Annotated in this window: 89 protein-coding genes and 1 riboswitch (1 of these 90 running past the window's edge); of the genes, 50 read left to right on the top strand and 39 right to left on the bottom strand. The window is 67.5% G+C overall.

The window, feature by feature from the left end; all coding sequences use genetic code 11:
• From KOR34_RS21775 to KOR34_RS21730, 10 genes are all read left to right on the top strand, one after another.
• Nucleotides 1-70 carry the 3' end of a CvpA family protein gene (locus KOR34_RS21775; RefSeq protein ID WP_146568231.1) on the top strand. 563 nt of this gene lie to the left of the window's left edge, so the window shows 70 of its 633 coding nt (coding positions 564-633); the start codon falls outside the window, past its left edge; the stop codon is at nucleotides 68-70.
• Nucleotides 71-93: 23 nt separating this feature from the next.
• The gene (locus KOR34_RS21770; protein ID WP_146568229.1) at nucleotides 94-843 is read left to right on the top strand and encodes a hypothetical protein; all 750 of its coding nucleotides are present in this window, start codon (nucleotides 94-96) and stop codon (nucleotides 841-843) included.
• Nucleotides 844-1,161: 318 nt separating this feature from the next.
• Nucleotides 1,162-2,550, top strand: a complete 1,389-nt coding sequence (locus KOR34_RS21765; RefSeq protein ID WP_228714738.1) for an outer membrane beta-barrel protein — start codon at nucleotides 1,162-1,164, stop codon at nucleotides 2,548-2,550.
• Nucleotides 2,551-4,231: 1,681 nt separating this feature from the next.
• Nucleotides 4,232-5,002 carry a PEP-CTERM sorting domain-containing protein gene (locus KOR34_RS21760; RefSeq protein WP_197531660.1) on the top strand — a complete coding sequence of 257 codons (771 nt, stop codon included), beginning with the start codon at nucleotides 4,232-4,234 and terminating at the stop codon, nucleotides 5,000-5,002.
• A 180-nt stretch (nucleotides 5,003-5,182) separates the two neighbouring features.
• A complete protein-coding gene (locus tag KOR34_RS21755; protein WP_197531659.1) occupies nucleotides 5,183-5,692 on the top strand; it encodes a PEP-CTERM sorting domain-containing protein in 510 nt (169 codons plus the stop codon).
• 245 nt (nucleotides 5,693-5,937) lie between these two features.
• Nucleotides 5,938-6,423 carry a PEP-CTERM sorting domain-containing protein gene (locus KOR34_RS21750; protein WP_146568223.1) on the top strand — a complete coding sequence of 162 codons (486 nt, stop codon included), beginning with the start codon at nucleotides 5,938-5,940 and terminating at the stop codon, nucleotides 6,421-6,423.
• Between the two features lie 361 nt (nucleotides 6,424-6,784).
• Nucleotides 6,785-9,766, top strand: coding sequence for a multiheme c-type cytochrome (locus KOR34_RS21745; protein WP_146568221.1), 2,982 nt, complete (start codon nucleotides 6,785-6,787; stop codon nucleotides 9,764-9,766).
• Between the two features lie 122 nt (nucleotides 9,767-9,888).
• Entirely contained in the window at nucleotides 9,889-11,502 is a 1,614-nt protein-coding gene (locus tag KOR34_RS21740; protein WP_146568219.1) for a hypothetical protein, read from the top strand.
• A 215-nt stretch (nucleotides 11,503-11,717) separates the two neighbouring features.
• Nucleotides 11,718-13,505: a hypothetical protein gene (locus tag KOR34_RS21735; RefSeq protein WP_146568218.1), complete on the top strand. Its 1,788-nt coding sequence runs from the start codon at nucleotides 11,718-11,720 to the stop codon at nucleotides 13,503-13,505.
• The gene (locus KOR34_RS21730) at nucleotides 13,502-15,292 is read left to right on the top strand and encodes a hypothetical protein (RefSeq protein ID WP_146568216.1); all 1,791 of its coding nucleotides are present in this window, start codon (nucleotides 13,502-13,504) and stop codon (nucleotides 15,290-15,292) included. The genes KOR34_RS21735 and KOR34_RS21730 overlap by 4 nt, the downstream gene beginning before the upstream one ends.
• A gap of 138 nt (nucleotides 15,293-15,430) precedes the next feature.
• Here KOR34_RS21730 and KOR34_RS21725 read toward each other — a convergent pair whose 3' ends face one another.
• From KOR34_RS21725 to KOR34_RS21705, 5 genes are all read right to left on the bottom strand, one after another.
• Nucleotides 15,431-17,443 carry a hypothetical protein gene (locus KOR34_RS21725; RefSeq protein WP_146568214.1) on the bottom strand — a complete coding sequence of 671 codons (2,013 nt, stop codon included), beginning with the start codon at nucleotides 17,441-17,443 and terminating at the stop codon, nucleotides 15,431-15,433.
• Complete coding sequence (locus KOR34_RS21720) at nucleotides 17,440-18,264, bottom strand: hypothetical protein (protein WP_146568212.1); 825 nt, start codon at nucleotides 18,262-18,264, stop codon at nucleotides 17,440-17,442. The genes KOR34_RS21725 and KOR34_RS21720 overlap by 4 nt, the downstream gene beginning before the upstream one ends.
• Nucleotides 18,265-18,269: 5 nt before the next feature.
• Nucleotides 18,270-20,003: a cyclic nucleotide-binding domain-containing protein gene (locus KOR34_RS21715; RefSeq protein ID WP_197531658.1), complete on the bottom strand. Its 1,734-nt coding sequence runs from the start codon at nucleotides 20,001-20,003 to the stop codon at nucleotides 18,270-18,272.
• A 118-nt stretch (nucleotides 20,004-20,121) separates the two neighbouring features.
• Nucleotides 20,122-21,096, bottom strand: a complete 975-nt coding sequence (locus KOR34_RS21710) for a multiheme c-type cytochrome (RefSeq protein WP_197531657.1) — start codon at nucleotides 21,094-21,096, stop codon at nucleotides 20,122-20,124.
• A gap of 206 nt (nucleotides 21,097-21,302) precedes the next feature.
• Nucleotides 21,303-22,571 carry a 2Fe-2S iron-sulfur cluster-binding protein gene (locus KOR34_RS21705; protein WP_146568206.1) on the bottom strand — a complete coding sequence of 423 codons (1,269 nt, stop codon included), beginning with the start codon at nucleotides 22,569-22,571 and terminating at the stop codon, nucleotides 21,303-21,305.
• A gap of 199 nt (nucleotides 22,572-22,770) precedes the next feature.
• On the opposite strand from KOR34_RS21705, the gene KOR34_RS21700 reads away from it, so the two are divergent.
• The 3 genes from KOR34_RS21700 to KOR34_RS21690 all read left to right on the top strand — a co-directional run bounded on the left by KOR34_RS21700 (nucleotide 22,771) and on the right by KOR34_RS21690 (nucleotide 26,586).
• Nucleotides 22,771-23,436: an endonuclease III domain-containing protein gene (locus KOR34_RS21700; protein ID WP_146568204.1), complete on the top strand. Its 666-nt coding sequence runs from the start codon at nucleotides 22,771-22,773 to the stop codon at nucleotides 23,434-23,436.
• Between the two features lie 101 nt (nucleotides 23,437-23,537).
• A complete protein-coding gene (locus KOR34_RS21695) occupies nucleotides 23,538-25,031 on the top strand; it encodes an alpha-L-fucosidase (protein ID WP_146568202.1) in 1,494 nt (497 codons plus the stop codon).
• Between the two features lie 196 nt (nucleotides 25,032-25,227).
• Entirely contained in the window at nucleotides 25,228-26,586 is a 1,359-nt protein-coding gene (locus KOR34_RS21690) for an SBBP repeat-containing protein (RefSeq protein WP_146568201.1), read from the top strand.
• Between the two features lie 54 nt (nucleotides 26,587-26,640).
• On the opposite strand, the gene KOR34_RS27215 is transcribed toward KOR34_RS21690, so the two are convergent.
• The 4 genes from KOR34_RS27215 to KOR34_RS21675 form a co-directional block, all read right to left on the bottom strand.
• Nucleotides 26,641-26,784: a hypothetical protein gene (locus KOR34_RS27215; RefSeq protein ID WP_228714737.1), complete on the bottom strand. Its 144-nt coding sequence runs from the start codon at nucleotides 26,782-26,784 to the stop codon at nucleotides 26,641-26,643.
• A 54-nt stretch (nucleotides 26,785-26,838) separates the two neighbouring features.
• On the bottom strand, nucleotides 26,839-27,096 hold the full coding sequence (locus tag KOR34_RS21685; RefSeq protein WP_146568199.1) for a hypothetical protein: 258 nt from the start codon (nucleotides 27,094-27,096) through the stop codon (nucleotides 26,839-26,841).
• Between the two features lie 199 nt (nucleotides 27,097-27,295).
• A complete protein-coding gene (recQ, locus tag KOR34_RS21680; protein ID WP_146568198.1) occupies nucleotides 27,296-29,479 on the bottom strand; it encodes a DNA helicase RecQ in 2,184 nt (727 codons plus the stop codon).
• Nucleotides 29,480-29,724: 245 nt separating this feature from the next.
• Nucleotides 29,725-31,149: a PhoPQ-activated pathogenicity-related family protein gene (locus KOR34_RS21675; protein ID WP_146568196.1), complete on the bottom strand. Its 1,425-nt coding sequence runs from the start codon at nucleotides 31,147-31,149 to the stop codon at nucleotides 29,725-29,727.
• Between the two features lie 202 nt (nucleotides 31,150-31,351).
• Between KOR34_RS21675 and alaS the strand changes: the two genes are divergently transcribed.
• Together alaS and KOR34_RS21665 are read left to right on the top strand one after the other, a co-directional pair.
• A complete protein-coding gene (gene alaS, locus KOR34_RS21670; protein ID WP_146568194.1) occupies nucleotides 31,352-34,177 on the top strand; it encodes an alanine--tRNA ligase in 2,826 nt (941 codons plus the stop codon).
• A 181-nt stretch (nucleotides 34,178-34,358) separates the two neighbouring features.
• Nucleotides 34,359-34,724, top strand: a complete 366-nt coding sequence (locus KOR34_RS21665) for a hypothetical protein (RefSeq protein WP_146568192.1) — start codon at nucleotides 34,359-34,361, stop codon at nucleotides 34,722-34,724.
• 281 nt (nucleotides 34,725-35,005) lie between these two features.
• Here KOR34_RS21665 and nadD read toward each other — a convergent pair whose 3' ends face one another.
• On the bottom strand, nucleotides 35,006-35,557 hold the full coding sequence (gene nadD, locus KOR34_RS21660; protein WP_228714747.1) for a nicotinate-nucleotide adenylyltransferase: 552 nt from the start codon (nucleotides 35,555-35,557) through the stop codon (nucleotides 35,006-35,008).
• A 231-nt stretch (nucleotides 35,558-35,788) separates the two neighbouring features.
• On the opposite strand from nadD, the gene priA reads away from it, so the two are divergent.
• The 7 genes from priA to KOR34_RS21625 all read left to right on the top strand — a co-directional run bounded on the left by priA (nucleotide 35,789) and on the right by KOR34_RS21625 (nucleotide 44,564).
• On the top strand, nucleotides 35,789-38,098 hold the full coding sequence (gene priA / locus KOR34_RS21655) for a replication restart helicase PriA (protein WP_228714736.1): 2,310 nt from the start codon (nucleotides 35,789-35,791) through the stop codon (nucleotides 38,096-38,098).
• A gap of 159 nt (nucleotides 38,099-38,257) precedes the next feature.
• A complete protein-coding gene (locus KOR34_RS21650) occupies nucleotides 38,258-40,102 on the top strand; it encodes a sensor histidine kinase (protein ID WP_146568189.1) in 1,845 nt (614 codons plus the stop codon).
• A gap of 245 nt (nucleotides 40,103-40,347) precedes the next feature.
• Entirely contained in the window at nucleotides 40,348-40,578 is a 231-nt protein-coding gene (locus KOR34_RS21645; protein WP_146568187.1) for a DUF3311 domain-containing protein, read from the top strand.
• A complete protein-coding gene (locus tag KOR34_RS21640) occupies nucleotides 40,575-42,149 on the top strand; it encodes a sodium:solute symporter family protein (protein ID WP_146568176.1) in 1,575 nt (524 codons plus the stop codon). The genes KOR34_RS21645 and KOR34_RS21640 overlap by 4 nt, the downstream gene beginning before the upstream one ends.
• A gap of 84 nt (nucleotides 42,150-42,233) precedes the next feature.
• On the top strand, nucleotides 42,234-42,623 hold the full coding sequence (locus KOR34_RS21635; protein WP_146568174.1) for a hypothetical protein: 390 nt from the start codon (nucleotides 42,234-42,236) through the stop codon (nucleotides 42,621-42,623).
• Complete coding sequence (locus tag KOR34_RS21630) at nucleotides 42,620-43,918, top strand: glycosyltransferase family 4 protein (protein WP_146568172.1); 1,299 nt, start codon at nucleotides 42,620-42,622, stop codon at nucleotides 43,916-43,918. The genes KOR34_RS21635 and KOR34_RS21630 overlap by 4 nt, the downstream gene beginning before the upstream one ends.
• Before the next feature lie 250 nt (nucleotides 43,919-44,168).
• The gene (locus KOR34_RS21625; protein ID WP_146568170.1) at nucleotides 44,169-44,564 is read left to right on the top strand and encodes a hypothetical protein; all 396 of its coding nucleotides are present in this window, start codon (nucleotides 44,169-44,171) and stop codon (nucleotides 44,562-44,564) included.
• Between the two features lie 627 nt (nucleotides 44,565-45,191).
• Here the strand turns inward: KOR34_RS21625 and rlmN are convergent.
• Nucleotides 45,192-46,268 carry a 23S rRNA (adenine(2503)-C(2))-methyltransferase RlmN gene (gene rlmN, locus KOR34_RS21620; RefSeq protein WP_146568168.1) on the bottom strand — a complete coding sequence of 359 codons (1,077 nt, stop codon included), beginning with the start codon at nucleotides 46,266-46,268 and terminating at the stop codon, nucleotides 45,192-45,194.
• Nucleotides 46,261-47,817 (bottom strand): YcjF family protein, encoded by a 1,557-nt coding sequence (locus KOR34_RS21615; protein ID WP_197531655.1) that lies wholly within the window; start codon nucleotides 47,815-47,817, stop codon nucleotides 46,261-46,263. Before KOR34_RS21615 ends, rlmN begins: the two co-directional genes overlap by 8 nt.
• A gap of 157 nt (nucleotides 47,818-47,974) precedes the next feature.
• On the opposite strand from KOR34_RS21615, the gene KOR34_RS21610 reads away from it, so the two are divergent.
• The 6 genes from KOR34_RS21610 to KOR34_RS21585 all read left to right on the top strand — a co-directional run bounded on the left by KOR34_RS21610 (nucleotide 47,975) and on the right by KOR34_RS21585 (nucleotide 53,653).
• A complete protein-coding gene (locus KOR34_RS21610; protein WP_146568164.1) occupies nucleotides 47,975-48,967 on the top strand; it encodes an NADPH:quinone reductase in 993 nt (330 codons plus the stop codon).
• A gap of 475 nt (nucleotides 48,968-49,442) precedes the next feature.
• Nucleotides 49,443-50,135, top strand: a complete 693-nt coding sequence (locus KOR34_RS21605) for a hypothetical protein (RefSeq protein WP_146568163.1) — start codon at nucleotides 49,443-49,445, stop codon at nucleotides 50,133-50,135.
• A gap of 98 nt (nucleotides 50,136-50,233) precedes the next feature.
• Nucleotides 50,234-51,502, top strand: a complete 1,269-nt coding sequence (locus tag KOR34_RS21600) for an outer membrane protein assembly factor BamB family protein (RefSeq protein ID WP_146568161.1) — start codon at nucleotides 50,234-50,236, stop codon at nucleotides 51,500-51,502.
• 75 nt (nucleotides 51,503-51,577) lie between these two features.
• Entirely contained in the window at nucleotides 51,578-52,096 is a 519-nt protein-coding gene (locus tag KOR34_RS21595; protein WP_146568159.1) for a hypothetical protein, read from the top strand.
• Nucleotides 52,097-52,257: 161 nt separating this feature from the next.
• Nucleotides 52,258-53,049: a DUF4261 domain-containing protein gene (locus KOR34_RS21590; protein ID WP_146568157.1), complete on the top strand. Its 792-nt coding sequence runs from the start codon at nucleotides 52,258-52,260 to the stop codon at nucleotides 53,047-53,049.
• A 7-nt stretch (nucleotides 53,050-53,056) separates the two neighbouring features.
• Nucleotides 53,057-53,653 carry a signal peptide-containing protein gene (locus KOR34_RS21585; RefSeq protein ID WP_146568154.1) on the top strand — a complete coding sequence of 199 codons (597 nt, stop codon included), beginning with the start codon at nucleotides 53,057-53,059 and terminating at the stop codon, nucleotides 53,651-53,653.
• Here KOR34_RS21585 and KOR34_RS21580 read toward each other — a convergent pair.
• The 4 genes from KOR34_RS21580 to KOR34_RS21565 form a co-directional block, all read right to left on the bottom strand.
• A complete protein-coding gene (locus KOR34_RS21580; RefSeq protein ID WP_197531654.1) occupies nucleotides 53,650-54,267 on the bottom strand; it encodes a DUF4240 domain-containing protein in 618 nt (205 codons plus the stop codon). The two genes, KOR34_RS21585 and KOR34_RS21580, sit on opposite strands and share 4 nt — an antisense overlap.
• Nucleotides 54,268-54,905: 638 nt before the next feature.
• On the bottom strand, nucleotides 54,906-55,304 hold the full coding sequence (locus tag KOR34_RS26900; protein WP_197531653.1) for a hypothetical protein: 399 nt from the start codon (nucleotides 55,302-55,304) through the stop codon (nucleotides 54,906-54,908).
• Nucleotides 55,305-55,703: 399 nt separating this feature from the next.
• On the bottom strand, nucleotides 55,704-56,993 hold the full coding sequence (locus tag KOR34_RS21570; protein WP_146568149.1) for a hypothetical protein: 1,290 nt from the start codon (nucleotides 56,991-56,993) through the stop codon (nucleotides 55,704-55,706).
• Nucleotides 56,994-57,066: 73 nt separating this feature from the next.
• The gene (locus KOR34_RS21565; RefSeq protein WP_146568147.1) at nucleotides 57,067-58,803 is read right to left on the bottom strand and encodes an efflux RND transporter periplasmic adaptor subunit; all 1,737 of its coding nucleotides are present in this window, start codon (nucleotides 58,801-58,803) and stop codon (nucleotides 57,067-57,069) included.
• A 219-nt stretch (nucleotides 58,804-59,022) separates the two neighbouring features.
• Here KOR34_RS21565 and KOR34_RS21560 point away from each other — a divergent pair, with 219 nt between their 5' ends.
• The 3 genes from KOR34_RS21560 to KOR34_RS21550 all read left to right on the top strand — a co-directional run bounded on the left by KOR34_RS21560 (nucleotide 59,023) and on the right by KOR34_RS21550 (nucleotide 61,742).
• On the top strand, nucleotides 59,023-59,697 hold the full coding sequence (locus tag KOR34_RS21560; RefSeq protein WP_146568146.1) for an NAD(P)H-hydrate epimerase: 675 nt from the start codon (nucleotides 59,023-59,025) through the stop codon (nucleotides 59,695-59,697).
• Nucleotides 59,688-60,542 (top strand): hypothetical protein, encoded by an 855-nt coding sequence (locus tag KOR34_RS21555; protein ID WP_146568144.1) that lies wholly within the window; start codon nucleotides 59,688-59,690, stop codon nucleotides 60,540-60,542. Before KOR34_RS21560 ends, KOR34_RS21555 begins: the two co-directional genes overlap by 10 nt.
• Before the next feature lie 114 nt (nucleotides 60,543-60,656).
• Nucleotides 60,657-61,742 carry a DUF1559 family PulG-like putative transporter gene (locus KOR34_RS21550; protein WP_146568142.1) on the top strand — a complete coding sequence of 362 codons (1,086 nt, stop codon included), beginning with the start codon at nucleotides 60,657-60,659 and terminating at the stop codon, nucleotides 61,740-61,742.
• A gap of 192 nt (nucleotides 61,743-61,934) precedes the next feature.
• Here KOR34_RS21550 and KOR34_RS21545 read toward each other — a convergent pair whose 3' ends face one another.
• The 7 genes from KOR34_RS21545 to KOR34_RS21515 form a co-directional block, all read right to left on the bottom strand.
• The gene (locus tag KOR34_RS21545) at nucleotides 61,935-62,468 is read right to left on the bottom strand and encodes a hypothetical protein (RefSeq protein WP_146568140.1); all 534 of its coding nucleotides are present in this window, start codon (nucleotides 62,466-62,468) and stop codon (nucleotides 61,935-61,937) included.
• 370 nt (nucleotides 62,469-62,838) lie between these two features.
• Nucleotides 62,839-63,186, bottom strand: coding sequence for a hypothetical protein (locus tag KOR34_RS21540; RefSeq protein WP_146568138.1), 348 nt, complete (start codon nucleotides 63,184-63,186; stop codon nucleotides 62,839-62,841).
• 106 nt (nucleotides 63,187-63,292) lie between these two features.
• Nucleotides 63,293-64,090, bottom strand: coding sequence for a class I SAM-dependent methyltransferase (locus tag KOR34_RS21535; RefSeq protein ID WP_228714735.1), 798 nt, complete (start codon nucleotides 64,088-64,090; stop codon nucleotides 63,293-63,295).
• On the bottom strand, nucleotides 64,068-64,877 hold the full coding sequence (locus KOR34_RS21530) for a PEP-CTERM sorting domain-containing protein (RefSeq protein WP_146568136.1): 810 nt from the start codon (nucleotides 64,875-64,877) through the stop codon (nucleotides 64,068-64,070). Before KOR34_RS21530 ends, KOR34_RS21535 begins: the two co-directional genes overlap by 23 nt.
• Nucleotides 64,874-65,764: a hypothetical protein gene (locus KOR34_RS21525; RefSeq protein WP_146568134.1), complete on the bottom strand. Its 891-nt coding sequence runs from the start codon at nucleotides 65,762-65,764 to the stop codon at nucleotides 64,874-64,876. Before KOR34_RS21525 ends, KOR34_RS21530 begins: the two co-directional genes overlap by 4 nt.
• A gap of 137 nt (nucleotides 65,765-65,901) precedes the next feature.
• On the bottom strand, nucleotides 65,902-66,777 hold the full coding sequence (locus KOR34_RS21520) for a DUF1559 domain-containing protein (RefSeq protein ID WP_197531651.1): 876 nt from the start codon (nucleotides 66,775-66,777) through the stop codon (nucleotides 65,902-65,904).
• 115 nt (nucleotides 66,778-66,892) lie between these two features.
• Nucleotides 66,893-67,170, bottom strand: a riboswitch (cobalamin riboswitch).
• Between the two features lie 77 nt (nucleotides 67,171-67,247).
• Nucleotides 67,248-69,569: a DUF4159 domain-containing protein gene (locus tag KOR34_RS21515; RefSeq protein WP_146568130.1), complete on the bottom strand. Its 2,322-nt coding sequence runs from the start codon at nucleotides 69,567-69,569 to the stop codon at nucleotides 67,248-67,250.
• A 164-nt stretch (nucleotides 69,570-69,733) separates the two neighbouring features.
• On the opposite strand from KOR34_RS21515, the gene KOR34_RS21510 reads away from it, so the two are divergent.
• The 7 genes from KOR34_RS21510 to KOR34_RS21480 all read left to right on the top strand — a co-directional run bounded on the left by KOR34_RS21510 (nucleotide 69,734) and on the right by KOR34_RS21480 (nucleotide 77,706).
• Nucleotides 69,734-70,102, top strand: a complete 369-nt coding sequence (locus KOR34_RS21510; protein WP_146568128.1) for a four helix bundle protein — start codon at nucleotides 69,734-69,736, stop codon at nucleotides 70,100-70,102.
• Nucleotides 70,103-70,168: 66 nt separating this feature from the next.
• A complete protein-coding gene (locus KOR34_RS21505) occupies nucleotides 70,169-71,182 on the top strand; it encodes an AAA family ATPase (RefSeq protein ID WP_146568126.1) in 1,014 nt (337 codons plus the stop codon).
• 89 nt (nucleotides 71,183-71,271) lie between these two features.
• Complete coding sequence (locus tag KOR34_RS21500) at nucleotides 71,272-71,529, top strand: hypothetical protein (protein WP_146568124.1); 258 nt, start codon at nucleotides 71,272-71,274, stop codon at nucleotides 71,527-71,529.
• A gap of 453 nt (nucleotides 71,530-71,982) precedes the next feature.
• Nucleotides 71,983-72,876 carry a DUF58 domain-containing protein gene (locus KOR34_RS21495; protein WP_228714734.1) on the top strand — a complete coding sequence of 298 codons (894 nt, stop codon included), beginning with the start codon at nucleotides 71,983-71,985 and terminating at the stop codon, nucleotides 72,874-72,876.
• A 73-nt stretch (nucleotides 72,877-72,949) separates the two neighbouring features.
• Nucleotides 72,950-73,288, top strand: a complete 339-nt coding sequence (locus KOR34_RS21490; protein ID WP_261342665.1) for a four helix bundle protein — start codon at nucleotides 72,950-72,952, stop codon at nucleotides 73,286-73,288.
• 28 nt (nucleotides 73,289-73,316) lie between these two features.
• Entirely contained in the window at nucleotides 73,317-75,437 is a 2,121-nt protein-coding gene (locus KOR34_RS21485) for a vWA domain-containing protein (RefSeq protein ID WP_146568120.1), read from the top strand.
• Between the two features lie 10 nt (nucleotides 75,438-75,447).
• On the top strand, nucleotides 75,448-77,706 hold the full coding sequence (locus tag KOR34_RS21480) for a glutamine amidotransferase (RefSeq protein WP_146568119.1): 2,259 nt from the start codon (nucleotides 75,448-75,450) through the stop codon (nucleotides 77,704-77,706).
• Nucleotides 77,707-77,713: 7 nt separating this feature from the next.
• Here KOR34_RS21480 and KOR34_RS21475 read toward each other — a convergent pair whose 3' ends face one another.
• On the bottom strand, nucleotides 77,714-80,296 hold the full coding sequence (locus tag KOR34_RS21475) for a hypothetical protein (RefSeq protein ID WP_146568117.1): 2,583 nt from the start codon (nucleotides 80,294-80,296) through the stop codon (nucleotides 77,714-77,716).
• 520 nt (nucleotides 80,297-80,816) lie between these two features.
• On the opposite strand from KOR34_RS21475, the gene KOR34_RS21470 reads away from it, so the two are divergent.
• The gene (locus tag KOR34_RS21470; RefSeq protein WP_228714733.1) at nucleotides 80,817-84,266 is read left to right on the top strand and encodes a mechanosensitive ion channel domain-containing protein; all 3,450 of its coding nucleotides are present in this window, start codon (nucleotides 80,817-80,819) and stop codon (nucleotides 84,264-84,266) included.
• Between the two features lie 27 nt (nucleotides 84,267-84,293).
• On the opposite strand, the gene KOR34_RS21465 is transcribed toward KOR34_RS21470, so the two are convergent.
• Both KOR34_RS21465 and KOR34_RS21460 read right to left on the bottom strand, forming a co-directional pair.
• Nucleotides 84,294-84,962 (bottom strand): MotA/TolQ/ExbB proton channel family protein, encoded by a 669-nt coding sequence (locus tag KOR34_RS21465; RefSeq protein WP_228714732.1) that lies wholly within the window; start codon nucleotides 84,960-84,962, stop codon nucleotides 84,294-84,296.
• Nucleotides 84,963-85,043: 81 nt separating this feature from the next.
• Entirely contained in the window at nucleotides 85,044-85,355 is a 312-nt protein-coding gene (locus KOR34_RS21460; RefSeq protein ID WP_146568113.1) for a P-II family nitrogen regulator, read from the bottom strand.
• Nucleotides 85,356-85,599: 244 nt separating this feature from the next.
• Between KOR34_RS21460 and KOR34_RS21455 the strand changes: the two genes are divergently transcribed.
• The 4 genes from KOR34_RS21455 to KOR34_RS21440 all read left to right on the top strand — a co-directional run bounded on the left by KOR34_RS21455 (nucleotide 85,600) and on the right by KOR34_RS21440 (nucleotide 88,748).
• On the top strand, nucleotides 85,600-85,863 hold the full coding sequence (locus KOR34_RS21455) for a hypothetical protein (RefSeq protein ID WP_146568111.1): 264 nt from the start codon (nucleotides 85,600-85,602) through the stop codon (nucleotides 85,861-85,863).
• Nucleotides 85,864-85,950: 87 nt separating this feature from the next.
• A complete protein-coding gene (locus KOR34_RS21450) occupies nucleotides 85,951-86,745 on the top strand; it encodes a thymidylate synthase (RefSeq protein ID WP_146568109.1) in 795 nt (264 codons plus the stop codon).
• A 663-nt stretch (nucleotides 86,746-87,408) separates the two neighbouring features.
• Nucleotides 87,409-87,933 (top strand): dihydrofolate reductase, encoded by a 525-nt coding sequence (locus KOR34_RS21445; RefSeq protein WP_146568107.1) that lies wholly within the window; start codon nucleotides 87,409-87,411, stop codon nucleotides 87,931-87,933.
• Entirely contained in the window at nucleotides 87,933-88,748 is an 816-nt protein-coding gene (locus tag KOR34_RS21440) for a hypothetical protein (RefSeq protein ID WP_146568105.1), read from the top strand. The genes KOR34_RS21445 and KOR34_RS21440 overlap by 1 nt, the downstream gene beginning before the upstream one ends.
• Here KOR34_RS21440 and epmA read toward each other — a convergent pair.
• Nucleotides 88,745-89,635: an EF-P lysine aminoacylase EpmA gene (gene epmA / locus KOR34_RS21435; RefSeq protein WP_146568103.1), complete on the bottom strand. Its 891-nt coding sequence runs from the start codon at nucleotides 89,633-89,635 to the stop codon at nucleotides 88,745-88,747. The genes KOR34_RS21440 and epmA overlap by 4 nt on opposite strands.
• Before the next feature lie 415 nt (nucleotides 89,636-90,050).
• Here epmA and KOR34_RS21430 point away from each other — a divergent pair, with 415 nt between their 5' ends.
• Entirely contained in the window at nucleotides 90,051-90,986 is a 936-nt protein-coding gene (locus KOR34_RS21430) for a hypothetical protein (protein ID WP_146568102.1), read from the top strand.
• A gap of 709 nt (nucleotides 90,987-91,695) precedes the next feature.
• The gene (locus tag KOR34_RS21425) at nucleotides 91,696-92,472 is read left to right on the top strand and encodes a hypothetical protein (RefSeq protein ID WP_146568100.1); all 777 of its coding nucleotides are present in this window, start codon (nucleotides 91,696-91,698) and stop codon (nucleotides 92,470-92,472) included.
• A 108-nt stretch (nucleotides 92,473-92,580) separates the two neighbouring features.
• Here the strand turns inward: KOR34_RS21425 and KOR34_RS21420 are convergent, their stop codons facing one another.
• Both KOR34_RS21420 and KOR34_RS21415 read right to left on the bottom strand, forming a co-directional pair.
• Nucleotides 92,581-94,563: a M48 family metallopeptidase gene (locus KOR34_RS21420; RefSeq protein WP_146568098.1), complete on the bottom strand. Its 1,983-nt coding sequence runs from the start codon at nucleotides 94,561-94,563 to the stop codon at nucleotides 92,581-92,583.
• A 90-nt stretch (nucleotides 94,564-94,653) separates the two neighbouring features.
• Complete coding sequence (locus tag KOR34_RS21415) at nucleotides 94,654-95,256, bottom strand: LemA family protein (RefSeq protein WP_146568096.1); 603 nt, start codon at nucleotides 95,254-95,256, stop codon at nucleotides 94,654-94,656.
• 248 nt (nucleotides 95,257-95,504) lie between these two features.
• Here KOR34_RS21415 and KOR34_RS21410 point away from each other — a divergent pair, with 248 nt between their 5' ends.
• Nucleotides 95,505-96,461, top strand: coding sequence for a hypothetical protein (locus KOR34_RS21410; RefSeq protein WP_146568094.1), 957 nt, complete (start codon nucleotides 95,505-95,507; stop codon nucleotides 96,459-96,461).
• Nucleotides 96,462-96,629: 168 nt separating this feature from the next.
• Here KOR34_RS21410 and KOR34_RS21405 read toward each other — a convergent pair whose 3' ends face one another.
• Nucleotides 96,630-96,842 carry a LuxR C-terminal-related transcriptional regulator gene (locus KOR34_RS21405; RefSeq protein ID WP_146568092.1) on the bottom strand — a complete coding sequence of 71 codons (213 nt, stop codon included), beginning with the start codon at nucleotides 96,840-96,842 and terminating at the stop codon, nucleotides 96,630-96,632.
• 261 nt (nucleotides 96,843-97,103) lie between these two features.
• A complete protein-coding gene (gene glnE / locus KOR34_RS21400) occupies nucleotides 97,104-100,238 on the bottom strand; it encodes a bifunctional [glutamate--ammonia ligase]-adenylyl-L-tyrosine phosphorylase/[glutamate--ammonia-ligase] adenylyltransferase (protein ID WP_146568090.1) in 3,135 nt (1,044 codons plus the stop codon).
• A gap of 268 nt (nucleotides 100,239-100,506) precedes the next feature.
• On the opposite strand from glnE, the gene KOR34_RS21395 reads away from it, so the two are divergent.
• Nucleotides 100,507-101,907 (top strand): DUF3466 family protein, encoded by a 1,401-nt coding sequence (locus tag KOR34_RS21395; protein WP_146568088.1) that lies wholly within the window; start codon nucleotides 100,507-100,509, stop codon nucleotides 101,905-101,907.
• Here the strand turns inward: KOR34_RS21395 and KOR34_RS21390 are convergent.
• The 6 genes from KOR34_RS21390 to efp all read right to left on the bottom strand — a co-directional run bounded on the left by KOR34_RS21390 (nucleotide 101,904) and on the right by efp (nucleotide 108,983).
• Nucleotides 101,904-103,370 (bottom strand): TIGR04222 domain-containing membrane protein, encoded by a 1,467-nt coding sequence (locus KOR34_RS21390; protein WP_197531650.1) that lies wholly within the window; start codon nucleotides 103,368-103,370, stop codon nucleotides 101,904-101,906. The genes KOR34_RS21395 and KOR34_RS21390 overlap by 4 nt on opposite strands.
• A gap of 1,179 nt (nucleotides 103,371-104,549) precedes the next feature.
• The gene (gene miaB / locus KOR34_RS21385) at nucleotides 104,550-105,989 is read right to left on the bottom strand and encodes a tRNA (N6-isopentenyl adenosine(37)-C2)-methylthiotransferase MiaB (protein ID WP_197531688.1); all 1,440 of its coding nucleotides are present in this window, start codon (nucleotides 105,987-105,989) and stop codon (nucleotides 104,550-104,552) included.
• A 99-nt stretch (nucleotides 105,990-106,088) separates the two neighbouring features.
• Entirely contained in the window at nucleotides 106,089-106,277 is a 189-nt protein-coding gene (locus tag KOR34_RS21380; RefSeq protein WP_146568082.1) for a hypothetical protein, read from the bottom strand.
• Between the two features lie 452 nt (nucleotides 106,278-106,729).
• Nucleotides 106,730-107,668 (bottom strand): methionyl-tRNA formyltransferase, encoded by a 939-nt coding sequence (gene fmt, locus KOR34_RS21375; RefSeq protein WP_146568080.1) that lies wholly within the window; start codon nucleotides 107,666-107,668, stop codon nucleotides 106,730-106,732.
• A gap of 82 nt (nucleotides 107,669-107,750) precedes the next feature.
• The gene (gene def / locus KOR34_RS21370; protein WP_146568078.1) at nucleotides 107,751-108,338 is read right to left on the bottom strand and encodes a peptide deformylase; all 588 of its coding nucleotides are present in this window, start codon (nucleotides 108,336-108,338) and stop codon (nucleotides 107,751-107,753) included.
• Between the two features lie 69 nt (nucleotides 108,339-108,407).
• Nucleotides 108,408-108,983: an elongation factor P gene (gene efp / locus KOR34_RS21365; protein ID WP_146568076.1), complete on the bottom strand. Its 576-nt coding sequence runs from the start codon at nucleotides 108,981-108,983 to the stop codon at nucleotides 108,408-108,410.
• A 192-nt stretch (nucleotides 108,984-109,175) separates the two neighbouring features.
• Here efp and epmB point away from each other — a divergent pair, with 192 nt between their 5' ends.
• Nucleotides 109,176-110,225 (top strand): EF-P beta-lysylation protein EpmB, encoded by a 1,050-nt coding sequence (epmB, locus tag KOR34_RS21360; protein WP_146568074.1) that lies wholly within the window; start codon nucleotides 109,176-109,178, stop codon nucleotides 110,223-110,225.
• 91 nt (nucleotides 110,226-110,316) lie between these two features.
• Nucleotides 110,317-111,687, top strand: coding sequence for a GTP-binding protein (locus KOR34_RS21355; RefSeq protein WP_228714731.1), 1,371 nt, complete (start codon nucleotides 110,317-110,319; stop codon nucleotides 111,685-111,687).
• Nucleotides 111,688-111,696: 9 nt separating this feature from the next.
• Here the strand turns inward: KOR34_RS21355 and KOR34_RS21350 are convergent, their stop codons facing one another.
• Together KOR34_RS21350 and KOR34_RS21345 are read right to left on the bottom strand one after the other, a co-directional pair.
• Nucleotides 111,697-111,957, bottom strand: coding sequence for a DUF3253 domain-containing protein (locus KOR34_RS21350; RefSeq protein ID WP_197531649.1), 261 nt, complete (start codon nucleotides 111,955-111,957; stop codon nucleotides 111,697-111,699).
• Nucleotides 111,958-112,148: 191 nt separating this feature from the next.
• Entirely contained in the window at nucleotides 112,149-113,483 is a 1,335-nt protein-coding gene (locus KOR34_RS21345; RefSeq protein ID WP_228714730.1) for a hypothetical protein, read from the bottom strand.
• A gap of 510 nt (nucleotides 113,484-113,993) precedes the next feature.
• On the opposite strand from KOR34_RS21345, the gene KOR34_RS21340 reads away from it, so the two are divergent.
• A complete protein-coding gene (locus KOR34_RS21340) occupies nucleotides 113,994-114,986 on the top strand; it encodes a DUF2608 domain-containing protein (protein ID WP_197531648.1) in 993 nt (330 codons plus the stop codon).
• The last annotated feature ends 357 nt before the right edge of the window (nucleotides 114,987-115,343 follow it).

Genomic DNA, 115,343 nt, shown 5'->3' with positions numbered 1-115,343 from the left:
GTTTGAGGGCGTGATGGCCGCCGCCAAGGCGGCCTGGGAACTCAAGGCCAGCCGCTCGGAATCCCGCTAGCCGCCGCCAACAGGCACGAAGCCATGAGCAGCACCCAGCACGACGACTTCCCCGCCGACGACGAGTACCGGTCCCTCAGCGTAGCGGCCGTGCTCGCGCTGGTTTTAGGATTGCTCTCGCCGGCCGTCCTGGTCTGGCAGCTGCTGGTCGTGCTCCCTTGCCTGGCGGTGGTGCTGGCCGTGGTCGCGCTCCGCGGGATCGCCCGGTCCGGCGCCGCAGGCCGGGGCCTGGCGCTGATTGGGATGGCGGTCGCGCTGCTCTCGCTTGGCGCCTGGGGGGGCTACCGAACCGCCTACCGGCAACGGGTGCACGCCCAAGCCGCTCCCACGGCGGACCTCATGCTAGAGCTCCTCAGCGAGGGCAATACCCAGGACGCCTTCCTCCTGACCCTGGGGGATAAGGAACGCGGCGTCCTGGCCGCCCACTTTGCAGGCGACCACTCCGCCGAGCAGACCGACGACGGCCAGTTCCACGACGGGCACTCGCACGACGGCCCCAACTCGCCGGAGCAGCAGCTCGAGCAGTTCCTCGACATGGCCGGGGTTGAAGCGCTCGTGGCCTCGGCCCCGTTCGAAGGCTGGACAATTGTTTCGCGAGGCCCGGTGGTGCCGCGGCCGGGCGGCCGCCTGGCCATCGCCCAAACCTACGAGGTCCGGCCCGCCGCCGGCCCCGCCCGGCGTTATTCGGTCGGCCTGGAAGGCCCCAGCAACGCCGCGGCGCCACCCGTCTGGCGGGTGATCGGCGTCACGCAGGCGGACGCCAGCGCCCTGTAGCACGCGCCCCGGGGGCGGCCCTCGGCGTCCCGCAGCGTGCTCCGTTCTCCCAACCGGCAAACTCGCCCAGGCGTCTCGCCGGGCAACTCTCTGCAGGCCGCAAGGTTTACCAAAACTAGGCCTCTAGCCCGGTTTTTTCTGCCGCATGCTGGCTCTGGGAATGCATCGCGGCCAAAGGGGGCGTCGATAGTTCCTGCGAGGCGGTCAGAAATGGGCGACGCGTCCTGAGGGCATTCCCCGCTGACGCGTCGTGAGTATCCCCCTAGTTGCTGGCAGGACGACCCTGCCGCGAGATAGTTCCGAAGAAGGAGTCTGAAGGTGAACACTGCGAAATGGACGATCGGCGTTGCCTTGATCGCCCTGAGCGCATCCCCCGCGATGGCGCAAACGGCGATTCAAACGGCATTCAACTACAGCGGATGTTGCGAGGAGCCCAGCTGCGGCTGCGACGAGCCCAGCTGCTGCTGTGAAGACCCCAGCTGCTGCTGCGAAGAGCCCAGCTGTGGATGCGACGACGGCTGCTGCGGCGACGGCTGCTGCGACGGCTGCGGCTGCGGGGACACCTGCGGCGGATTCGACTGCTGCCTGCTGGGCGACTGCTGCCTGGGCGACCCCTGCACCCTGAGCTCCCACGTGCTGGGCCCCTGCGCCTGCTGGAGCTTCGGCGGCTGGACCGAGCTGGGTTACAACTCGGACAACGTGCGTCTGTCGCAGAACCGCGGCGACGTGCTCGCCTTCGGCGACACCCCCGACCAGCTGAACCTCAACCAGCAGTGGATGTGGTTCGAGAAGGTCGCTGACGGCTCGAACGGCCTCGACTGGGGTTTCCGCTTCGACGTCATGTACGGCACCGACGCGTCGAAGACCATCGCCTTCGGCAACGACGACGCCACCTGGGACGCCTCGACCGGCTTCGCCCACGGCGTTTACGGCTGGGCCATGCCCCAGGCCTACATCGAGCTGGCCGCCGGCGACTTCTCGGTCATCGCTGGTCACTTCTACACCCTGGTGGGCTACGAAGTGGTTACCGCTCCGGATAACTTCTTCTTCACCCACTCGCTGACGATGTTCAACAGCGAGCCGTTCACCCACACCGGTGTGCTCGGCACCTACAGCGGCATCGACGGCATGACCCTGTACGGCGGCTGGACCGCGGGCTGGGATACCGGTTTCGACCAGTACAACCAGAACGGATCGGCCGGCTCGAACTTCCTGGGCGGCTTCAGCGCCGACCTGATGGACGACATCTCGTTCACCTACATCACCACCATCGGCAACTTCGGCGCCCGCAGCGACGCCACCCTGTACGGTGGCCCGGCTGGTGTGGTTGACGACGACGCCTACAGCCACTCGCTGGTCTTCGACGTCACCCTGAGCGACAACCTCAACTACGTCTGCCAGAGCGACATGGTCAGCGTCCGCAGCGGCGTCGGCCACGACCAGATCGGCCTCAACCAGTACCTGTTCTACACCCTCAACGACTGCGTCGCCCTGGGCGGCCGGGCCGAGTGGTGGAAGAACGAGGGCGAGAGCTACTACGAGATCACCGCGGGCATCAACTACAAGGCCCACGCCAACGTGATCATTCGCCCCGAGGTTCGCTGGGACTGGGCCGCGTCGGACACCGGCGCCCAGGCTGTTGGCTTCGCCACCGAGGGTGACTACAACAACACCACCTTCAACGTGGATGCGATCCTGACCTTCTAATCATAGCCCCCGGGCTAGCTTTAGACCCCTTCACCCCCCGATCGCCCCAGCGGCGATCGGGGGTTTTTTTGTTGGGCAAGCGTCAACGGCAGCACGCGAGGCGCTGGCAACAACCAGCGCCCAGCAGCCTGCAACCAGCGCCCCCAACCGCCAACAGAAAAAGCCCGCCCCATCGCGTGATGGAGCGGGCTTTGATTCGTGGTCTTCTTAATTGTCAGGGGCTCGAAACTTGGTCCTGCACGCCGGAGCGAGAAGGCGCCAGTCAAGCGTCGGTCGGCTCAATGCCATCCGCCCTGTCGGGCCTGACCGCGGCGGTTGCTGCCTGTAGGTATCAGGCTAACCGCCGCACGGTCTTCTGTGGGGAGTCACGACAAACGCCCGCGTGGCGCCGACCGCCCCGTGCGTGCCCGTTAGGCGTATCGCACGAGTCATCGGAACCAGTCGTCGCTGTAATCGTGGCCTCCTTTCGTGATGCGTTGTGAAGAAGTCGCCGGGCGGGCGACCCAGCCCACCCCACCGCTCTGCCGGCCGTCGGACGTCTCCGCGGCCCGCGTTGTCGACAGGAGTGGTTTATCAAAATCGCACGCGGCGATGCAAAGCAATTTGGAGCAATCTGGCTCGGACAAGGTTCTTTATCAGCCGTTGCGTTCGCAACACATCGGTTGTAGCGGTGCTGCGGCGTCCGCCATCGGTGGACGCAACGTTTCGCGCTGCACAGGAGTCGCCCGGCGCACTCTTCACGCCTATCGACCGCACGCTTAGAGCAGCCTGATTCCCCTGCAACGGCGGCGCTCGCAGCACCGATGCGTGTTGACCTGACGCAATGCCTATCGAACGTTCGCGTCCTTCGACAAGCGTGCACATAAACCGCTGGACGCAACGCACGAGTCGTAACGCATCGCAACAACGCTGTGATCTACTCGCCCCTCGCGCGTCGAATCCTGCGACCACCGTGAATGAATTAGCGTTCGCTCGCCAGTGGCGCCGCGCGGCGCCTCCGACCCGTCACACGTCAAGGCCCCAAACGAACAGAATCAGGAAGAAGCAGAGCGTGACACAGAGGAGAGAAACCGGCCCGCCCGCTCTGAATAGGCGCCGCGGACCAAGAGGTCGCATCCGTCGGCCTTCCCTAACAGCAAACCGACGAGAAGCAGCCCCGCTGCCCCAAATCACCAAACCCAGACAGCGCAAACGGGGCGCCACCCGGCCTCGAATCCAGACAGGTCAAGCGACGCCGCTGACCGCCTGAACCGCGGGAACGGCCAAAAACCCCGCTATTCTAAGGCCCTTCAGCGCTTCGCGCAATCGCGCAAAAACCACCCAACTGCTTGAAAACTGCTTGACACCCCACATTGACCCCAACATAATGCGGTCCGTTGAGCCGGTTTCTGCGTATTGCAGGGGTTTTTGGGGCTTCCTGCAGACCACGCCGAAACTCTTTTCGAAACAGATCGGTATCGGGCGACCACCAGCGGGGCAAATCAGTGGAATTTCGGTTCCATTTCCTCGACAAGAGGATGGCTGGTTAGTCATACTGAGTGGGCGTTAGTGCCGGTTGGTTTTGGAGCTCACCAAGCCAATGTTAGGGGCGCCGAAAGACGCGTTGAGCACTTATCGCACAGTTCGGCAACTCTGTGGAATTAAACTCGTTTCTCTAGATAAGTGGGTGGAGAAAACTCAGATGTCCTTGAAGAACATCCTCTGTGTCGCGGCCATGGCCGCTCTGACGGCCTCGCCTGTGCTGGCCCAGCCGATTGTTACCGCCACCAACACCGGCCTTGACGCCAACGGCGACTGGGTTTGGGAAGTCAACGTTGTGACTGACGCCGAAGGGTCGGTTGCGACTGAGTTGGACGCGACCTTCTCCGACGCGGACCTGCTGGCCGGCGTCATCGGCAACACGACTGTGTTTGACTTTGAGAACCCGAGCGGCACCACCTTGGGGTGGGTTACCCGCGATGGCGACGGCGTTGTTGGCTTCCAGGCCAGCCCCGCCAACAACGAAGCCACCGCCGCGCTTGGTAGCGACGATGTCGCCGCCGGCACCTACCTGCTCGGCACCTTCACCACTGCTGGTCCCTCGACCACCGGCTCGCTTACCACCTCGGTTGGTGTGAGTGGCATCATTGCTCAGCTGGGAACCAACAACTCGGTTTCGGCCAGCGAGTCCCGCACCGCCTACGGTGGCGACGCCAACCTCGACGGCAACGTCAACTTCGACGACGTGCTGATCGTTTCGCCGAACTTCGGCGGAGCCGTCACCAACGGCTGGGCCGGCGCTGACTTCACTGGCGATGGTCTGGTGAACTTCGACGACATCCTGGTCCTGTCGCCTAACTTCGGCACCTCGGCGCCCGCCGCCACTGCTGGTGGCGCTTCGGCTCCGGAGCCCGCCTCGCTGGCCCTGGCTGGCCTGCTTGCCTGCTCGGCTGCAGTCCGCCGTCGCCGCTAAGTTAGCACAGACCGCCTTCGTATAGCATTTGCACATTTAGCGTTTGTGGACTTTGAGAGGGCTAATGCTGAAGCACCACGACAGCAAATGGAACGACAGCTCCTGCTGAACACATCTCGATCGCTGTCACCCGAGTTGATGTATCAACACTACAAAGTCCGAATCAAGGATAAATTCGCAATGAAGAATACTGCACTAGCTTTCGCCGCGTTGTTCGCTCTTACGTCTTTCGCCAATGCCGCCACCATGGTTGTGGTCGACAACCCCCCGGGTTCGGCCGACGAGGCGAATGACGGCCTCCCGTCGTACTACTACGATGCCATCACCGGCGAGTTCTGGCTGGATGGTGAGGGGACTGGGATCGGCTTGGTGGACGCTCAGTCCGCTAGCGGCCTGTTCTCCGACCGCAGCGTTCCTGGCGGCCTGTTCCCGGTTGACACCGAGTCCCGTATGTCGGTCGTGATCAACGCCGGCACCGGCAGCACCCTCCCGGACGTTCGCCTGGCCAACATCGGCATGGGGCTAACCCCGGATTTCTTGGCTCAGGACCTGACCCTCCTGTGGAGTGCTGGTTTCGGCAACCCCAATGTTGAGACCGGCTTGGTCTGGCAGGGTGTTCCCGAGCCGGCCACCGCTGGCTTGGCCGGCCTGGCCATCGCCGGCGTCCTCGGCTTCCGCCGTCGTCGCTAAGCGATACGTTTGACCGTCAGGTCAAACAGCTTGATACCCACAAAGAGCCCCTGGTTTACCAGGGGCTCTTTTTTTTTCGCAGTCCCCTAGTTCGAGGCCTGGAAGCCGAACTTGTTGGAACCGACGCATCGATGGCTGATACTCTTAGGTGCGTTGATCCTGAGCAGGTCCCTGGGCAGTCTGCCCTCCTATAAGTCCGGTCCTCGATCCGATGGCGGCAACCAGCCTAGCTAAGGAGCAGAACGATGTGGAAACTCCTCTACGCAATCGTCGCTGCACTGATACTGCTCTCGCAGGCGGATGCGGCGGTGATGGTTCACTATGAGAATGCCACGCCCGGCGTCCCATCCTATTACTACAACATGTATAGCGGCGAGTTCTGGGCCGATGGCGAAGGGATTGGTATTGGACTCATTGACGCGCAGTCGGCGAGCGGCATCTTCTCGGACCGGACTGTGCCCGGCGGGCTGTTTCCCGTCGACACCGATACCCGTATGTCGGTAGTGATCAACGCGGGCACCGGCAGCACCCTTCCCGATGTTCGCTTGGCTAACATCGGCGTGGGATTAACCCAGGAGTTCTTGTCGCAGGATCTGACCTTGCTGTGGAGTGCCGGTTTCGGCAACCCCACTCAGGTTGCGGACTTAATAGTCACCTTCCCCGAGCCGGCCACCGCTGGCCTGGCCGGCCTGGCCATCGCCGGCGTCCTCGGCTTCCGCCGTCGTCGCTGAGCGAAACGTTTGGCCTCCGGATCAAACAGCTTGATACCCACAACGAGCCCCTGGTTTTCCAGGGGCTCTTTTTCTTTTGGTTACCCGCTGACACTGGTCGCCATCAGCCATCAGCCATCAGCCATCAGCCATCAGCCATCAGCCAACAGCCAACAGCCAACAGCCAACAGCCAACCGGAACCCCGGCAAACCTTGCCGGTCCTGCCTGCTGTGCGGCGGTGAGGGGAAATGCCGGGCTTGGGGCTGGCCGCCACTCGATCTGTTCTTCTGGATGCGCTGCTCACGGTGAGTGATAGCATTGCAAGGAATGCAGGCCCCCGCAGCGTGGGGGCCGTGTCCAGGACCCAGGCAAGGAAGCCCGTTGGCGCCACCGCGTCGCAACTCGTCGCCGCCCGTGCTGGTCGGCCTGATCGTGGCCGCCGCTGTGCTGGTGGGCGTTCGGGCGGTGCAGCTGGCCACGCGTGATCTGGCGCAGCCGGCCGCGCAGGACTCCGTGGCCGTCACGCCCCCGCCGCCGACGAGCAACGATGTTCGTCCCGCAGCAGAGCTCGCCGCCCAGCTGGCCGCTCCGGCGGCCGCAGAGGACCCGCAGGTCCGGCGGCTGCCGCCAGACCCGGAACTGCGGGCGATGATCGGCGCCGCCTGCCCGCACGCGCTGGAGCTGTTCGACCGCGAAGGCCTGACGGAGCCGCCGCCCACGCGGCCGACGCCCGCCCCGCCGAAGCCCCAACCAACCCCCGCGCCGATCCGCGTGGCGATGCGCCCGACGCCGGCGCCCGGTCCGCCCCTGCGGGTGGCGCAACGCACAGGCGAATGGCTGGTGGACCCCGACTCTTGGTTTGTGCCCGAGGACACGTCGAGCGATCGCGAACCGGCGCCCGCGGCCCCGGCCAGGGAACCCGCGGAAGAGCCGCCCGCCGCGCCGGCGCCGCCTGAGCAGTCAACCGAGCCGACCGCCCCCGCGCCGGTCCGCCCGCTGCCGATACCGGCCCCTGCGCCCGCCGTCGAGCCCGATCCTGTCGACGCCGGCCCCTCGTTCGACGGGCCCGACCCGATCGACGTGCCCGCCGAACCCGCGGCTGCCCCGGAAGTGATGAGCCCAGCCCCGATCATCAAGCACGCGGAACCGGCCCACGAAGATCGGGTCGAGGAACCCAACGACGCGCCCAACCTGACGGCGCCCGAGCTTCGCCAACCGCAGGCGCCGGCGGCGAACAGCGCTGACGAGCAGCAGCCGTGGACCCCCAACGTGGTGGAAGGACCGTCGCTCGGGTTAGAGAGCGAGCCCGGCTCGCCATCCGATGCGGCGCCGGTGGTTGTGCCGCTGCCGGCCGACAATCCGGCGCCCTCAACTCCTGCAACACCGACCGCGCCGTTGTTCTCGGCGCCAGGCGTGGCGCCAACGCCAGAAGAGCCAGAGCCGCGGTACGAGCAGCCGCCGACGCCGCCAGCTCAGCCAGAGGTCGAGCGCGCGGCCGAGCCGCCGCACGTGAACGCCGGTCCAGAATCGATTGCGGCGCCCACGCCGGTTGAGACCCGCCGCCCGATCACGCCGGAGCCGATCTTTGGCGCCCCGGCCGCCCAGCCGAACCGTTCAATGCCAGCAGCCGATGCGCACACCCACGGCGCGCCGCACTCGGTCCCCTCACAGCAGGGGAAGCCATCGACCGACAGCCAGCTCAGCTCCATCGAGGCGCACCGCGACTTATTCGCCAAGAACTGCTACCCCTCGGCCCAGCAGTGCGGCGAGTGCCACAAGAAGCTGTACGACGAGTGGCGGGTGTCGAGCCACGCGTACGCGTTCGTGTCGCCGATGTTCCAGAAGTTCGAGCAGAAGATCACCAACCTCAGCCAGGGCACGGTGGGCTACTTCTGCTACCGCTGCCACTCGCCGGTCGCGACCAGCCTGGGCGAGAACCGCGCGACGCCGCTGTGGGAGATGCCGGAGGTCGCCCGCGAGGGGGTGACCTGCATCGCCTGCCACCGCATCAACGAGCGGTACACCAAGGCCAACGGCGAGCGGCGGATCGTGCCGGGCGACATCTACTCGCCCATCTACGGCGGCATCGGCGGCGGCGGGGTCGCCGAGGCGTTGTCTCGGCCGGAGCACTTCAAGGTCAAGACCTCGCCCGACCAGAAGGGCGCTGGCCAGCCGATCCATCTTGAAGGCCGGTACTTCGACCAGCTCAGCAAGGCCGAGTTCTGCACCAGCTGCCACCAGGTGGCGGTGCACCCGGGCATCAAGCTCGAGGTGGTGTGGGAGCAGTACCGCCAGTCGCCCGCGTGCAAGAAGGGCGTCACGTGCCAGGACTGCCACATGGGCCTCAAGCCGGGCGAGGCGTCCGGCTACGAGATCTGCAGCATCGCCGAGGTGGGCGGCAAGAGCGTCAACAAGCAGCGCAAGCACGCCAACCACATGTTCTACGGGCCCAACTACTCGATCAGCCACCCGGGCGTGTTCCCCCACAACAAGGACGCCAAGCGGTGGAGCATGCAGGAGTGGCTGCGGTTCAACTGGCGGGCGGGCTGGGGCACTGACGAGTTTGAGGAGGCGCTCGACGACGGCAAGCTGGTCGCCCAGTTCCCGCAGGAGTGGCAGGAGGCCGACGACCGCTACGACGCCCGCGAGGTCATCGACGACAACCTCGAGGCGCTCGAGAAGAAGAACGAGAAACGCCGCGCGATCATGTCCGACCACATGCACGTGGCCGGCCCGTTCTTCCAGCACAAGCCCCGCCGCGGGGCGCCGGTGCGGCTGTTCTACGACGTCACGAACCTGAACGAGGGGCACAACGTGCTGACCGCGTCGCTCGGCGCCCAGCCGCAGCTGTGGGCCAACGTGGTGCTGATCGGCCCCAACGGCTGCCGGCTGTGGGAGTCGGGCTACACCGACTCCGACGGCGACCTCTGCGATATCCACTCGCGGGACGTGCAGCTCGGCAGGGCGCCGTTCGACCACCAGCTGTTCAACCTGCAGACCATGTTCCTGATCACCGGCGCCACGGGGACCGACCGCGAGATGCCGCTGCCGGTCAACGTCGACATCGACCAGCTGCCGTTCCTCCGCCCGGGCGCCATCCCGATCACCACCACCAACCACCCGCCGTTCATCCGGATGGAGAGCCGCTCGATTGCGCCGCTGGGCACGAAGCGGGTGCACTACAAGATCCCCAAAGAGCTGATCCAGGCGCCCGGCAAGTACCGCCTATCGTTCCGGCTGCGGAACCGCATCGAGCCGATCTGGTTCATGCGATTCTGCGACGCCACCGACGAGATGGTCCGCATGATGAACGAGGGGATCCTCAACATGCACGAACGGTCGGTGGAGTTTTGGGTGGAGTAGTTGGCGGTTGGAAGTTGGAAGAATCCAGAGTCTAGAGCAAGAAGCCACCGATAGAAGCACACGCCAACTAACAGAACACTTCCCCCTCCCCCTTGAGCGGAGGGGAACCCGCGCGACTCAGTTTGAACCCCAGCCCCGCCACCCGCCGAATCGTCTGCTCGCTCGCGATCCTTGCGGTCGCGGCCCAACCGGCGTGCGCCGTGGCGCCGGGGGCGAACTTCCAGTGCGCGCCGACCTGCCCGACAACCGAGGCGCAGTCGTACTTCAAGCCGAGCGTCGGCCGATACGGTTTTCTGCCGCCCCCGCCCGCGTCGGTCCGCTGCCTGCCCCCGGTGGAGGAGCGCGCCGTTGACCGCCGCTCCTGCCCCACGCTGCCGGGCGGGTGCGACTTCAGCCCGGACCCCGCCTACTGGTGCGACGAGTACGACCCGTGCGCCGCCCTCGACGTGTACGCCGGGCGGTACAACGTGCCGGTGCAGCGGCCGCTGGTGGAGTGGGGGCTGCCTTTCTATGACCTTGGGCCGATCCCCAAGACGGAAACCTGGTGCGGGCCCACCAACCCGGTTCAGCAGAAGTTCTACGTGTACGGCGACTACCGCATCGGCGCCGCCGTGAACCAGGACGTCAACCGGCAGGCGGACGTGCTCGCCGCGCGGCTCAACCTGGAGCTCGACTACTGGATCACGTCGACCGAGCGGTTCCACGCGTTCAGCGGCCCCCTGCAGGACGGCAACAACTTCACCCGCATCGAGAACGGCGACTTCAAGAATGAGATCGACTTCTGGAGCGCCGACACCGACACGCTGTTCTTCGAGGGCGACCTCGGCCAGATGCTGGGCGGCTGGGAACACACCTACGCGCCGTTTGATATGCCGGTAACGGTCGGGCTGATCCCGATGCTGTTCCAGAACGGCACCTGGATGCTCGACGCGTTCTGGGGCGCCGCGGTCACGCTGCCGGCCCGCAACAACCCGTGGCTCGACTGGTCGAACTACGACATCACCTTCTTCGCCGCGTTCGACCAGGTGTCGACCGACGCGTTCGCCAACTCGCTGCACACCGGCTCGCTGTTCGGCGCCACCACATTCATCGAGGCCCGCGGCGGGTACTTCGAGGTCGGCTACGCGTACGCGGCGGACGACGAGGACGTCGGACGCGACTACCACAACCTCGGGCTCTCCTACACCCGGCGGTACCTCGGGCGGGTTTCCAACTCCGTGCGGGCCATCATCAACACGGGCCAGAGCGGCCCCCGCGACCAGCGCACCGCCGACGGCGTACTGCTGCTGATGGAGAACTCGCTGATCACCGAGAACCCGTACTACGTTATCCCCTACGTCAACCTGTTCGCCGGCATCGGCAGTCCCCAGCCGGCCGCCCGCGCGGCCGCGGCCGGCGGCGTGCTGTTCAACACGGGCATCCTGTTCCAGAGCGACGCGCTCACCGGCTACCCCACGCTCGACGCGACCGGCAACAACACGGTGGGCGGGTCGATCGGCCTGGACCTGCTGGGCGCGCCCAACTTCGACCAGCAGCTGATCGTCGAGGCCGCCGCGCTGCACACCTTCGGCGACAAAGCAACACGCAACGCACCCGGCCCGCAGTACGGCCTGGGCCTCCGCTGGCAGCTGCCGATCACCAACGCGTACCTTATCCGCTGCGACGCGATGCACGGCTGGCTGGAGAACTCGCGCGACATCTCAGGCGTACGCGGCGAACTGCGGTGGAAATTCTAAGCGTCCCTACTTAGCCTCTTCTTGGCAAGGCAATCCGCACAGCGGAGCGTGCCGCTCTCTCCCCCGTAGGAGGGAGAGACACAGGATGTGCAGGCCGTGAGAGATTTCGTCCAATCCTCGAGCCGCGCGAGCGAACAACCGCCAAGCCAACCGGCTGCCATGTTCCGGCGTGCGCTGACCGACGCCCTACCTCCGCATCATCTACAATCGGCCGGATGCTCCTCCCTCCACTGCTGCTGCTCCTCACCACCGTCACCACCGTCGGATTGATCGCCGCGTGGGCCGCCACGTCCCGTTGGCACTGGTTCGTGCGGGCGATGCTCTGCCTGGGGGTCGCCGCGCTGCCGCTGCTCATCCCTGCGTATGAGCTGTCAATCGCGGCGATGGCGCTCATGGGAACGGTCGTGGCTGGCGTTCTGGTTTGGAAGTGGCTGAGGCGCCGCGCCGCGGGCGAGCGGCGTCCGTCGCAATTCGCCACGCGCGACCTGCTGCTGGCGGTGATCCCGGTCGCGGCGGTGTGTGCGGTAGTTGTGCAGATGCCGCCGCTCGGCGCCGACCGGTGGTTCGGCATGCTGCTCTCTGGTTGTTTCAGCGGGTTGGTGATTTTGGTGGGGCTGTGGCTGGCCGCCGCGGTTCCCTGGAATCGTTGGGCACGCAGCGTGCTGGCCGCGTTTGCCGGCGTGGCTGCAGTCCTGGTGGCGTCGGGTTGGGGACAATTGCTCACCTCCCTGGCCTATCAGATTGGCTGGCCCGCCGAGTCGCTGCTGCCGTGGGACCGTCAGGACTTGGTCGCGAGTCTCCACTGGCCGGGCGTCGCGGTCGCGTGCGTGCTGCTGGCGGGGTGCCTCGCCTGGGCGGCGCCGCCGTGGCAGGGTGAACGACCGATGCGCGTAGCAATCATCAGCGTCTACGCGATGCTTGGCGTCGTTGTGATCGCCGCGCCGGTCATGGCGCTCTTCCTGTTGGCCAACCCACCTGCCATCCCTCAGCAATCGGCGCCGAATCCCAACGGAATCGAAGACTATAACCGTGCCGTAGCGTTGCTGAACGCCCCGCTTGACGCGGCCGCGTCCGACGCGGAGTCTGGCATCGCCTCACAAGAAGAGATCGACGCGATGGTAGAGCGGCAGGAGCAGCTTTACCGAATCGTTGAAACGGGGCTTGCCAAGGGCGTGCAGCGCGAGTTGTCGTTCCAAGAAGATCCCACCAACTCCAATATTGAGCAGCACCTGGAGCAGTTAAATGGCTATCGCTCGCTGGCCCGATCCCTCTACGCTAGCGCAAGATCTCACACTCCCGGTGATGAGTCGGGCACTGATGCTGATGCGTTTCGATTTGCAGCTCTCGCACAGTACGGGGCCAGCCTGAGTCAGGGTGGGCTACTTGTAGACGCCCTGGTCGCCGCGGCGTGCGGAGGCCAAGGCGCCGAAGGTTTGTACTCAGTGCGTGACGCAACCCCGCCGGATGCGTATCCGAACCTAATCGAGGCGATCAAAGCCGCAGAACAGCGTGCTGATGATCTGCACAACATTACGCTGAGGGAGCAAGTCTGGTCACAGCGGGTCGGTGGCTGGACGACCCGACTACTCAACGTCCTCGGCATCAACTCGGAGCTGCAACGCCCCGCGTACGAGTCCTCGCGTCTGTCGTACCAGCAGTTCCTTGCCTCGCTTCGTCTGCTGCAGATCCAGTACGCGCTGCTGAGCTACCACGATCAGCACGGCGAATGGCCCAGCGAGCTCAAGGCGCTTACTCCCGGCATCCTCGAAACCCTCCCGACCGACCCGTTCGCGCCCGATGGCGGGCCGTTCCGCTACCACCGCGATGCCAACAGCTACCAACTCTACAGCGTGTGGGCCGACGGCCAAGACGACCAAGGCGCCCCTCCCCGCGAGGCGAACGGCGCGGTCTCGTGGAATCCTGAGCTGCGCGGCGATTTGAGCTTGGAAGCGCTGTACGGAGCCCAATCTTACCGCCAGGATGATCCGAACTCTTCCGAATGATCCTCACACCTGCATTACTACTCTTTACTACCCTGACCTCGGTTGGTCTGCTTGCCGCCTGGGCTGCTACCTCCCGCAGACATTGGTTTGTGCGGACACTACTGTTTTTGTGCATCGCCTCGCTGCCGCTCTTGATCCCGGCGTACGAAATGTTCGTCGCCTTCGTGCTGCAGGGGCTGGTGGTCGCGTTCGGCGTCCAGACGTGGCGTTGGCGGCGGCGTGAGTCTGCTGAGGGAAACGGGACACGGTTTGCGTTGCAGGACGCATTGCTGGCGGTGGTTCCGCTGGCTGTACTGACGGCGGCGGCAGTGCGGTTGTCGGCGCTCGACCTGGCTCGTCTAAGCAACGCTGCGATTGTTGGAATCAGTGCCGCAATTTGGATGTTGGCCGGACTCTGGGCGGGAGCAAGAGACTCCAAGCTGTTGCGGCGATTGGCTGCAGCGATACTGCTTGTCGCAGCGGCCTCGGTTCCACTCGTCCTTTACGAACCAATCTTCCCAGCCCTGTTGGAAGCGATTTACTGGGCCACTAGAACGCTCAGCGACATGGTCAGTCGCGCCGCAATGATAGCCAACAGAATGCGCGTGCAGCCCACTTGGGCCGCCATAGGCGTCTTGGCGACACTTTCAGCCTTTGGCGCCTCAAGGCTATCTCGGCGCCTACTAAATCGACCGCGTTTGTGCGTCATGTCGGCCGCGACTGCGATAGCGGCGTTGGCGGTTCTTCCTCTGCTAGTGCTAACTAAGCTCATGCACCCCGATCCTATTCTCCCAGCCACGCAGGAGCAGCGACAAGGTGCCGCACGATTGAATGGGGTGCTTGCGCGTTGGCCCAACTCGCCAATAGTAGACACTCCCACGTTCGACGATGCGTTATACGATGGGTCCATCACCCTGGCGCAACTAGAGTCAGCCGCGGCCGAAGTGCAACCCGCCTACGATGCGTTGCGTGAATCGATTCAGAGAGGTTGCTGCCGGTCACTTACATACACCCAAGCAGACCTCGATCCCAGCTTCCGTCGCAAGGTGCGTTCCCTCTCGCGGGGTCTGCGGTCGCTGGGCTACCTTGCGGAGCGCGAGAACGACGGAAGCCGGGCAATCAAGATCTACTCCGACATGCTCGATTTGGCCAACAGCACCATGAAAAACGGCTTGATCGTTGATAGCCAAGTGGGCGCCTCAATAGGCGGCATCGCCATTAGCGCCATCTATCGGTGTCACCCAAACTACCCGAAAGGGGAAGCGTTGCGCCTGCTGGCTCATCTGAGAGGGCTCGACTCCGATTACGAGGGGGACGCTGCCTTCCTTGCCCGAGAGCTGGTATGGACGCAGCACGCCCTAGGCTGGGAAGGACACCTAACACAGATCCTATGTGATTGGAGTAGTGGTGGAGGAACCTCAACTGAGATAGGGTATTCGTATCTAGTCGCGCACTACCTAGTTGGCCTCCGACTGCTTCAGGTTGAGATTGCCCTCGGGATCTACCGCAGCAAGCACGGTGAGTTCCCGAGTCTACTCTCGGACCTCACACCTGAGATCCTACCGTTCGTCCCCCTTGATCCGTTCGCGGCCGATCTAACGCCAGTCCGGTACCGCAAGAACGGCGACGAGTACTCGGTCTACAGCGTCTGGATTGATCAAATAGACGACGGTGGGGTTTCCCCCACCGATAACTTATACGTTCCTAGTCAATCGGGAGATGCAACCCTCGACGGGCTCTACCCAACCTACAACGAACCGCCGCTTGTACCCGTCGAACCGGATGAAAATGAAAATAGTGAACAATAGTAGGCCGGAACAAGCGACAGCGCCGTTCCGACACGTCAAATCCCAAACGCAGAAATTGCGTTGGAACACGTACCGACCTACTTCCGGCGCGTAACCTAGCGGCTTCCGTCGCCAGTTGCTGAGTGGGTAGAGCAGTGCTTAACGCTGCCCCACGGCTGGCTCGGCCAGTGTAGGTAACCCGCCAGCCAGCGGATCCACATGATAGTTGTGGCACTGCGCGCAGTTGTCGCCGGCGGCGTGGGGCTGGTGGCACGCAGCGCAGGTGGCTTTGCTCATCGGCCGGAAGTGGCTGACGAAGTCTTGCGGGTTGCTCGACGCGTACGCCGCCGATGAGTTGGCCGACTCGTCGAGTTGGTGGCACGCGGTGCAGTCGGACAGCTCGCTCACGGTCACGTGCGGGCCGTGGTTGAAGCGGGTGAAGCCGCGTGGCTGCTGCGAGGCGTCGTAGGGCGCCCAGTTGACCACCACGCCGCCGGCCGGGTTGCGTTCGACGCTGTGGCAGGTGAGGCACTGGCCGGGCGATTCGGGCCGGGCGAGCTCGGCCCGCGCCGCCTCGCGTACGAGCCGGTGGTCGTCGCCCAGGGAAACGGCAAGCTCGATCCAGCCGGTCAGCAGCGGGTCCGCGTGGCCCTGCGGCCGGTAGTTCAGGCTCAGGGCCAGGTCGCTGACGAACCAGCCGCCGGCGGGCAGCTTGGCCGCCTCTTCGCTGGGCGTGGCGCCCGACGACTCGGCGGCCTGCGAGAACCAGTCGCGCCGCGCGCGGTCGACCAGGTCGACCGGCAGGCCCGCGAGCAGCGTGACCCGCTGGTCGGCGGTCAGCGGGCGGCCGGAGATGGTCTCGATGCGGTCGATCAACGCCTGCTGGCCTTCGGCGTCGACCCGTGTGAGGAGTTGCTTGATGGCGTCGACTACCGCCGCGGCGTGGCGGACGTCCTCGGCGGAGTCCGGGTCGATGTCAAAGAAGCTGAACCCGGGGCCGTACTTCTGGAGCAGCGACCCGAGGGCAGGGTTGTCGGCCAGCAGCAGCTTGAGCGCGGCGGGCAGGTCGCCGTCGAAGTCGCCGGTGGCTTGCTCCGGCCAGTTGTCGACCGGGACGCCGTGGTCGGCCATCGCGTCCAGGTCGAGCGAGAGCAACGAAACCATCGGCAGGCCGGCGCCGCTGCTGGCGGCGATGCCGCTGTCGTGGCACGAGGCGCAGGCCGCCTGGTAGTCGGCCAGCACGAGCGTGTGGCCGTCGGGCGACTCGAGGTGGCAGGCGCGGCAATCAAACGCCTGCTTTGATTCGACGTGATGCTTGGACTGGTGCGAGACGTGGTCGAACGCGATCCGTGTGCGGCGCTCGTACGGCCAGGCGCCGAAGTCGGGGTGGCTACCGGCGAAGCTGTCGTACTGTTGTTGATGGCACGACTGGCAGCGGCCGCTGGAGATGGCGGTCAGGTCGAACATGGCGCCGTGGTGCTCGCGGTGGCAGGCCGAGCATTCGACCGTCAGGCCGCCGGCCGCCTGGCCGCTGACCAACGCGAGCGTCTTCTCTGGCAGGCTGTGGGCCAGCAGGGCCGAGCCGGTGGGGATCTGCTGCTCGTGGCACTTCATGCACAGGTCAGACTGCGAGGGGCCTTCGGCGTGGGCGCCGGTGAGAGCGCCCACCGCCATGAGCAGCATCGGCCGGTCCTGGTCGACGTGGCAGGCGGCGCAGCGGCCCGCCCAGTCGCCCCGGGCGAGCAATTGGGCGTGCGGTTGGGTCAACGGCCCGGGCGCGAGCACCTCGGTCCGCAGCGGCGAGGCGATCAACATCGCCAGCAGCCCAGCGGCCAGCAGCGCGGCGCCCCAGGCGATGCGGCCCCGGTGCACGCGGAGGCTCGCGCGGGGCGCGCACTTGTTCACGCGGCAGCACTTGCCGTCGGGCGTGGGCCCGGCGTCGCCGGCGCCGTGCTGGTCGTCAAGGTCGCAGGGGCCGCCCCGGGTTGCGGGGCGGTTGCACCGCCAGCGGTCGCCCTGCTTGACGGGCTGGCACTCGGCCAGCTCGGGGCAGGCGCCCTTGGGCGTAGGCCCAAAGGGGCAGGCGCAGCCCTCGTCCGCCAGGCCGCAGACCCAGCGCTGGTTGGGGCGGTCGTACTCGCCGCCGGCAAAGTCCTCGAAGAGTCTTCTCACCGCGGTCCCCCCCGCATGGCGAGCGCGACCACACCGTGCAGCGTGGCGAAGGCGATCAGCGTGTACGTGAGCGCGATGTGCAGGAACAGCCAACCCTTGAGCAGTCCCTGCCGCGCCTGGTGGAAGTCGAGGTCGTCCTTTTTGCGGATGATGGCGAACAGCTTCTCGCTGGCGGCCTCCTCGGCCTCGGTGAGGAACCGCCGCAGGTCGGTCAGCTCGGCCATCACGCGCCGCCGCACGGCGCTCGAGGGACGCACGAAGTACGCGGCGCCGCGGGGCGCGGCGAGGTAGTTGTCAACGCGGTCGGAATAGAACTCGGCCAGTGTCGTGACGCCGGTCTGCGACACGCACTGCAGCACCGCCGCGCGGGACCGCCGCAGCAGGTCGCTCCGCAGGCGGGGGATCCGCTCCCACACGAACTGCTCCGACGTGCGGGCGAGTTGCTTGGGGATGGTGCGGGTCAGGTACAGGCCCCACACGCCGCTGCCGACCGTGGCGGCGTAGAGGGCGAAGAGGGCTGTCTCGAAGTAGCCGTTGGGCTGCCGCCAACTGATGTGCGTGCCGAGCAAGAACACGCTCGTGACGCCCACGTACAGGTGCAGCTGCAGCCACACGCGACTGCTGCCCAGCGGCAGGCCGGGCAGCTTCTTGCGGAGGTTGTACGCGGCCAGGAATACCACCATGCCGTACAGCACGTAGCCGCTTTGGTACGCGGTCGCCCCGAGCGAGGCGTCCACCCACCACAGCCACGCCCACAGCGCAGCGACCAGCGTCAGCGCGGCGGCGCTGTAGCGGAGTCGGCGGCGGGCGAAGGCGTTCATGTCGGTCAGGCTGTCCCGCCGGAGGGAGCAGCAGGCGTGTCGGCGCCGAGGAACTCCGCCAGCGGCGCGCCGGCCGCGACGCTCACCCGCGTGAGCGCGTCGTGGGGGCAGGCGTGCTGGCACGCGGGGCCGGTCGGTTGGTCGCCGCAGAGGTCGCACTTGGTCGCCTTGATGATCGGCAGCCCGGCGTCGTCCGACAGGACCGCGCCAGCGGGCGTGCGGGCCTCGACCATGCGGATGTTGTGGTACGGGCAGCTGTTGGCGCAGGTCGAGCAGCCGATGCAGGTAGGGTCGTTGATCTTTACGACGCCCGACTCCAGGTCGCGGTGGATGGCGCCGGTCGGGCAGCCGATCATACAGACCGGGTCGACGCAGTGCATGCACGCGTTGGCGTACTGGAAGTGGTCGTGGATCGGACCCTGCCGCACGAAGCGGGGGTTGCCGTCGTGCGTGGCGGCGCACGCGCGGACGCAGTCGTCGCAGCGGGTGCAGCGGTCCAGGTCGATGACCATGGTCTGCTCGCCATTGACTAGCCGGCGGTCGACCAGGAAGTCGAGCGTGCGGGCCGGCAGACCGGTCTCGGCCGCGCAGTGCTGACGCTCGTACTGCTTGACGAGCGCGTCGAGCTCCTCGGCCGGCAGCGCGGGGGCGATCACTTCTTGGAACACCCGCGTGGGGATCAGGAGCACATCCAGGTAGCCCACCGCGCGGAGCGACAGCGGCAGCGTCGGCGTCTGGCCGGTCCGCACGCCGTGGGCCAACGCGCAGGCGCCGAAGACGGCGCCCTTGCCAATGTACAAAACGGTCTGGTGGCCGTCCCCGCGGCGCTGGCTCACCCGCCCGAAGCCCGAACGCAGCAGCAGCAGGCCCTCGGGCAGGGTCCCCTCCTCGGCCACCACAGGCTCACGTTCGACGCGGGCGAACAGGTCCCCGGGCTTCTCGGCGAGCAGCTCGCTGTGCCAGTCGAAGGCGCCGTGCGTTACGAACTGCGTGGCGTTGGCGACCTCCGCCAGCTGCTCCTCGCTGAGGTGCGCGAGCAGCGGCGTCTCGCGGAGGTGCACCCGCAGGCTGTTCTCGCGGTACGCCCGTTCGACGTGCCGCTTCATCTCCGGCGAGTACCGCATCAGGTCGCGGAGGCCCTGCCAGCGGATCTCCAGCACCACCGAGTCCGACTCGGCGAACACCGACGCGGACCGCGGGCTGCGGGTCAGTGCGCCGAGCTCGCCGAACACCTCGCCCGGCTGGATCGGCAAGGTGTAGCAGTCGCTGATCACCCGCGGGATGTCCTGCAGGAAGAAGGTGGGGTGGTCGCCCGAGCCACGCACGCCGAGCCGGCGGGCGGAGCGTTCGCCGCGGGGGCGGCTGCGGACCTCGCGGGCGAGCGGGGCGTTCCACAGCCGCGCGACGGCGCGGGCCAGGCGGCCGCTCTTCTTCTGCGGCGCGTTGTCGGCGACCTCCTCGAGCGCGTCGAGGGCGATGCGGCCGGCGCCGTGCAGCATCAGGTAGGCGCTGTCGCCGTACTCGCCCTCGCGGATGATGAGGTCGCCCTGCTTGAAGTTGAGCACCCGTGTATCGTTAGCCAGCAGCGACCGCAGCGGCAGCCGGTCGGGGAACGCGGCGTGGTCCATCGCCCGGAACGGCGGCACGCCCAGCAGCCGGTCGACCACGCGGTCGTCCATGGCGCGGTCAAAGGGCTCGTCCCAGCGTTGCGGTCGGGTGATGGCTTGCGTGGTGACCAAGCTGATTAAAACACAGGGGACACGGGGGACACAGAGCGAGAGTCTACGAATTTCGCTGTTGATAACTCCGTGCTCTCTGTGACCTCTGTGGTGAACTAAGGGTGTGGGTGTAAGTCGGTTAGTTCTTGTACTGGCCCGGCGGCGGCAGTAGTGGGTCGATGGCGCCCAGCGTCGCGCCGTCGGCGGTCCGTGAGAACTCCTGCGCGACTCGGCCAACCCGGTCGGCCGCTTGTACGATGGCCTCGCTGTTGTCGAGCGTGAGCTGCAAGTCGGACACCGCGTCGAGCGCCTTGGCGAGCAGCCGGTCGTCCAGTCGGCGTTGGGCTTCCCACAGCCGCTGCTTGACCCGCGCGGCACGGGCGGCGGCGGTTTGGCCGAAGGTCGAGGCGGTGGTTGCTTTGGCCGCAGCGCGGAGGCTCATCTCCAGGTCGGCCATGGCGCCCACCAGGTACATCACGCGGAGCCGCTCGACGCTGCTGGGGGCGTTGGTGTGGCCGTCGGTGCGTTGGAAGTTGTGCCGCACCATGCCCTGCGACCAGCTCACCAGCTCGAAGCCCTGACTGCCGGCGTTGTGCCCGCCGACGTTCACCAGCTGCTCGTCGGGCGTGGTGTGGCAACCCAGGCACTGGCGAGCAATCAGGTAGATGTCCGATGGGTTGTTCATGCCGGCGGCGACGCTCGCCTCGCGGCGATGCTGCTTGTGCTGCGGGCTCTCCGACGACTTGGTGGCGTTAGGACCGCCGTAGTCGGCGTGCAGATTCACCCAGTCGGCCGCCGCGCCGTGGCACGACTCGCAGCTCACGCCGGCAACCACCCGCACGCGGCCGGGCCGCTGCTCCTGCTGCGTGTAGTGGCAGCGGACGCAGGTGTCGTTCCGCTTGACCGACCGCAGCCCAAGCTTATCGGCGATCTCCTTGGCCTCCGGCTTGCGGTGCAGCACGTCGAAGGTGCGGTAGTGGGGCGTCAGCCGCCACTGGTTGATCTCCTGCTGATGGCACTTTGCGCACGCGTCGTCGCCGAGCACCTTGGCAGGGTCGCACCGGGGAAGCTCTGTGGTTTCCTGAGCTTGCACGCCGCCGCAAACAAGCGACACCACCAGCAGGCAAGAACACGCGCAGCGCAGTTCCGGCCCGCGAGCCGTGTGACTCGTAGCCCCCGGCTCTGCCGGGGGATGGCGCCGGGCTGGATCCGCTGCTTCAAACGATCCCCCGGCAGAGCCGAGGGCTACGGGCAACCAGCTAGGCGGTTTGGCCATTTGTTTTGCTGACGGCATTCGCAAATTCTCACTCATGAATCGTCTTACGCGTCCACCACCAACGGGCCGTCGGGGACGCTCACGCAGGCCAGGCAGTGGCCTTCTGGCGGGGTGGCGCCCGGGGTGCGCAGCGTAGCGACGCTGCCCGAGAGCACTTTCACCGCGCACTGGCCGCAGTTGCCCGCCCGGCAGCCGGACTCCACCGGCACGCCGTTCTTGACCGCGACGTCCAGCAGCGAATCGTCGCCCGCCTGCCAGACGAACTCCTTGCCCTGCCGCTCGAACCGGACCGGCTCGCCGATCGCCTCGGCGGCCGGGTTGCGTTGACTCGGCAGCCGCACGCTGGCCGGGCCGAACGCCTCGAAGTGGATCTGGTCGTCAGGCACGCCCCACTCCAGCAACCCCGGCACGAGCGCCTGCATCAGCGCCGGCGGGCCGCACAGGTAGAACGGGAAGTTGCACGAGGGGAGCACCGAACGCAGGTAGTCCACGGTGATGCGACCCTGGTGCTGGAAGTCGTGCTGGTCCACATCGTTTTGGTCCGGGCGGGAGTAGACGCAGAACAGCCGCAGGCTGGGGAGCGACTCGGCCAGCCGACGCAGGTGCTCTCGGAAGGGGAACTCCCGGCGGTTGCGCACCCCGGCGAACAGGTAGACCTCGCGACCGGGGTTCGCCTGCGCGACGGTGTTGGCCATGCTGACCATCGGCGTCAGCCCGATGCCGCCGCCGATCAGCACGATCGGGCCGGGCTGGCCGGCGGACAGGTAGAACGGCCCGCGGGGCGCCTCGCACGGGATGACATCGCCGGTGCGGATGTGGTCGTGCAGGAAGTTGCTGCCGATGCCCGGCGGCAGCTCGGGCTCATCGCTCGGCGGGCCTTGTCGCTTGATGGTGCAGCGGTAGTACTCCTCGCGCGGCCGGTCGGACAGCGAGTAGCACCGCACCACCGGCTTGCCGCCGGCCGAGCACGGCACGTGCAGCGTGAGGTACTGGCCGGGCAGGAAGGCGGGCAGCGGACGCCCGTCGGTTGACGCCAGGTAGAACGACTTCACGCCGTCGCACTCGTCCACCACCGCCGCCACCCTCAGCGGGCGGACGCCCTGCCAGGCGAGCGCGTGGTTCAGGTTCGCCCGGGCGCGTTCGGCGGCGGCTTCTACCTGGGCGCGGAACGCCAAGTGGCTTTCGCGCCGCCGCAGCCGGATTCCGGCGCGGCGTTTCCAGAGCGAGGCCGCCATCCCCCCTCCCCCCACCAGCACCAGCGCGCACGAGGCGGCGCCGGCGGCAAACAGCAGCGGGTGGAAGGATGCGTCCATGCGTCCCCAACGGTGCGTGCGGAACCGGTGGACACACCACCGGCCACGATAGCATTGGCAAGACGGGCATTATTCAGCAAGCTGGAGAAGCCGTCCATAACAGTGCCGAGGGCGGTGCTAGCACTTGGCGTTCGTTCTATAGCTCGGCGGTCCCCGCCGAGAACCAACCCGCTCTCACGGTGGAGACCACCGTGCCACTATGGAATCCGCCCCGCCCATCCGCGAGATCTTCGACCGCCTGCTTGCGGCCTACGGCCCGCAGGGCTGGTGGCCGGCGGAGACGGCGTTCGAGGTGATCGTCGGCGCGGTGCTGGTGCAGAACACCCGCTGGGAAAACGTCGAGCGGGCGATCGCCGGCATCAAGTCCGCCGGGGTGCTGGACCCGCACGCGCTGCACCGGCTGTCGGCCGAGGAGTTGCAAGAGCTGATCCGCCCCGCGGGCGTGTTCCGGGTGAAGGCGAAGCGTCTGGCGGCCGTGCTCACCTACCTGGTCGAAGAGCACAACGGCGACACCGCGTCGCTGGCGCAGACGCCGTCCGGCCAGCTGCGGCGAGAACTGCTCGCCCTGCACGGCGTCGGCCCGGAGACCGCCGACTCGATCCTGCTGTACGCCGCCGAGCACCCCAGCTTCGTCATCGACGCCTACACCCGCCGCGTGCTGGAGCGGCACGGGTGGGCCGAGCCGACCGCCAGCTACGACCAGCTTCAGCGGCTCTTCGAGACCGCCCTGCCCCGCGACGCGCCGCTGTTCAACGAGTACCACGCATTGATTGTTGAAGTCGGCAAGCGGCACTGCCGGCGGACCCCCAAGTGCGAGGGCTGCCCGCTGGAGTGCCTGCTGCCCGACAGCCGGCCGGCAAACTAGCGGCACGGCCCCGGCGCGCTGCCATCGCGATCCCGCCGACGGTATCATGGGGCTTCACGTGATCCGCGCCACGCAGCCTCATCCACATCGGGAGTTCCCCCGTGAAGCACTGCCTCCGATTCGCGCTCTTCCTGACGCTGCTCTGCACTACCTCAATCGCCTGGGCGGCGGAACCGTACCAGCCCACCTGGGAGTCGCTACGCCGACACACGCCCGCGCCCGAGTGGTTCCGCGACGCCAAGTTCGGCATCTACTTCCACTGGGGCGTGTACAGCGTGCCCGCGCACGGGAGCGAGTGGTACCCGCGCAACATGCACCAGCGTGACAACGGCGTCTACCGCCACCACCGCGAGACCTACGGCGAACCGACCGAGTTCGCCTACGACGCTTTCGTGCCGAAGTTCCGCGCCGAGCACTTCGACGCCGACGAGTGGGTCGACCTGTTCCAGCGGGCGGGCGCCAAGTTCGTAGGCCCGGTCGCCGAGCACCACGACGGCTTCGCCATGTGGGACAGCGCCGTCACGCCGTGGAACGCCGCCGACCGCGGCCCGCAGCGCGACATCATGGGCGAGATCGCCGCCGCGGCCCGCAAACGCGACCTAAAGGTCGTGGCCACCTTCCACCACGCCCGGAACAACCTGTGGCAGAAGCAACCATCAGATCCGAGCAGCTGGACCGGCCACTACGACGGCGCCAAGCGCGACTTCCCCGCGTTGCTCGACGACCCGGACCGCGCGCTGCTGTATGGGTACATGCCCCGCGACCAGTTCCTCGGCATGTGGCTGGCTAAGCTGACCGAGGTGATCGACAACTACAGCCCCGACCTGATCTGGTTCGACAGCTGGCTCGACGAGATCCCCGACCAGCAGAAGATGCGGTTCCTGGCCCACTACTTCAACCAGGCGGACGAGGAGGGTCAGCAGGTGCTGGTCACGTACAAGCAGCAGGACCTGCCGCAGGACGTCGGCGTGCTGGACCTGGAGAAGGGCGGCATGGGCGATCTGACCGAGTTCACCTGGCTCACCGACGACACCATCAGCCTCGGCAGCTGGTGCTACACCGACAACCTCCGCGTGAAGGACGCCCGGGTCGTGCTCCACAGCCTGATCGACATCGTCAGCAAGAACGGCCAGCTGCTGCTGAACGTCTCGCCGCGGGCGGACGGCGTCATCCCGGACAACCAGCAGAAGGTGCTGCTCGAGCTGGGCGCGTGGCTCGACAAGTACGGCGAGGCGATCTACAACACCCGCCCGTTCAGGACCTACGGCCACGGCCCCACCACCGCCGGCAAGGGCCACTTCGGCGGCATCGCGTTGGACAAGGGCTACACCGCCAACGACGTCCGCTACACGCAGAACGGCGACCATGTGTACGCGGTCGTCATGGGCTGGCCCGGCGCCGGCGCGGCCACGCTGCTGGAGGGCTTTGCCGCCGACGGCGCCGATCAGCCCAACGTGGCCAGCGTCACCCTGCTCGGCTCCGACGCGCCGATCGAGTTCGAGCAGTCAGCGAAAGGCGTCCGCGTGACGGCGCCGGACACGGCGCCGAATGAGCTGGCCATCGTCTACAAGGTCACCGTTGAAACCCTGCAGTGAGTCTATCACAAGCCAATTCGGCAGTTTTCAGTTCACCTGCCGCGTTGGCGAAAGGCATAGCGGATCCCGTCACAGTCATTGACCGCCCGTTATTTGGTACAATGAACCCTCGCATCGGCCAATGTAAAGATTGCGAAAACCGGATCGTTGAATCTCATCCTGCATCGCGGACGACTACACCTAAGAAGGCGACCTAATGAATCGACAAGTTCTTATTCTCACCACTACTCTCTACTTCTTGTCCTTTAGTTCGACTAACGCAGTTACACTCGATTGGATCAAACAAATCGGCTCCGCTGGGCGAGATGATAGTTGGGGCACCAGCGCAGATGGGCTAGGCAACGTCTACATATCGGGGTACACGGAGGGCGATCTAGGCGGGCCCAACGCTGGAATTAGCGATGCGTTTGTCAGCAAGTTTAACAGTGCGGGCGATTTACTCTGGACTCGTCAACTGGGTTCAATAGCCAACGACTACAGTCGTGGAGTGAGCGCGGATGGCCTAGGAAACGTTTATGTCTCGGGTCACACACGCGGGGATCTAGGAGGCGTCAACGCGGGTAGCTACGACGTATTCCTGAGTAAATTCGATTCGGCGGGCAACCTCCTGTGGACTGAGCAACTCGGCTCAAACGCTAGCGACGAAGACTGGGGCGTGACGGCTGATCGCCTTGGTGGAGTCTACGTCTCCGGCTCTACGGCTGGGGCCCTCGGGGCCGAAAACTTTGGTTCATACGATGGATTCGTAAGCAAGTACGACTCCGACGGTAAACTTCTCTGGACCGAGCAAATCGGCTTGTCACGAATAGATCAGAGCTTTGGCGTCAGCTCTGATGGGCTCGGGAATGTCTACATATCGGGATTTACGTTTGGATCACTCGGTGGAGCAAATGCTGGCCAGACTGACGCATTTGTGAGCAAGTATGATGCATCAGGAAACCGCCTTTGGGTCCAGCAACTCGGCACAGTTGGATTGGATGAGAGCAATAGTGTAAGCGTCGACGGACTTGGAAACGTCTATATCTCTGGATCGACCGAAGGCGACCTTGGCGGGATGCATGCTGGAGGAACCAGAGACGTCTTCTTGAGCAAGCTAGACCAAGCGGGAAACTTGCTCTGGACAAGACAACTCGGCACTTCGCGGCTCGATGTAAACGGCGGAGTAAGTGCAGACAGATTTGGAAACGTCTATCTCTCTGGACATACTTCGGGCGACCTCGCAAACGCTAACGCAGGCCCGTCCGATGCCTTCTTGGCGAAGTACGACGACGAGGGGAATCTAGTGTGGACGGAGCAATTCGGCACGACAAGAATCGATTCCGGCTTCAGGGTCAGCGTGGATGGTTTTGGAGGCGTTTACTTGTCGGGACGCACTGACGGCTCTCTTAGCGGACCCAACGCGGGCAGTAGCGACGCCTTCTTAGCAAAGTTTTCTGACCCTGTTCCCGAACCCCATTCAGTGCTGTTAGGGGTATTCGCCTGCGTCAGCCTAACTCTACCAATAAGGGGAAAGCGGGGAGCACGACAGAAACAGACGTTCAACAAGCTCGGCTAACCCCGAGAGTTTCACAGCTCAGGTCCAACTTCGACACAAAGGCCACTCTCTTACTTACCCGAGCAACGACTGAAGAATCGCCTCGCCGCTCTCCATCGTTCGGCGATAAAGGCAGACGGCACATGCGCTGCGGTGCAGGCCAGAGCCGTGGGCCCACAGGTCGATGCTCAGAATGGCGTACCGAGGCTTCCTGCTCATCTAATCCCGGTAGAGGGGCCAGAGCGATGCTCAGCTCTCCTTCTCTTCCTGGTGCTACCTGGCATCTGACAACTGCCGCAACAGTTCCTCGCCGTCACCGCCCTGGTAGTACTGATCCTTAACGCGAAAGAGCACATCATCGCCTGCGGAGAACATCACGCGTACAGTTTCCGTGGCGGTTACGATTTCAACCCATCCCGAAATCTCCCAAGGCACCGGCTCTGGATCCGCCGCAGATGGAAGGAACGCGTCGACGACGCCGTGCCACCGGTTGCGCGGGATATCAATCCACACGGTGTCGGGGCCGTCCACACTCTCGATCCGTGCCCGCACCTCTGTGAACTCGGAAACGGGGGAAATGGATCCACGCCGGCCACCAGGGGATCGACCTGCGGAGGGTTGGGCCGCTGAGTGCATCCATCGCAGCTGACAATAACTGCCAGCGCGAAAAGTACGCCACAGAGTCGCAGACGGAGCTGCATGCAATCGATCCCGAAGAGAGAATAGCCGTTTACCCCCGGTTCGCTACACAACTCGCCACGATCCGGATCTCGTCATACCCGACGTCGCCACCGAGGTGCTCGTAGATCGGCTTGAGCCGGCCGAGGCCGACCTGCTCGATGGCGTCCTCGATCCGCAGGGCCAGGCCCCGCTCGACCCAGGGCGTCGGGTCGGTAATCTGCTCGTGCTGGAGGTACTGGTTCAGGTAGCCCACGACCGTGGAGTTCGCCTTGGCTAAGTGGGCGGCGGTCTCTTCGATGCTGAGGCCCTCGCGGAAGTGCCGGAAGGCGGCCACGGCGGGCAGCGAGGGGCTGTCGTCTTCGGACGCAGCGTAGCGGGCGGCGACCGTGGGCGCAGGGTCGGCGGGCGCGACGTCGTTGGCGCGGCAGTAGTCGGCGATGGCGTCGACAAATAGCTTGCCGAAGTCTTCGAGCTTTTTCGCCCCGACGCCCTTCACGTTGGAGAACGCGTCGAGCGTCGCAGGCCGCAGCCGGGCCATGTCACGCAGCGCGGTGTCGCCGAACACGATGTAGGCCGGCACGCCCCGCTCGGCGGCCTGCTCGCCGCGGAGGGTGCGGAGCTTCTCGAACAGCTTGCGGTCGACCCCCTCCCAGTCGTCGCCGCTGGCTTTCTTCTTCTGCCGCGCGGCGGGCGCCGACGGGCGGAGCAGGCGGGGCTGGGCGTCGCCCTTGAGGAGCTGCAGGCCGGTCTCGGTGATCTGCAGCACGTCGTACTCGCCCTCCTTCTGCAGGTAGCCCTGGCCGACCAGCTGCTCGATCCAGTCGCGGATCACCGGCGGCTTATACTCCTTCAGCAGGCCGTAGGTGCTCAGGCGGTCGTGCCCGGAGCTGAGGATCCGCGCCTCGCCCGAACCGGCGAGCACCTTGGACGTGTAGTCGCCGCCGAACCGCTGGTCGAGCCGCGCTACGCAGCTCACGATCTTCTGGGCGAGGACCAGCGGCTCGTCGACCGTTTCCAGCTCCGCCAGGCAGACGTCGCACGCGCCGCAGTTGTCCTTCTCGTAGGCCTGGCCGAAGAATTCCACCAGCGACTTGTGCCGGCACGTGACGCTGTTGGCGTAGTCGCACATGTGGTTGAGGGCCTGCATCGCCGAGTTGAACGACTGCTGGTCGTCCGACGAGGCGAGCATCCGCCGCCAGGTGTTGGCGTCGCCCGGGCTGAAGAGCAGCAGGCAGTCGGACTTCAGCCCGTCGCGGCCGGCGCGGCCGCTCTCCTGCTGGTAGTGCTCGACCGACTTCGGCAGCCCGGTGTGCGCGACGAACCGCACGTCGGGCTTGTCGATGCCCATGCCGAACGCCACGGTGGCCACGATCACCTGCACCCGGTCCTCGATGAAGTCCTCCTGGTTGCGGTGGCGCTCCTGGTCGGACAGGCCGGCGTGGTACGGCGCGGCGTGAACGCCCAGCCCGCGGAGCGCCTCGGCGGTGCGCTCCACCTCCTTGCGGCTGATGCAGTACACGATGCCCGACTCGCCGCGGTGGCGGTCGACCAGGTCGGTAATCTGCTTGAGCTTCTGGTTCGCCCGACGGACGCGGTACACCAGGTTGGGGCGGTCGAACGAGCCGACCAGCATGGCCGGGTCGCGCAGCTCGAGCTGCGACGCAATATCCTGCCGCACCTTTTCCGACGCGGTCGCCGTGTAGGCGTGCATCGACACCTGCGGCAGCGCCTCGCGCAGCACCTTCAGCCCCCGGTACTCCGGGCGGAAGTCGTGCCCCCAGGCGCTGATGCAGTGGGCCTCGTCGATCGCGACGAACGACACGTTCAGCTGCGTGAGGAATGTGAGCGTGCCGTCGAGCAACAACCGTTCGGGCGCGGCGTACAGCAGCTTGATCTCGCCCTCGCGGAGCCGCTGGGTGATGTCGCGTTTCTCTTCGGTCGACAGCGTGCTGTTGAGCGCCGCGGCGGGGATGCCGCACGCGGTTAGCGCGTCGACCTGGTCCTTCATCAGCGAGATCAGCGGCGACACCACCACCGCCACCCCGTCGCGGCACGCGGCCGGCGCCTGGTAGCAGAGCGACTTGCCCCCGCCGGTCGGCAGCACCACGACGCTGTCGCGGCCGGTCATGCCGCACTCCATCGCCTCCCGCTGCAGCGGGCGGAAGGAGTCGTAGCCCCAGTAGCTGAGGAGCGCCTCGGCGAGTTGCTCGGTGTGTTCGGTCGCTTCCTGCATCGACGTAAAGAGACTCGTTCGTTCTAGTGGGGCTAAGTCGACCGTGGTGATGGCTGAAGGATTTCGACGACGTTCATCTCCCTCCCCGGCAGGGGAAGGATCTAGGGAGGGGGTTGATTGTCCGCTAGCAACCGTCGACCCGTGACTAAGAAGCCGGTGCACTGCTCAGTACAGGACCACTGTCCCTGACAGACACCCGAGCCCCCTCCCCTAGCCCCTCCCCCGGCAAGGGAGGGAAAAGTTGTTTACTCCTCTGCATGCGGCAGCGTGTCGGGCGTGACCCACACCGGTGTGGTCACGCGCAGCGGCGTGGGGGCGCCGATGTCGAACTCCGCCTGCACGAAGCTGGCCCGCCACCCCTTGCCGGGCGCGTCGAGCTCGACGAACGCCTGACGATTGTCGTCGACCTCCAGCGGCTGCGGCTGGTAGGCGTCGCATATGACCGGTTTGCGGAAGTCGCGGGCGTCGGGGTTCTCGGCCTGGAACAGGGTCAGCCGTTTCGGCTCCGCCGAGCAGCTCACGCAGACCTGCCCGTCGGCGTCGCGGCGCCAGTCGATCGACGGCCGCTCGACGCCGTGCACCACGCTGTGGTGGAACGCCACCAGCGTGTCCAGCGCGTTGGAGCCCTTGAGCGAGTGCCCGGCGTTGGGCACGTAGCACAGGTGCTTCTCGCCCGGCAGGTCGTCAAAGTAGAACTCGGACGAGTCCGGCAGGAAGAACTCGTCGCCCGTGGCGTTGATCACACACTTGGGCATGGTGAACCGATCGCGGTACTCGTACGGGTCGACCAGGCTGAGGATCTCCCGCCCGCGGTCCTCCAGGAACAGCCCGGCCAGGCCCTGCTCCTCGTAGTCGCGCAGAGCGGGCGACCAGCCGCCGTAGGCGGCGTGGTGGCGACGCATCGACTCGTCGACATTGAGCACGTCGATCACGATCGGCGCGATGGCCGCCACGCGGGGGTCGACCGCGGCGGTCAGCCAGGTGGTCCAGCCCCGCTTCGACGCGCCCGCCACGACGAACCGCTCGACCGGCAGCTCGGGCGCCTCTTGCTGCAGGATCTCCTGCACGGCGTCCATCGCGCGGACGGCCGACTTGGCCATCGGCAGCTGGGCGATCCAGGTCGGGTCTTTGGTCTCGAGGTACTTGTTCCAGGAGCGCGCCAGCAGACCGTCCTCCGTGCGGGGGACGCCGTCGCCGCCGATCTCGAGCGGCTGGTTCGGGACCATGCCCAGCTCGACCACGATGCTGCCGGTCGCCAGGGCCACGGTGCGGGTGTGCCCGCTGGCGCCGTCGGGAAGTTCGCCGCCGTTGCGTCCGCCGGAGATGAACAGCATGGCCGTCTTGGGATCGGCGCCCCGCGGGATGACGATCGTCATCGCGTGCTTCCAGACGCTCTGGCTGACCTCGTCGGGGCTGCGCCAGGCCTGTGAGGTCAGCTCGGCGATCAGCTCGACGCCGGCCGCGTGCTCGTTCCGCTCAACCAGCCGCCACCCGTACTCGGGGTCCGGCAGCTCGACGTAACGATCGAGGGCCGTGGTCTGGCGGGCGGTGGTTGGGGCGGCGGTGGTCATGGCTGGCTCGGCCCAGGCGGCCTGCGGCGGCAGGGCGGAAAGGGCGGCCGCCAGACTGGCGGCTGCCCACCGGGCGGTGCGGAGGGTCGTGTAGGTCATGGTTCCGGCTTTCGGGTTGGGGCCCACCCCCGGGTTACGAGAATACCGGACCCAAACGGCGGTCGCCAGCCGCGGCGTCGGCCTGCCAGAGCGGCGGGCAATGCGGTATCATCGCGGTTTGCGAGCGGCCTGCCGAAACGGACGCGACCCCCACCGCTGCTATCACCCGCCCGGGTGACCGCCCACCCAATCCCCTGCTTCTATGAAAACGAACGAACTCCGCGAGAAGTACCTCGAATTCTTCGAGTCCAAGGGCCACACCCGCGTCGCGTCGGACGTGCTGGTGCCGACCTGGGACCCCAGCGTGCTGTTCACGCCGGCGGGCATGAACCAGTTCAAGGACCACTTCCTGGGGAAGGTGAAGCTGGACTACACACGCGCCACCACCTGCCAGAAGTGCATGCGGACGGGCGACATCGACAACGTGGGCCGCACGCCCCGGCACCACACCTTCTTCGAGATGCTGGGCAATTTCAGCTTCGGCGACTACTTCAAGCGGGACGCGATCCACTGGGCGTGGGAGTTCCTGACCGACAAGAAGTGGCTCGGCCTGTCGCCGGACACGCTGAGCGTCACGGTCTACAAGGACGACCAAGAGGCGGCCGACATCTGGAACCAGGAGATCGGCCTGCCGACCGCGCGGATCTCGTTCGAGGAGGAGGACGAGAACTTCTGGCCCGCCAGCGCCCCCAGCCAGGGCCCCGACGGCGTCTGCGGCCCGTGCAGCGAGATCTACTACACCGCCCCCGGCCGCGAGGAGCTGGAGATCTGGAACCTAGTGTTCACGCAGTTCAACCGCGTGGGCGACCCGCCGGACAACCTGCGGCCGCTGCCCAGCAAGAACATCGACACCGGCATGGGCCTGGAGCGGACCGCCGCCGCGCTGCAGGACGTCGAGACCAACTTCCACATCGACACCCTGCTGCCGATCGTCCACTCCGCCGCCGAGGTGTGCGGCGTCAAGTACCAGTACGAGGGCGAGGACGGCCGCCGGCTGCGGCGGATCACCGACCACGTGCGGGCCTGCACCTTCGCCGTGCACGAGAACGTCTACCCCGGCCCGAACAAGGAGAAGTACGTCGTCAAACGGCTGCTCCGCCGCGCTGTGCTGGACGGGCACCAGCTCGGCATGCGCGAGCCGTTCCTGTGCCGGCTGGTGCCGGCGGTGGTTGACGCCATGGCCAGCGCCTACCCCGAGCTGAAAGAGACCACCAAGCGGGTCAGCGACGTGATCGCCAAGGAAGAGGCCAACTTCTTCGGCACCATCGATGGCGGCCTCAGCCGCATCGAGAGCGTGTTCGACGAGATGCGGCGTGACAACCGCCTCAAGGTCGACGGCGGCGTGGCGGCCGACCTGTACCAGACCTACGGCGTGCCGCCCGAGCTGTTCGAGTCGCTCGCCGCCGAGCACAACCTGGCGTTCGACTGGCCCGGCTACGAAAAGGCGATGGACGAGCACGGCGAGGCATCCGGCAAGCTGGCGCACAGCGTGATGGACTCCAAGGGCCCCGTCGACTCGCTCAAGCGGGCGCTGCACAAGACCGAGTTCGTCGGCTACGACGCCCTGGAGTGCGACGCGACCATCGCCGGGATCATCGCCGGCAAGCCGCCCGAGGATCACCTCTGCGACTCGATGGAAGAGATCGGCCACGAGCACCTGGTGCGCGTCGTGCTGGACAAGACGCCGTTCTACGGCGAGTCGGGCGGCCAGGTGGGCGACACCGGCCGGCTGGTGGGCAAGAACTTCGAGTTCGAGGTGATCGACACCCAGAAGGACGGCCAGCTGTTCATCCACGCCGGCCACCTGCGGAGCGGCAAGATTGTCGGCGGCGACAAGGTCAAGGCGGTCGTCGACCCCGACCGCCGCGCGGCCATCGCCCGGGCGCACTCCGCCACCCACCTGCTGCACCACGCGCTGCAGAAGCACCTGGGCAGCCACGCCCAGCAGCAGGGATCGAAGGTCGACGCCGACTGGCTGCGGTTCGACTTCACGAACCTCTCGCCCGTCAGCGCCGACGAGCTGTCGGCCATCGCCACCGACGTGAAGCAGTACGTCGCGTCCGGCGCGCCGGTCGAGTGGCAGACGCTCCCCCTGGCCGACGCCCGCAAGCAGGGCGCGATGATGCTGTTCGGCGAGAAGTACCCCGACCCGGTGCGGATGGTGTCGATGGGCCCGATCGCCGAGAGCGCGTTCAGCCGCGAGCTCTGCGGCGGCACCCACCTTACCAACACCGCCCAGGTCGCCGCGTTTGAAATCCTCAGCGAGGAGGGCGTGTCCGCGGGCACCCGCCGCATCGTCGCCCTGACCGGCAAGCGGGCCGACGACCTGGTGCACGACATCGACCGGGCGGCCGACGCCGCCGCCAAGCTGCTGGGCGTCGGGCCGGGCGACCTGGCCAGCGCCGTGAGCGCCCTGCTCGAGCAGCAGAAGTCGCTCAAGAAGGCGATCGCCGGCGGCGGCCACAGCGGCGCCGCGAAGTACAAGTCGGACTCGCAGGCCGCCACGTCGCACGAGCAGAAGAAGCTGTCGCTTTCGGAGGCCGCGCGGCAGTTGTCGGTCGGCCTGCACGACGTGCCGGCCCGCGTCGAGGCGCTGCTGGCGGAGATCGCGTCGCTCGAGCAGCAGCTCGACGAGCGCGAGGCGGCCGGCCCGCTGTCAGCCGACATCCTGCTGGAGCAGGCCGAGGCGCTCGACGGCGTGACGCTCGTCGTCGCCGAGACGCCCGGCGCCACGCCCGACATGATGCGCAAGCTGATCGACGCCGTGCGGCAAAAGACCCAGCCCGCCGCGGTGCTGCTAGCATCCACCCAAGGCGACAGCAAGGTCACGCTGGTGGCCGGCATCACCAAGGACCTGCAGGACCGCGGCTTCAGCGCCGGCAAGTGGATCGGCCCGGTCGCGCAGGCGGTAGGCGGCGGCGGCGGCGGCCGCCCCGACATGGCGCAGGCCGGCGGCAAGCAGCCGACCAAGCTGCCCGAGGCGATGACGGTCGCCAAGGCCACCGCCGCTGAAATGCTAGAACGTTAGCGCGCAATCAAAAAGCGGAAACACGGCTTGCCCCTTCTTCGGCCGGCCGCGTAACATGAGCGGTGTTGCCGGGCGGTCGGCCGAGCGCCGCATTCTTTCCCGACGCGCGTCCTGCGCGTCGCGCCGCCCGCCACAAAGACGGAGCAACTCCTCCCCCCTTTTTGACGACGGAGCGAACAAGATGGCTGCTACCCTGGCGCCCAGCCTGCTGGGCCAACACTGCCGCATCGACCGCGGGCCCAACTGGCTCTTCGTACGCCTGCCCAAGACCTCGGCCGGGTCGCCGACCGAGCACCTGGTCGACGAGATGTGGGAGATCTGCTCGCGGCACTTCACCTACCGCCTGGTCGTTGAGCTGGACGACCTGCAGGCGATGCCGGAGCAGCTGGCCAGCCAGCTCGACGAGCTCCGCAGCAAGCTCACCGCCCAGGGCGGCGCCCTCCGCCTGTGCGGCGCCAACACCAAGTGCGAGCAGACCCTTTCGGGCTCACACTTCGCGCTGCCGCTGAAGAACCACGCCAACCGCACCGCGGCCGTGCAGGGTTAATCGAGCCAAGCCCCAGCGTTCACGCCGGGGGTCAGTCATCCAGCAGAAACCACAGCCCCGCCCGGCGGGGCTTTTTTATTGGCATCGCGGCGGCACATCTCCGCGTAAGCCGGCAACAAGCGGCAGCGCAGTTCCGGCAGATCAACTGCCTACTGAAGCTGAACCACAAAGGACACGAAGAGCACGAAGGAAACAGCACGTCTCCTCTTTGTGCCCTTCGTGGTTCACTCCGGTTTGACGAGAGCGACTCCCGCCGGAACGGCGCTGGCGCTTGTTCCGGCCTACCGGTAGAGCCCGCGATCTGCGATGTAGGACACGACCTGCTCGGGCGTCATGCCATCTATTGATTCTCCAGCGGCGACACGCCGGCGGATCTCGCTGCTGCTGAGGTCCGACAGCGGCATCTCCACGACGGTGAAGCCTTCGCCATCGGGCAGCGGTTCGCCGGGGCGGTGGACGACCAGCAGGCTGGCGAGCTGGCGGATTGCCTCGGGCTCGCGCCACTTGGCCAAGTCAGCCAGCGTGTCGGCGCCCATCAACAGGTAGAGCTCGGCGTCGGGGCGGTCGGCGTGGACCGCGCGGAGCGTGTCGACCGTATAGCTGACGCCGCCGCGGGCGATCTCCAGGTCGCTGACCCGCAGCGTAGGGTCGGCGTCGGTCGCCAGGCGGAGCATCGTCAGGCGGTCTTCATTCGAGGCGACCGGCCCGTGTGGTTTGTGCGGCTGCACCGCGGCGGGGACCAGCCACACCTCGTCCAGACCGGCCGCGTCACGGCACGCACGGGCGAGCGCCAGATGCCCGTGGTGCACCGGGTCGAAGCTGCCGCCGAAGATGCCGATGCGGTTGGTCAGGGGTCTGCCGTTCGATGTGGGTGGTGGGTTGGTGGGTCAAGCCGCTATCGTAGTCGGTAGCGGCGCCAGAGTCATGCCGCGAAGCTACAACCACGAAGGCGCCAAGACACCAAATAGAACGCTCTACCAGGTTCTTATCCTTTGTGCCTTTGCGCTTCCGTGGTTCAGGAGCGCGACTTTCCTAGTTCCAATTTTCACAGTTGCTTTGCCCCTTTGGCCAACAGCCAGCAATCGCTGTTCGACGATGACCCCGCCCCCTGGGAGCTGGACGCGGCTGCGCAGCAGATGCTGGCCACCGTGGTGCTGACCACCGGCCCGGACAACCAGTACGACTACCTCGTGCCCGACGAGCTGCTCGACGCCCGCCGGCCGGAGACGCTGCTGGAGGTGGGACGCCGGGTGCGGGTCCCGTTCGGCCGGGGCAACCGCACCGCGGTCGGCTACTGCGTTGCCCTGGGCGTGAAGGAAGCTCCGGGCCGCAAGCTGAAGTCCGTCGCGGGCGTGCTCGACAAGCAGTCGCTGCTCACGCCGCACATGCTGCGGCTCACCCGCTGGATGGCCGACTACTACCTCTGCCCGTGGGGGCAGGTGCTGGAGGCGGTCGTGCCGGCGGGCGTGCGGGGGCAGGCGGGCACGCGGGAGATGACGCTGCTGTCGCTCCCTACGCGGGTCGCCGCTCGGTTGACCACGCTCGACGTGACCGACAAGCAGCGGGCTGTGCTGCAGGCGTTGGCGGCCAGCCCCAAGCCGCTGACGCTCAAACAGCTCGCCACCCGCGTCGGCTGCACGTCGGCGCCCATCAACACGCTCCGCAAGCAGGGCCTTATCGAGTCGAGCGTCGAGCGCCTCGACCAGGGAGAGCTGGCGGCGCTGGAGGTCCAGCGGGAGACGCCCAAGCAGCTCAACAACGATCAGACCGCGGTGCTCACGGAGATCCACCGCGAGCTGGACGCCGCGCAGCACAGCACGCTGCTGATCCACGGCGTCACCGGCAGCGGCAAGACCGAGGTCTACATCCAGGCGATCGAGAAGGTGGTCTCGTTCGGCCGGCAGGCGATTGTGCTGGTGCCGGAGATCAGTCTCACGCCGCAGACCGTGGGGCGGTTCCGCGCCCGGTTCGACCACATCGCGGTGCTGCACAGCCACCTGACCGACGTCGAGCGCCACCGGCACTGGAAGCGGATCGCCGCCGGCGAGGTGCAGGTGGTGGTCGGCGCCCGCAGCGCGGTGTTCGCCCCCACGCCCGACCTGGGGCTGATCGTCGTAGACGAGGAGCACGAGACCACCTTCAAGCAGGACTCGGCGCCGCGGTACCACGCGCGGGACGTGGCCCAGCAGCGGGCGGCGGACGAGAACGTGCCGCTCATCCTGGGCAGCGCCACGCCGTCGCTCGAGTCGTGGCAGCGGGCCGCCAGCGGCGAGTACCGTCTGCTGTCGATGCCCCGCCGCGTGAACGACTGGCCGATGCCCGCCGTGCGGCTGGTCGACCTCCGCGAGGACCAGAACCGCCGCGGCTCCATCAGCCGCCCGCTGCAGCAGGCGATGGAGCACGCGCTGCGGGACGGCGGGCAGGCGATCCTGCTGCTCAACCGCCGCGGGTTCTCCACCCACGTGCAGTGCCCCGCCTGCGGCGCCTCGGCCAAGTGCCCCGAGTGCGAGATCGCCCTCACGTTCCACCGACACGAACAGATCCTGCTGTGCCACTGGTGCGACCACCGCCAGGCGCCGCCCCGCGCGTGCCCCGACTGCCGCAGCCCCGCCATCCGCTACGGCGGCCTCGGCACGCAGAAGCTGGAGGCCGAGGTCCAGGCCCGGTTCCCCAAGGCCCGCTGCCTGCGGATGGACGCCGACACCATGCGCCGTCCCGGCAGCCACGAGCAGGCGCTCGACGCGTTCCGCCGGGGCGAGTACGGCGTGCTGCTGGGCACGCAGATGATCGCCAAGGGCCTCGACTTCCCGAACGTCACGGTGGTGGGCGTGATTAATGCGGACACGGCGCTCAACTGGCCCGACTTCCGCGCCGGGGAGCGCACCTTCCACCTCGTCACGCAGGTCGCCGGCCGCACGGGCCGCGGCGAGAAGGGGGGCCGCGTGCTGGTGCAGACCTTCGACCCCGAGCACCCGGCCATCGCCGCCGCCGCGCGGCACGACTACGGCGCCTTCGCCCGCACCGAGCTGCCGCAGCGCGAGGCGTTGGGCTACCCGCCCTTCGGGTCGATGATCCGGTTCGTGTGCCGCGGCGAGAACGAGAGCCAAACCAGCGCCGTGGCGGACCAGGCGGTCGCCGAGATCCGCGCCGCGTGGGGCCAGCTCGAGCAGCAGCAACCCGACGATCCGCTGCGGCTACGCGGCCCGGCGCCGGCGCCCATCGCCAAGCTGCGGGGCGAGTTCCGCTACCACCTGCAGGCCACGCACCCCGACGGGCCGCGGCTCAAGGCCGCGGTCAAGGCGGCCCTGGCCAAACTAACGCCGCCGGAGGGGGTCCGCTGGGTGGTGGACGTCGACCCCTGGGAGATGATGTAGCGGCCGGCCCCTCAGCGGATTCGCCGTGAAAACCCACGGATCTACCGGCCGCCAAGCGCCCCCTCGGGCGCCTGCAGGCCCTACAATGCCATTGGTCGGGCTGTGCAGTCTCCCTAAGATACCTGAGCCCCGCGTCCCCTCACCGATCGCCCGCTGGCAATGTCCTACGAGAGCTTCAAACGCGTCCTCGGCGAGTCCAACCTGGAGCGGAAGTGCCTGCTCTGGTTTGGAATGTCGCTGGGTTTGCTGCTCTTCCTCTGCTTCTACTACTACGGCCTGCGGATGGACGAGCTGGTCGACGAGAGCGACCGGAAGCTGGGGCCCGAGTTGGTCCGCGCCGCGTGGCTCGAAGAGCACTTCTACATGAAGGAGCGACTCGACAAGGACTACGCCGAAACGGCCGCCAACGTCGACGAGGAGACCAAGACATCCGCTGGGTACTTCGACCAGGTCTACAACAGCAGCAAGACCATCGGCAGCGACTTCCAGTGGTTCGCCATCCTCCCTTTCTCCAACGCCGTTGAAGACCTGCCACCAACCGGCGAGATCGTCCCCAGCGGCAAACCGGGCTACGTCTACTACTTTCCGGGTGAAAAACGCCCGAGCCAGTACGAGTACGAATGGGAGCTGCTGGCGCCGATCCTCAACTCGTCGCGCCCGCCCGTCAAGACCGACCCCAACGACGCTTCCGACCCGCGCTCGCCCGGCGAGTACGTCGACGCGCAGGTAATCGTGGACGGAGAGCAGAAGTACCGCTACTACAGTCCGCTGTACACCGACCGGAGCTGCATCGACTGCCACAAGATCGGCGCGGTGGGTCATATCCCGCGGCCCAACCTCGCCGAGGGCGACCTGTTCGCCGTGATCTGTGTCGAGGTCGATCAGGAGGACGCGCGGGGGGTGCTCGCCAGCCTCAGGGCGTGGATGTGGACCGCTGCGGTGGTCATCGGCTTCATCTCGATGTTCCTGCTGTACTTCATCATCCGCTACGTGATCGTCAAGCCGGTGCAGCACCTCCGCGACGTGGCCAACGCGGTCCGCGAGGGCGACGTCGAGCAACGCGCCGAGATCCAGACCGGCGACGAGTTCGAGGAGCTGGCCGCGTCGTTCAACCGGATGCTGCGGCGGCTGCTGCGGCAGCAGGACGCGCTGCAAGAAGTGAACGAGGAGCTCGACGCCAAGATCGACCAGATCGCCCAGGCCAACATGCGGCTGTTCGAGATGAACCGCCTGAAGAGCGACTTCCTGGCCACCATGAGCCACGAGCTGCGCACCCCCCTCAACAGCATCCTCGGCTTCTCCGACGTGCTGGCCGGCGTCGACGGGCTGAGTGAAAAGCAGCAGCGCTACGTGTCCAACATCCAACGCAGCGGGCGGATGCTGCTGGAGATGATCAACGACATCCTCGACCTGGCCAAGATGGAGTCGGGCAAGATGGACATCCGCCCGACCGACTTCCGCATCGACGCGGTCGTCAGCGCCCAGTGCGACATGGCCCGCCCGCTCACCGAGCGCAAGAACATCGACCTCGACTGCGAGTTCGACCCCGACCTGCCGATGATGCGGCAGGACCAGGGGAAGGTGCAGCAGATCCTCAACAACCTGCTGTCCAACGCCATCAAGTTCACCCCCGAGGGCGGGCGGATCATCGTCCGCGCCGCCCGGCACGACGGCCACATCGCCCGGCTGACGGTCGAGGACACCGGCGTGGGGATCAGCGAGGACGACCAGGCGATCGTGTTTGAGAAGTTCCGCCAGGGCGGGTCTGCGCAGCCGCAGGGCAGCGCCATGACCCGCGAGCAGGGCGGCACCGGCCTGGGGCTGTCGATCGTCCGCGAGCTCTGCCGCCTGCTGGGCGGCGAGGTGTCGCTCTCCAGCGTGCTGGGCAAGGGGAGCACCTTCACCGTGCTGTTGCCGTGGAAGGTGTCGGCCAACCAGAACATGGAGGCCCACCTGCAGCAGGAGGTCGCCGAGCTGACCCGCACCACGCTCGCGACAGATTAAGCGGAACCCCTGCCGCCCCGCGCTGTTCAATCGGCAGGGCGTGTTGCGCGCCCCGCCGCCTAAGTCAGCCGCTTGCGGCCGCCCCAAGTTGGCCCCGCCCGCACGCCTGTCATGTGGCCGAACCCAACCACGCGGCCCACGACCGCCCTGCCCTTCCCGCGGCCGGTTCTGTTAGACTAGCGGCTCCTCGACACTCCCCCGCGGCGTTCCTTGGCGTTGCACAACTTCATTGACTGGCGGTTTTCATGCGAAAGCTTGTCTGGGCGCTAGTGTTGTTGCTGGTGGTGATCCACCAGGACAATTGGTTCTGGGACGACGACTACCTCGTGTTCGGGTTCATGCCGATCGGCCTGTTCTACCACGCGTGCATCTCGATCGCGGCCAGCGTCGTCTGGTTCCTCGCGACCCGCTTCTGCTGGGACGACGACCTCGCCGAGATCGCCGCGGCGCCCAACGCTGAGGAGGCCGCCAAGTGACCGAGCTGATCGTTATCTGCTGCTACCTCGGGCTGCTGGTGCTGCTGGGGCTCTCGGCCAGCCGGCTGTTCTCCGGATCGAAGGAGGACTTCCAGCTCGCCAGCCACTCCATCGGGCCGTTCCTGCTGCTGATGTCGCTGTTCGGGACCACGATGACCGCGTTCGCGCTGGTCGGCTCGACCGGCGAGGCGTACACCGCCGGCATCGGCGTGTACGGGCTGATGGCCTCGTCCAGCGGCATCATCCACTCCCTCTGCTTCTTCCTGCTGGGCATCAAGCTCTGGCGGCTGGGACGCCGGCACGGCTACAGCACCCAGGTGCAGTTCTTCCGCGACCGCTTGGCGAGCGACAAGATCGGCGTGCTGCTGTTCCCCATCCTGGTCGGGCTGGTGGTGCCCTACCTGCTGGTGGGGGTGATCTCCAGCGGCACGGTGATGCAGGCGATGACCGCCGGCGCCTTCCCGGACCTGTTCCCGACCGCCAGCCCCGGCACCAGCGGCGGCATCCCCCCCAAGTACGGCATGCTGATGATCTGCGGGGTGGTGCTGGTGTACGTGTTCTTCGGCGGCATGCGTGGCACCGCCTGGGCCAACGCGTTCCAGACGGCCGTGTTCATGATCCTCGGCGTGGTGACGTTCTGCGTCATCGCCAACAAGCTGGGCGGCGAGGACAGCCTGCTGGCCAACATGCAGAAGCTGAGCGCGGCGGTGCCGCCCGACAAGGCGACCCGCATCGCGATGTCCAAGACCGAGTTCTTCACCTACCTGTTCGTGCCGTTCTCGGTCGGCATGTTCCCCCACCTGTTCCAGCACTGGCTCACCGCCAAGAGCGCCGAGAGCTTCAAACTGCCCGTGGTGGCGCACCCGATCTTCATCATGATCGTTTGGGTGCCGTGCATCCTGATCGGCATCTGGGCGACCACCAGCCTCATGCCGGACCGCCCGCCGCTGCCCAAGGTGCCGGGGACCGACGCCGTGAACCCCAACGCTATCCTGCCCTTCCTGGTCAAGACGCAGACCAGCGCCCTCTTGGGCGGGTTCCTGGCGGCCGGCGTGCTGGCGGCCATTATGTCGTCGCTCGACAGCCAGTTCCTCTGCCTGGGGACCATGTTCAGCACCGACATCGTCAACCACTACCGCAAGCAGCCCCTCTCCGACCGCGCGCAGGTGATTACCACCCGCGGCTTCATTATCGGCATCGTCGCGGTCACCTACCTGCTGAGCCTGAGCAACAACAAGAGCGTGTTCAACCTGGGCGTGTGGAGCTTCAGCGGCTTCTCGTCCCTGTTCCCGCTGGTGTTCGCCGCGCTGTACTGGCGGGGGCTCACCAAGGCGGGCGCGTACGCGTGCATCCTGACCGCCATCGGCATGTGGAGCTGGCTGTTCTACGACTCGCGGTTCGGCGCCGACCGCGACTACACCTTCGACCTCACCCTGGGCGAGGCCGTCTACAAGCTGCAGCCGGTGGCGCCCATCTTCGTCGCGTCGGCGGTGGCGCTGGTGGCGGTGTCGCTCGTGACCCCCAAACCCGACCCGGCCACACTGCGTAAGTTCTTCCCGGAGAAGGCATAAGCTGATTCCTCTCGCCAGCTGTGGGATCCGTAGCGACGTGCACCACAGAGGGCACGGAGGACGCCGAGATGAGATCGCAAGCCGATGGACCCATTTCCAGATGATTGGGAGTTCTTATGGGTCTTTGAGTGCGACCCCGAGGAATCCGACGAGGTGTACACTCGATTCGATGCCGAGGTCGACGAGAACCGGATCCTCTTCGAAGTCTGGCCACACGACACGGAAGTCATACTGCGATGGTGGAGGGGCAAGGAAGCAGCTGGCAACCTAGAGCTCCGCTGGGTGAAGGGCATTTCTGCCGAGACTGAGAAGGGAGTCAGTGCGCTCAACGTCACCTTCCTTGAAGAATGCTTATTGCCGCTTCGCTTTCAGGTCCGCCCCTATCCATCGATTGCGTGGGGCACAAAGTGGCGCTCAGTCTGCTCCGTGACCCCTGTGCCCTCCGTGGTTAATCCCCAGTTGCCCCGCCCGTGAAGATCGCCTACATCGCCGCCGGCGCCGCTGGGATGTACTGCGGCAGTTGCCTGCACGACAACACGCTGGCCGCGGCCATGCTCCGCCAGGGCGAGGACGTGGTGCTGGTCCCCACCTACACGCCCATCCGGACCGACGCGGTCGACGTCAGCCACAACCGGGTGTTCATGGGCGGCGTCAACGCGTACCTGCTGCAGACCTCGCGGCTGTTCCGGCTGATGCCGCGGTGGCTGACCGGGCTGCTCGACCGGCCGGGCTTCCTGAGCTACGTCACCCGCGGCGCGGGCAGCGTCGACCCGGCCAAGCTGGGCGGCATGACCGTCAGCATGCTCCAGGGCGAGCTCGGCAACCAGGCCGCCCAGCTCGACGAGCTGGTCGACTGGCTGCTGGAAGAGATCAAGCCCGACGTGGTGCACCTGTCCAACTCGATGCTGATCGGCATGGCGCGTCGGATCAACGAGCGGTGCGGACCGCCGGTGGTCTGCGCACTGTCCGGCGAGGACATCTTCCTCGAGGCGCTAAGGCCGCCCCACTACGAGCAGGCGCGCGAACTGCTCCGCGAGCGAGCGGCGGAGGTCCAGGCCTTCACCGCGCTGAACGGGTACTACGCCGACTTCATGGCCGACTACCTCAGCGTCGACCGGCAGAAGGTGCACGTGATCCCCCACGGGCTGAACCTGGAAGGGCACGGCAAGCCCGACGACGACCAGGGGTCCCCAACGCAGACCGTCGGCTACCTGGCCCGCATCTGCCACGACAAGGGCCTGCACCTGCTGGTCGAGGCCTGCACCCACCTGGCGGCGTCGCGGCCCGACCTCGACTTCCGCGTCAAGGCGGCCGGCTACCTCGGCAAGGCGGACCGGGCCTACCTTTCGGCGGTCACCGAGCAGGCCAACAGCGGACCGCTGGCCGGCCGGTTCGAGTACCTCGGCGAACTGGACCGCGACCAGAAGCTAACGTTCCTCAAGTCGCTCGACGTGTTCAGCACGCCCACCGTGTACCGCGAGAGCAAAGGCCTGCCCGCCATCGAGGCGCTGGCCAACGGCGTGCCGCTGGTGCTGCCGGAGCACGGCGCGTTCCCGGAGTTTGTCCGCCACACCGGCGGCGGCCTGCTGTTCCCCCCAGGCGACGTCAACGCCCTGGCCGCCCAGATCGCCCGCCTGCTGACCGAGCGGGCCTTCGCCAAGCAGCTGTCCGACGAGGGCCACGGCGTGGTGCACGACCACTACCACGACGAGCGGATGGCGCGCGAGACGGTCAGTCTGTATCAAGAGCTGGCGGCGAGCAAGGCGTAGGCCGGAACAAGCGCAGCGCTGTTCCGGCAGGCGACGGGGAGTGTTTGAACCGCCAAGGACGCCAAGAACACGAAGGGAATTGGGCGAACGCCTTAGTGCTCCTGGTGTCCTTTGTGGTTGTTCATTCTGCGATAAACATGCAAAAATCGTGGTGTGGGCGGCGGCCGAGCCACGCCCAATACTAGCAGGGTTCTAACTCGAAGAAGGTGTGCCTGGCTGACAGATCACGCCATAGGACTCAAATCATCTCATGAAGATCAGTCGCATCACCGCGCAACGGGGCTGCACGCTTCGAGAATTCTATTCTCGCGCGGCGGAAGAGTTCCCGGCACTCTCTGACATTCTCAACGGCATGGTGGAACTGATAGATTATGTCGAGGCGACCATCAGTTCGCCTGATGTTTTTGGGGTCACTTCTCACCTAAGACTTCGCTTGGTTGCCAAGAACGACTACAGGTCTGAGACGCTCGTCGTCATTGCTCCGGACGTCGACGTCTACGATGTGTCTTACGAGCTAGCGCCTGATTTCGCTCCATGGGACAATGCTTGGGTGCATGGGCAAGCTCGGTGTGTCGCAGAAGCAACAGAGATGATTGCAATAGCCTTGTTGAACAACACGCACTGCCGAAATGACCTAGGAACTTAGTTTTTCGAGGCGGCGAGGCAGAACATGGCTCAGCGTCATCCCGATTCAAACACCTCCGCCTGCCACGAAGGCGCTGTCGCATGTTTCGGCCTATGATCGGGACCGAGTTGAACCACGAAGGACACTAAGAGCACGAAGCTGTGTCTCCATACTTCTTTGTGCTCTTAGTGTCCTTCGTGGTTCTCTCAACGTACTCGCTCGCACTGTGGTGCGCGTCTCCCTAACGGCCTGATGGCCCCCACCCTGGCACGATGTTCCGCACAGTGGAAACGACGGGGCTTTTCTTGTAGAAAACAGGCCACCTGGCGTGATCTAATGCTGGTGCACCGGTGTGCCCACCTTAGCGGGGCGTTCTCTGCAGCGCGGGCCGCGCGTTTGTGCTGCGCGGTTGAGTAAACGAGTGGCGCCGCGTGATTAGGACTGTTTTGTCCTCTTGGCGCCTAAAAACGGACAAAACCCCCGCGGCCGCTTTCTGCCACAAACACAGGAAACACTGCTATAGAAGCGTAGACCACGAACCTAGGGGGAAAGGTGTGCCCAGAGTTTTGTCCCCTTCGCGCGTGTTTTTGGACAAAACGAATCGGACTTTGGAGAAGGTAACCCCCGACTCAAGTGGAGATCCTCCCGTTACGCGCGGGCGGCGGCCGCGCGTTTGGCCACCTCGCGGTTGCCCTGCTGCACCAGCTGGCCGCAGGCGGCTTCGATGTCCTGGCCCATGGAATAGCGGGTGGTGGTCGTGACGCCGGCGTCCTTCAGCACCTGGGCGAACGCCTTGCGTTCGGCGGGCGGCGTGCCGATGAGGTGCGGCGCGCCGGCGATCGGGTTGTAGGGGATCAGGTTCACGTGCACCAACAGGCCCTCGCACCAGGCGGCCAGCTCGCGGGCCTCGTCGAGCGAGTCGTTCACGCCGGCCAGCATCAGGTGCTCCAGCATCACCGGGCGGCCCTGCAGCGTGTTGAGCTGCTGGATCGTGGCGCGGAGCTGGTCGACGGGGTGCTTGCGGGCGAGGGGGACGATCTGCTCGCGGGCCTGCTGCCGCACCGCGTGCAGGCTCAACGCGATGTTGACTTGGGGGAAACGTCGCGCGAGGCGGATCATGGCGTCGGGGATGCCGACCGTGCTGACCAGCACCCGGTTCATCGAGTGGTGGAACAGCTGCGGATTCGCCAGCGCGGCGAGCACCTCGTAAATGTTCTCCTCGTTGTGCAGCGGCTCGCCCATGCCCATGAACACGAGGTTGCGCACGCGGCGGTCCTCGGCGGCCAGCAGCTGGTTGGCCTGCACGAGCTGGTCGAGGATCGCGGCGGCCGGCAGGCTGTGGGCCATGCCCATCTTGCCAGTGGCGCAGAAGTCGCACGCGGCGGCGCAGCCGACTTGGCTAGAGACGCACAACGCCGTGCGCCCAGTGCCCGGCCGGAGGATCACCGACTCGATCAGGTAATCGGCGTCGGTCTTGAAGATCAGCTTGGAAGCGCCGTCCTGCTGCGAGTCGGCGCGGTGGTCGAGCCGCAATGGATGGAAAGCGACACGCTCGGCAAACCGCTCCCGCACGCCCTCGGGCAGCTGTGCGAGCGCGTCGTCGGCCGTGGCGCCCTTCTTGAAGAACGCGATCCGCAGCCGGCGCAGCAGACCGGGTTCGATCCGCAGCTCGCCGCGGAGCTGGTCGATGCGGTGGGCGTCGTGGATGGGGATGAGGTTAGTCATCGGGATCTTCAATATGCTCGCGACCCAATCGCACCAGCTTCCGCAGCTCATCCGGCGCGGTCACGGCCTTCCATTGGCGTTTGGCCATCTCGGCCAGACCGCCGGGCGGGGTCTTCATCTCATTGCGGTAGTACTCGCAGAACACCTTGCCGATCCAGCGGGTCACCAACGCCTGCACCGTGCCCTGCAACAATCCGCCGGTGATGGTGCCCACGCCCGGCACGGTCTTGAGCACCGACCCGAGCGCAGCGCTCAAGCCAGTGGCGGCGGCACTGGCGCCAAGGGAGGCGATCAGGTTCTTGCTGAGCTGGGCGAGCATCTCGACGACCGTGTCGGTGTCGATCTTCTGCTTGTACACCTCGGCCAGGTCGATGATCATCTTGATCGTGACCGCGCTGCCGCCGGCGAGGTCCAGCAGCGGGATCGGGATCAGCCCCGCGCCGCCGGCGGCCCACATGTAGCGGTTGATCACGCGGTCGGCCTCCTCGTCGAGCGCGACGAGCACCTTCTCCTTGGCGTCGTCCACCAGGCCGCGGGAGCGGGTCAGCAGGTTGGCCAGCAGCAGGTCGCCCCCCTCCCGGCGGACGATCTTCAGCAGCCGGTCGGCCAACGGCGAGATGTCCGGCGGGTCGGTCACCTCGCCCACCTCCTCCGTGCCGTCGGGCAGCACGCGCACCTGCCGGCGGGTTGCGGCGCTCGCGCGGACGGCGACGATGTCCTCCGGCGCCACGGCCGGGCTGGCCTGCTCGGCGAGCTGCGCCAGCAGCTCCGGCTGCTGGCGGCTGTCGTACCAGTCTTCCTTGTTCAGGCAGAGCACCACCCGCTTCTCCATCTTGGCGAGCAGCTCCAGCAGCTCCTGCTCGTAGTGCTTCAGCGGGCCGTCGACAACAAACAGCACCAGGTCGGCCTGCTCGGCGGCCTCGATCGCCACCGCGCCGTGCGACTCGTCGTCGGCCTCGGCCAGGCCGGGCGTGTCGACCAGCACCACCTTGTCCTCGCCCGGCCAGGGCACGCTGCTCTTGGCCACCGTAGTGCCGCCCACCACGCTGGAGCGGAACGCGTCCTGCCCGCACAGCGCGTTCAGCAGGGACGACTTGCCGCTGGAGATGGTGCCGAACGCCACGATCTCCAGCCGGCGGTGCTTGCGTTTGGCCTCGAGCTCCTCGGTCAACCGCTCCAGCTCCTCGCGGAGCTTCTCCTTCATCGCGGCGGTGGCGGCGAACTCGCGCCCGGCGGCCAGGTTGTCGGCCAGCTCCGCCTCGCGCTGCTTGGCGGTCAGCTTGCTGGGGTCCGTCGAACGCCGCGACAGGTCGCGGTGTTTGGCGCGGGCGTTCTGGGCCAAGCGGAAGAACAGGTAGCCGACGCCGATCAGGAACGCCAGCGCGCCGAGCGAAACCACCGCCAGGTACGCGTAGCCAACCGCCGGGTTGATATCGCTGGCACCCTTGAACTGCTCGACGACGTTCGGCGTGACGCTCACCACCGCGTAGCCGCCGCCGATCAGCAGCAGGACCAGCAGCAGGCCGGCGGACGGTTTGCGGATTCCCATCATGCGTGGGCTTGGTTACCGGGCGGGGCGGGAGTGGGTAAGATTCTGGGACTCGAGCGGGCCCCTCCATCTTACCGCACAGCCGGCCTAGATCGCAGAGGGACGCCCGCCGCGTACCCGTGCCTAGTATTCGTCTCGCCGAGCCAGGACTTGCGTTATGAAAGCCGCCTTTGTGGAGAAACCGGGCCCCGCGGATTCGATCCAGGTCGGCGAGCTGCCCGAGCCGCAGCCCGGCCCCGGCGACGCGTTGGTGCGGGTGACCTACTCGGCGGTCAACCCGATCGACACGTATGTCCGCGGCGGCATGGTGGCGATGGACCTGCCGGCGCCGTACATCCCGGGCTGCGACCTGGCGGGCGAGGTGGTGCGGTCCGGCGGGGGCTTCCGGCCGGGGCAGCGGGTGTGGGGCAGCAACCAGGGGCTGCTGGGCCGGCAGGGGACGCTGTGCGAGCTGGCGGCCGTGGGCGAACAGTGGCTGTACCCGATCCCCGATGGCGTCACCGACGAGGCCGCCGCGGCGGGCGCGCTGGTGGGCATCACGTCGCACCTGGGCCTGGTCCGCGAGGCGCGGGTGCAGTCGGGCGAGACCCTGCTGGTCAACGGCGGTTCGGGCGGTGTTGGTTCGACCGTGGTGCAGATGGCCAAAGCGCTGGGCGCCACGGTGATCGCCACCGCCGGCACGGACGTGAAACGCCAGGCCTGCCGCGACCTGGGCGCCGACGTGGCCGTGGATTACAAGGTCGATGACCTGGCGGACGCGCTCGCGGGCGAAATCCCCTCGTTCTCGGGCGCCAACGTCTGGTGGGAGACCACCCGCGAACCGGACTTCGACCGCATCCTTTCCTGCCTGGCCGAGCGGGGCCGCGTGGTGCTGATGGCGGGCCGCGACGCGCGGCCCGAGTTCCCCGTCGGCCCGTTCTACGTGAAGGGCGCCAGCCTGCACGGATTCGTGATGTTCAAGGCCACGCCCGAAGAGCAGCGAGAAGCGGCCGAGTCGATCAACGCGTGGCTCGCCAGCGGCGAGTACCGGCCGAAGGTCGGCCAGACGTTCACGCTCGACCAGGCGGCCGACGCGCACCGGCTGCAGGAGCAGAACACTCTTTCGGGCGCCGGCACGCTGGCCGGCAAGATCGTAGTGAAGGTCGGCTAGCCCGGGTCTGCCCACGGTTTCTCTTCTCCTTTTCTTTGTTAGGCGGCAGCTGCGTTTCTAGGTTGGCGGCCGCCGGGTCGGCGGTGGTCCGCCTGTGCCAACGGCGCGGGTTATTGGGCACGCCCCGCCGGCCGCGACGCAAAGCGGCGCCCGACGGCCGTGGTTTCTGTAGCGGCAGGGCCTGCCGGCTTCAGTTTTCTGCAGCGCAGAGCCTACTGGGGCCCCGCGGAGCGGCCCGCCGACCGGCTGTAGCGGTTGCGCCCGGGGGGGCGACCCGTTATCCGGCGGCCGCCGAGGGCGCCCCCGCGTGCGCCGCAATGGGTGACCTAGGGTTCAGCATGCCAGGCGGCGCACGGTGCGGACGCTCTGACAGCCGAGAACCAGGACGCTCTCACCCCACCAATCTGACCGAAGCCGGCCGCACCGCGTCCGGCGTTTAGCCGACGAATTCGATTTATAGAGGTGAGAATCTCTGATGGGTTTTCTCAAAGATTTCTTCACGACCGTCTTCGACGAGGACCAGGCCGTCGCCGCCCCCGCCAGCAGCTTTGACTGCCTGAGCGAGGACGAGCTGGAGGCGCACCTCGGCGTCGCGCGGTACGGCGACTTCGAGCTGTCCGACGCGGTCCGCCCCAGCTACGCGCTGGAGGTGGTGCCCAGCGCCGGCTTCCGCCACGACTTCTACCGCGACGAAGAGACCCGCAGCAACGTGCCGGTGCTGATGGGCGCCGCCACCCGCGGCCGCCTGATGGAAACCTTCATCGACCTGCTGCAGCCGCTGGGTCCGGTGGTGGATGTCGTCCTCGAGACCAGCCACGCCCACAACGCGGGCGGTCACACCGACCTGTACCGCGAATCGATCGACATGCCCATCCTGCAGAGCATCCTGTGGGACTTCGAGGACCTGCTGGTCAACGACGGCTGCACCGGCATCGCCGTGCTGAACCCGACGCTGCCGCAGGAGGTCCAGCTGGACGAGCACAAGCTGCTGATCGTCTACGGCAACGACCTCACCGCCTACGAGGGCATCATGATCGACAACTACCTCGACTGCCGCGAGGAGATGAAGTTCATCACCGAGGCCGAGCACGTGCACTCCACCACGGAGCGGTTCATGCAGGACTTCGAGGAGCTGAAGATGCGGCTCGGCATGGACGGCGGCGTCTAGCCCTGCTCCCACCGGGTTTGGTGGCGTGGCGGTTGCGGATCGGGTAGAACGAGGGGGCTTCCCCTGCAGTCCCACCCCCGCTTTCCGCAAGGCCTCCCATGAACCGCGTCCCCGGCGTGCTGCTGTTGCTGCTGTTGGCTTCCCCCGTGCTGGTCGCGGAGGATTGGATCGGTTTCCGTGGCGGCGACCACTTCGGCGCCGCCAAGACCACCGAACTGCCCACCGAGTGGGGCGACCAGCAGAACATCGTCTGGAAGCGGGAGCTGCCGGGCCCCGGCTCGTCCTGCCCCGTGCTGATCGGCCAGCGGGTGTACCTCACCTGCTACTCCGGCTACGGCGAGAACGCCGAGGACCCGGGCGAGCAGTCCAGCCTGGTCCGCCACGTGGTCTGCCTGGACCGCGATAGCGGCGCGCCGCTCTGGAAGAAGGACTTCCCCGCCAAGCTGCCGGAGAGCAAGTACCAGCCGGGCTTTGACTCGATGCACGGCTACGCCACCAGCACGCTCACCTCCGACGGCGAGCGGCTGTACGCCTTCTTCGGCGTGTCGGGCGTCTACTGCCTGGACATGGAGGGCAACCAAATCTGGCAAGCCGACGTCGGCGACAAGACCCACGGCTGGGGGTCCGGCGCGTCGCCCGTTGTGCACGGGGACATCGTGATCGTTAACGCCAGCATCGAGAGCAACTCGCTGGTCGGGCTTGACAAGCACACCGGCGAGGAGAAGTGGCGCGTCGAGGGCATCGACAGCTGCTGGGCCACCCCGCTGCTGGTGGAAGCCAACGGCCGCACCGAGGCGGTGCTGAACGTCCCCCGCCGGCTGACCTCGTACGACCCGGCCACCGGCGAGGAGCTGTGGCACTGCAACGGCGTCGACGACGGCTACCTCTGCCCGTCGATCATCGCGGTCGACGGCGTGGTGTACGCGACCGGCGCCCGCCGCAACCAGTCGCTGGCCGTCCCCGCCGGCGGGTCGGGCGACATGTCCGAGAAGGTGCTGTGGCGGATCGACAAGGGTTCGAACGTCAACTCGCTGGTCTACCACGACGGCTACCTGTACCTGCTGCACGACAAGAACGGCGTCGCGTACTGCGTGGACGCCAAGTCCGGCGAGCTGATGTACGAGGAGCGCCTCCGCCCGCGGCCCGACATCATGTACGCGTCGGCCACCGCGGCGGACGGCAAGATCTACGCCAGCAGCCGCTTCGACGGCACCTTCGTGCTTAAGGCCACGCCCGACGAGCTGGAGCAGCTGGTGGTCAACACCTTCGAATCCGACGACAGCCGCGTCAACGCGGCGATGGCCGTGGGCGAGGGCCGGCTGTTCCTGCGGACCGACAAGGCGATCTACTGCATTGGGGCGGAGTAGCGAATCGAGGGCCTGCCGGCTTTCATAGCAACTTCTCGTTTCACAGTACTCCTCACCACAGATTAGCCGCACTGGGTGGACCTGCAACCTGCAACAGCCGACCAACTCGAAGCAATCGAAGCGACCGCAAACAATTACTGTGAGATGTGGTCGGCTATCGGACCGCCATACCCGTGCGCATTCGCTGGCACAAGGATCGACATAGACGCGCTCGACTTTATTGAGTACGAAGCAGGCCATCACCCACAAGGTCTACCTGGGGCCGCACTGATCTGGGGCAACGTTATCGCCAAGTCCGAACTTCTTGATTGGCTCATAAGTGATGCTGGCGAACTCATGCTTGGGTCGACCCGGTACCCCAGTCTTCTGATCTGGCCAATGGCTAGAGTGCTCGAACTCTCTCACACATCGACGCCGGAATCGGGGAAGTTCTATTGGCTCTTAGAAGAAGTTGTTACTAAGTGCCTGATTCAGGGAGGGTTTGCCGAGGAAGAGGATCTCAAGCTGCTTTCTCTACTGGGACCAGAGCGATCCCAAGGCTATTGCGAATCTGTTGTAACGCTGTTACGCCAGCACCGTGGAGACGAGTTGTAGGTAGGCCGGAACAAGCCGTTCCGGCAGACCCCGCTGCTCGCGCCGGAACTGCGCTGCGCTTGTTCCGGCCTACGCACTGCGGCTGACCTGCTCGGTCGGCGCCGGGATCCGCTATACTGGGGCGACGCGTTCACATCGCCATCAGCAGCGGAGGGGTCGCCTTGAGTCCTGCTATCGCGTTTGTCTTGCTGGAGCAGGGCGCCAAGGTTTCGCGGAGCGGTCTGGCAGAGCACTTTGCCACGTGGGACGGCGTCGACGCGCCGACGGAGGTGGAGAAGGAAGACCGTGTGCTCACATTCAGCCACGGGCCGTGGCTCGTGGCGATCGCCCTGATGCCGGCGCCCTACCCGCCGGACGAGCTCGCCGGGCCCGCCCAGACCAGCTGGCTGTGGCCCACCGCCGCGGAGGACCTGCCCCGCCAGGCGGGGCACATGATTATCACCGTCATCGGCGAGGGCGACGACCCGATCGAGCAACGCAAGCTGCTGACCATGGCGACCGCGTCGGTGCTGGCGTCCGGCCGGGGCTGCCTCGGCGTCTACTGGGGCGACGCCACCATGCTGATCGCCAAGAAGTCGTTCTGCGAGATGGCCGCGCACTTCCTGCCCGACGCGGTGCTGCCGCTGTGGTGCGACTTCCGCGCCGGCCCGGTCGACGGCGACAGCGGCCTCACCTACGGGTTCTCGGTCGGGCTCGAGCCGCTCGGCCACCGCGAGATCGTCACCAAGAACTCGACCGACAGCGTCGGTGACCTGCGGATCCGCATGATGGACCTGGCCACCTACCTGCTGAACAACGGGCCCGTGATCGAGGACGGCCACACCCTCGGGCACGACGCCCAAGAAAAGATCACCGCCCGGTTTAGCGAGTCGCCGTTCGGCCACGAGGGCGAGGTGATGCATCTGGACTACTCCAGCAAGAAGACGAAACGCCGCTGGTTCGGGCGGGGGTGAGGGAGCGATGCCGAGCGTGCTGAGGCGGCTGGCGCCACGCGTCGCGTTGGCCGACCTGCCCTGGATGCTGGGCGCCGCGGTCGTCGGCGCGGTGATCGCCGGCGTGTACGGCGTCGTGCACGACCAGATCACCTACGCGATCGGTCCGGAGTACTTCACCAACTTCAAGTTCCACCAGTTCCAGGGCGCCGACCCCGGGCTGGGCGACCGCGTGTTTGTCGGCACCATCGGTCTGCTCGCCACGTGGTGGGTCGGCTTCTTCGCCGCCTGGTTCCTGGCCCGCCGGCTGATCCCCAACCAGCCCCGCCGCGTGGCGTGCGGGCAGGTCCTCAAGGGATTCGCCGTGGTTCTCGCGTGCGGCCTGCTGGCGGGCGTCGGCGGCTACGCCTACGGGCTGTGGCGTGGGCCCGACGCCGACTACTCGTCGTGGGCGCCCATGCTGCGGCGGCTGCAGGTCACCGACACGTGGGCGTTCGCGCGGGTCGCGTACATCCACAACGCGAGCTACCTGGGCGGGCTGGTCGGCCTGGTAGCGGCGTTGGTGCTGATCCGGCCAATCCCCTCCGCGCCGCCCGACCAGGCGCCGCCTCGCGACTCGGGCTAAGTCGGGCGGCGGTTCCCTGGGGGGATATTGGGCCCGGTGTACTTGCCGCCGCGGGTGTCAGAGGTGGGCGCCCACCCGGCCGTGTTCTCGAAGCTCTCGTAGCTGACCGGCGGCACGTGGTCGTACTCCTCGCCGGTTTTTTCTTCAAACGCTTCGCTCGGCAGCGACAATAGCGCCTCGAACTCCATCCCCTGCGGCATCTGGCTGGGATCCTTCAGGATCGCTTCGTAGACTTCCCTCCCGTTCACCACGACCACGCAGCGCTGGTAGAGGAAGTCGTCCGCCGAGATGTAGTCGTCGCCGTCGTCGGGGTCCAGCTCGCCCGCGTAGCACGCGCGGCAGTGCTCCCGGGTGTCGAGCGCGTGCAGCTTCTCGGCGAGGATGTCCTCGAAGCGGTAGATCGCCTCACGGTCCATCGCGGCCAACGCCTGCAGGACGCCGGCCATGACCGCGTCGTCATCGCCGGTCTGCGACCAGTCGAAGAGGCTGATGACCTCCCAGAACTTGTCTTCGTCCAACCTTCCGTCCTCGCTAGGGATGCGGTTCGACTCTCGCTCATTCGACCGCGGGTGGGTCAGCGGGTCGACCGACTCTTGATGGTTCTTGTGAAGCACAATCGCTGACTAGGCATCAGCAGTGTGCCGGCAACTTTCCGCAGCGAACCTCGCACCTTTGACTCCGGGTCGCAAGCAGGGCCGCCCTCGCTGACGCGTCGGGTTTCTATGGGTGCAGCTCCGCTGGTGGAAGCTTGGGTTCTGTCCGATTCGTTTTGTCCAAAAACACGCGCGGAGGGGTCAAAACTCGGGGCACACCTCTGCCCAGGATGCTCGTAAGTGCTTTTGGATTAGGTCGTTACACCGATTGCCTCAATCTTGGTCCGTGGGGGTTTTGTCCGATTCCGGCCGCTTAATTCGGACACTACCGGAGCGCTTAACCACAGGCGCAGCGACGCCATCCCGCTCCCACTACGGCGGGCCGGGTGAAGGGGCGCATGCATACCTACGATTGGACCACAGAGCGCGGCCGGTTCCCATGACAATCCGGCAACCGCGGCAGAATAGAATCGCCCAGCTGCTACACGGCCAGGTCGCGCCGATCCGGCCAGTCGGGAAAGTCCGGCTTTGCTGGGAACCTACCTACCGAGGGCGCCACCCGTCCTGCGTCATTTCCTAGCGCGGAAGGTCTGCCCCAGTCGGTGAGAAAGCCTCGCCTGCTCGCAGCTGAAGAGCGCAGATAGGTTCACGGGCCGGCCTCACAGGTCCCCGCTGAATACAACCGTCGTCTGCGTGATCTTGCAGTTGGGGCATGCTGCCTGCAGCGAAACAATCCCCTGGTCGCTGACCACGCCAGGTACAGCCACCGCGGCCAGCATTGCCTCGCGGGCCTCGATTAGGTCCGGGTCCAACGGCGGCAAGCCCGCAGCGACAGCGCCAGGCAACGACACACTGCTGAGACGCTTGATGCCTTCCAGATGCGACAGTCCGGCATCAGAAACAAGGGTGGCGCTCAGGTCGAGTTTCGACAACGCCGACAATCGGAGCAGCGGCTGCAGTCCGTCGTCGGTGATGCGGTTGTCGACTAGGTCAAGCGTTCTCAGCCGAGAGAGGGTTGCCGCGTGCTTGAGCCCCTCGTCAGTGACGCTGGTCTGCATGAGTTGCAGGTGTGTTAAACCGGGTAGGTTCTTCAGATGGGGCGTGACGCTCCTCATCGCGTCATCGGTTAGGCTCCGACCTACAAAACTGACGCAGTAAATCCGTCTAAATGGGTAAAGCCACGTCCCGCGGTAGGCGACCTGCCCGCCTGCCCACTGAATGGCGGGGAGCGCCGCCTGCTCTTGACGTAGGCGGATAACGCCAAACGCCATCCAGACGGCGACTAGGGTTGTCGCGGCAAGAAGTGACCTCAGACTGAACCGCATCCAGGAACGCTTGGATTCTTTGCCAGCGAGCCTCGTAGGCCCATCCATTCGAGACTCCTGCTCTAGGAACGCGAACGCCCAGTGGGAAAGTACTCTCGGCTGGAGTTCGTACTTCAGTCGGCCTGTCCAGCGCTACAACGCCGCCTGCGCCACCGCCTCATCATCCCCGGGCGAGACCGGCTCGCCGTGCAGGCAGTGCCGCAGGCAGTACAGGCTCATCGCCGCGCCGTACTGCTGGTGGTAGTTGTAGAACGGGTAGTCCCACCAGCTGCCGTCCTTCTCCTGCAGCGGCAGCAGGATGCTGGCCAGGTGGTCCTGGTAGTACGGGCGTTCGTCCTCGGGCAGCATGTCGATGCACATCGCCGCGTAGTAGTGGCCGTAGTAGTAGAAGTAGCCGGCCACCTGGAAGTAGCTCTCGTGTGGCACCGGGCGTTTGCGGCCGATCCCCAGCCACCCGTTGCGGGCGAACAGCCGCTTGAGCCACGCCCGCAGCACGTTGTCGCTGATCACGTCGTCGCCCCACATCCGCAGCGCGGCGTTGCAGGCCTGGCTGCGGCCGAGGCTGCCGGCGGGGCGGTTGATGCCCAGCCGCGGCGAGTACATCAGGTACTCGCCGTAGGCGTAGCTGAAGTCCGGGTTGCGTTGCCGGATGACCGACGCGGCCGCCTTGTCCATCAGCTTCTCGGGGAACGTCACGCCGATCGCCTCGGCGTCGTGCAGCGAGATCATGCCGGTGGCGGTGGTGAAGCTGTTGGGGCTGCTGCCGGGGATCTTCGCCACGTGGTCGAAGTCGTAGTAGCCCCAGCCGCCCGACAGGTACGCGTACCGCTTGAGCTGGTCGGCCTGGAACTGCGCGGCCTGCTTGAGCCGGGCCTGCAGGTCGGCGTCGCCCGCCGCGCGCTGGTGGAGCGCCACGAAGCCGCTGATGCCGTAGGCGTGGCCCCAGGTGTTGTAGATGGCGTCGGCAGCCGAGCGGCGGACCTTCTCGTGGTTGGCCAGCATCCACTCGGCGCCGCGCTCGAGCGCGTCGTCGACCCGCTGCCGGCGGTCGGCGTCCAGCGTGTCCTCGCACTCGCACAGCGCCTGCACCACCAGGCCGGCCACGGCCAGCTTGAAGCCGTCGTGCGCGCCGGGCACGGGCGCGTAGATGTTCAGGCCCTTGGTGTTCTCGGGGCTGCCCCAGCCGCCGTCGGGGCGCTGGTCGTCCAGCAGGAAGTCGACGCCGCGGTTGATGGACGCCTGGATCGCCTCGCGGGTGGGCGGGTCGATCGGCCTCGGCTCGGGGCCCTGCTCGGCCAGCGGGTACTTGCCGGGGGCGTCGTTGGCGGCGGCGCTGTTGGCAGTGTCGTCCTTGGCTGTGGCCGCGGTCGGGCCGGCGGCGACCGCCAGCAGCAGCATCACGATGAGCGGCGTCGAGCGCATATTCACGTTCCGTGACGGGCGGGGAGGTTCATCCAGAGTTCGCCGCGAGGGCCCGAGGGGCGCGCGACCGGGGTCAGTCGTCGTCCTCGTCCTCTTCTTCGTCGTCATCATCATCGTCGTCGTCGTCGGTCCCCTTCTCCTTGGGGTCGAGCGAGATGACGTCGCCCTTGTCGAGGCCGCTGGTGATCTCGATCTCCTTGTCCTTTGTCTTGCCGGTCTTGACCCACTGCTTCTCGACCTCGACCTCGTCGTCGTCCTCCTCGACCAGCCACACGTACGATTTGTCGGAGTCCTCGTCCTTGTGCACGGCGTCCTTGGGGACCAGGATCGCCTTCTTCTTCTCGTAGGTCTGGACCTTGGCCTTGGCGGTCATGCCGGGCATCAGCCACTCGGGCGTGCCGCCGGTGATCTCCACGCTGATCTCGAACTTGCCGGACGTGACCGGCACCATGTCGACCATCGAGACCTCGCCCTCAATGGGGTCGACGCCCTGCGCGGTCAGCGCGATCTCAGCCGGCTGGCCCTTCTCGACGGTGGGCAGGTCCTCCTCCTTGATGCTGGCCAGCAGGGTCAGCTCTTCGGGGTCGACGATGGTCATCAGCACCGAGCCCTTGGGCGCGTTCTTCTCGGGCACGAGCTTCTGCTTGAGCGAGGCGATCTGGCTCCACTTGCCGTTGACGCACTGCCCGTAGTACACCACGCCGGCGGCGGGCGCCTTGATGGTCATCAGCCGCTTGTCGGCGATCAGCTTGGAGTGCTTCTCGAGCGACTTGCGGCGGGCGACCCGGGCCTGCTCCAGCTCGTAACGGGCGCGGCTCAGGTCGAGGTCGGTGTTGTCCTTGATCCGCTCGAGCGCCATCTCGATGCGGCGCTGCATCTGCTTGAGCCGCTCGTCCTGGCGGGGGAGCGACGCGTTCATCACGAACTCGTGGTTGTACTTGGCGATCTCGTAGGAGAACTTCGAGAACTCGAGCTGCGTGCGCTGGCGGCGGAGGATCATCTCCTCGGTCTCTTCGGTGAGGTCGTCGGCCTCGTACATCTTCTCCAGCTGCTCCAGCTCGTCCTTGGCGTAGTCGAGTTGGAACTTGCTCTGCTTCAGCCGCATCTCCTGCGACTTCACGACCAGGTCGCGTTCCTCGTCGGTGTACCGCTTGTAGTCCTCCTGGGACTGCTCCCACTCCTCCTGAGCGTCCTTCAGCCGGCGCTCCAGCTCCTCCTCCAGCCGCGGCAGCTCCTGCTCGGCCTTGATGAGCGACAGCTCGCTGATCCGCTGCGACAGTTCCAGCTCGGAGATCGCCTCGTTCAGGTCTTCCGGGTCGAACCGCACGAGCGTCTCGCCGACGCGGACCTTGGCGCCGTGGGGCACGATCTCCTCGATCTCGAACGAGCTCCAGGATTCGGCGTCGAGCGTCACCTCGGTCATACTCTCCGAGGCGACCGTGCCGGAGACCTCCACCTCGATCTTGAGCGGCTGCTCCTTGATGGTCAGCGTCTTGCGTTCGGGCTTCTCTTCCTTCTTCTTCTCTTCTTTAGACTCTTCCTTGTCGGCTTCCTTCTCGTCCTTCTTCTCGTCGGCGGAGTCGTCCTTCTTCTCGTCGTCGGCCTTGGCGTCGGACTTCTCGGCCTCGTCCGCGGGCTTGTCGTCGGCGGCGTCATCGGACTCGTCCGCGGCGTCCTCGTCGGCGATGGCGGCGGCGACCGCCGCGGCGACGCTCTTGGCCGGCGTGGGCGACTGCGCCACGGCCAGCGAAGACGGGACCACGAGGACCAGCGAGAGCAGCAACAGACGCCAAAACGCGATGCGGGCCATAGGGGGTATTCCTAGTCGGGGAAAGGGACGACGCCGTCGTGCGTCGCCGCCACCTCGGGAGGGAGCGTGGGCGGCAATCCGGGGGAGCTGGGCAAGGGGAGACAGCCCTCATTCTGGGTCCGCGGCCGGCGAATTGCAACACGAGACCGCACACCTGTTACAGACGGATCAACCGGGACCGTTGTTCGCTGGGCCCGGCATGTCACCTACAATCTAGGCATGAACAGGCTCCTCCTCACCCGCGACCAGGCCCGCCGGGTCGACCAGCACGCCATCCACCAACTGGGCTACCCCGGCCCGGTGCTGATGGAGAACGCCGGCCGCGGCTGCGTCGACCTGCTCGCCCGACTTGGGATCGACGGGCCGGTGGTCGTGCTGTGCGGCAAGGGCAACAACGCGGGCGACGGCTTTGTCATCGCCCGCCGGCTGGCCCTCCACGGGACGCCGTGCCGGGTGGTGCTGGCGTGCGACCCGTCCGAATTGTCGGGCGACGCGCTGACCGCGCACCAGATGCTGCGTCCCTGCGGTGTGCCGGAGCACGTGATCGCCGACCCCACCAACAAGACGCTCGACCCGATCGGCGGGGGCGCCTCGTGGATTGTCGACGCGCTGCTCGGCACCGGCGCCAAGGGCGACCCGCGGGCGCCGATGGACGCGCTGATCCGCTGGGCGAACGCCCAGCCCGCCCGCCGGCTGGCGGTCGACCTGCCCAGCGGCCTGGACTGCGACACCGGCGTTCCGGGCGAACCCACCTTCCGCGCGGACTTCACCGCCACGTTCATAGCGCCCAAAGCGGGATTCCAAACGCCCGCGGCAAAGCCGTTTCTCGGCGAGGTGCACACCGTCGACATCGGCGTGCCGCCCTCGGCCGTCGAGGCAGCGTTATGCGACTGACGCTCAGCCAACAGATCGCCCTCACGCTCCGCGAATGGCCGCTGGTGCTGCCGATGCTGCTGGCGACGGTGTGCGTGGACGCGGTCACCATCGCGTTTGGCGCGACGCAACACGACGCCGAAGGTTTCTGGTACTGGGGCCTGCTGGTCCCGCAACTCGGCCTGCTTTCTCTGTGGGTGGTGCGGGGCGGGCCGGGCTTGCTAACCCGCCTGGCGCTGACCGGGGCCTACCTCGGCCTGCTGGTTGCAGTGCTCGGCGGGCTGCACGAATTCCACGACATTGGCGGTTTGGTGTCATTGCTGCTGGCTTACTCGGCGGTCATCGGCTTGATCGCGGCCGCCGGCCGGGCGATCAAGTGGTGGGTGCTTCCGCCCAACGCCGGTAGCGATGAGCCACTCCGGTTCTCCATGTGGCAGCTGATGGTGGTGATGACCCTCGTGGCGATCTCCGCGGCGGTCGCCCCGCACCTGACCTGGGCGCTTCATTGGCGGGAGGTCCCGATCTTCCTCGGCCTGATCGCCATGGTGCTGCTCGCCTACTTCGGGACGCCTATCCATCCGGCGCCGTGGGTGGGACTCGGGGTGTGCCTGTTTCCTGCGTTGAGCTTCGAGGCAGCCTACATCGAAGGCCCGCAGATCCACGGGGTGTTCCTTGGCTCGGCCCTGACCAGTTGGGTCTGGCTCGCGGCGTTGCAGTTCGACCCCGACGCCCAGCGCCGACTGGCGTCGCGCCGCCAGCGCCGGCGCGAACCGGCGCCGCCGCTCCGGGTCGTCGCGCCTGCCGAAGAATCCAACGCGCCCGCCGCCGACAGCACGCCCGAGATCGGCTTCGACGCCAAAGGCTAGTAGTTAGGCACGACCTATAAGTGTTGCCCTCCCTCACGGCGAAGAGAGACGCAACCGCGGATCGTCTACAATCGACCTTCAGCTGCCCTCCCCTCTCATCCCCTGTCGGCCCCGATGAACACACGGCGCGGCTTCACGCTGGTTGAGCTGCTGGTGGTGATCGCCATCATCGCCGCGCTGGTCGCGTTGCTGCTGCCGGCGGTCCAGTCCGCCCGCGAGGCGGCCCGCGTCACGCAGTGCAAGAACAACCTCCGCCAAGCCGCGCTGGCGATGCTGCAGCACGAGTCGGCCCACGGCGCCCTGCCGACCGGCGGCTGGAGCGCCTCGTGGGTGGGCGACCCCAACGCCGGCCCCGGCCCGCGGCAGCCGGGCGGGTGGGTGTACCAGGCGCTGCCGTACCTTGGCGAGCAGGCCGCCGCTGACCTGGGCGCCGGGCTCACGGGCGACGCGCTCAAGGAGGCGCTCTCGCAGCAGGCCCGCACGGTCGTGGCGATCCTCTACTGCCCCAGCCGGCGGCCGCCCGGGCGGTACGGCGTGGTCCAGCTTGAGGCCTGGAACTACCTGCCGCAGGAGTTCGCCGGCAAGACCGACTACGCCGCCAACGGCGGCAGCGATCTCGGCCTGCGGGGCGATCGGCGGGGGCCGCTGCCGCTGCGGCCGTTCGTGGGTTCGGACTGCCGCGGCGAGTACCCCCAGTGCGAGTGGCTTACCACCGAGGCCTGGTTGGAGGACGACTGGGACGGCGTGGTAGGCGACCACAGCGGCGCCCGCCTGGCCCAGCTCTCCGACGGCGCCGCCCGCACGTTCCTGGCTGGCGAGAAGTGGCTGCACTCCTTGTACTACGACACCGTGAGCGTCGACTCCGCCCAGGACCACGCCGACAATAAGCGGGCCCACGACAACCCGGGCGACGACGCGCTGATGACGACCGGCTACGCGACCGACACGGTCCGCGCCTGCGGCGGCGGCTTCGACCTAACCGGCGCGCCGATCGAGCACCCGCCCCGCCGCGACGTCGACTACGACCGCGCGAACCCCCAGACCGACAAGAAGGGCGCCCACTACCAAGACAGCTTCGGCGGCCTTCACCCCGGCGGCGTCAACATGGCCCGCTGCGACGGCTCGGTCGCGACCTGGGCGTTCGACGTGGACCTGGCCGTGTGGGCGGCGATGGGGTCGCGGGATGATGAGAGTCCGTGATTCTATCGCACGGGCGCCAAAGTACCCACGGCTCTCCGCGCCGTGAAAACCTAGTACAGCTAGTCGCCCGAGCGATCATCCTATGAAACTGCACAAGTTCTTTTCGATGGCCGTTCCAACGACGGGGGAGCAAGAGCGAGTGCCTATCATGCCTGGCTGTCGCCCCCGGTGCAGTGGTCCAGTCAGACCGAGTTACCTGCTGCGGCGGTCGCATTCAGGCGGCGGGAATGCTTCGACAAAAGTTGTGGTCGCTGGAAACTTCGTTCCCATTGGGATGCGTTCAATGTGTCCATCAAGGTAGAGCACGTGCATTGCGTCGCAGGGATGACCCGCGCGAGGATCCAGCACCTCGAACATCACCGGAATCTCGCTCTTGATACGCACCAGTTCTGCTTGATCTTGCGGGTTCGACGCCAAACGTTCTTCGACACCGGGAGATAAGCGGAATAGCACCCCTTCATTCGTGACAAGGTCCTCATCAGCATTAAACGAAGACCGCTCAGCAAGGGTGCTGCCCAATTCTTTCGCATCGGCGTCGCTGAGCACTACCCACCCCAAGTAAGCGTAATTGCGCGCCGCAATCTTCGTTACTTCTGCAGCGTTGGCGTTGCCTTCCTTGCATAGACCAATCAAACAGAACATCTGCTCAAACGCGTTCGAGTTGAGTGGATTAACATAAGACGCCGGCGCGGCGCTGCCTAGCGACTCTGGTTCGATTGGGTACATCCAGACACCGTCCTGCTTGCAGAGTCGAGGAAAATGGCCGACGTCTTCACGACTGAGCTCACGCCCAAGCATGAAACCGAGTGAGTACTCTGGCGAAACATTAACGCCGCTAGGTGTGCCCCAGGAAATGCGGATCACGTCATCGCTGTAACGCGTCAACGTAAGCCCAAAGCGAGTGCGGTGGGTAGAATGCCACCACGCAATGCCGGTCAGGGCTGTGACTGCAAGCGTTGCCGCCCAAAAGGAACGCCGCGACACCATAAGTGCCCCCAGCCAAACGTCATGATAAGTTGATCCGTCGGCTCGCAGCTCCGACTGCTCCAACACAACTTTCAAGCGACAAAGTTAGTCTCACCCCCTACAAGTTCGGTTAATCCTCTTTCGATTCTTCCCGCCTGACCTCCACCCTGCCCTCCACCTCGTGCCCCGCGTACAGGCGGTACGACTTGACCGCGCCGTCCAGGTGCTGCTGGGCGTACTCCTCGACCGCGGAGAACAGGTTGCTCATGTCCGGCGCGACCTGCAGGTTCCGCAGCTGGCAGGTGAGGTCGTCGTGCCCCGACTGGGCGGCCGCCTTGTTGCGGTAGGCGACCGTTGCGATCGCGGTGCGGAACGGGCTCTGGCGCCAGACCGCGCTGGTCCACGGGAAGATCAGCAGCGGCCGGAACGTCTTGACCGACAGGACCAGGCCGGAGGGGTGCTCAATGACGTCCTGCATGGGGGCGCCCTGCGTGTGGGTTGTGAGAAGAGAAACGCGTGGCCGTGGCCGGCGTTGATTGTACCACGGGCGGAGTCGTTGAGCTGTCTACGCCACGCGCCGCGCGTCAATCGCCCGTCAGCAACGTGGCCTGGGCGGTGGCCTCGGCCGCGGTGCGGCGGGCCTTGATGCGGACGTACGGCGCGATGTACTGGCCGCGGTGGGCGAACGTGCCCGGCGCGGCGTCGATTTGGGCGTGGACCGGCTCGGTAAAGTCCTCGATGGCGAAGCCCACGCGGCACATGCCGCCGATAAGCTGCTCCCAGCGGTGCAGGTACTCGCGCGTGCCGACCTCCCGGAGCCGGCCCGGCGCGGCGGCGGGCAGCGGGCCGTCGCGGTAGTAGGGCTCGGCCAGCTGGTAGCGGCCGGCGGCCGGCTGCTCGCCCGCCTGCTGGCTGGTCGGGCTCTTGTGCTGGCTGAGGTACAGCCCGCCGAATCGCAGCACGCGTGCGACCTGCTGGAACACGACCGCCACGTCCGGCACGTAGCAGGTGCTGACGGGCTGGGCGACCAGGTCGAACGACCCGGCCGCGAACATCGACAGGTCCTCCATCGTGCCCTCGACCACGCGCACGGCCAGGCGCCGCTCGGCCGCGACGCGGCGGTCGTGCGCGAGCATCTCGGGGCTGATGTCCAGCACGGTCACCTCGGCGCCGGCCGCCGCGAACAGCGCGCTCTGCCGCCCGCCGCCGGCGGCCAGGCAGAGCACCCGCTGGCCGGCAACAGAATCGCCCAGCCACCCCCGTGGGTCGATCGCGCGGAGGGGCTGGGCGAGGTCGTCGTCGCTCACCGGCCGGGTCAGCGGCGCGCCGCGACGCGCCAGCTGGTCCCAGGCTCGGGCGTTATGCTCGGCGTGGTTGGACATGCCGGCGGGTTGTAAACGCCAGCGCGGCCAGAAGCAAGGCCGCCGCGGCGGGCTCGGGAACGGTGGCCGAGCCGACGGCGCCGCTGGCGATGGCGACCGCGTCCAGATCGAAGTTGAGATCGGTCTGAGCGTCCTGGTCGTCGGCCAGGCTGAACCGCAGGTAGCCAACCTCGCTCAGGCCCGTGGCCGAGATGTCGAGCCACAGCCCGCCGCCCGACCCGCCGAGCAGCGTCATGGCGGCGTCGAAGTTCAGGCCCTCGAAGTCGGCGAAGGCGCCGGTGAACGGCAGCTGGAAGTCGCTGGGGTTGGTGAACGCGGCGTCGGTGTAGCCGGCGGTCGGGTTGTCGAACGTGAAGTCGCCCAGGCCGACCCAGCTCGCGCCGTCGCTGCTGACCGCGACCGAAGCCGAGTCGATCCCGAAGGCGCCGAAGTCGACGCCCGTGCCGGCCTGGCCGTTAGGCCAGTCGACGTCGATCAGACCAGTGTTGGTGAACACGCCGATCTCCGGGCCGCCGGCCTGGGGGATGGCGAAGTTGGAGAGCCGCAGCGTGATCTGGCCGCCCTCGCCGATCGATACCAGGTCGTCGGTGCTGAACGGCGGGTTGAACGGGCTCACCTCACCGAAATCGGTGTCGCGTTGTGGCTGGCCCAGCGCGGCGGCGGTGTTGGTGTAGCCCGCCGACGGCGCGGCGCCGGGCGTGTAGGAGAGCACCTCGACGGCGTGCTGAGCATGGGCCGCGGAGGCGGCGGCGAGCGCGAGGGTGGTTAGCGAGAGCAGCTTCTTCATGAGGTCGTTCCAAGGTGGGGGTTAGGAAAACGCAGTCGGCCGGCCAGCCCAACGCCGGCGGCCAGGAACAGGAGGGCCGCGGCCGGCTCGGGCGCGGCCGCGGAAAGAGTGGTCGGGGAGGCGCCGTAGTGGTCGCGCCACAGCTCGTAGCCGTCGTGGCCGGCGCCGGCCGCGGCGAGGCCGTCCCGCCAGACCGTGTAGTCGGCCGCGTTGACGGCGCCGTCGGCGTTGTAGTCGCCGGGCTGCGTGACGGCCGGGGCGGGCTCGGCGGGGTCCGGGTACGCGGTGAAGTTGAACACCGTGGCGAAGGTCCACCCGTCGATGGCGCCGTCGGCCAGCTCGCGCGAGGCGAAGCCCCGCTGGTTGCTCTCCCATGTAGAGTCGAACCCGCTGGGCAGGCTGGCGTAGTGCCAGAACCGCAGGTACCAGCCCTCGCCGTACGCGTCCAGCGGGTCGGTCGCTACAGCGCCGTCCGCCTGGCTCTGCGTGGCTTGCGTGACGCCCCGCTGGTCAAACGCGGAGTTGTCCGACAGCGCGAACGACTCGGGTTGGTTCGCGTCGTACCCCAGGCCGTACATCCGCACCTCGGCGGCGTCGAGCTTGGCGTACACGCGCTGGTCCGCCGCGATCACCGCCAGCAGCATGTCGCGGCCTGTGGCCTGGCCGTCCCAGCGGTAGCCCCAGGCGAGCGGGCCGCCGGCGGCGGGCGACTCGTCCCAGTCGATGATCAGCGCGGCCTGGTTGGCGCCCTCGCCGACCCAGTGCTGGATGTCGGTGAACGAGGTGACCGGCGCGGCGCAGGTCGGCGCCGCGTAGAGCAACGCGGCCAGCCCCGCGATGCATGGAACAGCGAGGAAAGCCGGGGCCGTCCGACAACTCGTAGCCACCGGCTCTGCCGGGGGGTAGGTTTGCTCGCAACCGCCGCCCCGGCGAGATCCCCCGGCAGAGCCGGTGGCCACGGGCAACAGGTCAGGCCGGCGGGCGTCCGAACGGCGACGCCCGCAGCGTTGCTTCTTCTGTTCGCTCACGGCGTCTCCCCCCCGGCGCGGGTCAGCAGCGCGGTGAGCGCCGCCGGCTCCAGTTCGTTTGGCAGGAACGCGACGTGGCCGTCGCAGAACAGCGCCTGGGCGCCGCCCGGGTGGGGGCTGCCGATGTTGTTGCTCAGGAGCGACCCGCCGTTGATGGGGGTAGACTGCTCGTGGGCGAACAGCGTGTGGCCGTTGACCCACTCGGTCTCGCCGGTGCGGCGGTTGAGCAGTTCGGCCACCGCGGTGGTGTGGGACAGCCCGTCGGTGATGGACCGCAGGCGGGTGGGGACCTCGTACAACATCACGCCGAGGTACGGGTCGGCGAGAACCTGCTGGGCGGAGAGCGGCGCCTCGTTGCCGGGGCCCTCGACGCCGTACACGCCGCCGTAGTCGGTGAACGCGGCGCCCGAGAACAGGCCCACGCCGGCGTGCAGTTCGGGCGCGTCGGTGCTGGGGCAGAGGAACAGGTCGACCACGGTGGCGGCCGCCGTGCGGTTGGCGGCGTCGTACGCCGGGCGGTCGTGCAGGAACTGCTGGTGCAGCGCGGGCAGCTCCAGCTGCGGCAGCACGTCCAGCCGCCACGACCGCAGCAGCGGCTGCCGGAACGGCTCGCCGGGCGCCGGGGGCTGCGGCTTGCAGCCGACGCAGCCGGTGGGGAGCGACTTGGCGGTTCCCTCGTAGCTCAATAGCGCCAGCCCGATCTGCTTCAGGTGGTTCTGGCAGGTGGTGCGGCGGGCGGACTCGCGGGCCATCTGGACCGCGGGCAGCAGCAGCGCAACGAGGGCGGCGATGATCGCGATCACGACCAGCAGCTCCACCAACGTGAAGCCGCGCAGCACGCGCCGCGGGGGCGGGAAACAGGGGCGGTCCATCCGCGTGGGGTCTCGCGGGCGGCGTCGTGGGCGCAGCGGCGTCGGCATCCAACCGACAGGTAGCAGCGCGGGCGCGGCCCAGTTGTCCGGTGCGGCGCCCGTCCCTCGCAGGCGGCCGACGGTAAACGCGGTGGTAGGTCTTCTGACTCCCAGGCCCCGGTCCGAATCTGCCTTCTCACCGTTGGCTTTCCGAAGAAAACCAGCAGCAATGGCGACGAATCGATCGGCGGGTTAACTCAAGTCGGCCCAGTACCGGAGAAGCGGTTTCTGAGACGCGACAAGCGTGTCTGCCTGGTCACAGCGGCGGGGCCGTCCCGGAATTGCACCGGATTCCCTGTTCGTTGGCCGGGCAAGAACGCTCCCGGGCCAACCACCAACGCGACGTGCGGAGCAGCTTAGCAGCGGCCGGGCGCGGTGTAAAGGAGCGGCGCCCCGCGGCTGATGATTGGCCACCGCAACTAGCAATCTTGCTAGTAGTTCAGCGAGTAGAGCAGCACGTTCAGCCCCAGCCGGGCCGCGTCGGCGCGGGAGTAGCCCCGGCACTCAACCGCCTCGTGCTTCTCCAGGGCGCAGCTCAGGTCGTAGGGGGAGAAGATCACCGCCCAGCGGCCGTCGATCTTGACCCCCTCGAGCACGGGGCGGGTCTCGCGGAACCGCGCAGCCAGCGGCTGGTCGGCCGCCACCGGCTGTGGATTGCGGGCCTGCACGGTGCGGACGTCGTACCCGCCGTAGGCGTCGGTGAAGATCGGGTCGTCGGGCGGGATCCGCTCGATCGCCGCGCCGGGTAGCGCCGCCTTCAGCTCGCGGCGGAAGCCTTTGGTGAACGCCGGGCTGGCGCAGATAGAGTCCCCCAGCAGCGACCCGCCGCGCTGCAGATAGTCCCGCAGGTGGTCGCGTTCCTTGGCCGTCAGGCGGAAGTCGTGCCGGCCGTGGATGAACGCGATGTGGTAGGTGAACAGCGACTCGTCCGCCAGGCTGATCAGCGGCGACTCGGTCGAGATGCGGAGCTTGAGGTCGCCCTGGCCGGCGGCGCGGGTCAGGTTGGCGAGGGCGCCGGGCGCGTCGTTGCAGCCGCCGCCGTGCTCCAGCTTCGCGATGCGGATCACGCCGCGCTCGGCCTCGGGGTCGGCGAGCGATTCAGCCGACGCGTCGACAAACACCTGCTCCTTGCCCTGCGGCTTGCGGCCCGTGGCGTAGGCCAGCACGTTCAGGCCCAGGTCCTCCGCGTCTTTCACCCGCGCGCGGACCGCCGCCGGGTACGACACGGCGGCCATCGGGCGGTTCAGCTCCCAGTAGCACGAGAGGTCCTCGTCGCAGTAGACCACGCAGGTGCGGCAGCCGTACTCCACGGCCCACAGCTTGCCGAGGTAGGGGGAGTCGGGCCGCACGGCGCGCTCCATCCGCCACACCGGGTGCGCCGGGCGGAGCTGCCGCAGGCGGTACTCGGGCTCGGGGAACATCGCCTCGACGAGCTGCTCGAGCGACCGCCGGAACGGCCCCTGCCCGCCGCAGCACGCCTCGGCGAAGATGAACCCGCCGCGGTCGACGTAGTCGCGCAGCTTCTTCGCGTGCTGCGTGAGCCGCGCGACGTTCGACCCGCTGACGTAGATCACCGGCGCCTGCAGCAGGTCCTCGACCGTGGCGCCCTCGGGGTCGAGCTGCTGCCAGGTGAGGTCGAGCCGCCACGCGCGCTCGGCCACGGCGGTCAGGTGGGCGGCGTCGGAGCGGTGCTGGTTCCAGCCGTCGCCGTAGTCGAGCTTGGCCATCAGCACGGGCCGGCGTCCCTTGGAGAGGAACAGCAGCGCCAGCGACGTGCCGACGTGCGGGTTCTGCTCGCTGCGTCCGCCGGTCCAGTAGTGCGACAGCGGGTCCTGCCGGTTGACGATGAACTCGGTCCCCTCGCGGTACCAGTCGTGGTCGCCGATGAACCGCTGGGCGGTCAGCCGCCCGACGCGTTCCAGCGCGTACAGGTAGTAGTACAGCCAGCCGCGGCTGGCGGCGTCGGAGCTCGGGTTGCGCGTGACCGAGAAGTTGCGGCCCATCCACGACAGCGCGTTGGCGATACGCTCGTCGTCCTCGTGGGTCACGCAGCAGCGGACCTGGTCGCCCTCGACGCGGGCGTCGCCCTGGTTGAGCGCCTCGCCGGTCATCACCAGCGCGGCGATCCCCGCGCAGGTCATGCTGCCTGAGGGCCCCTGCGAGCCGCTATACGACCACGACCCATCGGCGTTCTGGTTGCGGCGCCAGTAGCCGTTGGCCGCCCGCCAGGTTTCGATCGACACCTGCGCGCCCACCCGCTGCGCCTCGTGGAGCGCGAGCGTGGCGAACTGCGCGTTGCTGGGGTCGGCGCCCGGCCCGGGGTACGACCACCCGCCGGCATCGATGCCGGGGCCCGGGTGCTGGGTGGACTCGAGCTGGTCGACGCACGCCTGGATGGCGGCCAGGTCCCGCCCGGGCGTCGCGGCCGCCAGCACCATAATCTTCAGCGACACGCAGTACGTGCGGTCGGGCTTGATCCCCCGCAGGTAGTCCAGCGCCTTGGCGACCGCCGGGTCGTCGGGCTCGACGCCCGAGTTCAACAGCGCCAGCGTGCACAACGCCGGGATGCCGCCCTGGAAGCCGGGCATCTCCGGCCAGCTGCCGTTGCCGCGCTGCTGGCTTTTCAGGTACGCCACTCCGCTGCTGATCGCCGCCCGCACGTCCTGCGGGTTCAGCGCATCGGCCGGCTGAGCCCCGGCGGGCCGCGCAAACAGCCCAACCGCTACAACCAACCATGCAAGGGCTGTCGCCAAGCGAGCCATCGATCGCCGCCCCGGGTTCACTTCAGTGAGACTACGCAAGTATCGTACGTTTCTGGAGTTGCGCTGGCAAACGCCATCGGCGGAAGCGTTGGCCGGTCGACCGGCGAGTTATAGAATGACGACTCTGGAAAGTGGTGAGTAGAAGGTGGTGGGTGGTGAAGAGTCACGAAGAGCTGGAGGTCTGGCAGAAGGCGATCGATCTGGTTGATTCTGCGTACGGGATAGCCGTTGGACTTCCCGATCAAGAACGATTCGGATTGATCAGCCAACTCCAGCGTGCGGCCGTGTCGGTCCCGGCGAATATAGCGGAAGGCGCGGGGCGAGACTCCACCAAGGAGTTTCTTCGGCACCTGTCGATCGCCCGCGGTTCGTTGGCGGAAGTATCCACCTTCTTTGTGATCATTGAACGCCGTGGGTACGCCTCCCCAGAGACACTAAACGCCGCCAGAGCCCTGCTCGATCAGGTCGGTCGATTGCTCAGCGGTCTGCAGCGCTACCTACGCAAGAAGCTCGACAAAGCCTAGCCGTACTATTCCCACTCACCGCTCGGCAACCACCAACCACCCTCCACGCACCACCCACCACCGCCCATGTCTCGCAACCTCGGCGACGTTCTCCAGGAGTTCCGCCAGCACCGGCTGGTGATGCAGCAGGAGCTGCAGAAGGTGATCATCGGTCAGGACCTGGTGATCGAGCAGATCTTCGCCGCCATCTTCACCCGCGGGCACTGCCTGCTGGAGGGCGTGCCCGGGCTGGCCAAAACGCTCATGGTCAGCACGCTGTCGAAGATCCTCGACCTGGAGTTCAAGCGGATCCAGTTCACGCCCGACCTGATGCCGTCGGACATCACGGGAACCAACGTGCTGGAAGAAGACGAGCACGGGCGGCGGAATTTCCGCTTTGTCGAAGGCCCGATCTTCACCAACATTCTGCTGGCCGACGAGATCAACCGCACCCCGCCCAAAACACAGGCCGCGCTCTTGCAGGCGATGCAGGAACGCGAGATCTCGGTGGGCCAAACCACCTACGACCTGCCCCAACCGTTCTTCACCATCGCCACGCAGAACCCGATCGAGCAGGAGGGCACCTACCCGCTTCCCGAGGCGCAGCTCGACCGGTTCATGTTCAACATCAAGGTCGACTACCCGACCCGCGACGAGGAAGAGAAGATCCTCGCCAGCACCACCCGCGGCGAATCGCCCGAGATCAGCAAGGTGCTGTCCGGCAAGGCGATCCTCAACCTGCAGAAGCTGGTCGGCAGCGTGGCGGTCAGCGAGTACATCATCAAGTACGCCGCGTCGCTCGTGCGGGCGACCCGCCCGCGGGACGAGTCGGCGCCGGAGTTTGTCAAAGAACTAGTAGACTGGGGCGCCGGCCCCCGCGCCGGGCAGTTCCTGATCCAGGGCGGCAAGGCGCTCGCCGCCATGGACGGCCGCTTCAGCGTCGCCGTGGAAGACGTCCAAAAGGTCGCCACCCCCGTGCTGCGGCACCGCGTGAGCACCAACTTCCAAGCCCAGGCCGAAGGGATGACCACCGAGGACGTGATCGCGCGACTGGTGAAAGAGATCCCCACCCCCGAGATCCCCAAGTTCGCAGGCCAATAGATAGCCGGCGAGCTACGCCTCGGCGGAGTGCGTGTTGGGGATAAACCACGAAGGGCACAAAGGGCCACGATGGGATGCGAAGGTTAATGGTGGTCGAACGCGTCGTCGACCTTGGAGGTAGAGGCTTCGTAGTCTTTCCAGGGATTGTTCCCGTACATAAAGAGCGGTTCCACATTGGCGATCAACTCCTATTGATCTGCCCAGATGGCGTCGAGAGGAATACAGCGATTGCTGGCATAGAAGCTGGAGTCCCGAACCCAAACGGAGAAGTTGTCGTGCTATTGAAGGATATCGCCGTAGACGAGATCCCACCTGGCACACAGGTGTGGTCAACAACGCCGGACTAGTTGGCTTCACAGTGAACTTCGTGTCCTTTGTGCCCTTTGTGGTGAGCAAGACCTGAATCCGTGCGGGTTGATTGCACCACAGAGGGCACGGAGGACACTGAGTGAATGACAAATGGATCTGATTAATTGTCCGAAGTGCAAGACAGGCGAGCTCACCGACTCATTAGAAGCTGAGCTAGGGATTACCTTCTGGACTTGCTCAGTGTGCGCCTACAGAGCAGTCGAAGATGAGTCTCTCGAAGAAAAGTGTCCGAGATGCGGCAGGTTTGGCTACTCCATTCTTCTCGATGAAGATGGTTACTTTGATTGGTGTCCTCAATGTGGAAGGCTTACATACTAGCCTCTGAATCCTCAGTACCCTCCGTGGTTAACCCAACCCAACTCCTGGCGAGCCATAGCTCGCCGGCTACTCCCTGACCTCCGACCTCTCACCCCTGACCTCTCACCACTCGCTTGTCCTCCGAAAAGTACCTCAAGCCCGAAGTTATCCAGCAGATCAAGCGGCTGGACCTGCGTGCGCAGTTCATTGTTAAGGGGTACCTGCAGGGGATGCACGCCAGCCCGTTCCACGGGTTTTCGGTCGAATTCAGCGAGCACCGCAAGTACACGCCCGGCGATGACCCGAAGGACATCGACTGGCTGGCCTACGCCAAGACCGACCGCTACTACGTCAAGAAGTTCGAGGCCGAGACCAACATCACCGGCTACCTGGCGATGGACCTGTCGGCCAGCATGGCCTACACGTACCGGCAGGAGCTGACCAAGTTCGACTACGCGATCTGCCTGGCCGCCGCGCTCACCTACCTGATGGTGCTGCAGAACGACCCGGTCGGCCTGGTGACCTTTGGGCAGAAGATCACCCGCAGCCTGCCGCCCAAGAGCAAGCGGCAGCAGATCGGCACGATCCTCTCGCTGCTCTCAAACCTCAAGCCCGAGGGCCAGACCGACATCGGCAACAGCCTGATCCAGCTCGCGGCGATGCTCCGCCACGCGAGCCTGGTGATGGTGTTCAGCGACCTGCTGACCGACCCCGAGCCGGTGATCGCCGCGCTCCGCCGATTGCGGCACGGCGGACACGACGTGATCCTGTTCCACGTGCTCGACGAGGCCGAAGTTAAGTTTCCCTTCCATGGGCTGGTCGACCTCGAAGAACCCGAAACCGGCCAGCGGCTCGAGATCGACGCCGACGGCTACCGCCGCGACTACCTGGAAGAGATCAACGCATTCCGCGAGTCGTACCGCGAGGAGTGCTTCAAGAGCGGCATCGACTACGTGCCGCTGGACACGAGCATGGCGTTTGATAAGGCGCTGACGGAGTACCTGGCGACAAGGAGGCAAAGAGCTTAGCGGGCTATTGGCTGTTAGCTGTTGGCTCTTGGCTTCCGAAGGGGATGCTATGCAAGACTTTCGGAATCTACAGGTGTGGCAGCTTAGCCATGAGCTCACACTAGAGATCTACCGTCAGACTAAGACGTTCCCTGTTGACGAGCGGTACGGCCTGACATCGCAACTGCGACGGGCGGCGGTTTCAATCGAATCGAACCTCGCAGAAGGTTGCGGTCGAGGGAGTGACCCAGACTTCGCAAGATTCGTTCAGGTCGCGCTTGGATCAGCCGCCGAAGTTGATTGCCAGCTGCTGATCGCACGCGACCTCGAGTTCCTGCCTGGCAACATTTATGACCAACTGCAATCAGAACTGCAAAGAGCGAAGAAGATGCTCAACTCGCTGCTGCGAACGCTACGCAACAAAGGCCAATAGCTATTAGCCAATAGCCAACAGCTACTGCATGACCTTCCTCACCCCTCTACTCACCGCCGGCGCTGCACTGATCGCGATCCCGATCGTGCTGCACCTGGTCATGCGCCGCAAGCCGCAGCAGCTGCAGTTCCCGGCGCTGCGGTTTGTGATGAAGCGGCGGTCGGTGAACCAGACCAAGCTGAAGCTGCGGCACCTGATCCTGCTGCTGCTGCGGTGCGCGGCGATCGCGCTCTTGGCGTTGGCGTTGGCGCGGCCAGTGCTGCAGGGCTCGGGGCTGCGGGGCGGCGCCGGCGGGTCGGCGGGCGTGGCGATTGTCATCGACAACTCCGCCCGCATGGGCTACCGGAGCGAGAACCAGACCCGGCTGGCCGCGGCCAAGCAGATCGCCGACTGGCTGCTGGGGCGGCTGCCGGCGGACAGCCAGGTGGTGGTGGCCGACACCGGCTCGAGCAGCCCCGGGCGGATCCTCGACCGCGACGCCGCGCGGCTGCGGGCGGGGCGGGTGCGGCCCGCGTCGCGCGACGTGGGCCTGGACGCGTCGGTGCGGTCGGCGCTGGCCGCTCTCCAGCAGGCGGGCGCCGAGCGGCAGGAGGTGTTCCTGTTCACCGACCGCACGGCGGGAGCGCTCGACACCGGCACGCTGGAGGGCATCGCCCGGACGCTTGAGGAGCACCCAGACGCGACGCTGTACCTGGCGGACGTTGGCGTGGAGGACCCGGTCGACCTGGGGATCCGCTCGCTAGAGCTCTCGGGGTCGACGCTCGCGGTGGGGCAGTCGCTCGGCCTGGGGGCGACGCTGGCCTCGGTCGGCAAACGCCCCGACAAGCCGGTCACGATCGAGCTGTGGATCGACGGGCCCAACGGCCCGGAGAAACGCGGCGAGCAGCTCGTAACCGTCGAGGCGCCGCTGCAGCGGGTGGAGTTCTCGATCGCCGCCCTGCCCGAGGGCGTGCACCAAGGGTACGTGCGGGTGGTGGGCAGCGACCCTCTGCCGGCCGACGACGCGCAGTACTTCACCGTCAGCGTCGAGGCGCCGCGGCGCGTGCTGCTGCTGGCCGACGACGCCGCGGACGCGGTGTTCGTGCGCCAGGCGCTGACCGCCGCCGGCCCCGCCCAGGCGTACGAGGTGGACGTCGAGCCGTTTACCGCCAAGTGGCAGCCCCGGCTGCACGACTACCGCGCCGCGTTCCTGCTCGACCCGCCGTCGATCGGTTCGACCGGCTGGCGGACGCTGGGCAACTACGTGAGCGGCGGCGGCTCGGTCGCGTTCTGTCTGGGCCGCAACTCGCAGCTGCCGCGGCTCAACTCGGCCGACGCGCAGCAGCTGCTGCCGGGCGAGTTCCGCTGGATCTCACGCGACGAGACCTACCTGCGCCCCCGCTCGTACAGCCACCCGGCCATCGCGCCGCTGGCGGACTTCGCCGAGTCGATCCCGTGGCCGCAGTTCCCGGTGTTCGAGTACTGGAGCCTGGGCGAGCTGGACGCGTCGGCGGTGGTGGTCGCGCCGTACGCCAACGGCGACCCGGCGATCGTCGAGCGGCGGGTGGACCGCGGCGTGGCGATCACGGTCACCACGCCCTTCTCCGACCCGGCGTCGGGCGAGCCGTGGAACCTGCTGCCGACCGGCGTGGACCCGTGGCCGTTCCTCGCGTTGACCGACAGCCTGACCGCGTACCTGTGCGGCGCGGCCGACACCCGCCGGGTGTACCGGCCGGGCGAGACCGCCATTGTGCCGCTTGGTGAGGCCGCCGGCGCGACCGGCTACGTGCTGCGGCTGCCCAGCGGCGACGCGATCCGCCAGACGCTGCCGGCCGGGCAGCGCGAGGCCGCGATCGGCATGACCGAGGAGCCGGGCAACTACCGGCTACAGGCGGGCGGCGCCGCGGACGGGATCGACGCCGGGTTCTCGGTGTCGGCGCCGCCGGAGCTCGGCCTGCTGGAGCGGGTGACCGACGCCCAGCTCACCGCCGCGTTGCCCGCCGGCCGGTTCCACCTGGCCACCGGCGAGGCCGACCTGGCCGAGCAGGTCGACGTGGGCCGCGTCGGCCGCGAGCTGTACCCCTGGCTGATCACGGTCGTGGCGTTGGCATTGGCCGCCGAGCAGTGGTTCGCCAACCGCTTCTACGAAGAGCCCGCCCCCCCGAACTAGCAACAACCGCGTGTCCTGGACGTTCCACCCTGTCGGCGGCCCCTGGCTCATAGCGATCCTCGCTGTGCTGCTGCTGGGGCTGTGCGCGGTGCGGGCGCGGGGCGCGCTGAGCGCGCGGCAGCGGGCCGGGCTCACGGCGCTGCGCATCGGCGCGTGCCTGATGATGATCTTCGCCCTGCTCCGCCCCGAGGTGGTGCGGACCCGGAGCGAGACCCTCCGCTCGGCGCTGCTGGTGCTGGTCGACTCGTCCCGCAGCATGACCGTCGAGGACTCGCTGGGGGGCCGCTCGCGGTGGGAGTCGGCGATGACGCTGCTGGAGCAGTCCGAGGAGTCCCTCAGGCAGCTCAGCCGCGACCACGACCTCCAGTACTACCAGTTCGACCAGACGCTCCGCCCGGCAGCGGGCCGCGCGTCGCTGGCGGCGTCGGCGCCCGACGGCGACGCCACCGCCCTGGGGCAGTCGCTCGCCGAGCTGCTGGAGAACGAGGCCTCCGAACGCCTGCTGGGCGTGGTGCTGCTGAGCGACGGCGCGCAGCGGGCCGTGCCGCCGTCGGACCTGGCGCCGCAGGTGGCGGCCCGGCGCTACGCGCTGGAGGGCGCGCCGATCTTCCCGTTCTCGTTCGGCTCGCCGGCCGGCGGCGCCCGGGCGGACGTCGCGATCGACGACCTCCTGGCGAGCGACTCGGTGTTCGCCAACACGCCGACCCGCGTCACCGGCCGCCTGCGGGTCGACGGCTACCCCAACCAGACGCTCACCGTGCAGCTGCTGTGGGAGGGCGAGGACGGCGGGCTGGCGCCCGTCGACGCCACGCAGATCACCGCCGGCCCCGCCGCCGCCGAGTACCCGATCAGCCTGCAGCACACCCCGACGCGGCTGGGCGAGCAGAAGGTGCAGCTGCGGATCGAGCCGCAGGAGGGCGAGTCGCTCACCAGCAACAACTCACAGAGCACGTTCGTCACGGTCCGCGAGGGCGGCGTGAAGGTGCTGTACCTGACCGGCGCCAAACGCATCGGCGGCGAGCCGGGCATCGAGCAACGTTTCGTCCGCGGCTCGCTGGCGGCCTCGCCCGACATCATCGTGACCCGCCGCAAGGTGGACTACGAGCCGCAGCGGGTGAACCTCCAGCCGCTGTTGGCCGAGAGCAAATTCGACGTGTTCCTGCTCGACGACGTCGACGCCGACGCGTTGGACTTCCCCACCTGGAAAGAAATCGCCGACCGCGTGCGCGACGGCGCCGGGCTGATGATGACCGGCGGCTACCACAGCTTCGGCCCCGGTGGGCACGACAACAGCCCGCTGACCGCCGTGCTGCCGATCCGGCCGGGCCGGCTCGAGCGGCAGCAGTTCGGCGAGCCGCTCCGCGCGGACATGCACCTGCCCGAGCCGGTGCGCGTGCAGCCGGCCCAGCCGTTCGGCCCCCGGCACCCGATCATGCAGATCGCGCCTGACGCGGCCGCCGCGTGGGACGCGTTGCCGCCGCTGACCGGCGCCAACCGCATCGACCAGCGGACGCTTAAGCCCAACTCGCAGGTGCTGGCGGTGGACCCGGCGCACGACAACGCGCCGCTGCTGGTCGCCGGCCAACCCGGCGCCGGCCGGTCGCTCGCGTTCGCCGGCGACAGCACCTGGCGGTGGGTAATGGGCGGCCAGGGCGAGGCCCACCGGCGTTTCTGGCGGCAGGCGATCCTGTGGCTCGCGCAGAAGGACGACTCGAAGTCCAACCCCGTGTGGCTCGACCTGGCGGCGCGGCGGGTCGCCCGCGGCGCGCCGCTGGAGGTCACCGTCGGCGCCAACCCGCCCGAAGGCGCGGCCGGGCCGATCGGCTTTCGGGTCGAGGTGACCCGCCCCGACGGCGGCAAGCAGGACCTGCCGATCCCCGCCGGCGAGAACGGCGGCACGGGCGTGCTCCGCCGGACCGACCTGGCGGGCGACTACCTGGTGACCGTCACTGGCAGCCAGTCCGGCCAGATGCTCGGCACGGCGCAGGCGCGGTTCACCGTGCCCGACACCGACGTCGAGCTCGACCAGCCCGGCGCCGAGCCCGCCACGCTCGCGCAGCTCGCCCAGATCACCGAGCAGGCGGGCGGCCGGGCGATGGCGCCCGAGGAGCTGCCCGACCTGCTGGCCGACCTGGCCGCCCAGGACCCGGAGGTGCAGGAGGAGGTGGTGGCGCGGGTCACCTACTGGGACACCTGGCCGTTCTTCCTGCTGCTGGTCACGCTGCTGAGCGTCGAGTGGTGGCTGCGCAAGCGGTGGGGGCTGGTCTAGCGCCGCGCTACGAGACGCCGATCAGCGTGAGGTCGGCGCCCAGGTTGCCACGCCACACGTAGTAGTCGGCGGAGTCGACGTCGTCGTCGTCATCGCCGTCCCCGGGCAGGTTCTCCCACGCGTCGGGGTCGACGCCGGACGAGCCGTTCTGGCTGTACCACACCGAGTAGTCCGAAGCGGTCACGTGCAGGTCGTTGTTGTAGTCGCCGACCAGCTCAAACACCTTGTCGGTAACCGTGCTGTCGGCCCAGCCGACGGCGCCCGCCACGCTGCCCGCGCGGCGGAGGGTGAGGTCGCCGAGCACGTCGAGATCGCCGTACAGCGCGTCCAGGTCGGTCGGCTGGTCGGTCCGCTGAATCGAGAGCCGCAGGTCCCAGGCGGGGAGCCAGACCTCGTCCGCGCCCGAGGCGGTGTTGGCCAGGTCGATCGCCTCGCGGAGCGAGAGCGCGTCGGCGCTGCCGCCGCTCTGGGCCGTGTCCACGATGCTGGTGACCACTTCGTCCGGGGCGCCGTTGACCACGTCGCCCGCGCCGCTGGAGAAGAGCGAGCCGCTGTACGCGCCCACTAGGTTGTCCCCGTTGTTCACCCCCACGGCGCCGTTGAACTGCCCCACGTTGGCGGACCCGAGCGACGCGGTGTTGCCAACGAAAACCGAATCGCCGACCGTCAGCGTCGTGCCGCTCTGCGACGCGTACACGCCGCCGCCGTGCTGGGTGGTGGAGTTCCCGTAGAACACGCTGCGGTCGATCGTGACGTCGGTCAGGCCGGACGTGCCGGGGTACGAGAGCGCCAGCAGCCCGCCGCCGCTGCCGCCGGCCGAGTTGCCCACCACGGCGACCTGGTCCAGCGTGGCGGCGCCGCCGGTCTCGACCAGCAGGCCGCCGCCACCGCCGGAGGCGGCGCCGCCGGTGACGGTCAGCCGGCTCAGCAGCAGGTCGGCGCCGCCCCGCACCGTGAACACGCGGTCGGAGATCCCCGCCGCGTCCACAACACTGGCGCCGGCGCCCGCGCCGTAGATCGCGATGTCCTCGTCGATGTCGAGGTCGTTGTAGGCGGCGTTGTTGGCCTCGGTCCCGACGCGGCTCAGCACGTGGCGGCCGGGGTTGGGCGCAACGTAGATGGCGCTCGCCGCGCCGGCGGCGTTGGCGTCTCGCACCGCCGCGCGGAGGCCGAGCTGCGCGCCGGGCGCGGTGGCGTCGAGGTCGACGACCCCATCGCCCAGCGTGCCCGGATCGTCCAGATCCTCGTTGCTGCTCACCACGTAGTCGACCTGATGGGTGATCGAGGCCAGGCCGCCGGCCACGGTGACGCTGTCGGTCCCGCCACTGCCGGCGACGATAATCTGCTGCACCCGCGCAGCGTCGATGTCACGAGTGAAGCTGTACGAGTCTCCGTTGTCCAGCGTGTAGGAGATCGCGGCCCGCACCTCGCCGCCAACCTGGGTGATGGAGATCGTGTCGTCGACGTGAACCGCGGTCGCGGCGGTCGGGTCCCAGTGCAGCCCCTGAACGAGCAGCGTGCCGCCGTGCGTCTCGAAGCTGATCTGCCCCAGCCCGGCGGTGAAGTCCTGCGCGGCGATGTCCTGGCTCCCCGCCGGCGAGGCGGTCGTGTAGCCAAAGGCGTCGGCCAAGAAGCTGGTCGCCGTGTCCGAGATGTACTGCCTGACCACCGCGGCCGTGGCGCCGGGCGCGGCGAAGCCGGCGGCCATCAGCTCGGCGTCGTGGACCTCGATGCCCGAGTGGTTGGGGTCGGGGGCGCCATCGTAGAAGTGGCCCCCGCCCGCCTCGGTGAAGGTGATCGTCCCGCCGCCCGCCAGCGCGTACTCCCACAGCTCGTTCACGGCGAACACCTCGTCGCCGGTGCCGGGCGTGCCGTCCGGGTCGGAGACCAACCGGAACGAGTCCTCCTGGTCGACGCCGCGGGGGGTGAGCGTCCCCAGCACCGGGTCGGAGGTGTTGGTCGCGTTGGGGTTGGTGAGCGGACCGCCGTTCGCGTCCAGGTAGGGGTACTGTCCGGAGTCGAGTGCGGTCACGTCGATCAGGCCGATGCCGACCGCGTGGCCGATCTCGTGGAGCGCCGTGCGGTAGAAGTCGTACACCGCCGTCTGGCCGGCCGTGCTGGCGTCGGTGAAGCTCGCCTCGTACGGCCCCGTCGCGGCGGCGAACTCGGCGTCGTCCAGCGGGGTGGCGTCGAAGTACCAGCCGTCGCCGTCCGCGTTGTCGTCGAGGGTGACCGTCGCGGCGTAGGGCCGCAGGTCGGCGCCGTAGGTGACGCTGCTCGTAACCCCGCGCCCGGCGATGTCGCCGGCGCCGAGCGTCAGGGTGAAGGTGTCGTTGAGGTCGTTGCTGGGGTTGGCGTCGTTGTCGACGTCGTAGTTGAAGCTGGTAATCGCCCGCTCCCAATCGCCGATCGCCCGCTGGACGATCGCGGTGGCCAGGTCGGCCTGGGCGCCGTACTCGGAGTCGAAACCGTTGGCGGCCGGGTCGGGGTTGGCCCACACGATGGCCAGCATCCGGCGGTCCTCCAGGTCTTCCACACGCAGTTGTTTGTGCTGACGGAGCGAAGCGAGACGGTTCAATTGGGCCGGCATGGCGGGCGTTCCCCTTGGCGGACGGAGCGGGTGAAAATGCGCGCGGGGAACGCGGCGGCGCACACGGCCGCCGTGGGGTCCCCACGACGGCGTCCTACCGCTGGCCGAAATCGACCAGCAACGAACAGCGGCCCAGAGCGGCCGAGAACGAAAAGAATGGGGGCGATCACCCCAACGGCGGTTGGGGCGTTCACCCCAGCGCTTGCAGCGGCCGGCGCGACGCGCCAGCGGTTCGGTCAACCGGGCCGAATCGCGCGTCGCGACGCCCAACCGCGACCGCCCCGGCGACCGGTTTCCCGGCGCCCGCGGCCCACATCGCGGGCGGCCGCGCAACCATCGGCCAGCCCCCGCCTTAGGGCGCATGATCGCGAAACGGCCAGGCGCCAGCAGGGGCAAAGCCGGGTAGCCCCAAGAGCGTGAAGTGCTATCCTAGCGCAGGTCGACGGACCGACTCCCCGCCGCGGCCGCCCACCCGCTTGCGACTCCCTCTGCCGAGACACCCACCCGCTAGCTACGCGCCATGGACAGAACGTTGATCAGACACCTCCGCCAACTCCTGCTGTTGCTGCTCGTCGGGCTCGCTGTGCCCGCCGGAGTTCACGCGCAGGAACCGGTCGCCGACCCCGCGCAGCTCACCCCCGCCGCGCTGACGCAGCAGATCAACGACCTCCGCAAGTTGGCGACCGACGCCGCGGCCGATCAGCTCGACGAGCAGACCCGCAAACAGGTGCTGGAGGTCTGCGACAAGGCGGCCTCGCAGCTCGCCAAGGCCAAAGAGGCCAACGAGGAGATGGCCCGCCTGAAGGCCGAGGTGGAGGGCGCCAGCGCCCCCCCCACCAACCAGCCGCAGGCCGGTCAGCCGGCGCCCCAGCGCAAGCGGCTCGAAGGCCTCGACCTGGCCGAGCTGCAGGTCGAACAATCGAACGCCGCGCAGGCGGTCACGTCGGCCAAGGAGAAGCTGGACCTGGCCGCGGCCGAGATCAAGCAGAGCGCCGCGCGGCGGCTGGAACTTCCCGACGCGATGGTCCAGGCCCGCCAGAAGATCACCAAGGCGGAGGAGGCGCTGCAGGGCGACTACAGCGCCGACCACCCGCTGCTCGCCCAGGCGAAGCGTCTGAACCAGCAGGCCGCGATCCTGCTCGCCCGGGCCGAGATCCAGCTGATGGAGCTGAAGGGCAACACGTTCGAGATCATCTCCCGCTCGCGGAACGCGCGGCAGGAGCGGCTCGCCAAGGAGCTCAAAGCCGCGGAGGAGTGGGAAGCGGAGGTCGCGGCGCGGCTGGCCAGGCAGCAGCAGATTGACGCCGACAAGAAGGCCTCGGAGGCCAAGCGGGCGGTGGTGTTCGCCCACCCGGCGGTCAAGGCCGAGGCCCAACGCAACGTGGAGCTGGCGGAGCAGTACTCCGAGCTGGTGCAGAAGAAGTCCCGCCTGGAAGAGCAGGTCAAGCGGACCGCCAACGAGGCCGACGAAGCCAAGGACAAGCTCGAGAACGCGATCAGCCTCGACGAGCAGCTGCGGGGGTCGCCCACGATCGGGACCATCCTCCGCGGCGCGCAGGACCAGCTGCCCAACCTCACGCAGATCCGCGAGCGGCAGCGGAAGCGGGCCGCCCGCGTCACCGACCTGCGCATGCAGGTGTACGACTGGAAGGCCGAGCTCGCCAAGACCACTGACAAGAAGCTGTCCGAGGCGGTCGCCACGTATGAGGCAGACACCGAGGAGCAGGTCTCTCCCGAGATCGAAGACGAGCTCCGCGAGGTGATCGAGGACCGCGACGAGACCCTCAAGGAACTGGTCGCCCACACCAACTCGTACCTGACCGAGCTCGGCAAGCTGAACACGTCCGAGGCGATCATCGTGGACCAGACCCAGGCGCTGTCCGACTTCCTGACGGAGCGGGTGTTCTGGGTCCCCAGCGCGCCCCGGCTGTCGGCGCGGGACCTGGCGTTCACGCGGGACTTCTGGACCAACTACGACGCGCGGCTGGCCGACCTGCGGCTGCTGGGCGAGTACGTGCTCGAGGACGCGAAGTTGCACGTCGAGCTGTGGCTGCTGCCGGTCATGGTCACGCTGCTCCTGCTGCTGTGGCGCCGCCGGGCCAAGAAGATCATGTACGACGCCGGCGAGCAGGCCTCGAAGCCGGCCGCCACCTCGTTCCGGCCCACGGTCATGGCGCTGCTCGCCACCATTGTGCTGGCGTCCCCCACGCCGCTGCTGATCGGCTTCCTCGGCTGGCGTCTGGGCGTGTCGACCAACGTGCTCCCGTACGCCACCGGCGTGGCGCTCAGCCTGTTCGCGCGGCAGTACCTGATCCTCAACCTGCTGCGGCACTCCTGCCGATCGGGCGGCCTGGGGCCGGACCACTTCGGGTGGGAGCGCAAGGGGCTGGTCTCGCTGCGGCGGGCGGCCCGCGTGATGCAGGTCGTTGCGCTGCCGCTGATGGCGATCGCGGTGGGCGTGGAGGTCACGCGGGACGGCGCGGCGATCAACTCGATCGGGCGGCTCTCGCTCATCCTGGCGCTGCTGGTGATGGGGGGCATCGGGTTCCTCTTCTTCCGCCCGCACGGCCCGCTGATCAATTCGCTGGCCGCCCGCGGCGACAAGCCCTGGGTGACCCGCCTGGTCCGGCTGCTGGGCCCGCTTTCCGTGGCGTCCGCGCTGGGGCTCGCGGTCGCGTCTGGGCTGGGGATGCACTTCACCGCCATCCAGCTCACCCGCCGCATCCTGTTTTCGGCCGGCGTGGTGTTCATCTGCCTGGCGGTCAGGGCGTTCTTGATGAGGTGGCTGCTGGTCGCCTACCGGCGGGTCGCGATGCAGCGCGCCCGCGAGAAACGCAAGGCGATGCTCGAGGCGCAGGAGAACGCCCCCACCGAGGCGGCGGCCATTGAGGTCGAGCCGGAGATCAGCCTCAGCGACATCAATCAGCAGGCGCGCAGCCTGGTGGGCGTGGGCGTCACGGCGTGCATCATCGGCGCCATGGTGCTGGCCTGGGGCGATGTGCTGCCGGCGCTCAACGCCCTGAACGACCCCGACACCTTCGGCCTCTGGCAGAGCGGCGTCCCCAACGAGGAGGGCGTGTACCCCAAGGTCACCGTGGCCGGGCTGCTGCTGTCGCTGGGCGTGTTCACGCTGACCTGGTTCGCGGGCCGCAACGTGCCGGGCCTGCTGGAGATCGCGTTGTTCCAGAAGCTGCCGCTGGACGCCGGCGCCCGTTACGCCGCGACCTCGGTCTCACGGTACCTGATCGTGGTGGTGGGCGGGGTCATCGGTGTGGGGATGCTGGGAATCAGCTGGAGCAGCGTGCAGTGGCTGGTCGCGGCGATGACGGTCGGTCTGGGCTTCGGCCTGCAGGAGATCTTCGCCAACTTCGTGTCGGGCATCATCCTGCTGTTCGAGCGGCCCGTGCGCCCCGGCGACGTCGTGACCATCGGCAACGTGTCCGGCGTGGTGACCCGGATCCGCATCCGCGCCACCACAGTGCAGGACTGGGACAACAAGGAATTGATTGTCCCTAACCGCGACTTCATCACCGGCAACCTGATCAACTGGACGCTCTCCAGCCGCGTGCTGCGGCACGTGCTGAAGGTGGGCGTCGCGTACGGCAGCGACACCCGCCTGGCCACCGAGCTGCTGTACAAGGTCGCCCGCGAGAACGAGCACGTCGCCGACACGCCCGAGCCGTTCGTGCTGTTCGACACCTTCGGCGACAGCAGCCTGAACTTCGAGCTTAGGGTGTTCACGCAGGACCTATCGCACATGATGCCGATGCGGCACTCGCTGATGCTGGCCGTGGACGACGAGTTCCGCAAGCACGGCATCGAGATCGCCTTCCCGCAACGCGACCTGCACATCCGCAGCATGCCCGAGGCCCTCGAGAAGCTCACGGCGCCGGGCGACGACAGCGCCGAGCACCGGGTGCTGGAAGAGGCGGGCTCCAAGCCGGGGTTCGGGTTCTCGCGCGACAACTAGCGGCGCTACATACACGCGACGTGCGCTCTAGGCCGCGGGCCGCTTCAGCGGCCGCAGCGCCCGCAGCGCGGTGGCGGCGGCGTCGCTCACCAGGCCGTCCACGCGGTTGCGGAACACGGCGAAGGCCGCCAGCGAGGGGATCGCCACCAGCAGCCCGCCGACCGTTGTGACCAGCGCCTGGTAGATGCCGCCGGCCAGCTCGGCGGCGCGGGCGGCGCCCTGGGTGTCGGCCACCTCCTGGAAGGCGAAGATCATGCCGACCACGGTCCCGAGCAGGCCGATCATCGGCGCGATGTTGCCGATCACCGACAGGTACTCGATCTTGCGGAACAGCCGCGCGGCCTGCTCGGCGGTCGCGCCCTCCAGCGCCTTCTCGATGGCCGGCCAGCCGTCGGCGGCCTCGACCAGCGAGTGGCGGATGATGTGCGCCAGGAAGCTGGGCTGCTGGTCGCACGCCGCCGCGGCGCCCTGCAGGTCGCGCTGCGAGAGCAGCTTAGCGACCCGCTCCGCCAGGCCGGGCGGCATCAGCACGTCACGGCGGATGGTCAGCAGGTGCTCGACCGCTAGCGCCAGCGCGACCATCGACAGCGCCAGCAGCACCAGCACGATCGCCAGCCCGGTCACGCCGCCGGCGAAAATGATGTCCAGAACGCCGCCCCCTTCGGCCGCGAGCATCAAGAGCGTGGCAACGGACAACGTGGGCTACCGCCTGGCTGGTTCGCTGGGGACTGAATCGCTGGGGACGGGTCGTGGGAACGGGGGGCGGCCGGCGCCGCGTCAGACCGGCATCTCGACCGGGTTGGCCGGCAGGATCATGATCTTGCCGTCGCCCATGCGGCCGGTGCGGGCGACCTCCACCACTTTGCGGACCACCTCCTCGGCGCGGGCGTCGTCGACCCACAGGGTGATCTCGACCTTCGGCAGGAACGCCAGCGAGTACTCCGAGTCCGCGTACTGGTCCAGGTAGCTCTTCTGCTTGCCCATGCCCTTCACCTCGCGGACGACCACCGCCTCGAGGGGCGCACGGCGCAGGCTCTCCAGGATCCGCTCGGCCAGGTACGGCTTCACGATCGCGACGACTTGCTTCATTGGGATTTCTAGGGGCGCCATCATTTCGCCTGTGGCCAGGCTCCAGCCTAACTGACCGGCGGCGGCGGAGAAAGCCACACGCCCTCGGAAATCCGCTGAACTGCAGCCCCGGGCGCCAGATAGCCGACAACAACCTGGGGCCGGCCAGGCCCGGCCGGCCGCACTGACAGGGCCCCCGCGGACGGCTATAATTCATCGCCCGATCGTCACCTCCCCCGCAGACTACCCGCACCCGAGAGCAGCCATGGAACGGCAGTACAGCAAGCACCAGCAGAACATCATCAAGCGGTACTACGACAACCGCGAGAACATCGGCCTGCAGCGTCTGAGCGAGCTGGTTACCGAGCTCTACCTGGCCGAGGGCAAGAAGCGCGAGAAGCAGTGGGACATGATCGTCAAAGCCCTCGAGAAGTGCGGCCTCAAGCAGGACCGCATCGACCACATCCGCGCCCAGGACGACCCGCAGATGGTGGCCAAGGTGGTTGAGGAGTTGATGGCGAAGGGGTGATGCGGACGCGGGCTGTTCGCTGTTGGCTCTTAGCCATTGGCGGCAGCCGAGCCGATAGCCAACCGCCGATAGCCGACGGCCCCCCCAATGCAGCAATACCTCGACCTCCTCTCCGACATCCTCGAGAACGGCGCCGCCAAGAGCGACCGCACCGGCACCGGCACGCGCAGCGTGTTCGGGCGGCAGATGCGGTTTAACCTGGCCGAGGGGTTCCCGCTGGTCACCACCAAGAAGCTGCACCTGCGGAGCATCATCCACGAGCTGCTGTGGTTCATCCGCGGCGACACCAACACCGCCTACCTCAACGAGCACGGCGTCAGCATCTGGGACGAGTGGGCCGACGAGAGCGGCGACCTCGGCCCCGTGTACGGCAAGCAGTGGCGCAGCTGGGCTGCGCCCGACGGCCGCACGGTCGACCAATTGCACGAGCTGGTCGACCAGATCCGCGGCAACCCCGACAGCCGCCGGCTGATCGTCAGCGCGTGGAACGTGGGCGAGCTGGACCAGATGGCGCTGCCGCCCTGCCACCTGCTGTACCAGTTCTACGTGGCCGACGGCCGGCTGAGCTGCCAGCTCTACCAGCGCTCGGCCGACGTGTTCCTGGGCGTGCCGTTCAACATCGCCAGCTACGCGCTCCTGTTGATGATGGTCGCCCAGGTGACCGGCCTTGAGGCGGGCGAGTTCGTCCACACCCTGGGCGACGCCCACCTGTACGACAACCACCTGGACCAGGCCCGCACGCAGCTCCAGCGCGATCCCCGCCCGCTGCCCACCATGACGCTCGACCCGAGCGTTGACTCGCTGTTCGACTTCCGCTTCGAGCACTTCAAGCTCACCGACTACGACCCGCACCCGCACATCAAGGCGCCGGTGGCGGTGTAGTGTGGGGGGGTGGTTGGTGGTGATTGGCTAGTGGTTGGTAGTTAATGCTGACGCCACGACAGCTACTCGGCGCCGTACAGGCGATCCGCCCTCACGATCGACTCGTAGCCCCCGGCTCTGCCGGGGGATTGCCTTGCGAGCTATCTCTGCCATGATGCGATCCCCCGGCGGAGCCGGGGGCTACGAGCACATGAACTGACGCGACTGGTCTCATCTTTGGTGGCAAGCCAAGTGAATCCCTACCAATCGCCTCAATCAGATCCTGGCGGCGACCGCCCAAGTGCCGGGAAAGAGGATGACGACGAATTCGATATCTTGCTGGATGACATCCCGTGGACGGTTGCGGTACCACCAGCTCTAGCGTGTGTCGCTATCACCTCGGCCTGCGCACTTGTTAGCGCAGCAACCGGCCACGGATGGGTCGGCCCTGTTTGTGGAGGGCTACTGGTCACTCCACTTGTTCTACTTACACATGGAGCGTTGTACCTGGTATGGGCCCGTTGCACTCGATCCAAAGAACGGTAGCCCCCGGATCCGCCTGGGGATTGCCTTGCGAGCTATCTCTGCCATGATGCGATCCCCCGGCGGAGCCGGGGGCTACGAGCAACCGACGATTCAAGCCCCTCACGCTTGGCAGATCCACTCCGCACGCTACAGCTTGCTATGAAACTCTCCATCATCACCGCCGCCAGTGAGAACAACGTCATCGGTCAGGACGGCGGGCTGCCGTGGCGGCTGCCGGCCGACCTGAAGTGGTTCCGCGGGCACACCATCGGGCACTGCATCATCCAGGGCCGCAAGACCTACGAGTCGCACGACCGCCCGCTGCCGGGCCGCACTTCGATCGTGCTGACCAGCAGCCCCGACGAGGTGTCGGTCCCGGACGACCTCAAGCCGGGCACCCAGGTGCTCACCGCGACCAGCCTGGACGACGCGATCCAGACCGCCCACCGCATCGGCGGGCCCACCGACCAGGTGTTCATCGGCGGCGGCAGCCGCGTGTACGCCGACGCCCTGCCCCGCGTCGACCGCATCTACCTGACCCGCGTGCACGCCACCATCGAGGACGGCCACGCCCACTTCCCCGAGGTCGACTGGTCCCGCTTCGAGCTGACCGAGAAAGTGGACCACCCCGCCGACGAGAAGCACGAGCACTCATTCACATTCGAGGTCTGGGACCGCAAGTAATGCCGCCCAAGCCGCTGCTCGAGACCCAGCTCCCACCCCTGCTGTGGGCCGGTCTGCTGATGGCGCCGATGGCGGTGAGCTGTGCCTACGCCGTCGCGGGCACGTCGAGTGTTATCAACCGCGTCACCGCCGGGGTGATCGCGTTGGCGCTGCTGCTGCACGCCCACGCGGTGCTCGCCAGCCCCCTGCCCGGCACACCCTGGGCGCCGATCCCGGCGATCTGCGCGGCGGCTTGGATGGCAGGTAGCTTCGTCATCCTGACGCGCCAGTACCGCTTTTCGAGCGAGGCCGCACTGACGCGCGAGGCCTCGCTTATTCTGCCAACCGACCCATCGCGGTTCCGGCTGCCGGCGTTGTTCGTGCTGGCCAGCGCCACGGCGGTGCTGGCGGCCTCGGCCCGGCACTGGCTCAACAGCGTTGAGGGCAGCGAACTGCCCGCCGGCGCAAGCCTGCTGCTGTCGGTTGTCATGGGGCTCGGCCTCGCGGTCGGGGGCCTGTCCGCCGCCTGGCTCGCCGGCCGCGACCACCTGAGCCGAGAGCACGCTATCGGCCTCACGCTGCTGGGGCTGGCGGGCATCCCAATCGTCGAGTGGACCGGCGGCCTGTTCGCCCACCTGGGGGACTCGGCCGCAAGCTGGTCGCTGGGCGCCGCTCCGTTCTTCGCTTCGCTGAAGGGTTCTTGGACATTGGTCCACCTGACCTGGATGGCGGCTTGCTGGCTCGCGTTCGCCGCCGCCAGGCGCGCCGGGCTGCACTGGGTTTGGTGGCCCCTCATCGACGAGGCGCAGCGCCACGTCAGGCGTCCGCCGATCTAGAGCACCTCGTCGATCGACCCGGCGCCCACGCGCAGCATCAACAGCCGATCGACGCCAAGCGCCACGCCGGCGCAGGCCGGCAGGCCGGGCTCTTGCATCAGCCGCAGCATCTCCTCGGGCATCGGCAGCGCGTCGCGGCCGTCGGCGATACGGCCCTGGTTGGCCTCCTCCAGCCGGCGCCGCAGCACGGCGGCGTCGGTCAGCTCGTGGTAGCCGTTGGCCAGCTCCACGCCGCGGTAGTACAGCTCGAACCGCTCGGCCACCGCGGCGCCCCGGTCGTCGGCAGCGGTCTCGGCCAGGGCCGACTGCGTGGCCGGGTAGTGGTACAGGATCTCCGGTCGCTCGGCCCCCAGCTGCGGCTCGACCCGCTTGGCGAGCAGCTGGTTGAGCAGCTCGTCCGTCTGGTCAATGTCGCCGGCTTCGATGCATGCCGCAGCGGCCCGCACGGCGTCGGCGTCGAAGGGGTCGCAGCCGGCGTGCTCGACGAACGCCTCGCGGTAGCTGGTCCGCTTGCAGGGGAGCGGCGCCAGGGTCGCCTGCACCAGCTCGTCCAGCAGGTCGATGCCGGCGTGCAGGTCGTGCCCCGGGCGGTACCACTCGAGCATCGTGAACTCGGGCGAGTGCAGCGGGCCGCGTTCCTCGGCGCGGAACGCCTTGGCGAACTGGAAGATCGGCCCGGCCCCTAGGCACAGCAGCCGCTTCATCGCCATCTCCGGCGACGCCTGCAGGTAGTCGCCCGCGGTGGTGCGGAACAGCTCGATGTGCCGCTCGGGGATCACCTCGACCGACGCGATCGGGGTGGCGACTTCCGTAAAGCCGCGGCTCTGGAAGAACGCGCGCAGCTGATCCAACAGCTCCGACTTGGCTCTGAGGTGTGAAGGGTTCATACGTCGCTTCCGCCTGCTGTTCCCGCCGCATCGCTGCCGGGCGGCTCGTCTTGGTTGTGTGCGTGCTCGAAACGCGGGTTTTGTTCTAGAAACCGACTACCGTGGAGGGTCCAATAGGATAGCTCGCAGGGCGTTAGCCGCCCGCCAGAGCCACACCGCCTGAACCACAAGCCTAAACTTCCCAGCGCCTTACAGCGAGTGGCCCACCGATTCCAACGTGGGCATTTTCGGACTCTGTCGTGCTTCAGAACGATTGCACCCAAGATCATCACTTCCTGTGCGATTGCCTCGTAGCGATTGGTTACTGCGGGGGGATAGAAGGAGTGCAATGGCGCCCAGCAGGATCATCCCCCGGCAGAGCCGGGGGCTACGGGCAACTCCGCGGGCCAGATCGCTAACCACGAATTGAACATCGATGGACGTTTTCAAACTGCTCAACCAGGCCAAGGACCTCGGCGCCACGGCGTTCGCTCAGGCGACCGGCGTGCTGGGCGCCGGCGTGGGCTACGCCCGCGAGGCGGTGGGCGGCGCGTGGCTGCTGGGCTCGACCGAGACCTCCTCGTCGTACGACCACGACCAGGTGGACGAGAAGCACTACTTCCTGACGCCCGACCGCCGGTCGGAGCTGCGGTACTCGCTGTACACGATGCGGTGCCTGCCGGAGGGCGCGCCGCCCATCAACGACCTGCCCAAGCGGCGGGTGTTCCACCTGCCGCACGAGAACGCGCTGCCGACCGTCGAGCACATCCTGCTGGCCGACGCCCGCGCCGGCGCCCAGGCGCTGCCCGCGTCGGACGGCGCCATCGGGTCACGGCTCAACAGCCTGGCCGACCAGATCGACCGGCTGGACCAGCAGGTGTTCGGCGGCGTGCTGCTGATCGGAGGGCTGGTGGCGCTGATCAACCCGCTGGCCGGCGCGGCGGTGGCCGCCAAGGCGCTGATCCCGTCGGTCGGCATGCTGCTGTCCAAGCACGGCCTGAAGTACGCGGGCGACACGGCCAACTCGCGCGAGCTGGCCGGCCGCCTGAAGTCGGCCGAGCGGGAGGTGCTGCAGCAGTTCCACGAGTCCGGCGCGACGTCGATCGTGAACCCGCTGCTCACACAGCTCGACCGGGCGCTCAACACTACCGAGCTGGAGTACGACCCGCTCATGGAGTTCGACTCCGAGTCGCTCGACTTCGGCCAGCGCGACCGCCAGCGGATGTTCAAGCTGACCTGCCAGGCGATCGCCAACACCTACGCCGACGTGATCGACAAGCCGGCGCAGTGGGCCCAGGCGAGCCTGGGCAAAGAGGACGTGCGGTTCTTGAAGGTGCTGAGTCGGTTGGCTGGCGAGGGCACTAGTCGCTAAGCAAGGGTCTGGGGCAGTGTGCAGCAAACCACTTGTCGAGGCAACGGTCACGTTCCTTCAACCGGAAGAAGGCGGCAGGAGTCATCCGGCGTTCGCTTCGGCCGACTACAGGCCTCATATTGTCTTGGGAGACGCGAAGCAGCGCGTCGCCCTAGTCGATGAGCACAACCAGATCTTGGAACACTACCTTGGCGTCGCAATGCACGGAGATGGGGAAGAGTTGACGCCAGGGGTTCCCCATAAGGTTCGGCTCACTCTGATGTACGACGGAAACGTGGACTACAGCGGCGTTCAACCGGGCGCCTGCTTCACGCTGAGGGAAGGCGCCCGGATTGTTGGGTATGGCATGGTGACGGGATAGGCGACCAAGCGTACCAATCGGGCGCCACTGGCTACGCCAGTGCGCTGCCTAGCCCGTAGGCCAGATCAAGCGGCGCGGGAGGCGGCCGTAGATAGCCGATGCTGCCGCCGCGCTGCTCCGGCGGAACCGATCTGGCCATGCGTCGGACGTCGAATTGCCGGAACGGCGCGGCGGTTGGGCGTGGCGGGGTGGATTGCTTTTCGCGCCGCTTGGCCCGGCCTACGGTGGCGCCTCGAACGCTGTTTTCTCCGGGGTTTTTGGTAGAAACCAGGCCACCCTGTCGGATAGAAAGAGGGTGTGTACGTGCGTACACTCTCACTTTCTATACGCTATCGACGGGGGGTAACCATGAGTCGGCCACGGGTGTTGGATGAGACCAAGCGGCGGGAGGTTTGCGCGCTGCTGACCGCGGGGATGACGCTCGGCAGCGCGGCCGAGTATGTGGGGTGCAGCGTCAAGACAATCCGCCGCGAGCGGGACCGCGATGACGACTTCGACCTCAAAGTGAGGCGGGCCAAGATGGCCGCGCGGCTGGGGCCGCTGCAGGCGGTGCGGCGGGCGGCGGAAACGCACTGGCGGGCCGCGGCCTGGCTGGTGGAACGGCAGGAACGCCGCGATGAGCGGCGCCGCGCGGATCGGCGGCGGCGGGTCGAGCTGGAGCGGGTCGTAGGCGCGGTGAAGGAGGTCGTGCGCCGCGAAGTTCCCGGCCTGCCGCAGCAGTGGGCCATCGAGGATCAGATCGACCAGATCGCTACCGGCCGAAAGCCGCGCGACCCAAAGCCAAGCCTGCCGGAAGTAGATCTAGCAGCGCCGCCCGCCAGGGCAAAACGCGAGTCGCCGGTCCCGGCCGCGCTGCGGGAGCTTGCCGAACGCGTCGCCGCGCCTGTCGATGAGCAGCCGCCGGCCGGGCAATCGTCCGACGTCGATGCGCCAAAACGGACAAAACCTCCCGCTGCAGCACCGGCGCCCGTTGCGGCGGAACCCGCGGAAGAAGTGCCAAACGGTGATGAGCCGCCAACGAATGGGCCGGGTTTTGTCCCCTCGCTTCGTGTTTTTGGACAGAACGAGTTGGACAGGGAGAAGCAAAGCTTAGCGGCGGGGCCGGTGAGAAGAACCGGGGGCTAACGCTCGGTAGCTGATGCAGGGGGAACGCCGATTCAGCACGCAACGTTTGGCGCCGCCAGGAGCCCTCGGCGCCAGCCGGGGGAGCAGCGCAAGCGGCCGGCAACGCCGTTACGCTGCGCCGACGGTTTGCCCCGCCACCAGCGGCGGCATCGGGCAGTCGAGCAGGTCGGACACGCCGCGGAGGAGTTCGGCTTCGCGCGCGTTGACGTGGCCGTCGAAGCAGATGGACTCGGCGCAGGCGTCGACCAGTTGGCCGCGGAGGCGCGGCGCCACCGTGGCCAGCTTGGCGAGCGCGTCCTGCAGCGAGGACAGCCCGCTCTGCGTGGCCGGGAGGAGCTCGAGTTGGAGGTCGGGGAAGTGACCGGCGGCGGCCTGGAACGCGCCGGCCGCCTGGCGGGCGTCGTGGCCGGCGTGCGCCATGGCCGACAAGAGCGCGCTGACCGGGCCGCCCAGCTTCTGCAGCCCGTAGTACTGCACGCCGGGCGAGCGGACGGCCTCGAACTGCGGCGCCAGGTGCCGCATCAGCACCTGGGCCAGCGTCCACTCGAACAGGCCGAGCCGCTCATCCGCGCGGACCAGCGCCCAGAAGCTCTTGCGGAAGCGGTCGTACTGCGGCTGCGACAACGCCCGGAGCGACGGGAGCGCCAGGTCGACCAGCGGCAGTCGGGCGTTGACGGTGGTGGCGTCGAGCACGGGCGCCAGCTCGCGCGTGAGCCGCACGACGTCGGCCTCGGCGAGTTCCGACAGCGCGGCGAACTGCGCCTCGCGGACGGAGGGGTCGTCGTCGAGCAGCAGGCCGTACACCACCGCGCGGGCGCCGTACGGCTCGCGGACCGACGACAGCACCGCCGGCGGGATCTCCTGCAGCAGGTCGCGGGCGTAGTCGCGGTGCAGCTGGGTGGGCTCGCCGATCTGGTCGACCGCGTGGTCCACCGTCTCGACGGGGACCTCGAGCTGGCCGGCGTCGGGCCCGCCGCCGCCGGCGAACCCGGCCGCGCCCTCGGCGGTAACGTGGGACTGCGGGGCGGCTTCGACGCGGGGGAACTTGCCGTCCCACTGCGGGTCGATCGCGAGGATGCGTTTGCCGAGCGGCGGGTGGGTGGCCATCAGCCCGGTGAAGCCCTCCCACACGCCCTGGGCGAAGAACATGTGGCTGGCCTCGGCCGCGTTGGGGTTGCGGAGCTGCGAGCCGGACGCGAGGCCGCCGATCCGCTTGAGCGCTCCGCCGATGCCGCCCGGGTTGCGGGTGAACTGCACGGCGGACGCGTCGGCCAGGTACTCGCGCTGGCGGCTGACGGCCGCCTTGATGAGCCCGCCGACAAAGCTGCCGATGGCGCCGAGGATGATCAGCACGATCGCCACGCCCAGGAACACCAGGATCGACCCGCCGCCGGCGCCGCCCTTGTCGCTGGAGTGGCGGCGGTTGTAGCCGGAGGAGCTGGCGCCGCCGCGGATGAGGATCTCGAACAGCCAGCGGCCCACCAGACCCAGCAGGAGGATGCCGTGCAGGATGCCGATCAGGCGGATGCCCATCCGCATGTCGCCGTTGAGGATGTGGCTGAACTCGTGCGCGATCACGCCCTGCAGCTGGTCGCGCGACAGGTTTTCGACGGCGCCGCGGGTGACGCCGATCACCGCGTCGGACGGCGAGTAGCCGGCCGCGAAGGCGTTGATGCCCTGTTCGTTCAGCAGGTAGACCGGCGGGGTCGGCACGCCGGAGGCGAGGGCCATCTCCTCCACCACGTTCAGCAGCTTTTGTTCGTCGTAGCCGGCGCCGTCGTGCAGCAGGCGCCGCCCGCCGAGCCGCTCGGCCACGCTCTGCCCGCCGCCGTTGCGGAGCATGATGATCTTGAACAGCGTGCCGCCGGTGATGATCAGCAGCGTGATCAGCCCGGCCGCGATCGGGTACCGCCAGTCGAACTGGTAGGACCCCAGCGCCCCGTAGGGCGAGCGCTCGAAGTACTGCGAAGCGAAGGCCGCCACGACCACCACGGTCGCCACGATGCCCACCACGCCCAGCAGGAACAGCACCACCAGCCAGGCGGTGCTGCGTCGTGCGGCGTCCTGGCGTTGGAAGAAGTCGGTTGCCATGCCGGAGGGGTCAGGGGTGAGGAGTCAGGGCGTCGGGTCCGAGGGCCGGTCGGGCGATCCGAGCCGCGGCCCGCCGACGCTCCCCCCGCATCAGAAGCTCACCTTGGGGGCCTCGCTGATCTGGGCGTCGTCGAAGTCGAGCAGCTGGGCGTTCTCGCCGTGCCCGAACAGCGCGGCGAAGAACACCGGCGGGAAGGTCTGCTTGTAGGTGTTGTACGCGGTGGCCGAGTCGTTGTACGCCTGGCGGGCGAACGCAACCTTGTTCTCGGTGGAGGTGAGCTCCTCGGAGAGCTGCATCATGTTCTGGTTAGCCTTGAGGTCGGGGTACGCCTCGGCGACGGCGAACAGCCGCCCCAGCACGCCGCCCAGGCCCTGCTCGGCGCCGGCCAGGCCGGCCATGGCCTTGGCGTCGCCCGGGTTGGCGGCCGCGGCCTGCAGCGCGCCGACCGCCTGGTTGCGGGCGGAGATGACCGCCTCGAGGGTTTCGCGCTCGTGCGACATGTAGCCCTTGGCGGTCTCGACCAGGTTGGGGATGAGGTCGTAGCGGCGTTTGAGCTGCACCTCGATCTGGCTGAAGGCGTTCTCAAACCGGTTCTTGAGGGTCACCAGCTTGTTGTAGATGCCAACGCCGTACATCAGCACGAGCACGCCGATGCCGCCGATAATGACAATCGCGATTAACCAGGGGGGCATGTCCGGGGGCTCCAGGGGGAGAAGGTTCCGTTGGGATCTCTGCGTGGGCAGCGGAGGGTAGTCGACGTCACGCGGCGGATCTTGCCGGCCCGCCACGCTGGGGGGCTGCGGCTGATCTTACCGCAAGCCGCGCAACTCCTCTAGCACCGCAAGCTTAGGTCACCGACGACGGGCCCGGCCGCCTTGGGCCGGGTCTGGTCGGCAGAGTAGAATCAGGAGAACCACCCCGACCCGAACCGGCCGCCGCCTTGTCAAAGAAGCAGAAAACCTCTCCGACCGAGCGGCCGTGGCCCGCCTGGGCGATCTCGGTGCTGACGCACGGGCTGATCGTCTCGACGGTGCTGGTGATCGCCGCCGGCCGCCCGCGCGGCGCGACCGAGCAGACCACCGCGCGGGCGGGGATCGTGCTCCGCAGCACGGAGGAAAACACAACCACCTACGAGGGCGAAGAGGACCAGCAGCAGCCTGCGGAATCGGCGCCGCCGGCCAGCGCCGCGGCCGCCGCCAGCAGCCCGGTTGACGACTCGGCGTTGTCCGACCTGGCCATGCACCTGCCGCCCGCCGAGGCGGGCCCGTCCGCGTCGGACAGCGTGCTGGGAGTCACGCCCGGCGGTGGCGCAGGCGAGGGCGATGCGCTGCCCGGCCGCACCATTGGCGGCGGCGCCACGGTGAGCGTGTTCGGCGTGCAGGGCACCGGGCACAAGTTCGTGTACGCGTTCGACCGCTCGGTCAGCATGACCGGGGCCCCGCTGGCCGCTGCAAAGAAGCAGCTGCTGGCGAGCCTCGAGTCGCTGGATAGCACCCACCAGTTCCAGATCGTGTTCTTCAACCACCGGCTCAGGGCGTTCGACCTGACGCAGGGCGACAACCGCGTGGCGTTCGCCAACGAGCGCACGCTGGCCGCGGCGGCGGCGTTTGTGGGCGGCATCACCGCCGACGGCGGCACCGACCGGTTCCTCGCCCTGCGGCGCGCGCTGGGCATGGAGCCGGACGTGGTGTTTTTCCTGACCGACGCCGACGACGCGATGACCGGCGGGGAGATGCAGCAGATCGCGCGGCTCAACGGACGCGTGGGGGCGGCGATCTGCGCGATCGAGTTCGGACGCGGGCCGGAACGCGGCAAGGACAACTTCTTGAAGGAGCTTGCGCGGATGACCGGCGGGCAGTACGGCTACGTCGACACCACGCGGCTCACCCGTCAATGAGCAAACGCCGCGGCCCCGGGGAACCCCCAGGCGGCGGCGTTTGATTGAACCTAGGCATGACGCAGCACGCGGCCGAGTCGAGCCAACCGGTTGTTGACGCCCCCTGTGTGTCGGGCGCCTTGGATTAGCAGGGCCGCCGTGGGCGGCGGGGTAGCAGCGTGACGCTGGCTACACGGTCGCGCAGGGCTCGCCCTTCTCGACCATGGCGTAGAGGTAGCCGAGCTGCGCGGCCGACTTGGCGCCCAGCTTCTGCATCACCTTCTGCCGGTGCAGTTCCATCGTCCGCAGGGCGATGCCCATTTCGTTCGCCGCGACCCGGTTCGATGCTCCCTCGACCAACAGTCGCAGCAGCTGGTGCTCCCTTTCAGTAAGCTCCACCATTTGCGTGTTTCTCCTTTCGTCTCCTCAACTTGTGTCACTCGTGCTAGCGCCTTCGCTAGTTCTTAAGATCGCTAGTCTGACCCATCGTTACGAAAAAACCAGTCGGGTTAATGCATCTTTACTATGCAATTTTGAGTGCATTTGCTGCTTAGAGCGATTGACCTTCGGGAGAAACCGCACCCCGCGGCGGATCGCCGTACGATGATACAGCTTCCCGCACTCGTTCGACACCGTTTTGTTTAGAAAACAGCCGCAATTGGGCTAACCGCCAAATAGCTGGTCGAACCGCCGACGGTTCTCTTCGAAGCACTCCTCAGCGCGGCGGGCGAGCTGGCCGCCGTCATGGCCGCCGAGCAGGAACGCGAGCTTAGCGAGTTCGCCGTCGTCGGTCGGCAGCTCGTGGCGGCCGAGCGAGTCCATCAGCCTGATGCGGGCCTCGACGCTGCGTTGGAAGCGGTAGCTCTCGCTGAAGTGGTCGAAGTCGTCGTCGGACAGGTAGCCTCGCCCGTGCAGCGCCGCCAGCGCGTCGAGCGTGCCGGTCACCCGGACGGAGGGGTCCTGGCCGCCGTGGCGGAGCTGCAGCATCTGCACCAGGAACTCGGTGTCCATGGTGCCGCCCCGGCCGCGTTTCAGGTTGGTGCGGCTGGCGTTCTCCTCCAGACGCAGCCGCATCTGCCGGATTTCTTCGGTCTGCTCCGGCAACCAGTCGGGGCCGAACGCGGCCTGATGGACGGCCTGCATCGCGTAGCCGGCGGCCTCGGGGTCACCGTAGACCACCCTGGCCTTGCAGAGGGCCTGCCGCTCCCACAGCTGCCCGGCGCCGCTCTGGAAGTAGCTGAGGAAGGCGTCGACCGGGTTGGCCAGCGAGCCGCTCCGGCCGGTGGGGCGGAGTCGGGCGTCCACCTCGTAGAGCCGCCCGTGGGGCCCGATGTGGCTGGCCGACTTGATGATCCGCTGGGTCAGCTCGCTGAAGAAGTGGCCATTGGTGGTCCCCTCGCCGGCGCGACCCTCGGGCTGCGTGCGGCCCTCGTGCTCGTACAGAAAGACAAGGTCGAGGTCGCTGTGGTAGTTGGGCTCGGCGCCGCCCAGCTTGCCGAGCGCCAGCACGATGAACCCGCACGGCTGCCCGCCCCGTCCGGCCAGCGCCGGGGGCGCGGCCTGAGGGTCGTCGGGCAGGACGATCGTGGGGACGCCGTACTTGTCGACCAGCGCCGCGTACTCGGTCGCGATGATCGTGTTGAGGCACGCTTCCGCGATGTCCGACAGCGCGGCGTGGGTGGCGCTGACGTCGTCCTTGCCGAGGATGTCGCGGACGCCCACCCGCAGGTGCTGGGCGTTCTTGAAGCTGTGCAGGATCAGCTCCTGGTCCTCCGCGCCGCGGGTCAGCTCCGCCAGCGCCGCGTTGAGCTGCGGCAGCGTCGGCAGGCTCTCGACCAGCAGGCTGTCGAGCAGGTCGTCGATCATGCCCGGGTTGCTGGTCAGGATGCCCGCCAGGTACGGGCACGCCGCGCAGAGCGTGACGTACAGGTTGAGCGAAGCGTTGTTCTCGCTGAACAGCTCCCACAGGGCCGCCTTGCCGCCGATCGAGTCGCTGACGCGCGTGAGGTTCACGAGCGTGGTGTCGGGCTCGGGCGTCTGGGCGATGGCCGCCAGCAGCCGCGGCGAGATCGAGGCCAGGAAGTGGCGGCACCGCCTGGTGGAGAGGAAGCGGATCTTCTCGGTCGCCAGCTCCATCAGGTTGGCGTAGGCGGCGGGGACGTCCTTGAAGGGGTACTTGCCGAGCACCTCCTGGATCCGCTCGGGGCTGGGGTCGGGGTCGTTGACCAGGTCGACCTCCGGCTCGTCGGCGCCGTCGCCGACGTAGGCGTCGTGCAGCAGGTGGTCGAGGATCTTGCGGTTGACCTCGCGCTGCTCGCCCAGGTCGGCCTGAAACGCCTCGAGCGCGGCGCCGTCGGGCGTGTCGAAGTAGCCCATCCGGATGGCAACCTTCTGCAGGTCGGCGGAGGCCTCCGGCAGGTTGTGCGTCTGCAGGTCGTACATGATCTGCAGGCGGTGCTCCAGCTTGCGGAGCTGACAGTAGTTGTCCTCCAGCAGACCGCGTTCCTGCGGCGTCAGGCAGCCGACCTTCTCCAACTGGGCGATCGCGTCCAGCGTGTTGCCGGTGCGGAGCTCGCTGAGGGTGCCGCCGTTGAGCAGCTGCAAGAACTGGATGACGAATTCGATGTCGCGGATGCCGCCGCGGCCGGTCTTCACGTTGCGCAGGTCGTCGCCCTCGGACACGGCCCGCTTCTCGATCCTCTGCTTGAGCGACTTGATGCCGGTGATGTCGGCCAGGCTGAGGTACCGCCGATACACCCACGGCTCAAGGTGGCCGAGCAATTCATCGCCCAGCGAAACGGCGCCGGCGATCGACCTGGCCTTGATGAACGCCTGGCGTTCCCAGGTGCGGCCCTTGTTGTCGTAGTACTGGACCATCTGCTCGTAGCTGCCGCAGACCGGGCCCCGGCTCCCTTCGGGCCGGAGCCGCAGGTCCACCCGGTACACGGCGCCGGCGTCGGTCGGCTCGGTGAGCAGCTTCACGAGGTCACGCGAGAGCCGCTCGAAGAACTCGCGGTTGGTGATCGACCGGCCGCCGTCGGTCTGGCCGTCGTGGTCGTAGAGCAGGATCAGGTCGATGTCGCTCGAGTAGTTCAGCTCGATGCCGCCAAGCTTGCCGAGCGCCAGCACGCAGAACCGGGCGGCCTCGCCCTGGCCCCAGCGGGGGACGCCGTACTTCTGCTCCAGCTGCGCACGGGCGAACCGGAGGGCGGCCTCGACCAGCGCGTCAGCGAGGAACGATATCTGCCGCGACACGGTCGCGACCGACTGGTTGCGGATGATGTCGCCGTAGGCGATGCGGAGCGTCTCGCGGCGTTTGTGCCGGCGGAGCGCCGCCAGCGCGTCGTCGCGAGAATTGATCGCGGCCAGGTCGGCGGACAACTCGTCGACCAGCACGTCCCGCGCGACCGGGTGGCCCTCGGTCATGCGCAGCAGGTCGTACGCCTCGTGGTCGTTGACCAGCAGGTCGCTGAGGTACTGGCTGGTCGAGAACAGTTGCAGCAGGTTCGGCAGCGCCTCGGCGTCGCGTTCGAACAACGCGGTCGTGCTGAGCGGGTTGCGCGCGCTAGAGACGAACCGCTCCAGGTTGTTCCAAGCCATGTCACGGTCGGCAAGCGTCGGAGCGGCCGTCGCAAACTGGTCGCACAGGTTGGCCAGCAGGTCGAGCGGCACGCCGGCCTCGGACATCATGACCAAGTTCCGGTAGCCCGTGTCCAGCTCGGCGATGCCGACGGATTGGAGCCACGAACCGGCACTAGAAGTGTCGTCCAGATAGCTGCACAGCGTGTCGAGTTGCATTGTTCCGCGACTAGAAGGGGCGATATCGCCTGTCTCGACCGCCTGGTGTCAACCTCTTTAGTCTAGCCCGAAGGTGCGCATAAGAGAAGCTGGCGTGCTTTTTTTGCGCGACGGGGAGAGTCCCCCGAATGCCAGACGCTAGGCGCCCAGCGGGGTCTGTCGGGCAAGCCCGCAGAAAACTGATACGCCGGTAGACGGACGGGGAGTCAAGGACCGGCGGCGGCCTGCCGCCCGCTCCCCGTGTTCCAACCTGGGGAGGCTTCGAGCCATGCGCCATATAGTCCCGACCGGCCTAGCAGCGGCGGTATCGTTAATCATCCACCTACCTGCGGCCGACGCCGCGCCCTTCTACCACATCCGCGACCTCACACCGGACGGCTACCACAGCAGCATCGCCTACGACATCAACGCCTCGGGCGACGCCGTCGGAGTCGCGACCGGCGCCGCCGGCGAGGCGTACTTCTACTACGACCACTCCACCGGCGTATCGAGCCCATTCGGCGTCGGCGTGGTTTCGCCACGCGGCTCGATCGTCGGCAGCGGCTACCGCGAGGCGGCCATCAACGACGACGGCCTGGTCGCCGGCACGGCGCGGTTTCTTGGCGGCGTGGGCGAGTCCCGCGGCTTCATCTACAACGGATCCACGTTTACCAACTTGGGCGTGCTGGCGGGCGACACCGCCACCGGCATCCGCCCCGCGTCCGACGCGCTGGACATCAACAACCTGGGCCTGGCGGTCGGCACCGCGACCTCCGGCGCCGGGACCATCACCACCGAGTCCGACAACATCGACATCTACGCGGGCGCTTCGTCGCCCGTCGTTGACATCGACGGCGACTACAGCGTGGCGACGCGGCACGACCGCGGCCGCGCCATCAACGACGCCGGGCTTGTGCTCGGTGAGAACGAATCTGGCAAAGCTACTCTGTTCAGTGGCGCCGGCGAGACGGTGCTGATGGGGGTTACCTCTCGCGCGTTCGACCTCAACGAGTCCGGTCAGGCGGTGGTCGAGGACATCGTGGCCAACGCCACGTACCGCTATGAGCCGGGCACAACCAGCCTGACCGCGATCCCGCAGATCGGCACCGGCCTGCGGATGTTCGGCAAGGCGATCAACGAGCGGGGCGACGTCGTCGGCCAGGGCGACCGCCACCCCGGGCTCAGCGGCCAGGCCCGCGGCTTCATCTACTCCGACGACGACGCAACGAGCTACATCCTGGAGGACCACGTCATCTTCACCGGGTCCGACACCGAAGGGCTGAGCGACTGGGGCGACCTCAACACCGCGTGGGGCGTCAACGACTCGGGCTGGATCGTCGGTCAGGGCGACCGCCGCTTCGACGGCGCGGCGTTCCCCAACAACCGGGCGTACCTGCTGATCCCCTTCAACGGCCTCGCCGGCGACTACAACGAAGACGGCGTGGTCAACGCCGCCGACTACACCACGTGGCGGGATGCGCTCGGCGGACCCGCGGGTTCGCTGCCGAACGATGTTGACGGTGGCCCTATCGGCGCCGCCCAGTACGCCACTTGGCGCGACAGCTACGGGGCCGCCGGCGCGCTGAGTCTCCACGCGTCGGCCGCGCCCGAGCCGGCCGCCGCGGCCCTGCTCGCCGCCGCTCTGGCCGGGCTCGCGCGATGGCGTGACAGGACTCGACTCAACGCCTAGCCTCCACAGCCGCCGCACCCGCCGCCGCAGCCCCCCCCGCCGCAACCGCCGCCTCCGGAGTCGCCGCCCCCGCAACCGCCGGAGCCCGAGCCGCTGGCGGTGGGCCCGTCGGGGAACTTGCACGCGGTGGGCAGCAGCAACAGGTCGCCGTAGGCGCACGGCGCCACGCCAAACAGGGCGACCGCCCACGCGGTCGCCAGGGCCTCGTCCGGGGAATGTTTGAGGTTCTTCTTCTTGCGCAGCTCCCGCCGCTCGCGCTTCAACGCCCTGAGCATCTGCGTCCCTGCAACCGTACGGTGCGGCTTTGAAACAAACCAGATCGTGATAAAGAAGGTCAGGAACAAGAGCGCCACCAAGAATCCGATCGGCTTGTCACGCTGCAATCCGACATACACCTTCACGCAGCCGAACAGGAACAAGCCCGCCATCAGCAGCGCCGGCGCCCAGCGGCAGGAGTGCACACCCTGGCTGGGGACGAGCAGGCCCCAAGCCTCTAGGCGGTGCTGGACCTTCTCTGCGGCCGGCTTGCCTCGCTCGAGCAGTTCCCCGTACCGCGCGCCGTTGTTCTCCCCGCACGCCGCGACGATCCGCTGTTCGAGCTCGTCCGCATCGGGCTGAGTTCCCTTCCCAACGCTGAACCGCATGTCCTTGGTCGCACCGCCGGTGGCCGGCGCCAACCGGATCGAGCCGTCGCGGAGCAGCGAGGCGGTCGCCGCCCGCACGGCGCCATCGACGCCGTCGGACAGGCAGGCCGCCTGGTATGGGTCCAGCGGCTCGCTGTTGGCGTGCTCGCCGGGGCGGAGCAGCCACCGCAACAACGCCGCGACCACAACCGTCATCGCCAACGCCGCGCCGTAGAGCGTCAAGAACTCCGGGCCGTTCAGGTCGAATGGGTTGGTCATCGCCAGCAGCATCACGGGCGCCACGCCGAATGCCAGCCGTGCGCCGCGTGGGAGCTGAATCGGCCGGAGCGCAGCCCACGGCTTCGGCACGACCCACGCCCGCCGCTTGTCGACCGACACAATGCCGCCCCGTCGGGCGAACCGGACGTCCGCGCTCGGCCAGGTGTCAGTCGGCGGCGCCACGCCGAAGGCGCGGCGGTAGCCGGCGAGTGTCTGATCGTACTGCTCGCGGAACCGCGCCGCGTCGGCGGCGCCGCCCTTGGTGGGGCCGTGGTGCAGCGGGCAGCCGAGCACCTCGCCGCACAGCTCATCCCAGTAGCTGCGGGTGTAGGTCAGGTGCAGGTGCCACGCCTGGTCGACCGCCTCGGACGGCGTCACCTCGTGCCCCGCGGTCATCGCTAGGAACAGGAACCGCCGGTACTCGTCGACCACCGCGTTGGCGTGACCCACGGTCCAGTGGTTCTCCCGCGCTAGCCGCTGCGTGAAAGTGAACGCCGATGCGGGGTCGTCGAACTGAAAACGCTCGAGCCGCCGCCAGAGCTCCTGTTGCATCACGTCCATACGCCGCCTCGCGAGGGGTGAGAACGGATCCGCTCTATGCAAGTTGAACCCAGCGTGGGTCAGCTGGGGGTGGTTCGTCTGCGGCCGACGGATCTTGGGCCGGTTCGTTGGATTCCTCCCGCCATCCATCGTACCAGCCGCAACGCTGAGCGGTGAACGCCAAGCCGCGTGGTTTGCCCCGCCGACACAACTGGCACGACGCTCAACAAGCCGCTCGCGACGGCTGGGCAAAGTCGGACCCACACCCGTCAGCGGGCCGGGGCCCGCATCGCCAATCGGGGGTCCCAACAGGCGTCACGACTGGTACGCGCCGAGCCCCGTGGCATCGTCTTATGGAGGGCCCACCGGTTTCCGCCGTTCGACACGGGCCGGAACGCCGATGCCTTAAATCAAGGAGACCTCATCAATGCCGAAGTGCCCCCGCTGCGAATCAGAACGCGTGTACCTCAGCAACAGCCAGGACCGGCTGCTGTACCGCCTGGTGCTGCTCGCCCGCGTTCGGTGCCACAACTGCTGCGCGAGCTTCTTTGCGGCGGCTTGGAGATCGGCACCCAACCCTGCAAACGTCAAGACGCCACATTCTAGTGCCCGACATCGGACCGCGGCCTAGCTTACATCTTTTCTTCGCATCGGCGGAATGAATCCTAGCTGCTCTGTGCATCGACTCGCGACGTGCTCAAGAGCAATCCGAATTGACTGAGTAGCAACGGCGGAGTGAGGTAGAGCAAGTTCAACATCAAGAATAACAGCACGTGCGAAGGCGCGGGGCGGAATGCTATTGCTACACCCAGAGGCCCGATGACAGGCGTTATGAATGCGGATCCGATCGTCCAGGCCAGAACGTGCCCGCGTCGAAGAATCCCCTTCGCACTCCAAATACGAGCAACCAGGCAGAACACGACTAGATTGGCACAGAGCAGCAGCAAGCAGCAGACCAACCACAGCGATGCGACGATAGGATTGGCGGAGTCCGGCAACTCGTAGCGGGTGCCTTCCAATCCGCCCAGCCAGCCCCCGGTAGCGACCGCGAACAACAGGGGAGTAACTACGCCCGCAACCGCCCACAGTCGCGACCCCGACGCCACCAGCTTGCTTGTGGAACCCCCGCAGTCGGAATCGACTCGCTCTGTCGCTGGGGTTTCAAAGGGATTCGTCACACTTCGGTCCCTGGAATGCCCCCTACCCCGCTGAGCCGGCAAGATCAAACACCTCCGGCCCAACGTGGTCGGTCTGCACGATGCCCTGCAGCGTGTGCGCGTTGGCCTCGTAGATCACGATCGGCAGCGTCTGGCCGATCTGCCGGGGGTTGCCGTCGAACACCACGATGCGGTCGCACATGGTGCGGCCGGTGAGCTGCACGCCGTGGCCGGCGGCCTCGCGTTTCTCGCTCGCGCGGCTCGGGCCCTCGACCAGCACCTGAACCGCGCGGCCCAGGAACGGCTGGTTGTCCTCTTCGCTGATCTGGTTCTGCAGCTGCAGCAGTTCGTTGTTGCGGCGCCGCTTCACCTCGTCCGGCACGTTGTCCGGCATCCGCTCGGCGCCCTTGGTGCCGGGCCGCTCGCTGTACTTGAAGATAAAGCTGTTCTTGAAGCGGCACTCGCGGACCAGGTCCATCGTCTGCTGGAAGTCCTGGTCGGTCTCGTCGCTGAAACCGACGATGAAGTCGCTGGTGATCGCCACGTCCGGCATCCAGCGTTTGGCGCGGTCGTGCATCTCGCGGTACTCGGCGACCGTGTAGCCCCGCTTCATCAGCTTGAGCTGCGCGTCGCTGCCGCTCTGCGCCGGCACGTGCAGGTACTTGCACAGCTTGGGCTGATCGCGGACCGCCTGCAGCACGTCGTCGGTCATGTCGCGCGGGTAGCTGGTGACGAACTTGATCCGCTCCAGCCCGTCGACCTCGTGCAGCTCATTCAGGAGGTCGCTGAACCGCCAGCGGCGGCCGTCCTCCTCGCAGCGCCACGAGTTGACCGTTTGACCTAGCAGCGTGATCTCCTTGCAACCCTCGTCGGCCAGCTGCTGCGCCTCGGCTAGGATCTGGCTGGGCAAGCGACTCTGCTCGGGGCCGCGTACGCTGGGCACGATGCAGTAGGTGCAGAACTTGTCGCAGCCGATCTGGATCCGCACGTACGCCTGGAACGGCGTGGGCCGCATTGTTGGGTCGCGGAGCGGGTCGAAGCTCTCGTGGCTACGCTTGATGGTGTCGACCTTGCCGTCCTTGCGGCCGAGGCTGACCTCCATCCGCTGCTGTCCGTCCTGTTCGATGTCCTTGATCAGGCTCGGCACCTGGTGGAGCTGGCCCGGCCCCACGATCAGGTCCACGTACGGCGCCCGCTGGAAGATCAGCTTCTGGTCCTTCTGGGCCATGCAGCCCATCACGCCGATCACCCGGCCAGGCCTCTCACGCTTGGCGTCCTTTAGCCGGCCCAGCGCGCTGTAGATCTTGTCCTCCGCGTGCTGCCGCACGCTGCAGGTGTTGAACAGGATGGTGTCGGCGTCGGTCGGCGTTGGCGTGAGCTCGTAGCCCTCCTTGCGGAGGCTGGCCACCACCAGCTCGCTGTCGAGCAGGTTCATCTGGCAGCCGACAGTTTCGATGTAGAGCTTCTTGGGCATGTCAGATATCGGGGGTCGGGTTCCGAGGCTCGGCGGCGGAGCGGTTCCACTCGCTTACCCGGCGGGCTTGCGGGCCGAGATCCCTGCGAGGCATCCCCAGGCCCGCGGCTACGCGGCGGTGTTGTTACTCTCTTCCTCCGCCTGCTTCCGCTGCAGCTCGCGCTGCTCGTCGATCTGCTGCTGCACGTCGGCCACAATCTGGTTCCGCCGGGCGGCCATCATCGCCATCAGCTTCCAGGTAGCCGCGATCACCGCGCCTGCTAGCAGCGTGTAGTCCCAGCGGTCGAGTCCATCCATGCCGTCGGTCCTTCGGAAGGGGGAGCCCTCCCATCCTACCAGCCCGCCCGCCCCCGGAGCGAGGGGGATTTGCCCCCGCCTGGACGGCAGACCTCCGAGTCTTGCCGCCGCTCGGCCGTACGCCCCCTGCAGGCAACGATGAACACAGACCGGACAGTACCAGCCGCACTCCAAACGATCGTTGGAAGAGCTGGAGAGCTAGAACCGGGCGACCAGCCCAGCCACGCCCGTTAGCAGCAAACAGACCGCGGCTGCCCTCACCAGAAGTTGGACCACCGGGGGCTGCATCCAGAGCAGCACAAACAAGCGCAGCTGGACGCCGTAAAACCGCGACGTAGGGTCGGGGTACCACCGGCTGGCCCGCGTCACCCGCCAAGGCGCGAGAAGAACGGGCGCTGACCAGGCTATCAACGCTACCGAGAACGCCGTCTGGAGGAAGCCTGCCAAGGGGCTTAGCTCCCCCCCAGCACGTCCCCCGGCTTGATGGCCGCTCCTCGGAGCCAGTCGCCGACCGCCATCGCCTTCTTGCCGGCGGGCTGCAGCTCTAGCACCTCGATGGCGCCGTCGCCGGTGGCGATGACAAGGCGGTCTTTGGCGTCGACCACCGTGCCGGCGGGCGCGGGGCCGGCCTCCGGCAAAGTATTCACGCGGTCGATCACCAGCCGCAGCGGCTCTCCCTTGCCGGCGTCCCAGAACGTGTAGGCGCGGGGCCAGGGGTGGGCGCCGCGGACCAGGTTCTTGATCTCGCTAGCCGGCTTCGACCAGTCGATCAGGCCGAGCTCTTTGGAGAGCCGCGGCGCGCGGCTCTTCTGCGCCGGGTCCTGGGGCAGCGACTCGGCGGCGCCCGCCGCGAGCTGGTCGACTACTTGAAGTGTGAGCGGGGCCCCGAGTTCCGCCAGCCGCGCCTCGAGTTGGCCGGCGGTCTCGTCCGGGTCGATCGGCGTGGCGGCCTGCCCGAGCACCGGCCCCGCGTCGAGCGCCGGGGTCATGTGAATCACGGTCACGCCGGACTCGGCGTCGCCGTTGAGCACGGCCCACTGCACCGGCGCGGCGCCGCGGTAGCGGGGCAGCAGCGAGCCGTGCAGGTTCACGCCGCCCAGTCGGGTTGTGGCGAGCGTCTCGCGTTTGAGGATCTCGCCGTAGTCGCACACCACCAACAGGTCGGCGCCGAGCTCTGCCAGTCGCTGCTGGGACTCTGGCTCGTTCGCCGACTCGGGCGTCCAGAGCGGCAGCCCGGACTCCTCGGCGGCGATCGCCACCGGCGCGGGCGGCGCCTTGCGGCGGCCGCGGGGCGGCTTGCAGACCACCTGCACGATCTCGTGCGGGCTCTCGATGAGCGCCCGCATCATCGGCACAGCGAAGGGCCCGGTTCCTAGGATGATCAGCCGCATATTGAACCACCAAGTCACGAAGGCACAAACGGCACACGAGGAACGATGTCCTATGTGTTATTGAGTCTTCGTGGTAAGGAAACTACGTCCGCAGCTTCTCCAGCTCGTCCAGCCGGGCGGCGACCTGCTCGTCGGTCGGGGCCTCACCCACGGCGCGGCGGCTCTGGAAGTCGATGAAGAACTCCTCGATCTGTGGCTCGATGGCCGCCTGGGCGGTGGGGCCGATGCGGTCGAAGAACATCACGCCGTCCAGGTGGTCGGTCTCGTGCTGCAGGATCCGAGCGGTCATGCCGCGGGCTTCTTCCTTGATCTCATTGCCGGAGAGGTCGTACGCCTCGACAATGACCGAAGTCTTGCGGGGCACCTGGGCGTACACGCCGGGGACGCTCAGGCAGCCCTCCTGGCCCTCCTCGGAGCCTTTGCCCTTGGAGAGCACAGGGTTGATGAATACCCGCTCGTGCTCGCGGGCGTCGGCGTCGCCCTCCTGGTTCATGACGAACAGCCGGTACGGCAGGTCGACCTGGTTGGCGGCCAGTCCCACGCCCTCGTGCTCGTACATCAGTTCGAACATCTCGGCCACCATCCGCTTCAGGTCCGCATCGACGCGTTTCAGCGGGCGCGACGTGTGGCGGAGCGTCGGGTGCGGGTAGTGGATGATGGAGAGGGGCATGACAGAGTCTGGTTCGCGGACGCGTCGATTTCTACTCGCTCTCCCTCTGGGGGAGGCGATTTGCTTAGCCTACTCGGGCGCGTTGGTGCGCTCGACGTACTCACCGGTGCGGGTGTCGACGCGGAGCCAGTCGCCGGTGTTGATGAACGCGGGCGCGAGGATCTCGCCCTCGGTCTCCAGCGTGACTGGTTTGGTGACGCCGGTGGCCGTGTTGCCCTTGGGGGCGGGCTCGGCGAACGTAACCTGCAGCACCACGTGGTTGGGCAGCGTGACCGCGATCGGGTTGTTGTCGAACGTCATGACCTGGCAGTCCATGTTCTCCTTCAAGAACTTCCACTGATCGCCCACCTGGTCGGCAGACAGCTCGTACTGCTCGTAATCCTGATTGTTCATGAACACGAACGTGTCGACCTGCTTGTACAGGAACTGCGCAGTAAATTCCATCACGTCCGCTTCCTCGAGCGTCTGGCCCGCGCGGTAGGTGCGGTCGGTCACCGTGTTGCGGAGCAGGTTCTTCATCTTGCACTCGTAGAGCGCGGCGCCCTTGCCTGGCTTGCGGAAGTTCATCTCGACGCACAGGTAGGGCACGCCGTCGATCTGGACCTTCATGCCCTTGCGGAAGTCGCTGGTGCTGAGTGTTCCCACGTTTGAAATCCTGTTGTGTGTGTTCGTTTCGGCCGATGCCGGGCGCTGGCTGGAGGGCGCTGGACGCTGGTTCTCGTAAGTCCACCCCGGGGCGGTCGTCCTGCGGGGACAAACGCCCAGCGCCTTCCAACTAGCGCCCGCCACTGATACAACCGGGTCGGGCCACTGCCGACCCCCGGAAGCACAGGCGAATTGACCAGTTTATCCTCTCCGACGCGGTTTGTCCGCCCCGAACGGCCGGCCCCGCCGCAGGCCGGCCAACCCGGCCCGCAGTGGAAGTCTGAGCTGCGGGACGCGGTCCGGGACCCGGCCGAGCTGGCCCGCCTGCTGGACCTGCCCGGCACGTGGGCGGAGTCCGCCCGGGAGGCTGCCCGGCAGTTCCCGCTGCTGGCGCCACGGGGCTATGTCCGACGCATGCGGCCGGCCGACCCGCACGACCCCCTGCTGCGGCAGGTGCTTCCGCTTGCCGACGAGCTGCGACCGGCGCCCGGCTACTCGGCCGACCCGGTCGGGGACGCCGCCGCCACGCTGACGCCCGGATTGCTGCACAAGTACCAAGGCCGGGCCCTGATGGTGACCACCGGCGCCTGCGCGGTCCACTGCCGGTACTGCTTCCGCCGCCACTTCCCGTACAGCGAGTCGCCCAAAGGCCTGGCGGCCTGGGATGAGGCGCTCGCCGCCATCGCCGCGGACAACTCCCTCCACGAGGTGATCCTCAGCGGGGGCGACCCCCTGACGCTGGTCGACCCCACGCTGGCGGCATTGGCCGACCGCATCGCCCAGGTCCGGCACGTCGCGCGGCTGCGGGTGCACACCCGGCTGCCGGTGATGATCCCCAGCCGCGTGAACGACGAGCTGCTCGCCTGGCTGACCGGCACGCGGCTGACGCCGATCGTAGTGCTGCACGCCAACCACGCGAACGAACTCGATGTCGAGGCCGGCCGCGCGGTTGCGAGGCTGGCCGACGCCGGCGTGCCGCTGCTCAACCAGGCGGTGCTGCTGCGGGGCGTGAACGACTCTGTCGACGCCCAGGCGGAACTGTGCGAGCGGCTGGTCGACCTCCGGGTGATGCCCTACTACCTGCACCAGCTGGACAAGGTGTCCGGCGCCGCGCACTTTGACACGCCAATCGAGCTGGGCCAAGCGATCATCGCCGAGCTCCGCGGCCGGCTGCCCGGCTACGCTGTGCCGCGGCTGGTCCGCGAGGACGCTGGGGCCGCCGGCAAGACCGTGATCCGCTAGCGCCGCCGGCGGGGTCCGATCCCCGACGGTGGGCTACACTGTAGAATACGCCGCTTCCGATCGCCCGCCCGATCCACCCCCACAGCCCGACGTGTTGAGCCCCGACAGCCCCCAAACCGACGCCGACCCGGCGCCCGACGAGCACGACGACCGCGAGATGTGGTCCGCGCTCGACGCGGTCCGCCGCGCGATCGAGAAGGTCGAGGGCTGCAACGAGTCCGAGCGGTCCATGCTGCTGGACGACCTCCGCGAGCTCCGCGACATGGCCCGCAAACTTCGCAGCGGGCGGGTGGAGATCGTGGTGTTCGGCGAGATCTCCACCGGCAAGAGCGCGCTGATCAACGCGCTCGCCGGGCAGGAGGTCACGCAGGTGAACGTCCGTGGCGGCTGGACCAAGGACGTCTGGCGGCTCGACTGGGAGGGCGCCGGGTATGTGCTGCCGGGCTTCGAGCAGTCGCAAGTGGTGCTGGTCGACACGCCCGGCCTGAACGAAGTGGGTGGCGCCGAGCGCGCCGACATGGCCCGCGAGGCGGCCGAGCGGGCCGACCTGATCCTGTTCGTTACGGACTCGGACCTCAACGAGACCGAGCACAACGCGCTGGCCGAGCTGGCCACGTTCCACAAGCCGATCTTGCTGGTCGTCAACAAGACCGACCTCTACACGCCGGCCCAGCTCGCCGACCTGCTCGACGTGCTCAGCACCCAGCGGGCTGCGGGCCTGGTCGACGCGGAGAACATCATCACCACCGCGGCCGACCCGCGGGAGCTGCAGTACGTGATCGAGAGCGCCGACGGCTCGCAGCGCAGCGAGTGGCGCAAGCCGCCGCCCGACGTCGAGGCGCTCCGCGAGCGGATCCTCGAGGTGCTCCAGGCGGACGGCTCGTCGCTGATCGCGTTGAACGCGTCGATGTACGCCGCCGACCGCAGCGACCGCATCGCCGCCCTGCGGGTCAAGATGCGCAACCAGAAGGCGGCCCAGGTGATCCGCACGTTCGCCGTGGCCAAGGCCACCGCCGTGGCGCTCAACCCGGTTGCGGTGGCGGACGTGGCGGGCGGCGCGGCGGTCGACGCGGCGATGATCGCCACGCTGGCCAACGTGTACGGCTTGGACATGAGCATGGGCCGCGCCCGCGACCTGGCGCTCTCGCTCGCCAAGGCGGCCGGCTGGGTGATGATCGGCGAGGCGGTGACCAGCTACGGGTCGTCGCTGCTGAAGGGGGTCTCGCTCGGCGCGGCCGCCCCGCTGGTCGCGGCGCCCCAGGCCGCGGCCGCCGGGTACGGCAGCTACATCGTGGGCCAGGCGGCGCGGGTGTACTTCGAGCAGGGCTCCAGCTGGGGCGACCGCGGACCCAAGAAGGTCGTGATGCAGGTGCTGGAGAACACCAACAAGGCCTCGGTGCTGGGCGACCTGAAGGCCGAAATCAAGAAGAAGCTCTCGAAGAACCGGCACGCGTCCGGCTGAGTCGGCCGTTCACTCCGCGGCGACCACGCCGATGCGGAACGGACCGCTTACTAAGAGCGGGTCGACCTCTACGCCCTGCTGGGTCACCCGGACCTTGCGTTCGGCGGCCAGCTTGGCCGCCGCCAAGCGGACGCGGGGCATCAGCGGCTCCCAGTCTTCCGGGTCGAGCCGCCGCGCGACCTCCGACGGGCAGAGCGTCTTGCCGGGTCCCCTCTCGCGCGCCATTTCCAGGACGCAGGCCGCGATGACCATGTCTTCGAGAGTACCCAAGCCGGCTGCCTTGAATCGAGAACGGTGAGGTGCGCCTACCTTTCATTATCGGTCTGTCTTGAAAACGGGCTAGCTGTACTTGCCGTGAACTTTTAGCGCGTCCGCGCGTCGGTGTGGTCGCAGGCCTCACAGCCCGACCGGAGGAGTACGCACCACCGCAACTCACGCCGACCCTTGCGGGCAACCCAGCGCTAGTCCCGCTGCGCTGGCCGCAATGCGGGGTCGTCCAGGTCCAAGCGGTACAGCACTTGGTTGTAGTCCCAGCGCGGCGTCTGCCGCTGATTGTCGGTGAACGTGTGGGTGTACGTCCCTTCGAACAACAGCACCGGCTCGTCCGGCTCGGTGAGCCAGTGGTCGACCTGGATGTTGTAGAAGGTGTAGTTCTGGTGCGTGGCGACCTTCACCGCCGGGCCCCATGGCCCCTGCGGCGTGTCGCCCTCCAGGTACCACACCTCGCCTAGGGCCGACGGCTTTCCAAACCTCTGCTGCACGATCATCACCCACTTCCGCCGGTACTCGCTCCACGCCAGCGCGGCGGTAGCGGCGTCGATCGAGCCGCCGTCCGTCGTGCCGAACCGCCGCGGGTTGTCGACCCGCTCCCACTTCGAGCGGTCACGCCACGCCTCATACGTCGCGGGGCAGCGGAAGTTGGGCGGGCCGTTGAAGTACACCCACCGCTGGCCCGACCCGTCCTCCCAGAACACCGGGTGGCCGTCCGGGTACGGCCGGGGCGGCTTCGGCTGCTCCTGCGAGCGTTTCCAGAAAGTCTCGACGTGCTCGAACCGCTCGGCCTCCGCGTCCCACTCCACCAGCCCGAACTCGTACGCGTCCAGCATGCCCTCGATCTTGGCGTACGTGCCGACCAGGTGCTCACGGCCCTCGGCGTCCGGCAGCGAGACAAAGCCCGACGTCCAGGTCGGCCCGTCGCCGGGCATCTCCACGATCCCGTGCACCCGGCCCTCCGCGTTGCGGAAGTAGTCGTAGCGGAGCGCTACCGGCGGCTCGTACGAGCCGAGCGGACGCCGCGCGGTCACCGCGCCGGGCGTGTGGAAGATGCCCAGCGGGTAGCGCGGCAGGCTGGTGTCGCCCCAGATCCAGAACAGCTTGCCGTTGTAGAGGGCCGTCTGCACCGTGTCCGATCCGACCACCCCCGACTCCTCCCAGCCGAGGTGCTCGCCCAGCTTCTGCGACTCGGCAAACAGCCCGCCGCCGGTCAGCCGGCCGAGCCGCTTGGCGATCTGCTTCCGCTCGACCTCGATGGTCACCTCGCCGCCGGCAGTTGGCGTGACCCGCACGCCGCGGTAGCCGAAGCCGTCCTCGGGGACCTCGTAGCCGTGCGAGCGGACGCGCAGCCAGGTCTCGCGGCCGAGGAATTCCGGCAGGTCGAACGCCACAACGCCAGCGTTGTCCGTCACCAGCGAGACCTGGCTCGTGGTGGTCAGCTCGACCAGCGGCACGGGCCAGCCGTTCTCTTTGTCGACTACCTTCACCTTGCACGGCGGCGCCGCCGCGGCGGGGGCGGCCAACAGCAGCGGAGCTAGGGACGAATAAGCAACAACCAAACGGCGCAGCGGGAGCGGTAAACCGATCAAGACTCTTCTCCGTCAGCGGGGCGGGTGGGGAACACACGTGCCGTGCGGACCGCGCCAGGAAAGGCGTGGACGGGCCAACGCCTGCGAGCCGCCAACGTGCCCCCATTGTGGTCGAATGGGCGGCGGGTGTCACGCGCGGGCCGGCGCCCGGCGCGAGCACCAGTCGGCCCGCTACCGTCGGCGGTTACCTGACGATGACTCAACCTGGCTCGGCCCTAAGGCTGGCGGCTGATCCCCGATTGGACCGCACCGCGTGGCCGGTTTCAGCAAGAATCCGGGGCGAACAGCCGAGTTTCGCCCCGCCGCCAAACCGGTCGCCGCATCTGCCCGCAGACCCCGCCAGGGCGGCCCGCGGCTTGTTAGAATGGGGGTTTGGCGCGGGCAGCGCCGATGACGCGTCGCGAGCCGGCGCAGCGTCCCCGAAACCGTCACCAGGTAGGCCCCTTGCTCGTCCCTCTCCGCCGCTGCTTGATCGCGATCGTTCTTGCCTGCCTCCCGGCGCCGCTGGCGTTTGGGCAGGAAGCCGCCGTTGCCGCCCCCGCTCCTGAGTCCGCCACGACGGCGGCCACGGTCGCAGCCGATGCGCCGGTGCGGACCGACGTCACGACCGCCGACTTTGTGCGGGTGGTCGATCAGGTAGCGGAGTTCGCGGCCAGGCACACCGCCGCGGGCGTGCTGCTGGTCGTCGACATCGACAACACGCTGCTGGCGATGAACCAGCACCTCGGCAGCGACCAGTGGTTCACCTGGCAGGACGGCCTGCTGAAGTCCGACCCAGACTCGCCGCACCTGGTGGCCGAAGACTTCCCGGGCCTGCTCGAGGTCCAGGGGACGCTGTTCGCACTCAGCGGCATGCACCCGCCCGAGCCCGACCTGCCCGAGCACATCAAGGCGATCCAGGACATTGGCGTAACGACCGTGGTGCTGACCTCACGGTCGGACGACTTCCGCAACGCCGCCCAGCGCGAGCTGGCCCGCAACGGGTACGACTTTGCCAAGTCCGCGCTGCGGATCGACGAGCGGCGGGGCCTGTTCCTGCCCTTCGACCCCGCGCTGCCCGACGCGCACGGGCTGTCGGCCGACATCATCGAGACCATCAAAGACCGGCTGTCGCCGGTTAGCTACTCTGGCGGGATCTACATGACCGCCGGCCAGCACAAGGGCCACATGCTGCAGACGCTGCTAGCCAGGGCGATCCCCGACGACGGCGCGCGGCACGAGTCGCGCACGTTCCGGGCCGTCGTGTTTGTGGACGACCACCAGAAGCACACCCAGCGCGTGCACGACGCGCTGGCCGACTCGCCCATGGACCTGGCCACTATCCGCTACTCCCGCGAGGACGGCAACGTCGCCGCGTTCGAGGCGTCCGACAAACGCCAAGAAGTGAACGGCTGGCGCCGCCTGCAACGGGCGATCGACACCGTGCTGATGCAGTAGCGCGGGCATTGCCTCAACCTGGCTCAACGCTCCACGCCCGCCGCGACTTTTGTCCCTTTTGGCGCTATCGATTCTTAGGGACAAAAGTCGGCCCCCACCTCAAGCCCACAGGCCCGTCTCACGCTTGTATAGCAGTGTCTGGCAGATCCCCCTGGGTCTTGCTCGGGCGACTTTTGTAGCTCTGTAGAAATCTTATCGTTGCTAGCTAAACTGTAGGTAGTGTTGTTTCCGTACGGTGTGGGTGCGAACGACGAAGTCTCCCATCGCGTTGCTGCTTGCCGCCCACGAGCTGGGTCGTCGGACGGTGCGTCGTTACTGGCATCACCGTGCCCCGAAGAAGTTCACGCTCCCTCAGCG

This window comes from Posidoniimonas corsicana (assembly GCF_007859765.1).
Classification (GTDB): Bacteria; Planctomycetota; Planctomycetia; order Pirellulales; family Lacipirellulaceae; genus Posidoniimonas; species Posidoniimonas corsicana.
The sequence above is the reverse complement of the archived record's forward strand: the minus strand, read 5'-3'. Positions and strand labels throughout refer to the sequence as shown.

Excerpts from the sequence above, each read along its gene's own strand:
- KOR34_RS21770 (WP_146568229.1), top strand. The coding sequence starts at position 94 with ATGAGCAGCACCCAGCACGACGACTTCCCCGCCGACGACGAGTACCGG.
- KOR34_RS21760 (WP_197531660.1), top strand. The coding sequence starts at position 4,232 with ATGTCCTTGAAGAACATCCTCTGTGTCGCGGCCATGGCCGCTCTGACG.
- KOR34_RS21755 (WP_197531659.1), top strand. The coding sequence starts at position 5,183 with ATGAAGAATACTGCACTAGCTTTCGCCGCGTTGTTCGCTCTTACGTCT.
- KOR34_RS21750 (WP_146568223.1), top strand. The coding sequence starts at position 5,938 with ATGTGGAAACTCCTCTACGCAATCGTCGCTGCACTGATACTGCTCTCG.
- KOR34_RS21735 (WP_146568218.1), top strand. The coding sequence starts at position 11,718 with ATGCTCCTCCCTCCACTGCTGCTGCTCCTCACCACCGTCACCACCGTC.
- KOR34_RS21730 (WP_146568216.1), top strand. The coding sequence starts at position 13,502 with ATGATCCTCACACCTGCATTACTACTCTTTACTACCCTGACCTCGGTT.
- KOR34_RS21720 (WP_146568212.1), bottom strand. The coding sequence starts at position 18,264 with ATGAACGCCTTCGCCCGCCGCCGACTCCGCTACAGCGCCGCCGCGCTG.
- KOR34_RS21705 (WP_146568206.1), bottom strand. The coding sequence starts at position 22,571 with ATGGACGCATCCTTCCACCCGCTGCTGTTTGCCGCCGGCGCCGCCTCG.
- KOR34_RS21700 (WP_146568204.1), top strand. The coding sequence starts at position 22,771 with ATGGAATCCGCCCCGCCCATCCGCGAGATCTTCGACCGCCTGCTTGCG.
- KOR34_RS21690 (WP_146568201.1), top strand. The coding sequence starts at position 25,228 with ATGAATCGACAAGTTCTTATTCTCACCACTACTCTCTACTTCTTGTCC.
- KOR34_RS27215 (WP_228714737.1), bottom strand. The coding sequence starts at position 26,784 with ATGAGCAGGAAGCCTCGGTACGCCATTCTGAGCATCGACCTGTGGGCC.
- recQ (WP_146568198.1), bottom strand. The coding sequence starts at position 29,479 with ATGCAGGAAGCGACCGAACACACCGAGCAACTCGCCGAGGCGCTCCTC.
- KOR34_RS21675 (WP_146568196.1), bottom strand. The coding sequence starts at position 31,149 with ATGACCTACACGACCCTCCGCACCGCCCGGTGGGCAGCCGCCAGTCTG.
- alaS (WP_146568194.1), top strand. The coding sequence starts at position 31,352 with ATGAAAACGAACGAACTCCGCGAGAAGTACCTCGAATTCTTCGAGTCC.
- KOR34_RS21665 (WP_146568192.1), top strand. The coding sequence starts at position 34,359 with ATGGCTGCTACCCTGGCGCCCAGCCTGCTGGGCCAACACTGCCGCATC.
- KOR34_RS21650 (WP_146568189.1), top strand. The coding sequence starts at position 38,258 with ATGTCCTACGAGAGCTTCAAACGCGTCCTCGGCGAGTCCAACCTGGAG.
- KOR34_RS21645 (WP_146568187.1), top strand. The coding sequence starts at position 40,348 with ATGCGAAAGCTTGTCTGGGCGCTAGTGTTGTTGCTGGTGGTGATCCAC.
- KOR34_RS21635 (WP_146568174.1), top strand. The coding sequence starts at position 42,234 with ATGGACCCATTTCCAGATGATTGGGAGTTCTTATGGGTCTTTGAGTGC.
- KOR34_RS21625 (WP_146568170.1), top strand. The coding sequence starts at position 44,169 with ATGAAGATCAGTCGCATCACCGCGCAACGGGGCTGCACGCTTCGAGAA.
- rlmN (WP_146568168.1), bottom strand. The coding sequence starts at position 46,268 with ATGACTAACCTCATCCCCATCCACGACGCCCACCGCATCGACCAGCTC.
- KOR34_RS21615 (WP_197531655.1), bottom strand. The coding sequence starts at position 47,817 with ATGGGAATCCGCAAACCGTCCGCCGGCCTGCTGCTGGTCCTGCTGCTG.
- KOR34_RS21610 (WP_146568164.1), top strand. The coding sequence starts at position 47,975 with ATGAAAGCCGCCTTTGTGGAGAAACCGGGCCCCGCGGATTCGATCCAG.
- KOR34_RS21605 (WP_146568163.1), top strand. The coding sequence starts at position 49,443 with ATGGGTTTTCTCAAAGATTTCTTCACGACCGTCTTCGACGAGGACCAG.
- KOR34_RS21600 (WP_146568161.1), top strand. The coding sequence starts at position 50,234 with ATGAACCGCGTCCCCGGCGTGCTGCTGTTGCTGCTGTTGGCTTCCCCC.
- KOR34_RS21585 (WP_146568154.1), top strand. The coding sequence starts at position 53,057 with ATGCCGAGCGTGCTGAGGCGGCTGGCGCCACGCGTCGCGTTGGCCGAC.
- KOR34_RS26900 (WP_197531653.1), bottom strand. The coding sequence starts at position 55,304 with ATGCAGACCAGCGTCACTGACGAGGGGCTCAAGCACGCGGCAACCCTC.
- KOR34_RS21570 (WP_146568149.1), bottom strand. The coding sequence starts at position 56,993 with ATGCGCTCGACGCCGCTCATCGTGATGCTGCTGCTGGCGGTCGCCGCC.
- KOR34_RS21565 (WP_146568147.1), bottom strand. The coding sequence starts at position 58,803 with ATGGCCCGCATCGCGTTTTGGCGTCTGTTGCTGCTCTCGCTGGTCCTC.
- KOR34_RS21560 (WP_146568146.1), top strand. The coding sequence starts at position 59,023 with ATGAACAGGCTCCTCCTCACCCGCGACCAGGCCCGCCGGGTCGACCAG.
- KOR34_RS21555 (WP_146568144.1), top strand. The coding sequence starts at position 59,688 with ATGCGACTGACGCTCAGCCAACAGATCGCCCTCACGCTCCGCGAATGG.
- KOR34_RS21550 (WP_146568142.1), top strand. The coding sequence starts at position 60,657 with ATGAACACACGGCGCGGCTTCACGCTGGTTGAGCTGCTGGTGGTGATC.
- KOR34_RS21545 (WP_146568140.1), bottom strand. The coding sequence starts at position 62,468 with ATGTACCCAATCGAACCAGAGTCGCTAGGCAGCGCCGCGCCGGCGTCT.
- KOR34_RS21540 (WP_146568138.1), bottom strand. The coding sequence starts at position 63,186 with ATGCAGGACGTCATTGAGCACCCCTCCGGCCTGGTCCTGTCGGTCAAG.
- KOR34_RS21535 (WP_228714735.1), bottom strand. The coding sequence starts at position 64,090 with ATGTCCAACCACGCCGAGCATAACGCCCGAGCCTGGGACCAGCTGGCG.
- KOR34_RS21530 (WP_146568136.1), bottom strand. The coding sequence starts at position 64,877 with ATGAAGAAGCTGCTCTCGCTAACCACCCTCGCGCTCGCCGCCGCCTCC.
- KOR34_RS21520 (WP_197531651.1), bottom strand. The coding sequence starts at position 66,777 with ATGGACCGCCCCTGTTTCCCGCCCCCGCGGCGCGTGCTGCGCGGCTTC.
- KOR34_RS21505 (WP_146568126.1), top strand. The coding sequence starts at position 70,169 with ATGTCTCGCAACCTCGGCGACGTTCTCCAGGAGTTCCGCCAGCACCGG.
- KOR34_RS21485 (WP_146568120.1), top strand. The coding sequence starts at position 73,317 with ATGACCTTCCTCACCCCTCTACTCACCGCCGGCGCTGCACTGATCGCG.
- KOR34_RS21475 (WP_146568117.1), bottom strand. The coding sequence starts at position 80,296 with ATGCCGGCCCAATTGAACCGTCTCGCTTCGCTCCGTCAGCACAAACAA.
- KOR34_RS21470 (WP_228714733.1), top strand. The coding sequence starts at position 80,817 with ATGGACAGAACGTTGATCAGACACCTCCGCCAACTCCTGCTGTTGCTG.
- KOR34_RS21460 (WP_146568113.1), bottom strand. The coding sequence starts at position 85,355 with ATGAAGCAAGTCGTCGCGATCGTGAAGCCGTACCTGGCCGAGCGGATC.
- KOR34_RS21455 (WP_146568111.1), top strand. The coding sequence starts at position 85,600 with ATGGAACGGCAGTACAGCAAGCACCAGCAGAACATCATCAAGCGGTAC.
- KOR34_RS21450 (WP_146568109.1), top strand. The coding sequence starts at position 85,951 with ATGCAGCAATACCTCGACCTCCTCTCCGACATCCTCGAGAACGGCGCC.
- KOR34_RS21445 (WP_146568107.1), top strand. The coding sequence starts at position 87,409 with ATGAAACTCTCCATCATCACCGCCGCCAGTGAGAACAACGTCATCGGT.
- KOR34_RS21440 (WP_146568105.1), top strand. The coding sequence starts at position 87,933 with ATGCCGCCCAAGCCGCTGCTCGAGACCCAGCTCCCACCCCTGCTGTGG.
- epmA (WP_146568103.1), bottom strand. The coding sequence starts at position 89,635 with ATGAACCCTTCACACCTCAGAGCCAAGTCGGAGCTGTTGGATCAGCTG.
- KOR34_RS21430 (WP_146568102.1), top strand. The coding sequence starts at position 90,051 with ATGGACGTTTTCAAACTGCTCAACCAGGCCAAGGACCTCGGCGCCACG.
- KOR34_RS21425 (WP_146568100.1), top strand. The coding sequence starts at position 91,696 with ATGAGTCGGCCACGGGTGTTGGATGAGACCAAGCGGCGGGAGGTTTGC.
- KOR34_RS21420 (WP_146568098.1), bottom strand. The coding sequence starts at position 94,563 with ATGGCAACCGACTTCTTCCAACGCCAGGACGCCGCACGACGCAGCACC.
- KOR34_RS21415 (WP_146568096.1), bottom strand. The coding sequence starts at position 95,256 with ATGCCCCCCTGGTTAATCGCGATTGTCATTATCGGCGGCATCGGCGTG.
- KOR34_RS21405 (WP_146568092.1), bottom strand. The coding sequence starts at position 96,842 with ATGGTGGAGCTTACTGAAAGGGAGCACCAGCTGCTGCGACTGTTGGTC.
- glnE (WP_146568090.1), bottom strand. The coding sequence starts at position 100,238 with ATGCAACTCGACACGCTGTGCAGCTATCTGGACGACACTTCTAGTGCC.
- KOR34_RS21395 (WP_146568088.1), top strand. The coding sequence starts at position 100,507 with ATGCGCCATATAGTCCCGACCGGCCTAGCAGCGGCGGTATCGTTAATC.
- KOR34_RS21390 (WP_197531650.1), bottom strand. The coding sequence starts at position 103,370 with ATGGACGTGATGCAACAGGAGCTCTGGCGGCGGCTCGAGCGTTTTCAG.
- KOR34_RS21380 (WP_146568082.1), bottom strand. The coding sequence starts at position 106,277 with ATGGATGGACTCGACCGCTGGGACTACACGCTGCTAGCAGGCGCGGTG.
- fmt (WP_146568080.1), bottom strand. The coding sequence starts at position 107,668 with ATGCGGCTGATCATCCTAGGAACCGGGCCCTTCGCTGTGCCGATGATG.
- def (WP_146568078.1), bottom strand. The coding sequence starts at position 108,338 with ATGCCCCTCTCCATCATCCACTACCCGCACCCGACGCTCCGCCACACG.